The organism is Hydrogenophaga sp., assembly GCF_030373245.1.
Classification (GTDB): Bacteria; Pseudomonadota; Gammaproteobacteria; order Burkholderiales; family Burkholderiaceae_C; genus Hydrogenophaga.
In genome coordinates this window covers 56,401-167,167 of the sequence record NZ_JAUCZF010000007.1, presented here as the reverse complement: position 1 = coordinate 167,167, position 110,767 = coordinate 56,401, and the positions used below count along the sequence as shown (strand labels likewise).

110 protein-coding genes and 1 riboswitch (2 of these 111 running past the window's edge) are annotated in these 110,767 nt (G+C 65.2%); of the genes, 49 read left to right on the top strand and 61 right to left on the bottom strand.

The features are described 5' to 3' along the window. From QUV25_RS16270 to QUV25_RS16255, 4 genes are all read right to left on the bottom strand, one after another. A protein-coding gene (locus QUV25_RS16270) for a hypothetical protein (protein WP_300865493.1) crosses the window boundary here: on the bottom strand, nucleotides 1-494 show its 5' portion. Its footprint begins 145 nt before the window's first position; only the first 494 of its 639 coding nucleotides appear in the window; the start codon lies at nucleotides 492-494; the stop codon falls past the left edge of the window. A gap of 458 nt (nucleotides 495-952) precedes the next feature. After that, a complete protein-coding gene (locus tag QUV25_RS16265; RefSeq protein ID WP_300865491.1) occupies nucleotides 953-2,116 on the bottom strand; it encodes an AHH domain-containing protein in 1,164 nt (387 codons plus the stop codon). A 94-nt stretch (nucleotides 2,117-2,210) separates the two neighbouring features. Further along, nucleotides 2,211-2,714, bottom strand: a complete 504-nt coding sequence (locus QUV25_RS16260) for a DUF6714 family protein (protein ID WP_300865490.1) — start codon at nucleotides 2,712-2,714, stop codon at nucleotides 2,211-2,213. Beyond that, nucleotides 2,711-5,446, bottom strand: a complete 2,736-nt coding sequence (locus QUV25_RS16255; protein WP_300865489.1) for a DUF6531 domain-containing protein — start codon at nucleotides 5,444-5,446, stop codon at nucleotides 2,711-2,713. Before QUV25_RS16255 ends, QUV25_RS16260 begins: the two co-directional genes overlap by 4 nt. Nucleotides 5,447-5,803: 357 nt before the next feature. Here QUV25_RS16255 and QUV25_RS16250 point away from each other — a divergent pair, with 357 nt between their 5' ends. From QUV25_RS16250 to QUV25_RS16225, 6 genes are all read left to right on the top strand, one after another. Further along, complete coding sequence (locus QUV25_RS16250; RefSeq protein WP_300865488.1) at nucleotides 5,804-6,628, top strand: hypothetical protein; 825 nt, start codon at nucleotides 5,804-5,806, stop codon at nucleotides 6,626-6,628. A gap of 457 nt (nucleotides 6,629-7,085) precedes the next feature. After that, nucleotides 7,086-7,610, top strand: a complete 525-nt coding sequence (locus QUV25_RS16245) for a DUF1993 family protein (RefSeq protein WP_300865487.1) — start codon at nucleotides 7,086-7,088, stop codon at nucleotides 7,608-7,610. A gap of 12 nt (nucleotides 7,611-7,622) precedes the next feature. Further along, a complete protein-coding gene (locus QUV25_RS16240) occupies nucleotides 7,623-8,015 on the top strand; it encodes a glutathione S-transferase N-terminal domain-containing protein (protein ID WP_300865485.1) in 393 nt (130 codons plus the stop codon). A gap of 132 nt (nucleotides 8,016-8,147) precedes the next feature. Continuing rightward, nucleotides 8,148-9,125, top strand: a complete 978-nt coding sequence (locus QUV25_RS16235) for an AEC family transporter (RefSeq protein WP_300865483.1) — start codon at nucleotides 8,148-8,150, stop codon at nucleotides 9,123-9,125. An 8-nt stretch (nucleotides 9,126-9,133) separates the two neighbouring features. Then, a complete protein-coding gene (locus tag QUV25_RS16230; protein ID WP_300865482.1) occupies nucleotides 9,134-10,072 on the top strand; it encodes a D-hexose-6-phosphate mutarotase in 939 nt (312 codons plus the stop codon). Nucleotides 10,073-10,210: 138 nt separating this feature from the next. Then, nucleotides 10,211-12,223 carry a gamma-glutamyltransferase family protein gene (locus QUV25_RS16225; protein ID WP_300865481.1) on the top strand — a complete coding sequence of 671 codons (2,013 nt, stop codon included), beginning with the start codon at nucleotides 10,211-10,213 and terminating at the stop codon, nucleotides 12,221-12,223. Nucleotides 12,224-12,272: 49 nt separating this feature from the next. On the opposite strand, the gene QUV25_RS16220 is transcribed toward QUV25_RS16225, so the two are convergent. Together QUV25_RS16220 and metH are read right to left on the bottom strand one after the other, a co-directional pair. Then, on the bottom strand, nucleotides 12,273-13,127 hold the full coding sequence (locus QUV25_RS16220) for a zinc ribbon domain-containing protein (RefSeq protein WP_366945688.1): 855 nt from the start codon (nucleotides 13,125-13,127) through the stop codon (nucleotides 12,273-12,275). A 119-nt stretch (nucleotides 13,128-13,246) separates the two neighbouring features. Then, the gene (metH, locus tag QUV25_RS16215) at nucleotides 13,247-16,033 is read right to left on the bottom strand and encodes a methionine synthase (RefSeq protein WP_300865478.1); all 2,787 of its coding nucleotides are present in this window, start codon (nucleotides 16,031-16,033) and stop codon (nucleotides 13,247-13,249) included. Nucleotides 16,034-16,057: 24 nt separating this feature from the next. Then, nucleotides 16,058-16,165, bottom strand: a riboswitch (S-adenosyl-L-homocysteine riboswitch). An 87-nt stretch (nucleotides 16,166-16,252) separates the two neighbouring features. Here metH and QUV25_RS16210 point away from each other — a divergent pair. Next, nucleotides 16,253-17,866, top strand: a complete 1,614-nt coding sequence (locus QUV25_RS16210; RefSeq protein ID WP_300865476.1) for a sigma 54-interacting transcriptional regulator — start codon at nucleotides 16,253-16,255, stop codon at nucleotides 17,864-17,866. 5 nt (nucleotides 17,867-17,871) lie between these two features. Here QUV25_RS16210 and QUV25_RS16205 read toward each other — a convergent pair whose 3' ends face one another. After that, entirely contained in the window at nucleotides 17,872-19,437 is a 1,566-nt protein-coding gene (locus tag QUV25_RS16205; RefSeq protein WP_300865475.1) for a PQQ-dependent sugar dehydrogenase, read from the bottom strand. A 334-nt stretch (nucleotides 19,438-19,771) separates the two neighbouring features. On the opposite strand from QUV25_RS16205, the gene QUV25_RS16200 reads away from it, so the two are divergent. Beyond that, nucleotides 19,772-19,990 carry a hypothetical protein gene (locus QUV25_RS16200; protein ID WP_300865474.1) on the top strand — a complete coding sequence of 73 codons (219 nt, stop codon included), beginning with the start codon at nucleotides 19,772-19,774 and terminating at the stop codon, nucleotides 19,988-19,990. 72 nt (nucleotides 19,991-20,062) lie between these two features. On the opposite strand, the gene QUV25_RS16195 is transcribed toward QUV25_RS16200, so the two are convergent. From QUV25_RS16195 to QUV25_RS16155, 9 genes are all read right to left on the bottom strand, one after another. After that, nucleotides 20,063-20,818, bottom strand: a complete 756-nt coding sequence (locus tag QUV25_RS16195) for a hypothetical protein (protein ID WP_300865473.1) — start codon at nucleotides 20,816-20,818, stop codon at nucleotides 20,063-20,065. Next, nucleotides 20,815-21,063, bottom strand: coding sequence for a hypothetical protein (locus QUV25_RS16190; RefSeq protein WP_300865472.1), 249 nt, complete (start codon nucleotides 21,061-21,063; stop codon nucleotides 20,815-20,817). The genes QUV25_RS16195 and QUV25_RS16190 overlap by 4 nt, the downstream gene beginning before the upstream one ends. An 82-nt stretch (nucleotides 21,064-21,145) precedes the next feature. Continuing rightward, nucleotides 21,146-21,535, bottom strand: a complete 390-nt coding sequence (locus QUV25_RS16185) for a VOC family protein (RefSeq protein WP_300865470.1) — start codon at nucleotides 21,533-21,535, stop codon at nucleotides 21,146-21,148. Nucleotides 21,536-21,574: 39 nt separating this feature from the next. After that, on the bottom strand, nucleotides 21,575-21,958 hold the full coding sequence (locus QUV25_RS16180; RefSeq protein ID WP_300865469.1) for a VOC family protein: 384 nt from the start codon (nucleotides 21,956-21,958) through the stop codon (nucleotides 21,575-21,577). 69 nt (nucleotides 21,959-22,027) lie between these two features. Further along, nucleotides 22,028-22,315, bottom strand: a complete 288-nt coding sequence (locus QUV25_RS16175; RefSeq protein WP_300865468.1) for a DUF1330 domain-containing protein — start codon at nucleotides 22,313-22,315, stop codon at nucleotides 22,028-22,030. A gap of 11 nt (nucleotides 22,316-22,326) precedes the next feature. Continuing rightward, on the bottom strand, nucleotides 22,327-23,052 hold the full coding sequence (locus tag QUV25_RS16170; protein ID WP_300865467.1) for a hypothetical protein: 726 nt from the start codon (nucleotides 23,050-23,052) through the stop codon (nucleotides 22,327-22,329). Between the two features lie 92 nt (nucleotides 23,053-23,144). Next, nucleotides 23,145-23,696, bottom strand: a complete 552-nt coding sequence (locus QUV25_RS16165) for a GNAT family N-acetyltransferase (RefSeq protein WP_300865466.1) — start codon at nucleotides 23,694-23,696, stop codon at nucleotides 23,145-23,147. A 568-nt stretch (nucleotides 23,697-24,264) separates the two neighbouring features. Further along, entirely contained in the window at nucleotides 24,265-24,768 is a 504-nt protein-coding gene (locus tag QUV25_RS16160; RefSeq protein ID WP_300865465.1) for a hypothetical protein, read from the bottom strand. A gap of 99 nt (nucleotides 24,769-24,867) precedes the next feature. After that, nucleotides 24,868-25,206 (bottom strand): hypothetical protein, encoded by a 339-nt coding sequence (locus QUV25_RS16155; protein WP_300865463.1) that lies wholly within the window; start codon nucleotides 25,204-25,206, stop codon nucleotides 24,868-24,870. A gap of 516 nt (nucleotides 25,207-25,722) precedes the next feature. On the opposite strand from QUV25_RS16155, the gene QUV25_RS16150 reads away from it, so the two are divergent. The 4 genes from QUV25_RS16150 to QUV25_RS16135 all read left to right on the top strand — a co-directional run bounded on the left by QUV25_RS16150 (nucleotide 25,723) and on the right by QUV25_RS16135 (nucleotide 29,792). After that, nucleotides 25,723-26,616, top strand: a complete 894-nt coding sequence (locus QUV25_RS16150; RefSeq protein ID WP_300865462.1) for a sulfurtransferase — start codon at nucleotides 25,723-25,725, stop codon at nucleotides 26,614-26,616. Nucleotides 26,617-26,679: 63 nt separating this feature from the next. Further along, a complete protein-coding gene (locus tag QUV25_RS16145) occupies nucleotides 26,680-27,243 on the top strand; it encodes an OsmC family protein (RefSeq protein ID WP_300865461.1) in 564 nt (187 codons plus the stop codon). A 129-nt stretch (nucleotides 27,244-27,372) separates the two neighbouring features. Continuing rightward, nucleotides 27,373-28,521, top strand: coding sequence for an acyl-CoA dehydrogenase family protein (locus tag QUV25_RS16140; RefSeq protein ID WP_300865460.1), 1,149 nt, complete (start codon nucleotides 27,373-27,375; stop codon nucleotides 28,519-28,521). Beyond that, a complete protein-coding gene (locus QUV25_RS16135) occupies nucleotides 28,518-29,792 on the top strand; it encodes an FAD-dependent oxidoreductase (protein ID WP_300865458.1) in 1,275 nt (424 codons plus the stop codon). Before QUV25_RS16140 ends, QUV25_RS16135 begins: the two co-directional genes overlap by 4 nt. A gap of 12 nt (nucleotides 29,793-29,804) precedes the next feature. Here the strand turns inward: QUV25_RS16135 and QUV25_RS16130 are convergent, their stop codons facing one another. Then, entirely contained in the window at nucleotides 29,805-30,839 is a 1,035-nt protein-coding gene (locus tag QUV25_RS16130) for an RNA methyltransferase (protein ID WP_300865457.1), read from the bottom strand. A gap of 162 nt (nucleotides 30,840-31,001) precedes the next feature. Between QUV25_RS16130 and QUV25_RS16125 the strand changes: the two genes are divergently transcribed. After that, nucleotides 31,002-31,874 carry a pirin family protein gene (locus tag QUV25_RS16125; RefSeq protein WP_300865456.1) on the top strand — a complete coding sequence of 291 codons (873 nt, stop codon included), beginning with the start codon at nucleotides 31,002-31,004 and terminating at the stop codon, nucleotides 31,872-31,874. Nucleotides 31,875-31,998: 124 nt separating this feature from the next. Beyond that, on the top strand, nucleotides 31,999-32,868 hold the full coding sequence (locus QUV25_RS16120) for a pirin family protein (RefSeq protein WP_300865455.1): 870 nt from the start codon (nucleotides 31,999-32,001) through the stop codon (nucleotides 32,866-32,868). Between the two features lie 31 nt (nucleotides 32,869-32,899). On the opposite strand, the gene QUV25_RS16115 is transcribed toward QUV25_RS16120, so the two are convergent. From QUV25_RS16115 to QUV25_RS16080, 8 genes are all read right to left on the bottom strand, one after another. Continuing rightward, entirely contained in the window at nucleotides 32,900-33,367 is a 468-nt protein-coding gene (locus QUV25_RS16115; RefSeq protein ID WP_300865454.1) for a nuclear transport factor 2 family protein, read from the bottom strand. Nucleotides 33,368-33,522: 155 nt separating this feature from the next. Further along, on the bottom strand, nucleotides 33,523-33,966 hold the full coding sequence (gene cynS / locus QUV25_RS16110) for a cyanase (RefSeq protein ID WP_300865452.1): 444 nt from the start codon (nucleotides 33,964-33,966) through the stop codon (nucleotides 33,523-33,525). A gap of 186 nt (nucleotides 33,967-34,152) precedes the next feature. Further along, a complete protein-coding gene (locus QUV25_RS16105; RefSeq protein ID WP_300865451.1) occupies nucleotides 34,153-34,950 on the bottom strand; it encodes an ABC transporter ATP-binding protein in 798 nt (265 codons plus the stop codon). 64 nt (nucleotides 34,951-35,014) lie between these two features. Beyond that, nucleotides 35,015-35,878, bottom strand: coding sequence for a nitrate ABC transporter permease (ntrB, locus tag QUV25_RS16100; protein ID WP_300865450.1), 864 nt, complete (start codon nucleotides 35,876-35,878; stop codon nucleotides 35,015-35,017). A gap of 121 nt (nucleotides 35,879-35,999) precedes the next feature. Then, complete coding sequence (locus QUV25_RS16095) at nucleotides 36,000-37,409, bottom strand: CmpA/NrtA family ABC transporter substrate-binding protein (RefSeq protein WP_300865448.1); 1,410 nt, start codon at nucleotides 37,407-37,409, stop codon at nucleotides 36,000-36,002. A 280-nt stretch (nucleotides 37,410-37,689) separates the two neighbouring features. Then, nucleotides 37,690-39,093 (bottom strand): CmpA/NrtA family ABC transporter substrate-binding protein, encoded by a 1,404-nt coding sequence (locus tag QUV25_RS16090; protein ID WP_300865447.1) that lies wholly within the window; start codon nucleotides 39,091-39,093, stop codon nucleotides 37,690-37,692. 146 nt (nucleotides 39,094-39,239) lie between these two features. Next, complete coding sequence (locus QUV25_RS16085; protein WP_300865445.1) at nucleotides 39,240-39,932, bottom strand: response regulator transcription factor; 693 nt, start codon at nucleotides 39,930-39,932, stop codon at nucleotides 39,240-39,242. Then, nucleotides 39,929-41,137, bottom strand: coding sequence for a PAS domain-containing sensor histidine kinase (locus QUV25_RS16080; protein ID WP_300865444.1), 1,209 nt, complete (start codon nucleotides 41,135-41,137; stop codon nucleotides 39,929-39,931). The genes QUV25_RS16085 and QUV25_RS16080 overlap by 4 nt, the downstream gene beginning before the upstream one ends. A gap of 120 nt (nucleotides 41,138-41,257) precedes the next feature. Here QUV25_RS16080 and QUV25_RS16075 point away from each other — a divergent pair, with 120 nt between their 5' ends. Continuing rightward, nucleotides 41,258-41,887 (top strand): cyclic nucleotide-binding domain-containing protein, encoded by a 630-nt coding sequence (locus QUV25_RS16075; RefSeq protein WP_300865443.1) that lies wholly within the window; start codon nucleotides 41,258-41,260, stop codon nucleotides 41,885-41,887. A 153-nt stretch (nucleotides 41,888-42,040) separates the two neighbouring features. Further along, a complete protein-coding gene (locus tag QUV25_RS16070) occupies nucleotides 42,041-43,024 on the top strand; it encodes a 2-dehydropantoate 2-reductase (RefSeq protein WP_300865442.1) in 984 nt (327 codons plus the stop codon). Between the two features lie 172 nt (nucleotides 43,025-43,196). On the opposite strand, the gene QUV25_RS16065 is transcribed toward QUV25_RS16070, so the two are convergent. Both QUV25_RS16065 and QUV25_RS16060 read right to left on the bottom strand, forming a co-directional pair. Beyond that, entirely contained in the window at nucleotides 43,197-44,147 is a 951-nt protein-coding gene (locus QUV25_RS16065) for a TerC family protein (protein WP_300865441.1), read from the bottom strand. 292 nt (nucleotides 44,148-44,439) lie between these two features. After that, a complete protein-coding gene (locus QUV25_RS16060) occupies nucleotides 44,440-45,492 on the bottom strand; it encodes a homocysteine S-methyltransferase family protein (RefSeq protein WP_300865439.1) in 1,053 nt (350 codons plus the stop codon). Nucleotides 45,493-45,638: 146 nt separating this feature from the next. Here QUV25_RS16060 and QUV25_RS16055 point away from each other — a divergent pair, with 146 nt between their 5' ends. Both QUV25_RS16055 and QUV25_RS16050 read left to right on the top strand, forming a co-directional pair. Continuing rightward, nucleotides 45,639-46,148 carry a DUF1993 family protein gene (locus QUV25_RS16055; protein ID WP_300865437.1) on the top strand — a complete coding sequence of 170 codons (510 nt, stop codon included), beginning with the start codon at nucleotides 45,639-45,641 and terminating at the stop codon, nucleotides 46,146-46,148. Between the two features lie 48 nt (nucleotides 46,149-46,196). Further along, nucleotides 46,197-46,613, top strand: a complete 417-nt coding sequence (locus QUV25_RS16050) for a gamma-glutamylcyclotransferase (protein ID WP_300865436.1) — start codon at nucleotides 46,197-46,199, stop codon at nucleotides 46,611-46,613. Between the two features lie 31 nt (nucleotides 46,614-46,644). Here the strand turns inward: QUV25_RS16050 and QUV25_RS16045 are convergent, their stop codons facing one another. Further along, entirely contained in the window at nucleotides 46,645-48,705 is a 2,061-nt protein-coding gene (locus QUV25_RS16045) for an NADPH-dependent 2,4-dienoyl-CoA reductase (RefSeq protein ID WP_300865434.1), read from the bottom strand. A 116-nt stretch (nucleotides 48,706-48,821) separates the two neighbouring features. On the opposite strand from QUV25_RS16045, the gene QUV25_RS16040 reads away from it, so the two are divergent. From QUV25_RS16040 to QUV25_RS16030, 3 genes are all read left to right on the top strand, one after another. After that, nucleotides 48,822-49,241, top strand: coding sequence for a rhodanese-like domain-containing protein (locus tag QUV25_RS16040; protein ID WP_300865432.1), 420 nt, complete (start codon nucleotides 48,822-48,824; stop codon nucleotides 49,239-49,241). A 16-nt stretch (nucleotides 49,242-49,257) separates the two neighbouring features. After that, on the top strand, nucleotides 49,258-51,255 hold the full coding sequence (locus tag QUV25_RS16035; RefSeq protein ID WP_300865523.1) for a RecQ family ATP-dependent DNA helicase: 1,998 nt from the start codon (nucleotides 49,258-49,260) through the stop codon (nucleotides 51,253-51,255). Between the two features lie 191 nt (nucleotides 51,256-51,446). Then, nucleotides 51,447-51,791 carry a hypothetical protein gene (locus tag QUV25_RS16030; protein ID WP_300865431.1) on the top strand — a complete coding sequence of 115 codons (345 nt, stop codon included), beginning with the start codon at nucleotides 51,447-51,449 and terminating at the stop codon, nucleotides 51,789-51,791. 223 nt (nucleotides 51,792-52,014) lie between these two features. On the opposite strand, the gene QUV25_RS16025 is transcribed toward QUV25_RS16030, so the two are convergent. Continuing rightward, the gene (locus tag QUV25_RS16025) at nucleotides 52,015-54,381 is read right to left on the bottom strand and encodes an AAA family ATPase (protein ID WP_300865429.1); all 2,367 of its coding nucleotides are present in this window, start codon (nucleotides 54,379-54,381) and stop codon (nucleotides 52,015-52,017) included. A 234-nt stretch (nucleotides 54,382-54,615) separates the two neighbouring features. Here QUV25_RS16025 and QUV25_RS16020 point away from each other — a divergent pair, with 234 nt between their 5' ends. Further along, nucleotides 54,616-55,815, top strand: coding sequence for a threonine ammonia-lyase (locus QUV25_RS16020; RefSeq protein WP_300865427.1), 1,200 nt, complete (start codon nucleotides 54,616-54,618; stop codon nucleotides 55,813-55,815). A gap of 171 nt (nucleotides 55,816-55,986) precedes the next feature. Further along, a complete protein-coding gene (locus tag QUV25_RS16015) occupies nucleotides 55,987-57,447 on the top strand; it encodes a mechanosensitive ion channel (RefSeq protein ID WP_300865425.1) in 1,461 nt (486 codons plus the stop codon). Between the two features lie 42 nt (nucleotides 57,448-57,489). Here the strand turns inward: QUV25_RS16015 and QUV25_RS16010 are convergent, their stop codons facing one another. Continuing rightward, nucleotides 57,490-58,296 (bottom strand): SDR family oxidoreductase, encoded by an 807-nt coding sequence (locus tag QUV25_RS16010; protein WP_300865423.1) that lies wholly within the window; start codon nucleotides 58,294-58,296, stop codon nucleotides 57,490-57,492. A 109-nt stretch (nucleotides 58,297-58,405) separates the two neighbouring features. Between QUV25_RS16010 and QUV25_RS16005 the strand changes: the two genes are divergently transcribed. The 3 genes from QUV25_RS16005 to QUV25_RS15995 all read left to right on the top strand — a co-directional run bounded on the left by QUV25_RS16005 (nucleotide 58,406) and on the right by QUV25_RS15995 (nucleotide 61,306). Beyond that, a complete protein-coding gene (locus QUV25_RS16005) occupies nucleotides 58,406-58,840 on the top strand; it encodes a PaaI family thioesterase (RefSeq protein ID WP_300865422.1) in 435 nt (144 codons plus the stop codon). A 61-nt stretch (nucleotides 58,841-58,901) separates the two neighbouring features. Beyond that, the gene (locus tag QUV25_RS16000) at nucleotides 58,902-59,045 is read left to right on the top strand and encodes a hypothetical protein (protein WP_300865421.1); all 144 of its coding nucleotides are present in this window, start codon (nucleotides 58,902-58,904) and stop codon (nucleotides 59,043-59,045) included. Nucleotides 59,046-59,428: 383 nt separating this feature from the next. After that, nucleotides 59,429-61,306 carry a phosphoenolpyruvate carboxykinase (GTP) gene (locus QUV25_RS15995; protein ID WP_300865419.1) on the top strand — a complete coding sequence of 626 codons (1,878 nt, stop codon included), beginning with the start codon at nucleotides 59,429-59,431 and terminating at the stop codon, nucleotides 61,304-61,306. Between the two features lie 77 nt (nucleotides 61,307-61,383). Here QUV25_RS15995 and QUV25_RS15990 read toward each other — a convergent pair whose 3' ends face one another. Further along, nucleotides 61,384-61,938: a hypothetical protein gene (locus QUV25_RS15990; protein ID WP_300865418.1), complete on the bottom strand. Its 555-nt coding sequence runs from the start codon at nucleotides 61,936-61,938 to the stop codon at nucleotides 61,384-61,386. Between the two features lie 101 nt (nucleotides 61,939-62,039). Here QUV25_RS15990 and QUV25_RS15985 point away from each other — a divergent pair, with 101 nt between their 5' ends. The 4 genes from QUV25_RS15985 (at nucleotide 62,040) to QUV25_RS15970 (ending at nucleotide 64,846) form a co-directional block, all read left to right on the top strand. After that, complete coding sequence (locus tag QUV25_RS15985; RefSeq protein ID WP_300865416.1) at nucleotides 62,040-63,029, top strand: LysR family transcriptional regulator; 990 nt, start codon at nucleotides 62,040-62,042, stop codon at nucleotides 63,027-63,029. Then, complete coding sequence (locus tag QUV25_RS15980) at nucleotides 63,026-63,424, top strand: universal stress protein (RefSeq protein ID WP_300865415.1); 399 nt, start codon at nucleotides 63,026-63,028, stop codon at nucleotides 63,422-63,424. The genes QUV25_RS15985 and QUV25_RS15980 overlap by 4 nt, the downstream gene beginning before the upstream one ends. A 29-nt stretch (nucleotides 63,425-63,453) precedes the next feature. Then, nucleotides 63,454-64,338, top strand: a complete 885-nt coding sequence (locus tag QUV25_RS15975; RefSeq protein WP_300865413.1) for a metallophosphoesterase — start codon at nucleotides 63,454-63,456, stop codon at nucleotides 64,336-64,338. A gap of 85 nt (nucleotides 64,339-64,423) precedes the next feature. Then, a complete protein-coding gene (locus QUV25_RS15970) occupies nucleotides 64,424-64,846 on the top strand; it encodes a universal stress protein (protein WP_300865412.1) in 423 nt (140 codons plus the stop codon). A 242-nt stretch (nucleotides 64,847-65,088) separates the two neighbouring features. Here the strand turns inward: QUV25_RS15970 and QUV25_RS15965 are convergent, their stop codons facing one another. After that, complete coding sequence (locus tag QUV25_RS15965; RefSeq protein WP_300865411.1) at nucleotides 65,089-65,727, bottom strand: TetR/AcrR family transcriptional regulator; 639 nt, start codon at nucleotides 65,725-65,727, stop codon at nucleotides 65,089-65,091. 224 nt (nucleotides 65,728-65,951) lie between these two features. On the opposite strand from QUV25_RS15965, the gene QUV25_RS15960 reads away from it, so the two are divergent. Further along, nucleotides 65,952-66,935: a fasciclin domain-containing protein gene (locus QUV25_RS15960; RefSeq protein WP_300865410.1), complete on the top strand. Its 984-nt coding sequence runs from the start codon at nucleotides 65,952-65,954 to the stop codon at nucleotides 66,933-66,935. Nucleotides 66,936-67,041: 106 nt separating this feature from the next. Continuing rightward, nucleotides 67,042-67,497 carry a fasciclin domain-containing protein gene (locus tag QUV25_RS15955; RefSeq protein ID WP_300865408.1) on the top strand — a complete coding sequence of 152 codons (456 nt, stop codon included), beginning with the start codon at nucleotides 67,042-67,044 and terminating at the stop codon, nucleotides 67,495-67,497. Between the two features lie 43 nt (nucleotides 67,498-67,540). Here the strand turns inward: QUV25_RS15955 and QUV25_RS15950 are convergent, their stop codons facing one another. Next, nucleotides 67,541-68,470, bottom strand: a complete 930-nt coding sequence (locus QUV25_RS15950) for a LysR family transcriptional regulator ArgP (protein WP_300865406.1) — start codon at nucleotides 68,468-68,470, stop codon at nucleotides 67,541-67,543. A gap of 153 nt (nucleotides 68,471-68,623) precedes the next feature. Here QUV25_RS15950 and QUV25_RS15945 point away from each other — a divergent pair, with 153 nt between their 5' ends. Next, nucleotides 68,624-69,964 carry a D-amino acid dehydrogenase gene (locus QUV25_RS15945; protein ID WP_300865404.1) on the top strand — a complete coding sequence of 447 codons (1,341 nt, stop codon included), beginning with the start codon at nucleotides 68,624-68,626 and terminating at the stop codon, nucleotides 69,962-69,964. 22 nt (nucleotides 69,965-69,986) lie between these two features. On the opposite strand, the gene QUV25_RS15940 is transcribed toward QUV25_RS15945, so the two are convergent. The 4 genes from QUV25_RS15940 to QUV25_RS15925 form a co-directional block, all read right to left on the bottom strand. After that, nucleotides 69,987-70,904 carry a M14 family zinc carboxypeptidase gene (locus QUV25_RS15940; protein ID WP_300865402.1) on the bottom strand — a complete coding sequence of 306 codons (918 nt, stop codon included), beginning with the start codon at nucleotides 70,902-70,904 and terminating at the stop codon, nucleotides 69,987-69,989. A gap of 87 nt (nucleotides 70,905-70,991) precedes the next feature. Continuing rightward, the gene (locus tag QUV25_RS15935; RefSeq protein WP_300865400.1) at nucleotides 70,992-72,263 is read right to left on the bottom strand and encodes an acyl-CoA dehydrogenase family protein; all 1,272 of its coding nucleotides are present in this window, start codon (nucleotides 72,261-72,263) and stop codon (nucleotides 70,992-70,994) included. 15 nt (nucleotides 72,264-72,278) lie between these two features. Next, nucleotides 72,279-73,094: an alpha/beta hydrolase gene (locus QUV25_RS15930; protein ID WP_300865398.1), complete on the bottom strand. Its 816-nt coding sequence runs from the start codon at nucleotides 73,092-73,094 to the stop codon at nucleotides 72,279-72,281. An 82-nt stretch (nucleotides 73,095-73,176) separates the two neighbouring features. Beyond that, on the bottom strand, nucleotides 73,177-74,256 hold the full coding sequence (locus QUV25_RS15925; protein ID WP_300865396.1) for a peptidase M29: 1,080 nt from the start codon (nucleotides 74,254-74,256) through the stop codon (nucleotides 73,177-73,179). Between the two features lie 182 nt (nucleotides 74,257-74,438). Here QUV25_RS15925 and QUV25_RS15920 point away from each other — a divergent pair, with 182 nt between their 5' ends. The 3 genes from QUV25_RS15920 (at nucleotide 74,439) to QUV25_RS15910 (ending at nucleotide 76,586) form a co-directional block, all read left to right on the top strand. After that, nucleotides 74,439-74,960 (top strand): flavin reductase family protein, encoded by a 522-nt coding sequence (locus QUV25_RS15920; RefSeq protein WP_300865394.1) that lies wholly within the window; start codon nucleotides 74,439-74,441, stop codon nucleotides 74,958-74,960. A gap of 183 nt (nucleotides 74,961-75,143) precedes the next feature. Next, nucleotides 75,144-75,572 (top strand): MarR family winged helix-turn-helix transcriptional regulator, encoded by a 429-nt coding sequence (locus QUV25_RS15915; RefSeq protein WP_300865392.1) that lies wholly within the window; start codon nucleotides 75,144-75,146, stop codon nucleotides 75,570-75,572. 111 nt (nucleotides 75,573-75,683) lie between these two features. Beyond that, nucleotides 75,684-76,586, top strand: coding sequence for a DMT family transporter (locus QUV25_RS15910; protein WP_300865390.1), 903 nt, complete (start codon nucleotides 75,684-75,686; stop codon nucleotides 76,584-76,586). A gap of 27 nt (nucleotides 76,587-76,613) precedes the next feature. On the opposite strand, the gene QUV25_RS15905 is transcribed toward QUV25_RS15910, so the two are convergent. The 5 genes from QUV25_RS15905 to QUV25_RS15885 form a co-directional block, all read right to left on the bottom strand. After that, nucleotides 76,614-77,606, bottom strand: coding sequence for a tripartite tricarboxylate transporter substrate binding protein (locus QUV25_RS15905; RefSeq protein ID WP_300865389.1), 993 nt, complete (start codon nucleotides 77,604-77,606; stop codon nucleotides 76,614-76,616). Nucleotides 77,607-77,767: 161 nt separating this feature from the next. Further along, nucleotides 77,768-78,490 (bottom strand): ribonuclease activity regulator RraA, encoded by a 723-nt coding sequence (locus QUV25_RS15900; protein WP_300865387.1) that lies wholly within the window; start codon nucleotides 78,488-78,490, stop codon nucleotides 77,768-77,770. A gap of 33 nt (nucleotides 78,491-78,523) precedes the next feature. Further along, a complete protein-coding gene (locus tag QUV25_RS15895; protein WP_300865386.1) occupies nucleotides 78,524-78,832 on the bottom strand; it encodes a DUF1272 domain-containing protein in 309 nt (102 codons plus the stop codon). Between the two features lie 18 nt (nucleotides 78,833-78,850). After that, a complete protein-coding gene (locus QUV25_RS15890; RefSeq protein ID WP_300865385.1) occupies nucleotides 78,851-79,633 on the bottom strand; it encodes an SDR family oxidoreductase in 783 nt (260 codons plus the stop codon). Nucleotides 79,634-79,661: 28 nt separating this feature from the next. Further along, nucleotides 79,662-81,785 carry an acetoacetate--CoA ligase gene (locus QUV25_RS15885; RefSeq protein ID WP_300865383.1) on the bottom strand — a complete coding sequence of 708 codons (2,124 nt, stop codon included), beginning with the start codon at nucleotides 81,783-81,785 and terminating at the stop codon, nucleotides 79,662-79,664. 172 nt (nucleotides 81,786-81,957) lie between these two features. On the opposite strand from QUV25_RS15885, the gene QUV25_RS15880 reads away from it, so the two are divergent. From QUV25_RS15880 to QUV25_RS15870, 3 genes are all read left to right on the top strand, one after another. After that, nucleotides 81,958-83,244, top strand: a complete 1,287-nt coding sequence (locus tag QUV25_RS15880) for a solute carrier family 23 protein (RefSeq protein ID WP_300865382.1) — start codon at nucleotides 81,958-81,960, stop codon at nucleotides 83,242-83,244. Between the two features lie 154 nt (nucleotides 83,245-83,398). Further along, nucleotides 83,399-85,804, top strand: coding sequence for a bifunctional salicylyl-CoA 5-hydroxylase/oxidoreductase (locus QUV25_RS15875; protein ID WP_300865381.1), 2,406 nt, complete (start codon nucleotides 83,399-83,401; stop codon nucleotides 85,802-85,804). Nucleotides 85,805-85,813: 9 nt separating this feature from the next. Further along, nucleotides 85,814-86,236 (top strand): hotdog fold thioesterase, encoded by a 423-nt coding sequence (locus QUV25_RS15870; RefSeq protein ID WP_300865380.1) that lies wholly within the window; start codon nucleotides 85,814-85,816, stop codon nucleotides 86,234-86,236. Nucleotides 86,237-86,252: 16 nt separating this feature from the next. Here QUV25_RS15870 and QUV25_RS15865 read toward each other — a convergent pair whose 3' ends face one another. Next, complete coding sequence (locus tag QUV25_RS15865; RefSeq protein ID WP_300865379.1) at nucleotides 86,253-86,606, bottom strand: hypothetical protein; 354 nt, start codon at nucleotides 86,604-86,606, stop codon at nucleotides 86,253-86,255. Beyond that, complete coding sequence (locus QUV25_RS15860; protein WP_300865521.1) at nucleotides 86,603-87,175, bottom strand: cob(I)yrinic acid a,c-diamide adenosyltransferase; 573 nt, start codon at nucleotides 87,173-87,175, stop codon at nucleotides 86,603-86,605. The genes QUV25_RS15865 and QUV25_RS15860 overlap by 4 nt, the downstream gene beginning before the upstream one ends. A gap of 210 nt (nucleotides 87,176-87,385) precedes the next feature. Here QUV25_RS15860 and QUV25_RS15855 point away from each other — a divergent pair, with 210 nt between their 5' ends. The 4 genes from QUV25_RS15855 (at nucleotide 87,386) to QUV25_RS15840 (ending at nucleotide 90,813) form a co-directional block, all read left to right on the top strand. Continuing rightward, nucleotides 87,386-87,679 (top strand): EF-hand domain-containing protein, encoded by a 294-nt coding sequence (locus QUV25_RS15855; protein WP_300865378.1) that lies wholly within the window; start codon nucleotides 87,386-87,388, stop codon nucleotides 87,677-87,679. Between the two features lie 101 nt (nucleotides 87,680-87,780). Then, entirely contained in the window at nucleotides 87,781-89,205 is a 1,425-nt protein-coding gene (locus QUV25_RS15850; RefSeq protein WP_300865376.1) for an FAD-linked oxidase C-terminal domain-containing protein, read from the top strand. Between the two features lie 157 nt (nucleotides 89,206-89,362). After that, the gene (locus QUV25_RS15845) at nucleotides 89,363-89,941 is read left to right on the top strand and encodes a sel1 repeat family protein (protein WP_300865374.1); all 579 of its coding nucleotides are present in this window, start codon (nucleotides 89,363-89,365) and stop codon (nucleotides 89,939-89,941) included. Nucleotides 89,942-89,982: 41 nt separating this feature from the next. Then, on the top strand, nucleotides 89,983-90,813 hold the full coding sequence (locus QUV25_RS15840; RefSeq protein ID WP_300865372.1) for a hypothetical protein: 831 nt from the start codon (nucleotides 89,983-89,985) through the stop codon (nucleotides 90,811-90,813). A 68-nt stretch (nucleotides 90,814-90,881) separates the two neighbouring features. On the opposite strand, the gene QUV25_RS15835 is transcribed toward QUV25_RS15840, so the two are convergent. The 9 genes from QUV25_RS15835 to mnmG form a co-directional block, all read right to left on the bottom strand. Beyond that, nucleotides 90,882-91,634, bottom strand: a complete 753-nt coding sequence (locus QUV25_RS15835) for a class I SAM-dependent methyltransferase (protein ID WP_300865520.1) — start codon at nucleotides 91,632-91,634, stop codon at nucleotides 90,882-90,884. 18 nt (nucleotides 91,635-91,652) lie between these two features. Next, a complete protein-coding gene (locus QUV25_RS15830) occupies nucleotides 91,653-92,594 on the bottom strand; it encodes a ParB/RepB/Spo0J family partition protein (RefSeq protein WP_300865371.1) in 942 nt (313 codons plus the stop codon). A 4-nt stretch (nucleotides 92,595-92,598) separates the two neighbouring features. After that, nucleotides 92,599-92,901, bottom strand: a complete 303-nt coding sequence (locus QUV25_RS15825; RefSeq protein ID WP_300865369.1) for a type II toxin-antitoxin system RelE/ParE family toxin — start codon at nucleotides 92,899-92,901, stop codon at nucleotides 92,599-92,601. Between the two features lie 6 nt (nucleotides 92,902-92,907). Further along, nucleotides 92,908-93,213 (bottom strand): ribbon-helix-helix protein, CopG family, encoded by a 306-nt coding sequence (locus QUV25_RS15820; RefSeq protein WP_300865368.1) that lies wholly within the window; start codon nucleotides 93,211-93,213, stop codon nucleotides 92,908-92,910. 196 nt (nucleotides 93,214-93,409) lie between these two features. Continuing rightward, a complete protein-coding gene (locus tag QUV25_RS15815; RefSeq protein WP_300865367.1) occupies nucleotides 93,410-93,955 on the bottom strand; it encodes an alpha/beta hydrolase in 546 nt (181 codons plus the stop codon). Between the two features lie 19 nt (nucleotides 93,956-93,974). Beyond that, entirely contained in the window at nucleotides 93,975-94,745 is a 771-nt protein-coding gene (locus tag QUV25_RS15810; RefSeq protein ID WP_300865366.1) for an AAA family ATPase, read from the bottom strand. 18 nt (nucleotides 94,746-94,763) lie between these two features. Next, nucleotides 94,764-95,378: a LysE family transporter gene (locus QUV25_RS15805; RefSeq protein ID WP_300865364.1), complete on the bottom strand. Its 615-nt coding sequence runs from the start codon at nucleotides 95,376-95,378 to the stop codon at nucleotides 94,764-94,766. A gap of 59 nt (nucleotides 95,379-95,437) precedes the next feature. Then, entirely contained in the window at nucleotides 95,438-96,088 is a 651-nt protein-coding gene (rsmG, locus tag QUV25_RS15800; protein ID WP_300865363.1) for a 16S rRNA (guanine(527)-N(7))-methyltransferase RsmG, read from the bottom strand. After that, nucleotides 96,085-98,070 carry a tRNA uridine-5-carboxymethylaminomethyl(34) synthesis enzyme MnmG gene (gene mnmG / locus QUV25_RS15795; protein ID WP_300865362.1) on the bottom strand — a complete coding sequence of 662 codons (1,986 nt, stop codon included), beginning with the start codon at nucleotides 98,068-98,070 and terminating at the stop codon, nucleotides 96,085-96,087. Before mnmG ends, rsmG begins: the two co-directional genes overlap by 4 nt. 184 nt (nucleotides 98,071-98,254) lie before the next feature. Between mnmG and QUV25_RS15790 the strand changes: the two genes are divergently transcribed. Together QUV25_RS15790 and QUV25_RS15785 are read left to right on the top strand one after the other, a co-directional pair. Next, entirely contained in the window at nucleotides 98,255-98,845 is a 591-nt protein-coding gene (locus tag QUV25_RS15790) for an NAD(P)H-dependent oxidoreductase (protein ID WP_300865360.1), read from the top strand. Nucleotides 98,846-98,850: 5 nt separating this feature from the next. Next, nucleotides 98,851-99,105, top strand: a complete 255-nt coding sequence (locus QUV25_RS15785) for a YkgJ family cysteine cluster protein (protein ID WP_300865358.1) — start codon at nucleotides 98,851-98,853, stop codon at nucleotides 99,103-99,105. Nucleotides 99,106-99,368: 263 nt separating this feature from the next. Here QUV25_RS15785 and QUV25_RS15780 read toward each other — a convergent pair whose 3' ends face one another. The 3 genes from QUV25_RS15780 to QUV25_RS15770 all read right to left on the bottom strand — a co-directional run bounded on the left by QUV25_RS15780 (nucleotide 99,369) and on the right by QUV25_RS15770 (nucleotide 101,359). Next, nucleotides 99,369-99,941: a YceI family protein gene (locus QUV25_RS15780; RefSeq protein ID WP_300865356.1), complete on the bottom strand. Its 573-nt coding sequence runs from the start codon at nucleotides 99,939-99,941 to the stop codon at nucleotides 99,369-99,371. Nucleotides 99,942-100,129: 188 nt separating this feature from the next. Next, nucleotides 100,130-100,690: a YceI family protein gene (locus QUV25_RS15775; protein ID WP_300865354.1), complete on the bottom strand. Its 561-nt coding sequence runs from the start codon at nucleotides 100,688-100,690 to the stop codon at nucleotides 100,130-100,132. 123 nt (nucleotides 100,691-100,813) lie between these two features. Beyond that, nucleotides 100,814-101,359, bottom strand: coding sequence for a cytochrome b (locus QUV25_RS15770; RefSeq protein WP_366945687.1), 546 nt, complete (start codon nucleotides 101,357-101,359; stop codon nucleotides 100,814-100,816). Between the two features lie 142 nt (nucleotides 101,360-101,501). On the opposite strand from QUV25_RS15770, the gene QUV25_RS15765 reads away from it, so the two are divergent. After that, on the top strand, nucleotides 101,502-102,149 hold the full coding sequence (locus tag QUV25_RS15765) for a Crp/Fnr family transcriptional regulator (protein WP_300865352.1): 648 nt from the start codon (nucleotides 101,502-101,504) through the stop codon (nucleotides 102,147-102,149). 170 nt (nucleotides 102,150-102,319) lie between these two features. Continuing rightward, on the top strand, nucleotides 102,320-102,511 hold the full coding sequence (locus tag QUV25_RS15760) for a DUF2892 domain-containing protein (RefSeq protein ID WP_300865350.1): 192 nt from the start codon (nucleotides 102,320-102,322) through the stop codon (nucleotides 102,509-102,511). Between the two features lie 7 nt (nucleotides 102,512-102,518). Here QUV25_RS15760 and QUV25_RS15755 read toward each other — a convergent pair whose 3' ends face one another. Further along, a complete protein-coding gene (locus QUV25_RS15755) occupies nucleotides 102,519-103,430 on the bottom strand; it encodes a hypothetical protein (RefSeq protein ID WP_300865349.1) in 912 nt (303 codons plus the stop codon). Between the two features lie 110 nt (nucleotides 103,431-103,540). On the opposite strand from QUV25_RS15755, the gene QUV25_RS15750 reads away from it, so the two are divergent. Then, nucleotides 103,541-105,805: a hypothetical protein gene (locus QUV25_RS15750; RefSeq protein ID WP_300865347.1), complete on the top strand. Its 2,265-nt coding sequence runs from the start codon at nucleotides 103,541-103,543 to the stop codon at nucleotides 105,803-105,805. Nucleotides 105,806-106,270: 465 nt separating this feature from the next. Continuing rightward, nucleotides 106,271-107,041, top strand: coding sequence for a class II aldolase/adducin family protein (locus QUV25_RS15745; RefSeq protein ID WP_300865346.1), 771 nt, complete (start codon nucleotides 106,271-106,273; stop codon nucleotides 107,039-107,041). Between the two features lie 21 nt (nucleotides 107,042-107,062). Here QUV25_RS15745 and QUV25_RS15740 read toward each other — a convergent pair whose 3' ends face one another. The 4 genes from QUV25_RS15740 to QUV25_RS15725 all read right to left on the bottom strand — a co-directional run. Then, the gene (locus QUV25_RS15740) at nucleotides 107,063-107,824 is read right to left on the bottom strand and encodes a hypothetical protein (RefSeq protein ID WP_300865344.1); all 762 of its coding nucleotides are present in this window, start codon (nucleotides 107,822-107,824) and stop codon (nucleotides 107,063-107,065) included. A 117-nt stretch (nucleotides 107,825-107,941) separates the two neighbouring features. Then, nucleotides 107,942-109,270, bottom strand: a complete 1,329-nt coding sequence (locus QUV25_RS15735; protein ID WP_300865342.1) for a type III glutamate--ammonia ligase — start codon at nucleotides 109,268-109,270, stop codon at nucleotides 107,942-107,944. Further along, a complete protein-coding gene (gabT, locus tag QUV25_RS15730; RefSeq protein ID WP_300865341.1) occupies nucleotides 109,267-110,574 on the bottom strand; it encodes a 4-aminobutyrate--2-oxoglutarate transaminase in 1,308 nt (435 codons plus the stop codon). The genes QUV25_RS15735 and gabT overlap by 4 nt, the downstream gene beginning before the upstream one ends. Before the next feature lie 129 nt (nucleotides 110,575-110,703). Next, nucleotides 110,704-110,767: the end of an aldehyde dehydrogenase gene (locus QUV25_RS15725; RefSeq protein WP_300865340.1), read on the bottom strand. 1,427 nt of this gene lie beyond the right edge of the window; only the last 64 of its 1,491 coding nucleotides appear in the window; its start codon lies beyond the right edge, outside the window — the gene reads right to left on this strand; its stop codon occupies nucleotides 110,704-110,706.

Here is a 110,767-nt window from a genome sequence, read left to right as displayed (position 1 = left end):
TTGGGGGACGCCATGCCCAAGCCCCAGCTGCGCGAACTCATGGGCAGGTCCACCCAGCGCCATTGCAGATCGCGCTCCAGCAGCAGCGCAAACGCGCCACCCACGCCATTGAACAAGGCGTTGCGTGCCTTGGGCTTGAGCGTGGTGCGCACCGGGCGCAAGGCTTCCACCTCGGCGGTGATGGCGGCCAACACCGCTTCGGCGCTGGATGAGATGTTCAGACCTTTTGCCTCCAGCCAGGCCAGGCCGCTGCTTTGCACCAGGGCCTTTTCTTTGGCGGGCGCTTCGCGCCAGCGCGGCCAGCGGGGTGCCTGGGGCACCTCGGGAGCCGGGCGGGGTGGCGGCGGGACAGCCTGTTCGGCGCTGTCCACCACGTAGCCCACGTGCTCGAAGTACACGCCCTTCAGGCCCAAAGCTTCGTAACGGTCTACGAAGTTTTGGGTGTAGAAGATCGGACCTCGCCAAAAATTGAGTTTGAAGGCATCCCATTCCATCGCCCGCGGATCGGTGATGTTGATCCAGTGTATCCATGAGACCCATTTCTCTTCGGGAAACTCTTCAGTGCCAGACCGTGCGATCCGTGAATTTATGGGGCAGTGTGATTCGGTCCAACGCAGTGGTCGCATCACTTGCCAAGGTTCCTCGTTAACGGTGAATGGTAGCAACTCAAAGTCTTCGGTTTTTTCTGGCCAAAGGCAATCTGCAGCCCATGCCGAACACGAAATCTGAATAGCGCCAGCAAAGGTTAGATCCGGTTTTTTGGATTTCTTGCTTTTTATCTCCCATGTCATTTTCCATTGGGACCAGGTATCTGGGGATTCGAAAGCTTCCCCTTTGATAAGCTTTTCATATTCCATTTGCTCGATAGTGCTTGGGCTATTTTTGACTCCAAAAAGTGCCGAGTAGTAGCCCTCAGAGGGCCAGCAGTAGTAAAGTTTTATCTTTCCCATGACTAAAATGTTCCCAGCTGTATAGCGGTAGCAATTTCCCTTAGCCGGAGTGCGATGTCAGAGCGGTTCTTTGGTGATAGTGCAAGTATTGTATTTACCTTGAGGTAGTAGGCAGTTGTGTGCAAACCCTTGTGTTTGTCGCATTCAAGTGGGACACCATTCTCAATAGAGTTGATATCTATTCCGACATCGCGAAGGATTATCCTTGCGGGTTCGGCGGCGTCGGCTGCAAATGCAACAATATGGTGAGCTTCCCAGCATTTTGTTGGCAATTGTTGCTTGGAGCACAAGAAATTCTTCCTCAAATCACTGCGCCCCTTCATCGTGAGGATATCCCGGGTCAGGGCATCCATCAGGCCGACGGCCCCTTGCATCAGCGTGAACGGCAGTGTGCGCTGAAAACGCTCCTGAATCTCCCGGTCAGTGGGAAGGCCACCGCCACAGCAACCGCTAGCGGCAGGGAGATCTGGGTCAGCGCCGCGCGATGCTGCGCCACCTGCGGCAGCCAAGCCACCCACAAGACCGCCGGGCATGGGCGGCACAGGCACTTGCGCCATGGCCGACTTGATCAACAAATCGCCCAGCCGCTGAGGCCCCTGTTCCAGCGAACGCGCCAACAGGGTTTGCAGGGCGTTCAGCGGTTGGTCTGATTGCAGCCAGTGCTGCGACAGGCCAGACACCGTCTGCACCTGCCCGCTGGAGTTCAGAACCTGGGTGGGTTCACCTTTGGCGTTGTAAGTGACGCGCAGCCATTCGCCGGTGTTCAGTCGCACTTCGTTCAACCGCTTCTGGGCGGTATAGGTGAACGAGGCGCTGTAGCCAGGCAAGGTGGCAGCGGTCATCCGCCCGTCCGCATTCCAGGCAAAAGTGGCCACAGCCCCGTTGCTGGCGGCCAGCCGCGTCAGGCGGCCATGGGCATCGTTGGTCAGCGTGGCCGACTGGTTGCCCCCGGTCACATCTGTGATCCGGGTCAGGTCACCGCTGGCGTTGTAGGCCAGCGTCCAGCGCTGGGTTTCCACGCCGTCAGTGCGTTCGACGATGGTGGTGTTGAGGCTGTTGGTGTTGTAGCCGTAGCCGGTGGCCCGCACCGGGCCGGTTCTGACGGCGCTGAACTTGGCCGCACCGGTGGCGTCGGTGGTGGCCACGGTGCTCAGGCCGGTGAGCATGCCTTTGGTGTTGTAGCTGTAGCTGGTGACTTGGCTGGGCTGGGCGATATTGGCCGAGCCCGGTGGTATGCCAGCGGGTGGAGTAACGAGTCGCCTACTTGCTGGGCAGGTACTGAGACCAGAACAGTTTGAGCGCTACTGCCGCGTCGTCCATATCACCCATGCCTTGGTAGTGTTGCTCGCTCATTTCTTGGAGGAACAGTGAAATCACGCCGAGTTGTCGTTTTGAGTAAGCGCGCAGCAGCGGCAGCAGCCGATGGTCCATGGTTCCTTCCGCCATGCGGCGGAACATGAAGACGAGGCTGTCAGCCAGCAGTCCGGCGTTATCCGTCGAGTCCTCGTAGTTGTCTTGGCTTAAACGAAGCAGAGAGGGCAAAAAGAAGGCGAATGCTTGATCACTCATAAGGTGATGGGCGGCGGTCCAATCCTTCTTGTAGTCACTCTTCAGCGCTTCGTAGCTAACCTCTTGAATGCACTTGCCCTTGAAGAAGCGTATGACTTCGTCATTCTCCCAGCGGTCCCCCTCTCTCCCCGGAGGAACTAGGGGGACTTCACTGGAAAACGGCCTCTGATCGAAGAGGGAGATGTCGACGCTCATCGGGTCAGCCAATACTCGCATCGGGCAACGCCCTTCCAAGCGTCGATCGTCTGATCGCGGTGTGTCAAGTTTCCACCGGAGAAGCACTTTTTGTTGATCTTGTCGCGGGCAACGGCGCAAGACCTTTGAAGCTCCAGGTTTGCCATCAGTTCAGATCTTGGGGTGGCTCCTGTGCACTGTCGAGGCTGAGCGCACGCTTGATCGACCTCATTTTGCAGCCGCTCATGATCGCCTGGAGAGCAATTCCCTGGCGGCGGAATACAAGCCTGCGGGCTAACCAACAAACCAGCTTTGTCATAGCTCGGCGCTGTGCTTTGCCCGCCTGACGAACCTTGCCCGGAAAGCATCACGCCGATTTTCGTCAACCAGGTAGGAACTGCCAATGGGGGAATCGGTAGGTGGTCGGGGCTTGGCGTTGGGTCACCGCCGCAACACACAGCGCCAGCGCCACCTCCCGGTCCCGGCTGCTTGCGCTGCCAGTCCGCAATCACCAAGAGCCCCAGCACAATCCCTGCCGGGATCAGCACAACTTGCGCCTGAGCCTTAGCCTCTGGCACCAGCAACTGAGCCGCCCGGTCCCCCCGATCCGCCAGCCACTGTGCCACGCGCAGCGCCAGGCGCTGCGGGTCCAGGCCCTCGGCTTCGCCTGCGGCAATCACCTCCACCAGACCACCGCTGTCCCGAATCTCGATCAGCTTTTGTGCTGCGCTATAGCTGTAGCGCACCCATCGTCCGTCGCCAAAGCGTATCTCGTTGATCAGGTTGCGCGCATCGTAAACGTAGCTCACGTTGCCACTGGGCGTGTTGGCCGTGATCATCTGCCCCCGGCTGTTGGCGCCAAACGTGGCCAGCGCTCCGTTGCTGGCAGCCAGCCGTGTCAAGCGGCCATGGGCATCGTTGGTCAGCGTGGCCGACTGGTTGCCCCCGGTCACATCGGTGATACGGGTCAAATCACCACTGGCGTTGTAGGCCAGCCTCCAGCGCTGGGTTTCCACACCGTCGGTGCGCTCGACGATGGAGGTGTTGAGGTTGTTGATGTTGTAGCCGTAGCCGGTGGCCCGCACCGGGCCGGTTCTGACGGCGCTGAACTTGGCCGCACCGGTGGCGTCGGTGGTGGCCACGGTGCTCAGGCCGGTGAGCATGCCTTTGGTGTTGTAGCTGTAGCTGGTGACCTGGCCGGGCTGGGCGACCTGCGTGGGTAGGTTCCAGGTCGCGTGCCAACGGGTGCTCGTGATGCTGTTGGCAAAGCGCAGGGCGGGGCGGGTCAGCGCACTCTGGTAGGCGAGCGGGAAGGTGGCACGCTCGGTTTCTTGGCCCTTGGTGTTGTAGGCGTAGAAGGTGACCGAGCCGTCGTGCGCGACTTCGCGGGTCTTGTTGCCGGCGGCGTCGTATTGGGTGGCCTGGGCGGTGCTGCCGCAAAGGGGGCAGGGGGCTGTGACGGCGATGGGGTAGCGAACAGAGCCCACGTCGCTGAAAGTGTAGTTGCGGGTGGTGGACGTGCCCGCACCGCCGCCGCTGGCGTAGTCAGTAATAGCGGTGGTGGCTTGCCCGCTGGCATTGCTGCCGTAGGCGAAGTCCAGGCGCTGGGTGCCCCCCGCCAGCTCGCTGCGGCTCACACGACCTTGGGTGTCGTAGGTGTAGGTGCCGTAACGGGTGCCACCCTCGTCGGTGATGCCGGTCACAGCCTGGGGCCAGCGTGCGTCTTCGTAGTGGTAGCGCTTGGTGTTGCCGTCTGGCCAAGTGACGCTGCTGAGCTGGTCGGCCACCGGGGTGCTGGTGCCCAAGCTGGCGGTTTCGGCGTAGCGGTAGCGAATGGGGCTGTTGGCGGCGCCCGGTGGTTGGCCGGAGACGGCGCCCGGGGGTAGCAGCTCAGCCAAGCGGCCTTGGGCATCGTAGGTGAAGCGCAGTTCGCGGCCGAAATGGTTGCGCACCGCAATCAGCAGGTCGGCCATGGGGGCGATGTTGGTGGGCGTGGTGGCGTCAGAATAAGTAAGTGTGGTGACCCAACCGTTGCGGGCTTGAATGCTGAGCAGGCGGCCAGCTGTGTTGTAGGTTTCGGTGCTGTCGTCGGCTGCTACCCGGTAGGTGTAGCCGATGGCTTGGCCAGATGCATTTTGCAGAACCACGGCGGTGTCTTTGCCGCCGACCTGCACCCAACCGCCCGATGTGGACTGCTCAAGTTTGACCATGCGCGCATCGGGACGGAAGGCGCGCAAGCTGCCGTCTTCGCGCTGGGTGATGACCGCGTGGTAGTTGCTGCGCCAGCCGCCGTCCCACTGGTTGATTGTGGTCAAGCCTGCGGAGGTGCGGGTGCCATCGGTCCATTCGCTGCTGTAGTAGCGCGTGAATACAAGCGCTTGGGTGCCGCTTCCCGAGTAATCAGTCTCTTCGAACCGTTTTCGGCCTGTGCCCGGCTGCACTGGATTCGCGGTTTTGCAGGTCGGTTCATCGGGGATTTCTGGTTGCGAAGTGCTGCACAGCCAGGTGTAGTTTTGCTGTCCTGCTGGCCAATTGATACAGCAGTTCGCTCCCCCGCCGCAAACCGCGCTCTGGAGATAGCCTCCATAGAGGCTTGTGTTGATGTTTTCCCCTCTTATCCAATTGGCCGTGTGGTTTTCGCATGCTGCCAGAGCGGTGCGTCCAAATCCGGGAAAAGTCGGGGGGTGCCCCCATGGATTGCAAGTATTGAACTTGGACACCTCTTGGGCAGCGCTGATAGAAGGAATTGCCATGCTCAAAACGCAAAGCGATAGCGCAGCCAAAATGCGTACAAAGGTACTTTTGCTCCAGAGGAGAAAGATATTCATTGAGTTCATTTCCATCCCTGCTTAATTGATTTTCGACAGCCCAATTTTACTGGTCTACGCTATATCGATAATTATCACGATGCCTGCTGCACCTTCCAGTCCTCACCCCCACCTCGTCTCCGGCCTGCTGCTCGCCAGCGCGGGTTTCAGATCTCCCCTTCTGACTGGAATGGGTACAAGCATTTCCTACGCTCGAAGCTCACCGCCATCTCTGCTCAAGCAGCTTTTGTCGCCGCACTGTGCGTCGCGCCACAGTTAGGTTTCGCGGGCTCGCCAGGGGCTGTGAAACCATCGAATCAGGTCTCGCCACCCAGTGCCTCGCAACCCGCTGGTGCGTCCAAAGAGGCCAGCAAACCGAAGTCCTTTGACCCAGCCCGCTGCAAAGGCGGCGAGAAGGGCTACGTCTACTGGGCCGCGCGTGATCAGGTGTTCAAGTTTCGCTTCGATCCGGTGCTCCCCATCTACCCCAGGCTCGGCCAAGTACTGGCACCCGGTGCTGCCATTGCAGGCATCAAAGAGATTCCCCCTGCACCCGACCCTTCAGCGCCCGAGGGTTGTTACGGCAACCCATTGCGGGGAGGTTCGGTGCCTTATATGGACGAATTCTCCGACAGGTTGTATATGGGTACGTTTGGCGTGGCCAAGGAAAGACGAATAGTCTTCAGAAATGCCTACGTTGCTTCAGAGCAGCGACTTGTTGAAATAGATCAAACATTTAGAAGAAAAAAATTATTTGTATCCAAAACGCAATGCAGGTTTCGAAGTTCAGGTATTCAGGAATGCCTGAATTATAGAGCGACAGATATAAATGATTATACAATCAATAGAACCTTGGAAATCGATGGCAGTCTGCTGGCCAAGGACCAAAAAGTCAACGATCTCTACCTATCGCTTTTGAAGCCCATGCGTCATCGAGTATCTGGCTCGGGAACGGAGGTAGTGCTGGAAAGTGAATTTCATTTATTTGATGCTGTGCGATTGCATGACAACTTTCCAATATGGTCAGGCCAAGTTGACAATTTGATACCATACTTCTCAGGACTGATCGGGTACGTTAATACCGCCCATGTTCCCGGCTATTTCTGGGCTCAAAGTAAATCGAAATAATTTAACAGCGAGGGGAAACTGGGAAACTGGGGTCAGATTCCAATTCATCTAACCCTGAAGCCTCACCCCCCATCGACGAGACACACCAGATCCGCCGCAAGCGCCACCCTACTGCCCTGCCGCCATCCCCGGCGGTCACTTCCGTCAGTTCAAGCTGCTCGCCACAGCGCTCATCGTGGCACCAGGTGTGTGCCGTGATCCCGGACAAGCCTTAGCAACAAGGCGAAATGGGGTGCTGCGGCCCCGGGCTGATGGGATCTTCAATGCATGATCGATCAAGGGACACACCTGGCCAAAGCCAACGGTGAGCACGACAAAATCTTCTCGCGCTGGCTCTGATAGGCCCCGGCCACCGCCAGCAGACGCGAGACCGCGCTGGTGGATGCCCGGCGCCACGTGGTGGGGGCGCCTTTGTGCCAGACTCCGCCCACCTTCTTTTTCCCCTACCGCCCAAAACATGTTCACCACCCTCACCAGCTCATCTCTGCCCATTTTCAAAACGGCGCTGGCCAACCTGGCGCACTGCCTGAAGAAGGCCGAAGCCAACGCGGTGGCGCGCCAGTTCAGCCCGGAGGTCTTGGTGGGCTTGCGTCTTGCGCCGGACATGTTGCCCCTGGCCGCGCAGGTGCGCATCGCCTGCGATGCCGCCAAGAATGGTTCGGCGCGGGTGAGCGGCCTGGAAGCGCCCAAGTTTGCCGATGACGAAACCACGCTGGCCCAGTTGCAGGAGCGCATCGCCAAGACGCTGGCCTGGCTCGCCACGCTGCCTGCGGACGCCTTCGACGGGCGCGAGGCGCAAGAGGTGACCTTCCCGGTGGGCAAGGACGCCACCCGCACCATGAAGGCCGATGCCTACCTGAGCCATTGGGCGATTCCCAATGTGTACTTCCATGTCACCACCGCCTATGCGCTGCTGCGCCAGGCCGGCGTGGACCTGGGCAAGGCCGATTTCCTCCTGGGCGAGCAGGCGCCTGCGGCCTGAAAGGTGAGCCCCATGAAATCGGTTGTTCGCGCCTTCTTCCGAACCCTGCGCACCGTGCTGGGACCGGTCATGCTGCTCAAGGAGCGGCTGACCCGGCCCAAGGGCATGGCGCGGGAACCCGACCAGCAAGCGGTGGTGAACCAGCAGTGCCAGAACCTGGCGCTGTACCAGTTCCAGACCTGCCCGTTTTGCATCAAGGTGCGCCAGGAAATGCGCCGCCTCTCGCTGCCGATCGAGCGCCGCGATGCACAGCACGACACCGCCCACCGGACGGCTTTGCTGCAAGGCGGTGGCGCCGTCAAGGTACCCTGCCTCAAGATCAGCGACGGCCAGGGGCAAAGCCAATGGCTTTATGACTCTGCGGCCATCATGGCTTACCTGCAGGCGCGCTTCGAGAAGGTCTGAGGGACGATCCATCGGGCGGGCTGGTGTGCAAGGGGGCTTCTGTTGATCCCCGTCAGGTTCTGAAGGATTCGGGACAGAAGGTCCGGCCTGCAGTCGCCGGCAACCACCCACCGCGCTGCCACAATCCCCAGCATGGCCACTTCCGTCCTGCTCAAACTGTTGGCCATGGGCCTGATCGTGGCGCTGGGCTGGGGCGCGGCGCGGCTGCGCTGGCTGGGACCGGGCGACGTGGCGCGCACGCTGAGCAACGCAGCGTTTTACCTGTTTGTGCCGGCGCTGCTGTTTCGCACCGCGTCGCGCATGGACTTTTCGGCCATGCCCTGGAGTGCGTTGGCGGTGTTTTTCGTGCCGACCTGGGCCATGATGCTGGCTGTGGTGGTGTGGAACCAGCGTCGCGTGGCCCATGCCTCTCCTGCGGCGCCGGGGGTTCGCGCCATGACCGCGTGTTTCGGCAACTCGGTGCAGCTCGGCATACCGGTGGCCGCCGCGGTGCTGGGCGAGGCGGGGCTTGCGATCCACCTCACCATCGTGAGCCTGCACGCGCTCACGCTGCTCACGCTCATGACGGCGCAGGTGGAACTGGCCCTGGCGCGCGACCGCGCTCGCCAGGGGCTGGCCGACGGCCACCTGGGCCGGCTGCTGCGCGACACCGCACGAGCCACAGTAATCCACCCGGTGGTGCTGCCCATCATCGCGGGCTTGCTGGTGAACGCCAGCGGCATTGGCGTTCCCTCGTTGATCGACGAGCTGCTGGTGCAGCTGGGGCAGGCGGTGGTGCCGCTGTGTCTGGTGCTGCTCGGTGTGTCGCTCAATCAGTACGGCTTCGTGTTCACGGGCCGAGGCATGGCGGCGCTGGTGATGGTCAAGTTGATGGTGATGCCGGCGGTGGTGCTGGTGGTGGGGCACTGGGTGTTTGGTCTGGAGGCGCTGCCGCTGACGGTGGTGGTGATGGCCGCGGCCCTGCCCTCGGGCAGCAACCCGCTGCTGTTCGCGCAGCGCTACCAGGTGCTGGAAGCGGAGACCACGTCAGCCATCACGGTGTCGACGCTGGTGTTTGTGCTGACTGCCCCATTCTGGCTGGCGGTGGTGGCCTGGGTGGTGGGCGCCTGAGGTACCCGATGGAAAACCTTGAAACCCTGAATGCGGCGCACGGCCTGGGTGACGCGCTGCGCGTCGTGGCCGGTGCTGGCGGCCTGCCCATCATCGAGATCCACAGCGCCCAAGCCACCGCGCGCATTGCCCTGCATGGCGCGCAGGTGTTGCGCTTCAAACCGCACCGCCAGGCAGCCGATCTGCTGTTTCTCAGCGATCGCGCCGTGTACCAGACCGGCAAGGCCATTCGCGGTGGCGTACCGATTTGCTGGCCCTGGTTCGGCCCCGATCCTAAGGGCCTGGGCCTACCCAACCACGGGTTTGCGCGCACCACGGCCTGGCAGCTCACCGGCACCGAGCGGCTCGACGACGGAGGCGTCCTTGTGGAGCTGGTCTTGCGAGACACGCCCGACACGCGGGCGCTCTGGCCACACGCGTTTTGGCTGAAGCTGCGCGTGCGCATTGGCCAGCAGCTGCGGCTGGAACTGAGCACGCACAACACGGGTGACTCCACCTTTGCGATCACGCAAGCGCTGCACAGTTACTTGGTGGTGGGTGACATCGCACACACTCAGCTGCTGGGGCTGGCCGGCACGCGTTTCCTCGACAACGCGACCGGCGCCCAAGGCGTTGAGCGCCAGCAGGTGGGCGAGGTGGAGTTTGAAGGCGAAGTGGATCGCATCTACCAGCTGGCACCGCCCAAGCTGACCCTGGTCGACAACCACCTGCAACGGCAGATCCACATCCGCGCCGAGGGCAGCCGCACGGCCGTGGTCTGGAACCCTGGCGATACCGTGGCGGCGCGCCTGAGCGACCTGGCTCCAGGTGACCACCGGCGCTTTGTGTGTGTGGAGACTGCCAATGCGGGCGATGAGGTGGTGACGCTCGCTCCCGGGGATGTCGCCACGCTCACCTGCGTCATTACCAGCTTCGACGCCGACCCCCCAGCGCCAACATACCTTTGAGGGCACTCGGCGGCCACGCGCTGCCGCCCATGGAATCGCATTGCCGCGAGGCGCGGGGACAAAAGGTGTCGCCGAAGTTCCTTGCGCTATGAACCGGACTCTCCTACATTGCCCCTTCAACAAAAACTGGAGACAAGCATGCGGAATCTCACGAAATGTTCGGACATTGAGGCCAATTCCCGACGCCCGATACCCGCGTTGCTGACCACCTTGCTGGTCGGTCTGCTTGCCGCCTGCGGTGGTGGCAGCGACGCACCAGCTCCACCACCCGCCGCGGTCTCCACCGCCTGCGAGGCGCCTTCCGGCACGAGCACCGTGGTGGTGGGCTCTGGCCTGCCCGGCGACCCCGCCCTGCCCGAACCGTCGTCCGGTTTCCGCCTTGGCATTCAGCCCGTGCTAGCCAAAAACTACATGGTGGTCACCGCCAATCCGCTGGCCACCAAGGCCGGCTGTGACGTGCTGAGAGCGGGCGGAAGTGCGGCCGACGCCGCCGTGGCGGTGCAGATGGTGCTGGGCCTGGTCGAGCCGCAATCCTCCGGCATCGGTGGTGGCGCGTTTGTTGTGCATTACGACGCAGCCACCAAGACCGTGCAAACCTACGATGGCCGCGAGACGGCGCCCGCTGCAGCCACTGAGGACTACTTGCGCTGGATCAGCGACACCCAGCAAACGGCACCGCTACCGAATGCGCGCCGCAGCGGTCGCTCCATCGGCACGCCAGGCACAGTGCGCGTGCTCGAGATGCTGCATGGCGATCACGGCAGCCAGCCATGGGCAGGCCTCTTCGATTCCGGCATCCAGCTCGCCACCGACGGCTTCTCCATCAGCGGCCGCATGGCCGACGCCATTTCGGGCGCTCGTGTCGACTTGCTGCAAGACGCGGATGCGGTGGCCTACTTCCTGAACCCCGACCTGAGCCCACGCACTCTGGGCACGACCATCCGCAACCCCGACTACGCAGCCACCCTGCAAGCCATCGCCAGCCAGGGCGCCACCGCCTTCTACACTGGCCCGGTCGCACAAGACATCGTGGACGAGATCGCGCGCACGGCAGTGGGCCCAGCCGCCACGCCAACGCTGAGCCTCACGCCCGGCCTGACCACGCTGGCCGACATGAGCGGCTACGAGGCCAGGCGACGCGACCCGGTCTGCATCGACTACCGCGCCTACAAAGTCTGCGGCATGGGACCACCTTCGTCCGGTGCCATCGCCGTTTCGCAGTCCCTGGGCATCCTGGAAAACTACGCGCTCAACGCCTTTGGCCCAACCAACATCGACCTCTACGGCGGCAAGCCGAGCGTGCTCGGCGTGCATTTGGTGAGCGAAGCGCAGCGCCTGGCCTATGCCGACCGCAACCGTTACGTGGCCGACACCGACTTCGTGCCGTTGCCAGGCAATGGTGTGTCCAGCATGCTGGACAAAGACTACCTGCGCAGCCGCGCCAACCTGATCCGCTTCGACAGCAGCCTCGGGGTGGCACAGCCGGGCACCTTCCCTGGCGCCATGGCCATGGGCCAGAGTGCGCAGGAAGGCAAGGGCACCTCGCACGTGTCCATCGTGGATGCCCAAGGCAACGTGGTCTCCATGACCACCACGATCGAAAGCGGCATGGGAGCTTTCCGATTCGTGCGCGGCTTCTTGCTGAACAACGAGCTGACCGACTTCTCGTCCGCCCCAAGCGACGCCAATGGCCCGATCGCCAACCGCGTCCAGCCGCTCAAGCGCCCCCGCAGCTCCATGGCGCCCACGCTGGTGTTCAAGCGCGCCACAGACGGCTCGATCGACAGCCTGCTCATGGCCACGGGCTCACCCGGCGGGGCCAACATCATCCAGTACGTGACCAAGACGGTTGTTGGCGTGGTGGACTGGGGCCTGGACGCCCAGCAGGCCACGGCATTGCCCAACTTCGGCTCCAGCAACAGCGCCACCACCGGTATCGGCGGCGAGCACCCGAACATCGACGCCACCAGCGGCGGGGGGCAAGACGCCCTGGTGCTCGGCCTGCGGGCTCTGGGCCACACGGTTTCCGTGAACGCCCAGTCCAGCGGTGTTTCCACGATTCTTCGCATCAGGCAAGACGGCAAGGACCTGCTGCAAGGCGGCGCCGATCCCCGCCGCGAAGGTCTGGTGCTGGGTGACGGCGAGCGCTGATCGGCCGCCACGCCCAAGCGATGTGTGAAAGGGGCCCTGATCGGGCCCCTCAGTTCGCCGCCGCGCGCCGATTGGCGGCTTCGATTTCCCGGTGTCGGACGCACACCGGATCGCCAGCGAACGAGGCGTCGCGGCAGGTCTGGAAACGGCAGACCTCGCGCGCAAGAAAGTTGCTGCTGCTGGCGCAGGTCTGCTCCACGGTTTTGACCGCTGGTGGTGGTGGCGCGGCTGGCGCTGCTCTGGCCAGGGCCAGCTGGGCCCGGGCTGCGGCTTCCTGAGCGGCTTTTTGCTGTGCGGCCCGCTCGGCGAGCTGTTGCGCCTGAGCCTGCGCCAGGCGCTCGCGCTCGGCGGCAGCAACTTGCTCACGCTCCGCCTGCTGGCGCTTTTTCTCTGCGGCCACACGCCGGCGCTCGTCACGGGCGCGCTGTTCGTTCTCGCGCTCGCTGAGCGTTGGCTGGGTGGCTGTGGTCGCCGTGGTCTGGGTGACGGAGACGGTGGGCGTCAGGCTGGGCAACGAGGCTGCCTGATGGGCCACCGCGCTGGAAGCTTCGGTGGGCGCCGCGACGGATGAGCCCGCTTCGCGCAAACCCCACCAGCCGCCAACACCCACCAGCAACACCAGGCCGATCAGGGCCACGGCTTTGGTCGCGCCACCGCTCGAACCCTGCGTGGACACCGGGGCCGGGGGAGCGACCCAGTCGGGCACCAGCGATGTGCGACACGATTTGCACACCGTTGCCGCCAGGGGATTGGCGGTCTGGCAGGTCGCGCACACCTGCACCGGTCCGGGGGGTGGCGCCGGTGCGGCTGGCGCTTCAGCCGGCGCCACCAGCGCGCGCGCGCAACCGCGGCAGAACTTCGCTTTCTCCCGGTTGTCCATCCCGCACGCATCGCACAACGCCATGATTCATCCGCCCATTGCTGTCTTGCGCGGGTTCTATCACGGCCTGCCGGGGCATCGAGCGCTGGCGCGGTTCAGCGGCCCGAGGGTCGCGATGGGCGGTCGATTTCGGCGGCGCCAGCCTACAGGCCGGTCCCCATCCAGCGCCGCAGCTCGGCCTCGGCCACGCCGCTGCGCGCCGCCAGATCGGCCGCCTGGTCGTCGCCCACTTTGCCCACGTTGAAGTAGGTGCTCTCGGGATGGCCCAGGTAGAAGCCGCTCACGCTGGCGGCCGGCGTCATCGCCAGGCTTTCGGTCAGGCCCATGCCGACGTCCTGGCAGCCCAGCAGCGCAAACATGGCGCGTTTGACCGAGTGGTCCGGGCAGGCGGGGTAGCCCGGCGCGGGGCGGATGCCCTGGTACTTTTCCTTGATCAGGTCTTCAGCGCTCAAGGCCTCATCGGCCGCATAGCCCCAGAGATCGGTGCGCACGCGGTGGTGCAAGCACTCGGCAAACGCCTCGGCCAGGCGATCGGCCAGGGCCTTGAACAGGATGGCGTTGTAGTCATCGTGTGCGTCGAGAAACTGTTGTTCTTTTTTCTCGATGCCCAGACCGGCGGTGACCGCGAAGAGACCCACGTAGTCTTGTGCCGCGCCCCGGGGCGCGACGAAGTCGGCCAGGCAGCGGCTGGGGCGCATCACGCCGTCGATCTCCTGCTTCTCGGTCTGCTGTCGCAGGCCGTGCCAGGTCAGCGCGACCTGGCCGCGGCTCTCGTCGGTGTAGAGCGCGATGTCGTCGTCATTCACCGTGTTGGCCGGGTAGAGACCGATCACGCCATTGGCGCTCAACCAGCGGCCTTCGATGATCTTCTTCAACATGGACTGCGCGTCGGCAAACACCTTCTTGGCCTGCTCGCCCACAACCTCGTCTTCAAGGATGGCGGGGTAAGGGCCCGCCAGGTCCCAGGTCTGAAAGAACGGACCCCAGTCGATGTATCGGGCGATCTCGGCCAGGTCGAAATTCTTGAACTGGCGTTTGCCGATGAACTTGGGCTTCACCGGCTGGTAACCGCTCCAGTCGATCGGTGCCTTGTTGGCGCGCGCCTTCTCCAGTGGCCACAGCGTCACGGCTTTCTTGTTGGCGTGCTGCGTGCGCACCTTGTCGTAGTCGGCGTTGAGGTCGGCGATGGTCTGCACGCGGCTGTCGCCCAGCAGGCTTTGCGCCACGCTCACACTGCGCGAGGCATCGGGCACATACACCACTGGCCCGCTGTAGTGCGGCGCGATCTTCACCGCGGTGTGCACGCGGCTGGTGGTGGCGCCGCCGATCAACAGCGGAATGCCCTTTTCTCGGAAGTGCGCGTCTTTCTCCATCTCACCCGCCACGTACTGCATCTCTTCCAGGCTGGGCGTGATCAGGCCTGAGAGGCCCACGATGTCGGCGCCCTCTTCCTTGGCCTTGGCCAGGATCTCGTGGGCCGGCACCATCACGCCCATGTTCACCACCTCGAAGTTGTTGCACTGGAGCACCACGGTGACGATGTTCTTGCCGATGTCGTGCACATCGCCCTTCACGGTGGCGATCACGATCTTGCCCTTGGCCTTCACGTCTTCACCCGCCGCCTGCTGCGCCAGCTTCTCGGCCTCGATGTATGGCAGCAGGTGGGCCACCGCCTGCTTCATCACCCGCGCGCTCTTCACCACCTGCGGCAAAAACATCTTGCCCTGGCCGAACAGGTCACCGACCACGTTCATGCCGTCCATCAGCGGGCCTTCGATCACGTTGAGCGGGCGGCCGCCCTCGGCCTCGATCTCGCGCCACATCACCTCGGTGTCTTCGCTGATGAAGTCGTTCATGCCGCGCACCAGCGCGTGGGTGAGCCGCTCGCGGATCGGCAGCGCACGCCATTCGTTCTTCTTGCTCTCGTCCTTCGCCATGCCCTTGGCGTTTTCCGCCACTTCCACCAGGCGCTCACCGGCGTCGGGTCGGCGGTTCAGCACCACGTCTTCCACCCGCTCGCGCAGATCGGGCTCCAGCTCGTCGTACACGCCCACCATGCCCGCATTGACGATGCCCATGTCCATGCCGGCCTGGATGGCGTGGTACAGAAACACGGTGTGGATGGCTTCGCGCACCGGGTCGTTGCCGCGGAAGCTGAACGACACGTTCGAAACACCGCCGCTCACCTTGGCGCCGGGCAGGTGCTGCTTGATCCAGCGCGTGGCGTTGATGAAGTCGACCGCGTAGTTGTTGTGTTCTTCGATGCCGGTGGCGATGGCAAAGATGTTGGGGTCGAAGATGATGTCTTCTGGCGGAAAGCCCACTTCGTCGACCAGCACGCGGTAGGCGCGCTCGCAGATTTCAATCTTGCGCTCGAAGGTGTCGGCCTGGCCTTGTTCGTCAAACGCCATCACCACGGCGGCCGCGCCGTAGCGCTTGACCAGCTTGGCCTGGCGCTTGAACTCTTCAACGCCCTCTTTCATGCTGATCGAGTTGACGACGCCCTTGCCTTGAATGCACTGCAGGCCCGCTTCGATCACGCTCCATTTCGAGCTGTCCACCATGACCGGCACGCGCGCAATGTCGGGCTCGCCAGCGATCAGATTCAGGAACCGCACCATGGCGGCCTGGCTGTCGAGCATGGCCTCGTCCATGTTGATGTCGATGATCTGCGCGCCGTTGTCCACCTGCTGGCGCGCCACGGCCAGCGCCTGCTCGTATTCGCCGTTGAGGATCATGCGGGCGAAGGCCTTGGAGCCGGTGACGTTGGTGCGCTCGCCGACGTTCACAAAGGAAGCGCTTGGGGACTGACCTTCAGCGCTGTCCCCAACTGGAAAAGTCTGGCCGATGCGCACCGGCTCCAGCCCGGACAGCAGCATGGGCGGCACGGGCGATTGAACAGCGGGGGCAGACGAGAGAACTTCGGGCATGGGGCTCACCAGGGACAGACACAGGGCTGGTGAGCGCGGTTGGTGGCCGTTGCAGCGGCGGGGGCCAGGATGCCCCGGTGACTCAAGCCTGGCGCCGTGAAGGGTCACGGCGCTGCAGCGCTCCTTGAGAGGCGCCCATTTTAGCGGGGGACGGGTGGCGGCTTCTGGCTCGCCAGCCGCAAGCCCCGGCTTGGTGCAATGTTTGCTTGCACTGGCGCCATGCCTCTGACCCCATCACCCGCTGAAGCCGCCCCGCCACCCGGCACCGACTGGCGCGCCCAGGAGCTGCTGCTGATGCGCGAGGTCATGAAGCTGGTGGGGCGCAGCCTGGCGCCCGGCCTGGTGTTTCGCGAGATGCTGCACCTGATGAGCGAGCTGCTCGGCCTGAACCGCGGGCGCCTGGTGCTGGTGGACGACGCGGCGCCGGGAGCCAGCGCGCGCACAGCTTCGGTGCGCCACGCCTACGGCCTCAGCGCCGAAGAAGTGGCGCGCGGCGCCTTCGCCTGGGGCGAAGGCATCACCGGGCGCGTGCTGGCCAGCGGCCTGCCCGCCATCGTGCAAGACGTGGACGCCGAGCCGCTGTTTCTGTTTCGCACCGTGCAGCGCGCCCAGCTGCCGCCGGAGACCGTGGCCTTCATCGCCCTGCCGGTCGCCGTCAATGGCGCCACCGTGGGCGTGCTCGGCTGCCACCGCATCCGCAGCCGCCAGCGGCATCTGAACGACGACCTGGCCGTGCTGCGCATCCTCGCCACGCTCGCCGGGCAATTGCTGCAGCTTGAGCAGCTGGTGGCCGAGCAGACGCGCCAGCTCGAAGCCCGCAACGAAGCCCTGGCGCGCGCGCTGGACACACGCACCGCGCGCTACGGCCTGATCGGCACATCGCCGCCGCTGCTGCAGGCACTGGGCGAGCTGGAGCGCGTGTCGCAGTCGCAGGCCACGGTGTTGCTGCTCGGTGAGTCGGGCACCGGCAAGGAACTGTTCGCCCGCGCGGTGCACCTGGCCAGCGGCCGGCGCGACCGCCCGTTCATCAAGGTCAACTGCTCGGCCATTCCTGAAACCCTGTTCGAAAGCGAGCTGTTTGGCCACGAGCGCGGGGCGTTCACGGGCGCAACCGCCGCGCGCGCCGGCTGGTTCGAGCAGGCCGACGGCGGCACGCTGTTTCTCGACGAAATCGGCGAGCTGCCGCTGCCACTGCAGGCCAAGCTGCTGCGCACGCTGCAGGAAGGCACGCTGGTGCGCCTGGGCGGCACGCGAGAAATCCAGGCCGACGTGCGCCTGGTCGCTGCCACCAACCGCGAGCTGGGCCGCGAGGTGCAGGCCGGGCGCTTCCGGCAAGACCTGTATTACCGCCTCAACGTGATCCCGATCCGCCTGCCCAGCCTGCGCGAGCGGCGCGAAGACGTGCGCGCCCTGGCCCTGCATTTCGTGAGCCGCGCCAACCAGGCGCACCAGCGCAATGTGTACCTCGCGCCCGATGCCCTGGCGCGGCTGGAAGCGCACGACTGGCCCGGCAACATCCGCGAGCTGGGCAATCTGGTCGAGCGCCTGGTGCTGCTGGCCGACCACCCGCTGGTGAGCGCCGAAGCGCTGGAGCGCTTCATGCCCGAAGCCCTGGCGCCGATGCCCTCGAACAGCGCCGCCCCGCCCACGCTCATGCCCTTGCCTTCGTCCACCAGCAACGTCCGCGAATACCAGAGTGCCGGCTCACACAGCCCGCAAGCCCTGCAAGACGCGCTGCTGCGCCACCAGGGCAGCCAGACCCGCGCCGCGCAAAGCCTGGGGCTCACGCTGCGCCAGTTCAGCTACCGCCTGCGCAAGGCGGGGCTGCGCTGAGCGGTTCAGCGCAGCACGCGACGGATCTCGCCGCTGTCGGTCAGCACCCAGATCCAGCCGTCGGGGCCCTGGCGCACGTCGCGAATGCGCTGGCCCATGGGCAGCGACTGGCACGACGCCAGCGCGTTGCCGCTGAGCGCCACGCGCCACAGCTGCGAACCAGCCAGGGCACCCATGATCAGCTGGCCGTTCCATTCCGGGAAGCCCGAGCCCCGGTAGACGATCACGTTGGACGGCGCCATCGACGTGGGCGCCCAGAACGTCACCGGCTCGTTGAAGGTGGTGCCGTTGAGCGGCAGGTGCGTGCCGCCGCCCACCCGGCAGGCCGTGCCCTGCGGCGCGCCGTAGGGGCAGCCGTAACTGCGCAGTGGCCAGGCGTAATTGGCGCCCGGCAGCACGCGGTTGAGCTCGTCACCGCCCTGCGGTCCGTGTTCGGTGTTCCAGAGCTGGCCGGTGCCGGCGTCGAAGGTGAGGCCTTGCGGGTTGCGGTGCCCCAGGCTCCAGATTTCCGGCAGCGTGCCCGGCACGCCCTGGAACGGGTTGTCTACCGGAATGGCGCCATCGCGCTGGATGCGGATCACCTTGCCCAGCGAGGTGGCCGGGTTTTGCGCGAAGTTGCGCGTGGGGGCAGACGGGTTGTCCTGGCCGCGGTCACCGAGCGACACAAACAGGGTCTTGTCGTTGCGGAACGCCAGCCGCGAACCGAAGTGCACACCGTCCTGGCCGACCTTGGGCGTCTGCTGGTACAGACGCTGGAAGTCAACCAGCGCGCTGCCTTGCAGCCGGGCCCGTGCCACAGCCGTGCCCGAGGTGCTGTTTGGCCCGGGCTCCTGGTAGGTGAAATAGACCCAGGGCGTGGTGGCGAAGTCGGGGTCGAGCGCCACGTCGAGCAAGCCGCCCTGCCCGCCGTCGCGAATTTGCGGCGCGGGCGTGCCCCAGGCCAGCGGCGTGCGCGTGGCGCCGTCGGCACTCACCAGCACCATGCCGCCGCTCTTCTGCGTCACCAGCACCCGGTTGTCCGGCAGGAAGGCCATCGCCCACGGGCCGTTCAGCCCGCTGGTGAAGCGCTCGGTGCGCACCGCCGTCGAACCGGTTGAGGTGCACTGCACGGCCGCCGTGGGCGCGGGCGCAGGCGGTGGTGGGGCCGGCGGCGGCGGTGCGGGCGGTGGGGAAGCCACGGGCGAGCGCGACACCAGGTAGGCCGACAGGTCGAGCAGATCGGCGCGCGACAGGCTGGCATAGCCGAACTGCGCCTCGCCCATGCGGCCCGTGTTGGCGCCCACCGCCGCAGCAATGCGGTCGGCCAGCGCGCCGGCATCGGGCGCATCGCGCCGAAGCGACGCCGCGTCGGTGTGGCACTGGATGCAGTTCACCCCCGTGGCCGCAAACAGCGCCTGGCCTCGCGCCTGCGCAGTGGTCGCTGGCGCGGCGCCCGTGGTGTCGGCCGGCGGCGCATCGGAACCGCCGCAGCCCGCCGCCGCCACCGTCAGGGTCAAGAGCGCCAGCCAGGGCCTTCGCGTGTCGACGGTGAGCGCAGTGGTGGGATCGGTGGGGTGAGCTTGGGGTGTCATGGCTGGAACCGCTTGGCCGTGCGCGCCGGGCTGGACGCTGCCGACACTCTACGTGAGCCGCCGCGCGCAACGGCGACGAAATGAAACAACCGGTATCTCGGCGCCCCTTCGGCACGCAGGCACGGCGCAGCACCCCCGCAGCCCGCTCCGCCTGCCCCACACCCTGACGGGGCAGCGGTAGGCCCAACCTCAGCCGCGCCGCGGTGAGCCGGGCACAGGGTTTGCATGGCGCAACCCAGCGGACGCTGGCGCTTGCCGTAAGCTCAGGTCCATCACCGCCCGCGGACCTGCACCAGGCACGGCCGCCGCCCACACGCCTTGACCCGACGAGCCCATGAAAACCATCGACGAGATGCTGAGCCTGGAATTGCTCACCACCGATCAGCACCAGCAAATCAGCGCCTGGATCGCCCACGCCGACTCGCCCGACGCCATCCTGCAAATGCCCGCGCCCCTGTGGCAGGCGGTGGAACGCGCCAGCGCGGTGATGGGCATTGACGCCGACCTGATGCGCCCGCCGGCGCTGGATGCGGACGGAGTGGAGTGCCGGTAGACAAGGCGCCGGGCGGATGCGTCTAAATGCATCTGCGCGGGTTGCGCAAGCCCCTGGTGCGCTGAAGACGACCTATCCGGCCTCAGCCCCGTCGTCCACCAACTTGTCTAGCAGCGCCGTCTTGACCCAATACGGAACCAGGTCGGTTTTCAGTTCCAGGTCAACGCCATCGGTCACCTCGGCCACCCAGACGCGGTCGCTGTCGGAGTTGTCAAACACGTACGCCCGGTCGGCACAGGTCACGGCGTCGGCCAGCAGCGCCAGCGACCGGTGGTAGCGCTCGATGATCTTGTCCCGGGGGACATCGTGTTTGCCCATCGAGACCCGGTGGGCCACCCGTGAAATATTGATCTCCGGGTCTTCAGTGGCCACGTAATACAGGTAGGTTTTGAAGCCCTGCTCGCGGGCGCGGCAAAAAAAGTCCACCTTGGCGCGCGCCGACATCACCGTCTCGAAGGTGAACGACTCTTTGCGGCGCAACAGGTCATGGCGAATGAAGTCCACCAGCACCGAGGCGAAGTACGAGTTCACCGCCACGCCGTCGAACACCACCCGCCCTTCCACCAGCCGGATTTTTTGCGCTTCAGCCATCAAGCCTTGCTGCTGCAGAAAAGTGGAGCCGGCAAAAAAGGCCAGCAGCTCGTCTTGGATGGTGGCGATGCCATAGGGCGCCAGCGACACGAACCCGTGAGCGCGGATGTCGGCCTCGATGTCATCGGCGTTGACGTAGACGCCCAGCCATGCGGCGTCCAGTTCATCCTTGAGCGTGCTCTTGCCCGACCCGTTGGGGCCGGCAAACATGCGCAGCCGGGGCTGTACGGCGCTCATTCCGGAGTGGTCACACGGCGCTTGAGCTTGAACTTGGCGCCCATGGTGAACCTCACCGGGCTGTGGATGGTGCGCATCACCGTCTCGGTGCCATCAGCAAACGTCTCGACCAGTTGGCCGTTGACGGCACGCACCACCTTGCCGCTGCGGGTGAGTGCCTGGTAGTGCGCGCGCTGGAAAGCACCCTGCGCCAGCTTGGGAATGCCAGCCTCCAACACGCTCATGGATTCTTCCGTCAGCTTCATGGGGTTACCTCGGTTCGCTGCAATTTAGCAGCAAACGCAGCGCCCACGAAGCGGCATGGGCGCTTGCGGGCCGAGATCGCGTTCATCGCTCGCTCTCGCTCCACGGGCTGCACACATCGATCAGGCAGCCATTCGGGTCGACCGTCAGAAACCGCCGCTGACCGTAGAACTCGTTTCTGGGCTCCTGGACGATGGCCAGACCCAAAGCCTTGGCCTTGGCGAAGACGGCATCCACATCTGGAACCACGAAGGTGACATACACGCCCGTGGGTGCGTTCTGAAAGCCTGTGGGCACCAGCGCATGGGTTCGGTCAATGATGCCGAGCTCCAGCTCTGGGTTGGTGGGGCAACGCAGCTGGACATACCAGTCGCTGTCGTAGTTCACTTCAAACCCCAACAGCGCAACGTAAAAATCCCGGCTCTCGCTCAAACGGTCGGAACAGATGTTGGTCAGGATGCGCGAGAACGTCATGAGGGCACCTTGGCGTCTGAGGGAAGTTGACGGCGGTTTTCAGGCTTCTGGGCTTTCAGGCCGCAAGCGAAAGGCCCGGCTGGAAATGCTCACGGAATTGTTGTCGGGGTCTTTGGCATTCGCGAACAGGTAACCGTTGGCCTGATGCACGGCCCCAAACCTCAGCCCCTTCTTTTCGGCGGCCTGTGCAAAGGCCGGCACATCGGGCACGTGGAAAGACAGCTTCACGCCCACCTGACCCAGCTTGACCGACTTCGCCGCCTGGTGGATCAGGATGCCCGCGCCACCGCCGGGCGCCTGCAGCTCAATCAGCCCTTCCACCACCTCACCCGTGGTCACCAGGCCAAAGTGCTGGCTGTAGAACGCAGCGGTCTTGTGCATGTCGCGGGCGTAAAGGATGACGGTGCCGAGGATCACGTTCATGGGCCGGGTCTCCAGGGGTGGGGTGCCAACCAAACAGGGCGCCTTGCCCGCGCTGCGGCCAGCCAGACTCTACGCTTCGTAGGACGTCAAGACCACGTCCGCCGCTTGCTGGCGAAGCGGAATGAGCGCTTGGTAGGCAGGCGACAAAAACCAACCGTTCACCGCTGCCACGCTCGGAAAACGGATCACGACAATGCTGGCGTGAGGGTTCTCGCCGGCCAGCGCCGCCGCTTGTTGGCCCCGAAAAACCAGCTCACCGCCCCAGGGTGACAAAGTGGCTGACACCTGGTCTCGGTATTCAGCCCACAGTTCTGGATTTTTCACCGTGATTTGACCGACGACGTAGGCGTTGTTCATTGACGTGGATTTCAAGTTGAGGTTTTGCAAAATTGGAATCTGACCCCGATTGCACCCCGATTGCACCTCGCAATTGGAATCTGACCCCGATTACACGCAGGTATGGGCAGGTGGCCAAGGCATGCGTGGGTCAGTTCATGGGCGATGACAGGCTCGATGGCACGCAGGTCAGCCTTTACGGTCGCGAAGTGGCCGCATCCTGCGTTGATGTACATGCCTCCGCTTCCGGCGAACTCGCCGCCCTCGGGGTAGTAGTCGGCGACGTACTTGTAGTAGGTGTCGTCGTCGTCGAATACGACGAGGATGTCATGGCCCCACTCAGGTACATGTGCAACACCATCAAGGATGCGCACGACTCGCTCAAGCGTCTTGTTGACGAACGCGAGCGCGGCGTCGGCGACGTTCTTCTCCAGGGTGGAGAGAAGCAAGGCAGTGCCATGCTCTTGCAGCCGATACTCGGGCCCAAGGGCGACTCGCAAGTGCTCGAGCCATGCACGCTCGCAATCAGACCAGGCATGGGCCTGCGATGCCTCACCTGAGACGCCATCGACCCACAGCTTAGCGGCGCTCCAGTCAAGCAGAGGTAAGCCGTTGGCATTGAGCAGGTTCTCGGTGACGCTGAAGGTAACCGAGCCTTCCGCCCATATGGCCACGGGCGGCGGTGGGAATGTTGGGGTCGCCGAGTCGGTTGTAACAGGTTGCTTGGGCGTGACTAGCGAACGAAGGAGCTTCAGCACGATACGGAGGATCCAGGTGCGGGATAACGTTTGAGCTCACCTGCGGGCGACAGACGGCGTAGCCGGCTGGCGAACGTCAGGTGGAGTGAGGGTTATGCGTCACGGGTTTCATACGCGAGACGATACAAGCAATGTTTGCGAAGCGCACTGCCTTCCGGGACTTGGTGATGGTCAAAAGTGCCGGACTCCTGCATACGAAGGCGTTCCATAACTGCGCGGGAACGGTAGTTCCCGACTGCGGTGAAAGCGACGATTTCTCTCAGATGTAGAACTTCAAACGCGACGTTCAGAGCGCCGTTGGCCGCCTCGGTCGCCAGCCCTTTACCCCAATGCTGGTATGCCAAACGCCACCCGATCTCTACGCACGGAGAAAACGGAAGCTGATCCGATGGAATGTGGAGGCCGACGAACCCGACGAATTGATTTGATTCTTTCAACTCGGCAGCCCAGAAGCCCCAGCCCCGCTCAGTGATAAGTGAATGGCATTTATCAGCCATTCGATCACTCTCCTCGCGAGTGAGCAAAGAGGGGAAATACTCCATGACTTTCGGATCGGAGTTGAGCTCGAAGAAAGGATCGCGATCTCTTGAAAGCCACTGGCGTAGAGAAAGGCGATCAGTTTCAAATTCGATTAGCTCTGCCATCGCCTATTGAGCAGTGACGCATAACGCCGGAGGCCACCGGCATACAACAGGCGCCGCGCAGCGGCAGCCTGGTGTTGGGTGTCCGCGTGGGCCGACCTGTTAGGCCAATCTAGCGTGGTCATGGCTTGATACTTTGCGATCTAAATGCTTCTATCAGGGCATCAGCAAGATCAGAGTAGAACTGGTCTCGTTTGCCCGTGATCCGGCCAGATACTCGGACCTCAAAAGGTGCGAGGTCGCGCAACTTTACGTACACAGACTTCTCGGCCCCAGAGGATATGGTCCGATTTACGAGATCGAAATCGCCGAGTTGATGGTCAGAAAGCTCCTGAAGAAACTCTGAGCCAAAGTCACCGTACGCATATGTCCTTGAGCCGTCCGCATCGTCGACGCGGCAAGGAAAGTTCCGGAGCAGCACGCTAATGCCATTGGAGGTACCGCTCAGATCGCCAATCACTTGCGGCTTCCAGTTTCGACGCTTGAATATGCCAAACATCAAAAGGCCAAACGTCCACGTTCAGGCGCGCGCTGCTTCTTGCGCGTCGCCTGCAACGCGTTGTTAGACCTCTCAGTCCTCGACACGGCGTATCTCAAAATCTGCGTGCTCATGCGGACGAGCCTTTACATGGTAGGCGAGATCACTGGCATGAGGTTCTTCTTCGTCGCCGGCCACTCCGGTTCCACTCTCGTAATCTTCAAGATGGTACTGGTCGTACCAAAGGCCGTTTGCGCCGACTCGCTTGATGTAAACAAAAATGGCCGCGGAGACGCCACATAGTGCCAGGACATCACGAAGGCAAATACCCTCGATGACGCACGGCTTACTCATGTCGCGGTCGTCCATCGCTTGCTTCAACCGCGCCACGTTCACCCCTTGGGTATAGGGGGGTGGATTGTCTCGCGGGGTGCTGTACGAATCTGTATGTATAACCTGTGCAGGAATGTCCCGACCGAGGTCATCGGCAAGCATTGACTTTCCAGACAAGCAAAAGCCCTCCACCGCGATTAATTGCTTTGGGTCAAATCGCCGAAGTTGCTCGCACAAGGCATCGTAGCTAGTCGGCGTGTCCATGAGAGGTCTAACGTCAAAGCTGCCCGGCACGCAGCAAGCGCCGCGAAGCGGCTATCTGATGCGGCGTGTCCGTGCCGAGCGTCCTGTTAAAAATCATATTCAGTGCTTCATCTGCCAAACGCTGCCCACCAGCCAATAGAGTGGGATCGCGAAGAACGACTGAAACCAGTAACTCATATTGCCGTCACCTCGGTATACGCAAGCCTTGATCTCGACACAGGTGCTATGTAATGCAACTTGCACGAACATCAGAACGAACCCCAGAATCAACGCTACAAAAAAGGCGGCGCCCCAGATTGAGGTCGAACCTGATTTCACCCGGCTCCTGCCGAACATGCCGGCCAGGAACAATCCAAACAAAGGAACCGACCAAGCAACTACGGGCGAGAGATCCATGATTTTTAACTTAGATGTATCCCGCAAAACGGCGGATAACATCGGACGCAGTCGTTAAACAAAGTCGCATGACTCCTCCAAAAGTCTATTTAAATCAATCATGTACAGCATCAATCTGGATGCATGAACAGGCATAACAAAAACGGCAAACCCGACTGGTCTTGGTTGCCGTCTGCGAAGCAGTGTAGCGGCGAGCCGTGGACACGAATGGCAGACCCTGCAGGCACCCGGCAACCCCTGGTCGGCGAATGAGGGATCGAGGACGGAAGACCGCTCAGGGCCTTCAGCAGCCGGTGGTCCCCCTGACACCGAAGACGCCAGCCACCAGGTCCCGCGCACCCCGCCCCTGACGCCAGACCGCCACTGTGTCGACATTGTGTCGACACAGTGGCGGTGGTGAACGGGCTCGCTGGTCAACACATCCTCAGGCGCCCACGCCGGAAACCCCGCGAAATCAGGCACTTGCGCGCGCCGGCCCGGCTGCGCGCCGCGCTGGCACGGCAGTTGCGAAACAGAACGCAGGCCATTCCGCCCGCCCCCTGTCTTGCGAGGTTCCCCATGAGCATCTCTGCCGTCCTGATCGCACCCGATCAACTGAACACGCTGCAAGCCACCGAACCGGTGGTGGTGATCGACACGCGCGACGCCGACACGTTTGCTGCCGGCCACATTCCCGGCGCGGTGAACCTGCGCGAAGTGTTCACCTTCCTCGCCACCTCCACGCCCGAGGGCTTGCAGGAACTCAAGGCCACGTTCGCCAAAGCGCTGGGCGATGCCGGCCTGTCGGGCAAAGAGACGGCGGTGTTTTACGAAGACGCGATGAACAGCGGCTACGGCCAGAGCTGCCGCGGCTACTACTTGCTGACCTGGCTGGGCTACCCGAAGATCAAGGTGCTCAACGGCGGCTTCAGCGCCTGGACGGCCGCGGGCCTGCCGGTGTCCACCACCGCGGCCGCGCCCACGCCGGCCACCTTCCCCGAGCTGCCCATGACCGACGTGATGCTGACCCAGGCCGATGTATTGGCCGCGCTGGGCAGCGACACGGTGTTGCTCGACGTGCGCGATGTGGACGAGTGGATCGGCGACAGCTCTTCGCCCTATGGCAAAGACTTCGCACCGCGCAAGGGCCGCCTGCCCGGCGCGGTGTGGATCGAGTGGTACCGCTTCATGAAGCCCTCTGCGCAGGGCCCGGTGTTCAAGACGCCGGACGAGGTGAAGGCCGAGTGCGCCAGCGCGGGCATCGCGCCGCAAGACACGGTGTACCTGTATTGCTTCAAGGGCGCGCGCGCGTCCAACACCTTTCTCGCGCTCAAGCAGGCGGGCTTCAGCGACGTGCGCATGTACTTCGGCTCGTGGAACGAGTGGTCGCGCGACCCCAGCCTGCCGATCGAATCCGGGCAGCCGCAGGTGACCCAGATCGCGCCGCCGGCCAAGCTCGCCCTGGCTGCCTGAGGCCAGGCCGGTCGCCCTTTTCTCTCTTTTTCTTTTTTTCCCAACCTGACCCACGGAGACAGCATGTCAGACACCGCCACCACCGAATCCACCCCCACCACCGTCAAGGCCTACCTGCGCCCCATCGATGCGGCGGGCCTCGCCACCTTTGCCGCCAAAGGCAAGGCCAACCCGGCCATGCGCGGCACCAACAAGGTCCACACGGTGATGGAAGGCCAGTACCGCTCGCTGTCCACCGTGGGCAACCACGCGCCGGTGGTGGTGGACGAGCCGCTGCACCTGTTTGGCGAAGACACCGCACCGGCGCCGGGCGAGATCGTGCTCTCGGGCCTGGGCGGCTGCATCGCCGTGGGCGTGACGGCGGTGGCGACCTGGAAGGGCGTGAAGCTGAGCAAGCTGGAGGTGTTCCTGGAAGGCGACATCGGCAACCCTGCCGCCTGGGGCGCCGGTGGCGCGCTGGAAAAGATGCCACCCGAGATGGGCTTTCAGGCGATTCGCGTGAAGGTGCTGGTGGAGGGCGACGCGCCTCGCGAGGTGCTGGACGAGATCGTGCAGCACGCGAATTTCTATTCGCCGGTGGCCAACTCCATGCGCAACCCGATTCCGTTCGAAATCACGAGCATGTGACTCCCCCGCGCCGCTGGCGGCCCGGCAGAGCCGGTTGCGCGGTGCCCTTGGCAGGGGCTGCTGCGGTCGGCGACACATCGCGCGAAGCCCTCAGCTTGTTGAACGGCTCGTCCACACAGAGGAAACGACATGAACCCCAAAGACCTGCCTCCCGAACTCGGCCACGAAGCGGCGACCGAGCAGCTGCTGGCCGCCGTGCGCGAGGTGGCGCGCGGGCCGCTGGCGACGGTGGTGGAGTCCATTGACCGCACGGGCTACTACCCGCGCGCGGAGATGAAGCAGCTCGCTGCGCTCGGCGCCATGAGTGCGCACCTGGACGCGCCCGCTGGTCGCGCCGACTTCGGCCTGGCGATCCGCGCCATGGCCGAGGTGTCGCAGGTCTGCGGCGCCACCGGCTTCATGATGTGGTGCCAGGCGGTGTGTGGCCTCTACATGCAGGCCTCGGGCAACCCGGCGCTGGCAGGCGACGCTTTGATGGCGCTGGCGCGCGGGGAGATGCTGGGCGGCACGGCCATGTCCAACCCGATGAAGAGCTACGCCAAGATTGAAACCCTGCTGCTCAAGGCCACGCCGGTCGAGGGCGGGTTTTCGGTGAGCGGCACCCTGCCCTGGGTGAGCAACCTGGGCCCGGACCACGTGTGCGGCGCGCTGGCTGGTGTGGTCGATGCCGAGGGCAACGTGGTGCGCGAGGTGATGTTTCTGCTGCGCTGCAATGGCGAGGGCGTGGAGATGCCCGAGTGCCCGAGCTTCTCGGCGATGGAAGGCACAGGCACTTACGCGCTGCGGCTCAAGAACCATTTCATCGGTGCGGGCGAGATCATGGCCGACCCGGCCAAGCCCTTCATTGCGCGCATCCGCAGCGCCTTCGTCATGCTCCAGTGCGGCATGGCGGTGGGCGTGACGCAGGGCGCCATCGACTCGATGTGGGCGGTAGAAGACCAGCTCGGCCATGTGAACCAGTACCTGGAAGACCGGCCCGATGCGCTGCAGGCCGAGCTGGACGCGCTCACCGCGCGTGTGATGAAGCTGGCCGAGACCCCGTTCAACCCTTCGGTGGAGTTTTTCATTGATGTGCTCGATGCGCGCGCCCACGGCGCCGAGCTCTCTCTGCGCGCGGCGCAATCGGCCCTGCTGCACCAGGGCGCGCGCGGCTACCTGATGAGTTCGCCCGTGCAGCGCCGGGTGCGCGAATCGCATTTCGTGGCCATCGTCACGCCGGCCATCAAGCACCTGCGCAGCGAGATCGCGCGCCTGAGTGCCGAGGTGTTGCCGACATGAACACGCTCTCTCCGGTGGCTGGCGCGGTGCAGGCCCTCGCCCCGGCGCCTTTCGAAACCTACATCTGCGAAGCCTGTGGCTACGTCTACGACGAAGCCCTGGGCGACCCCGATGGCGGCCTGCCGCCCGGCACGCGCTTCGCCGACATCCCCGACGACTGGGCCTGTCCGCTGTGCGGCGTGACCAAGGCCGACTTCAGCGCCTACGCCGCACCCTCGCTGGAGGCGCTGCGCAACCGGGTGCAGACCACAGCGGTGGTGACCACGCGGGGTGGCGCAGCCGGCGTGCTCATCGTCGGCGCCGGGCGCGCCGGCTGGCAGACCGCCGAGGCGCTTCGCGCGCTCGATGCCAGCATGCCCATCACCCTGGTGACGGCCTGCTCGGGCGACGTGTACGACAAGCCCCTGCTGTCGGTGGCCATGGCGCGTGGCCTGGACCCCGAGGCCCTGGTGAAGGAAACCGGCGCGCAGGCCGCCGCACGCCTGGGACTTCGCCTGCTGGCCCACACCCAGGCCACGCGCATCTGCACCGACACGCACACGCTGCGCACCACGCGCGGCAACCTGCGCTACGACCACCTGGTGCTCGCCCACGGCGCACGCACCGCCCTGCCCGCCAGCCTCCCGCCCGAGCTGTGCTGGCGCGTCAACCACCTGGCGGCCTACCAGAAGCTGCGCACCGCCCTGGGCGATGCGGCCTGCGATGGGCCGCGCGACGTGCTCATCGTCGGCGCCGGCCTGATCGGCAGCGAGCTGGCCAACGACCTGGCGCTCGGTGGGCACCGCATCACCCTGCTGGACACGCAGGCCGAGCCGCTTGCGCGTTGGCAAGGCGAGCAAGCGGGCGCGCGGCTGCTTGATGCCTGGAAAGACCTGAGCATCCGCTTTGTCGGCGGCGTGCAGGTGGCGCAGGTGGAATCGGTGGGAGGCCGCTACCGAGTGACCACCGCAGACGGCCAGCGCTTCGCCGCCGACCAGGTGATCGCCGCCCCCGGGCTTGCCACGCCCTCGCGCCTGGCCGAAAGCGCCGGGCTCGCCTGGGACCAGGGCATTGCGGTGGATGCGGCCACGCTGGGCACCAGCGTTGAAGGCATTCACGCGCTGGGTGACTGCATCACGGTGAACGGGCAGGCCAGCCGCTACATCGAACCCATTGCCCGCCAGGCGCGCGCCATCGCTGCGGCGATCTGCGGCGCCACCCCCGCGCCCTACGCGCTGCGCGCGGCCACGGTGCGCGTGAAGACCACTTCACACCCGATGACGCTGCACTGAGGCAGCAAGCACTCAGGCTTCGGCGCGGATCGGCACGGTGCGCCGCGCCGGCCGCTCGGCCCGCGCGCGCAGCTGGCCGCAACCACCGTCCACGTCTTGCCCAGCGGACTGACGCAGTTTCGTGAGGATGCCGCGGCGGTGCAGGCGGCGCGCCAGGTCGGCGGCTTTGTCCCAGCTCGGGCGGGTAAACGGCAGCTCCGGCACGGCGTTGTAGGGGATCAGGTTGAGGATCGCGAACTTGCCACTCAGCAGGCGCACCAGGCCTTCCACCTCATCGTCGCCATCGTTGATGCCATCCAGCAGCGTCCACTGGTACTGAATTGGGTAGTCGGTGGCGCGGGCGTAGGCCTCGCCCAGGGCCACCAGCTCGTCGGGTGCGATGCGCGGCGCGCGCGGCAACAGCTGTTCGCGCAGCTCGGCCTTCGTCGTGTGCAGCGAGAGCGCCAGGGCCGGCTTCACCCGTCCCAGCGGCAAGGCCTCGAACACGCGGGCGTCGCCCACGGTGGAGAACACCAGGTTCTTGCGGCCGATGTTGCCTAGGGTGCCGAGCAGGTCGATGGCTTCCATCACGTTGTCCAGGTTGTGCGCGGGCTCGCCCATGCCCATGAACACCACCTTTTTCACCGGGCGCCGGGCTCGGGCGAGCGCCACCTGGGCCACAATCTCGGCGCTGCCCACCTGGCGAATCAGGCCGGTGGTGCCCGTCATGCAGAACACGCAGCCCACCGCACAGCCCACCTGGGTGGACACGCACAGGCCACCGCGCGGCAGCAGCACGCTCTCCACCATTTGCCCGTCGGCCAGCTTCACCAGCAGACGCGCCGAGCCGTCGTCGGCCGGGTGCTCGCTGTGCAGCGTGGCCAGGGCGGCCAGTTCGCTGGCGATGGCGGGCAGCTCGGCCACCAGCGGCGCGGGCAGGAAATGCTGAACCTGGCGCCGGCCCGCCGTCTGCGGCAAGGCCTGGCTCCACAGGCGCAGCACGCGCTGCTCGTGGCGGGGATTGGCGCCCAGCGCGCGCAGGCGCTGGCGCAGGGATTCGATCTGCATGAGGTGGATTGTCTCCCCCCTGCGCCGCTTTGCGGTTTCCCCCGAGGGGGACCACGCCCTCGGCCCGGCAAAGCCGGCTCTTCGGCGTGTGCTGGTGAACTTCCCTTCGTTCAACGGGGTGTCGTGCATCGGCCGACAATGGAACGCCTAAGGAGATCTCTGATGAAGTCCGTGTCTTTCATCCAGCGCAACACGCAAGGCCACTGGGTCGGCGATGGCTTTCCGGTGCGCACGCTGTTTTCGTACAACGACGACCCCGCCGCTTTCTCGCCCTTTCTCATGCTCGACTACGGCGGCCCGATGAACTTCGAGCCGACCAGCCAGCGCCGCGGCGTGGGCGCGCACCCGCACCGCGGCTTCGAAACCGTGACCATCGTCTACGACGGCGAGGTCTCGCACCGCGACTCCAGTGGCGGTGGCGGCACCATCGGCCCGGGCGACGTGCAGTGGATGACGGCCGCCTCAGGCATCGTGCACGAAGAGTTCCACAGCGAGGCTTTTGGCCGCGCTGGCGGGCCGTTTCGCATGGTGCAGCTGTGGGTGAACCTGCCGGCGCGCGACAAGATGGCGCCGCCCGGCTACCAGGGCATCACCGCGGCGCAGACGCCCACCTTGGCCCTGCCCGATGTGAACGGCGAAGACGCGGGCACGGTGCGCCTGATCGCGGGCGAGTTCCAGGGCGCGCGCGGCCCGGCGCACACCTTCACGTCCATGCAGGTCTGGGACGTGCAACTGAAAGCCGGCCACACCGTGAATCTGCCCGCTCCCGATGGGCACACCACCGTGCCGCTGGTCTACCAGGGCCGGGTGAAGACGGCCGACGGCCAGGAAGCGGGCGACGCCGAAATGATCGTCTACGAGCGCGCGGGCGAAAGCGTGCAGCTCACCGCGATGGCCGACACCACCCTGCTCTGGCTCTGCGGCGAACCGATCGACGAGCCGGTGGTGGGCTATGGGCCGTTTGTGATGAACACGCCGCAGGAGATCCAGCAGGCGTTTGTCGATTTCCAGAGTGGCCGCATGGGGAGGCTGTGACCCACCCCTGCCACGCTGCGCGCGACCCCCTCAAGGGGGCGGCGCTGGCGGCCCGGCGGAGCCGGTTCCACGGCGCCCTGGGTTTTGGGCGTCAGCGCTCGTTTGACACCATTGGGAGATCGCCGTGCTTGAACTGATCATCAACGCCCGCGCCGCCGACCTGGGCCACGGGCTCACGGTGCGGCGGGTGCTGCCCCACGCCAAGCGCCGCATGGTGGGGCCGTTCGTGTTTCTCGACCACGCGGGGCCGGTGACGATCGCGCCCGACAACATCGCCCAGGCCGACGTACGGCCGCACCCGCACATCGGCCTGTCCACCGTGAGCTACCTGCTCAGCGGGCAGATCACCCACCGCGACAGCCTGGGCGTGCAGCAGGACATCAAACCTGGGGACGTGAACTGGATGACCGCCGGGCGCGGCATCAGCCACAGCGAGCGCTTCACCCACCCGCAGTCGTTTGCCGGCGGCGGGCTGGAGCTGATGCAGATGTGGGTCGCCCTGCCCGAGGCCTTTGAGGAGACCGAGCCCGCGTTCATCCACTACCCCCAGGCCGAGCTGCCGGTGAGTGAAGCCGAAGGCGTGTGGATGCGCCTGATCGCTGGCAGCGCCTACGGCATGACCAGCCCAGTGCGCACGCACTCTCCTCTGTTTTACGTGCACACCGAATGGCAAGCGGGCGCATCCAAAGCGCTGCCAGGCGGCCACAGCGAGCAGGCGGTGTACGTGGCCAAGGGTCGCATCGAATACGCGGGCGCGACCTACGAACCCGGGCAGATGCTGGTGTTCGGCGACGATCAAGAGACAGTGATCACCGCGAGCGAGAAAAGCACGCTGATGATCTTCGGCGGCGAGCCCGTGGGCCCGCGCCACGTGTTCTGGAACTTCGTGTCCTCGCGCCGGGAGCGCATCGAACAGGCCAAGGCCGACTGGCAGGCTGGCCGTTTTCCGCTGCCACCCGGCGACGATCAGGAATGGATTCCGCTGCCAGGCTGAACGCCTTTGCTCGCGTGGTCCGAGCGCTCGATCAGAGTCCGAGTTCGCTCAAGCCGGGATGGTCGGCCGGGCGCGAGCCCAGCGGCCAGTGAAACAGGCGCTCGGCCTCGGTGATGGGCCGGTCGTTGATGCTGGCATGGCGCTGCTCCATGTAGCCCAGCGCATTGAACTGCCAGTTCTCGTTGCCGTGCGAACGGAACCACTGGCCCGAATCGTCGTGCCATTCGTAGACGAAGCGCACGGCGATGCGGTTGTCGGTGAACGCCCACAGTTCCTTGATGAGCCGGTAGTCCAGCTCTTTGGCCCACTTGCGCACCAGGAAGGCGTGCACCTCGGCCCGGCCCACCGGGAACTCCGCGCGGTTGCGCCAGCGCGTGTCCTCGGTGTAGACCTTGACCACCCGGTCCGGGTCGCGCGAGTTCCAGGCGTCTTCCGCGCCACGTACCTTTTGCGCAGCGGACTCGGCGGTGAACGGCGGCAGAGGCGGTCGAGGTTCCATAGCGAATCAGGTTCCGAAATGTGCGGACTGGGCGCGGGGGTGGACCACCCCTCCGGCGCGAAGTGCCTCCATCCAGCGGGCGCCGTGGAACGGGCTTTGCCCGGCCACAGGCGCCGTCCCCCTGCAAGGGGGAAGCCGCGCAGCGGCGCAGGGGGTTAGTACTGTTTATAGGGGAGGAATTTGCCCGACATCACGATGTTCACGCGGTCGCCGTTCGGGTCGGCCTGGCGCTTCATGTCCATCTTGAAGTCGATCGCACTCATGATGCCGTCGCCAAACTCTTCGTGGATCAGTTCCTTGAAGGTGGTGCCGTAGACGTTGACGAGTTCGTAGAAGCGGTAGATCAGCGGATCGGTCGGCACGCTGGTGGGCAGCGAGCCTTTGTAGGGCACCACCATCAGCCACTTCTGCTCCTCGGCACTCAGGCCAAAGATCTTGCCCAGCACCTTGGCCTGGGCGGCGGTGGCCGTCATCTGGCCCAGGCACAAAGCCGTGGTCCATTCCTTGGACTGGCCCACCTTCTTGGCCACGTCGGCCCATTGCAGGCCCTTGCTGACTTTGGTGGTGATGATTTTTTCGGTGACGTCGAGTCGGCTCATGGTGTTGCCTCGTTGTGGTGAAGAAATAAAAAGAAGAAGAAAGATGTGGAAAAGAAAAGCGGTGGAGGAGAGAAGGGAAGCAACTCAAGGGCGCCGCGGAACCGGCTTCGCCGGGCCGCCAGCGCCGCCCCCTGGGGGGTGACGCCGCAGGCGGCCCGGGGGGAGACTTTCTTGCGGCGCGGGGGGTCAGCGCGCCTTCGCGCGCGTGACGAGGAAATCCACAATGTGGTTGCGCAGGTCGTAATAGCCGTCGAGGTGATGAAGCTGCGCACGCGTGCGGCTGCGCGGCAGCGGGTTGACCACCACCTCGGCCATGCCGCCCGGCGCGTAACCGCCGCCTTCGAGCTCCTGGCCGTTGGTCATGAGCAGGATGCGGTCGGCCAGCAGGATGGCTTCGTCCACGTCGTGCGTGATCATGAAAACCGTCTGCTGAGTCTGGCGCACGATGCTCATCAGCTCGTCCTGAATCGTGCCGCGGGTGAGCGCATCCAGCGCACCGAAAGGCTCGTCGAGCAGCAGCATCTTGGGCTGGATGGCAAACGCGCGCGCAATGCCCACGCGCTGCTTCATGCCGCCCGAGAGCTGGCTGGGCTTTTTGTCGATGGCAGGCGTGAGACCCACCAGCGCCACGAACTTCTCCACCTGCTCGTTGATCTGCGCCTTGCTCCACTCGGGCCAGCGCGACTTCACCGCGAAGGCGATGTTTTGCCGCACGGTGAGCCAGGGCATGAGGGCGTGGCTCTGGAACACCACGCCGCGCTCCAGACTGGGGCCGGAGATTTCGCGACCGTCCATGAAGCAGTGCCCCGAAGTGGCCGTGTCGAGACCGGCGAGCACGTTGAGGATGGTGGTCTTGCCGCAGCCGCTGTGGCCGATGATGCAGACGAACTCGCCCTGGTCGATGGCAAACGACACGTCGGCAAACACCGGCTTGTCGGCCTGGTAGGCCTTGGCGAGCTGCTCGACCTTGAGAAAACCGGACATGTTGGAACTCACCTGAGGGGTTGGACGCGGGGCCGTCAGGACAACGCCCTGGCGGTCGAAAGATTCACTCCACATAGGTCACCACCTTCTGCAACTGGGCAAACATGAGGTCGAGCAGCATGCCGACCACGCCGATCACCAGCACCGCAAAAATCACGTTGGTGAGCGACAGGTTGTTCCACTCGTTCCAGACGAAGTAGCCGATGCCGGTGCCGCCGACCAGCATCTCGGCCGCCACGATCACCAGCCAGGCGATGCCCATGCTGATGCGCATGCCGGTGAGGATGGTGGGCGCTGCCGCCGGCAGGATCACCTGCATGGCCTTGCGCAGAGGGCTCACCTCCAGCGTGCTGGCGACGTTGAGCCAGTCTCGCCTGACCGAGGCCACACCAAAGGCGGTGTTGATCAGCATCGGCCAGATGGAGCAGATGAAGATGACGAACACGCCGCTGACGTTGGAATCCTTGAGCGTGTAGAGCGCCAGCGGCATCCAGGCCAGCGGACTGATGGGCTTGAGGACCTGCACAAACGGGTCGAACGCCTTTTGCATCAGGGGCGACATGCCGATCAGAAAACCGAGCGGGATCGCCACCGCCATCGCCAGCAGAAAGCCCGCTGCCACGCGCGCCAGCGAATGCCCGAGCTGAATGCCCACGCCCTTGTCGTTCGGGCCGTTGTCGTAAAACGGGTTGGACAGGTGCGCCCAGCTCGCCTCGGCCACGGCCAGCGGCTGCGGAAAGCCCGTGGTCTTTTCGGCGCCCGGGTCTTTGCCGAGCAGCTTGGCGTACTCGATCTCTTCGGCCGTCATGCCTGCACTGGAGCCGCCGACCGAGGGTGCTGACGTGCCCAGGTGCCAGGCGCCGACAAAACACACGAACAGCAGCAGCGAGACCAGCGCGGCCCGCAGGTTGAGGTTGAGCGTTTTCATAGTATTGGAGAGATTGGGTTGAATACGCCGTGACCCTGCTCAGGAATGCCGTGGCGCCGGCTTTGCCGGGCCACAGGCATTACCCCTTGGAGGGGGTCGCGCAGAGCGCGGCGGGGGTGCTTCATGCCTTGCTGATGGCAAAGCTCTTGGCGTAAGCCGCGGCCTTGGCCGGATCGAACTCCTTGCCCATGATGGTGTGCTTCTTGTAGCCTGGGCCAGCTTCGAACGGCATGCCCAGATCCTTCATGTGTTTGCGTGCATCGGTGATGAGGAACACGCGCTCGGCAATCTGGTTGTAGTTCACATCGCCTTTCACATAACCCCAGCGCTGCATCTGCGTGAGCATCCACACCGCCATGCTCTGCCAGGGCATGGGGTCGAAGTCGGCGCGGTCGGGCACGGTCTGCACATTGCCTAGGCCATCGGCAAATCGACCGGTCAGCACCTGCGCCACCACCGTCTCGGGCTGGTTCAGGTAAGCCTGGGGCGAGATCACCTTGGCGATCAGCTCGCGGTTCTTGGGCTGGCGCGCCATGGCCGCGGCGGTGAGCACCGCACGGTAGAGCGCGGCAAAGGTGTTGGGGTTCTGCTGGATGAACTCGGTGCTGGTGCCGAAGGCACAGCAGGGGTGGCCGTTCCACAGGTCCTTGGTCAGCACGTGCAGGAAGCCGATCTCGTCAAACACCGCGCGCTGGTTGAAGGGGTCCGGGCCGAGGTAGCCGTCGATGTTGCCGGCGCGCAGGTTGGCCACCATCTCCGGTGGCGGCACAACGCGGATCTGCACATCGGTGTCGGGGTTGATGCCGGCCTCGGCGAGGTAGTAGCGCAACAGGAAGTTGTGCATCGAGTACTCGAACGGCACGCCGAACTTGAACCCTTTCCACTGCTTGGGATCGCGCTTGTCCTTGTGTTTGTTGTGCAGCGTGATCGCCTGGCCATTGGTGTTCTGGATCGTGGCCACGTTCATGGGCACGGCGTTCGAGCCGGCGCCCATCGAGATCGCCAGCGGCATGGGCGAGAGGAAGTGCGTAGCGTCGTACTCCTTGTTGATCATCTTGTCGCGGATCAGCGCCCAGCCCGCGGTCTTGATGACGTCCACGTTGAGGCCTTGCTTCTCATAGAAGCCCAGCGGTTTGGCCATGATGAGCGGCGTGGCGCAGGTGATCGGGATGAACCCAATCTTCAGGTTGGTCTTCTCCAGCGCGCCCTTCTTGTCCTGGGCCATGGCCTGCAGGCTGGCCACCGGCAGCAGGCTGGAGATGGCGGCCATCGCCGTGCCCTTGCCAACCGCACGCAGGAAGCGACGGCGCACCGCGTCCTGCGGGAACAAGGCCTTCATCAGCGTGGCCTCGATGAACTCGTTGCTGTAGGCCTCGAACTCGGCCGTCTCGCTGCGCTCGCGCAGGGTTTTCGTGGCCTGCGCTGCACTGGCTTGCTCCGCCTCGTGCTCGGCCACGGTGTGGTCGCGCCCGCAGCTGCACTTCATCATCAGTGGACGGTCGGCGTTGTAGGGATCGAAGAATTCGGACATGGCACACCTCATGAGTTGAAGACGTTGATGCTCTGCAAGCACCGGGCCAGCTGAGCGCCCGATGCGGCGATGGTTGGAGGCTGGCGGTTTTTCGTGCCCACGTGATCGACAGCGCGTAGGGCCAGCCCTACAAATGCCCGATGTGGGGCGGACAAAGGCTGCCCGCCCTGGGCCAACACCGATGACCGGCGCTTGCAAGCCCTGCCTGAAAGAGCGGTGGCCCCTCGGATCGCGCACCAACCACGCGCGCCGAAGCGGCCACCAGCACCAAGGCGGTGCGTCAGCCCCGGCCGATGGCGAAAGACTTCACATAGGCCTCGGGTTTGGCAGGATCAAAGGTCTTGCCCATGATCACGTGCGTCTTGCTGTTGGTCGCAGGCGCGGTGAAGCCGAGCTCGGCCATGCGCTTGCGTGCGTCGGTGGCGAGGAACACCTGCTCGGCCACCTGGGCGTAGTTGATGTCCTGCTTCACATAGCCCCAGCGCTTCATTTGCGTCAGCATCCACACCGCCATCGACTGCCACGGGAAGGGGTCGAAGTTGATGCGGTTGGGTTCGTTGCGCACCGTGCCCAAGCCATCGGCGAAGCGACCCAGCAGCACCTGCTCGAGCACGGTGAGTGGCTGGTTGAGGTAATTCGGCCCGGCAATGGCGGCGGCCACCGCGGGTCGGTTCTCCATCTTGGAGCAATGCAGGGTGGAGGTGACGATGGCGCGGAACAGGGCGGCAAAGGTGTTGGGGTTCGTTTCCACAAACTTGCGCGTGGCGGCAAAGGCGCAGCAGGGGTGGTTGTCCCAGAGCTCGCTGGTGAGCAGGTGGATGAATCCCACGCCGTCGAACACGGCGCGCTGGTTGAACGGCTCGGCGACGATGAAGCCATCGATGTTTTCCGCGCGCAGATTGGCCACCATGTCGGGCGGCGCCATCACGCGCAGCTGCACATCGGTATCGGGATCGATGCCGTTTTCGGCCAGGTAGTAGCGCAGCAGGAAGTTGTGCATGGAGAAGTCGAACGGGATGGCGAACTTCATGCCCTTCCACTTCTTCGGGTCCCGGTTGTCTTTGTGCTTCACGTGCAAGGTGATGGCGTTGCCGTTCACGTTTTCAATCGCGGGCATGACCATGGGCGTGGCGTCTGCGCCGAGCCCCATGCTGATGGCCAGCGGCATGGGCGAGAGCATGTGCGAAGCGTCGAACTCGGCCGCGAGCGTCTTGTCACGCACCACGGCCCAGCCCGCGGTTCGATTGAGCGCCACCTTGAGCCCCTCTTTGGCGTAGAAGCCCAGCGGGTCGGCGGCCACCAGCGGCGTGGCGCAGGTGATGGGCAGGAAGCCGATTTTCAGATCGGTTTTTTCCAGTGGCTTTCTGTCTTGCGCGAGCGCCTGCATCGCGCCCATGGGGAACAGGCTGGCAATGGCCGCCATGGCGGTGGGTCGGCCCACTGCTTTCAGGAAGGCGCGGCGCACCGGCTCCTGCGGAAACAGGGCCTTGACCAGGGCCGCTTCCATGAAGTCGGCGGCGCGCTGTTCCTCGGCGTTCATGCCGGCGTTTTCCATCAGCCGCCGTGGACCCGAATGGGCGGCACCAAACGCCTGTATGTGCTCCGCCACGGTGTGCGGCTGGCCGCAGGTGCAGCGCATGCGCAAGGGTCGGTCGGCATCGAAAGGATCGTATTCAGCGGTCATGGCGCACCTCGTGAGTTGATGAACGGGGTGGGTGTTGCAAGCGCCGCGCCAGATGGCAGCGCCGCTGAGCCATTCGACGTGGCTGGCACCACGTCACGTAGGGGCAGCCCTACAAATTCACGCGAACCGCGAGCCTGAAGCGCCTCTCAGGTGGTGGTTTGCCCTGGTGTGGCGTTGCGCGCGTGGCGCTCAGCGTAGAGCGCGAGCTCGACGCCGTTCTTCGCACCGGTTTTTTCCAGGATGCGTGCACGGTAAGTGCTCACCGTGTTGGGAGCCAGACCGAGCTGTGCACCAATCTCGCTCACGGTATGCCCCTGCGTGAGCAGCCGGTAGACCTGATGCTCGCGGTGCGACAGGGCTTCGGGGCCAACGTGTGTGCGGGCCTGGCCAACAGCGGTGGCCAGTGCTTCGGCGGTGGCCTCGGTGAGGTAGACACCACCTTGCGCCACCTTGCGCACCGCGGCCAGCATGTCGTCTGGGTCTGCACTCTTGTTCAGATAGCCGCTGGCGCCCAGGCGGATGCAGCGCACCGCATATTGCTTCTCCGGGTAGGTGCTGAGCATGAGCACCGGCAGCCGCGGGTGGTCTCGCTTGAGGGTTTGCAGCACGTCGAGCCCGTCGATGCCGGGCAGCGCGATGTCGAGCAAGACCAGGCTCAGACCAGCGGCACCTGGCGCCATCCAGGCCGCCACCTGCGCCAGCACCTCGGGGCCACTGGGCGCCTCGGCCACCACGGTCACGTCGGGCGCATCGGCCAGCACCTGCTTCAGGCCTTCGCGCACGATGCGGTGGTCATCGCCAATGAGCACGCGGATGGTGTCGGTGTCGATGGGGGTCATGCCGAGGCCTCCGGGGAAATGGCGACCGAGAGGCACATGCGTGTGCCGGCGCCGGGCGCGCTGGTGATATCGATGCGCCCGCCAAAATGCCCGGCGCGCTCGCGCATGCCCATGACGCCGTAAGCGTCGGCGGCCTCAAACGCCTGCGGCGGCGCGCCCTGGCCGTCGTCCTGCACGGCCAGCGTGAGCAGGCCGCCCGAAAACGCGATGTGCACCTGCAGCGTCTGCGCGCGGGCGTGGCGCCCCACGTTGCTCAGCATCTCCTGGAAGATGCGGAACACCGCCATGGCCAGCGGCTCGGGCAGCTCCAGGGACTCGTCCAGCGCCAGACGCCAGTCGAGCTCGAGCTCGGCCGAGGCCACGAACTCCTGGGCCTGCCACTCAAGCGCCGCCCACAGACCCTGGTGGTCGAGGATGCTGGGGCGCAGGTCGGTGATGATGCGACCCACGTTGTCCACCGCGGTCTCGATCAGGCGACTCATGTTCTGGCATTTGCAGCGCATGCGCTCGCGCATGTCGGTGGCCGCCTCAGGCGGGCGCTGGGCCTGCTCGGCCAGGCGCTTGTCCATCCAGTTCACGTCCATCTTGAGCGCCACCAGCAGGCTGCCCAGCTCGTCGTGCACCTCGCGGGCGATGCGGGTGCGCTCTTCTTCGCGCACAGTATCGGACCACGCCGCCAACTCGCGCACCCTCTGCAATGCGGTCTCCAGCGCGAGCGTGCGCTCACGCACGCTGGCTTCCAGTCCGTCCTTGGCCCGTTGCAGTGCGTCGGCCGCGCGCCGGCGCTCGGTGATGTCCACAAACGTGACCACCGCACCCAGCACCCGCCCGGCCTCCAGGATCGGGTGGCTGGAATACTCGACCGGAAAGGCCGTGCCATCACGACGCCAGAACACCTCGCTGTCGATGCGGCACGGCAGGCCCTGGCGAAAGGCGTTGAAGATGGGACACTCATGCTCGGGGTAGGCTGAGCCGTCAGGCCGGGCATGGTGCGTCAGCTCGTGCATGTTGCGCCCGCGCACCTCATCGGGCTCGTAACCGATCAGGCGCGCGCCGGCCGGGTTGATGAAGACACACAGTCCATCCAGGTCCACGCCGTAAATGCCCTCGCCGGTGGACGCCAGCAGCAGGGCCAGGGGATCGCGCCAGGCGTCGGCCGCGACCGGGGTGGTGCGGCCGTACAAAGCTTGTGCGTCAATCTGCATGCACCAGCATAAGCAATGGATGTGCCAAAGCAGTGCAATCGGTCACAGCGGATGGGGCGCGTCGGCGTCACAATGATCTGGTCGCTGTCCTGTCGGACAAACGCTCTGTAGTCTTCCACCATGTCCCTCTTCGACAAGTTGTTCGGTTCTCATCGCCAAGGGGATGCCCCCGAGTCTCGCCTGCCCGCCGAACGGCATGCCGCAGTTGGCGCATCGGATGCGGCACACCGCGCCGCCCAGATGCTGCGGGCGCCCACGGCGCTGATGCAGCTCGCCGAGCACGAGGCGCTGGCCGTGGTCGGCTTCATGCGACCGCGCGTGTTCAAGCGCGGCACCGAAATCATCCGCCAGGGCGAAACGGCCGATACCGGCTTCATGGTGCTGGTGCTTGAAGGCGAAATCACGGTGGAAAGCCTGATGGCCAGCCGCGTCAACGCCGCCACCGTCAAGGTGCTCGGCCCGGGCAGCCTCATCGGCGAAATGGCGCTGGTGGATGGCGCGGCGCGATCGGCCTCCTGCACCGCCAGCACGGAGGTGAAGTGCGCGGTGCTCACCCGCGAATCGCTTGAAGCCCTCACCACCGAACAACCCGCCACCGCCGCCAAATTGATGACGGCCGTGGCCCAGCGTCTGGCCGAACGCCTGCGCGAAAGCAGCCACAAGCTGCAGGTCTACAGCAAGCTGGTCGACACACTGCAGGAAGAGGTGGACCGCCTCATGCCCACCCCGCAGGGCAAGCACCGCAGCTAGGGTCTCTGTGGCACCGCTCGACCTCAAGCCGCTGGCTGTCGGTCATTTAACGCACACGCTGGGTCAATCCGACAGCGCTCGACCCTCCACCCCGCCAGAGACCTCCGTGCCACAGACCTTCATTCGCCCCCTGTCGTTTTCCGCCAGCCGCCCATGAGAGGCACCCCCGCCGAGACCCCAGCGTCCTGCCCGGTGCTGATCATGGGCGCGGGCAGCGTGGGCTGCTATGTGGGCGGCTGTCTGCAGGCCGCGGGTGTACCGGTGGATTTCGTGGGGCGGCCGCGCGTGCTCGATGGTTTGAGACAGCACGGCTTGCGGGTCACCGACCTCGACGGCGCGGATCGGCGCATCCCTGCGGACTCGCTGCGGCTGCACGAGCAAGTGCCTGCTGGCGGCGCGCACGCGCTGGTGCTGTTGTGCGTCAAGAGCCCGGCCACCGCCGCCGCCGCTCGCGAGCTGGCCGAACGTCTGCCGCTGGGTACCGTGGTGCTCTCGATGCAAAACGGCTTGCGCAATGCCGAGGTGGCCAGCGCGGCCGCGCCTGGCCTGCGGCTGGTGCCAGGCATGGTGCCGTACAACATCGCCGAACTGGCCCCGGGCCATGTGCATCGCGGCACCGATGGCCACCTGGCCGCCCGGCACGACGCCACACTGGCCGCCTGGGTGCCGCGGTTCAACGCCGCCGGCATCACGCTCGATCTGCATGCCGACCTGCTGCCCCTGCAATGGGGCAAGTTGTTGCTCAACCTGAACAACCCGGTCAACGCCTTGTCGGGCCTTCCGCTGCTCGCGCAGCTGCTCGACGCCGGCCACCGCCGTCAGTTCGCCGCACTGATGCAAGAAGCGCTGGGGGTGCTGAGCGCGGCAGGCATTCATCCCGCTCAACTCACGTCGCTGCCCTGGCCCTGGCTGGTGCGCGTGCTGCGCCTGCCCACACCGCTGTTCCGAGTGATCGCGGCGCGCATGCTCAGGGTGGACAAGCTGGCCAGGTCCAGCATGGCCGATGACCTGGCACTGGGTCGGCCTACCGAAATTGATGCCTTGAGCGGCGAGGTGGTGCGGTTGGCGAAGTCGGTTGGTGCCCAGGCACCGCTCAACGAGGCCATCACAGCGCGCGTGCGCGCGCTGCAGGCCTGAAGCGCTGTTGGGGCAACGCTGAACAAGTCCACGTGGATGCGGGCACCCGATGTCGGGATGGACCGCAAGGCGAAAAACGCAGATTGGCCGGCCGGCCCGGCGAGGCTATGCAACGCAGCGGACCGCCCGAGATTGGGATGCCCGCGCCGCGAGCGACTTGCTCAGCATTGCCTCAGGTGTTGGGCGCGGTTTTGCTGCTCCACACCATGGTGATGGCCAGAATCGTCAGCACCACGCCCAGCGACACCGCCACCGGGATCTTGTAGATGTCGATCAGCATCATCTTGGTGCCAATGAAGACCAGGATGATCGCCAGGCCATAGTTCAGCAGATGGAAGCGGCTGGCCGCAGCCTGCAGCAGGAAGAACATGGCGCGCAGGCCGAGGATGGCGAACACATTGCTGGTGAGCACGATGAACGGGTCTTTGGTGATGGCGAAGATGGCCGGGATCGAGTCCACCGCAAAAATCACGTCGGTCATGCCGACCAGCGCCACCACCATCAGCAGCGGCGTGGCGATCTTCTTGCCGTTTTCCACGGTCCAGAATTTTTCGCCGTCGTAATGCTGGCTCACCGGCAGGATCTTGCGCAAGAGCTTGAGCGCCGGGTTGTCTTCCAGGCTTTCTTCCTTGCCTGCTGCCCACCACATCTTGACGCCGGTGAGGATGAGGAAAGCGCCAAACACATACAGAATCCAGTGGAACTGGTCCAGCAGCCAGGCGCCCAGCAGGATCATGATGGTGCGCAGCACGATGGCGCCGATGATGCCAATCATCAACACCCGCTTCTGGAACGCAGGCGGCACCGAGAAGTAGGTGAAGATGAGCAAGAAGACAAAGATGTTGTCGACCGCCAGGCTCTTCTCGATCAGGTAGCCGGTGAGGAATTCCAGCGACTTTTCGTTGGCAATGGCCGTGGAGCCGGTGGTGTCGCGGATGGCAAACCAGAACAGCACGTTGAACAACAAGCTGAGTCCCACCCAGGCCAGCGACCAGTTCACCGCCTCGCGAACAGACACCTCGTGCGCGCCCTGCTTCTTGAGCACGACGAAGTCGACAAACAGCGCCACGATCACGAAGGTGACGAAGACGAGCCAGAGCCAGAGCGGCGCGATGGTTTCCATGAGGCAAAAGACCTGGACTGGGTGTTGACGGTCACACGGGCAAGGACTTGCCGAAGCCCGGCATGGCGCCTGGCCCCGTGTTTCCGGCCGCGTGACCACGCGGCGTGTTGAACAAAACCTCGCGGCCTTTTGATCGGCAGGGCCGTCAGGGGGTCGGGGAGGTTACTTTTCTTTCAGGAAACCCACGATTTTCGCGGTTGACCTGAAGTCGGCACAAGCTGACCCACCTTCAGTAAAAACCAGAAGGTCCGCCTTCGGCGCTTGCACCACTGCACCGCCAAGGCCTCCGAGGTCAGGCCGCTTCCCTGTAGAAGAACTCGCGTTTCACCGGGCGTGGCGCCTTTGGAGCCACGCTGTCGTGGATGGCGGCGATGTGTTGCGGTGTGGTGCCGCAACAACCCCCGACGATGTTCACCAGGCCTTCGGCTGCGAACTCACGCAGCAGGCGGCTGGTGACCTCGGGGGTTTCGTCAAAGCCGGTGTCACTCATGGGATTGGGCAGGCCGGCGTTGGGGTAGCAGCTGATGAAGGTGTCCCCCGCCACCTTGGCCAGTTCCTGGATGTAGGGGCGCATCAGCGTGGCGCCAAGGGCGCAGTTCAGGCCCACCGCCAGCGGTCGAATGTGGCGCACGCTGGCCCAGAAGGCGCTCACCGTCTGTCCGCTGAGGATGCGGCCCGAGGCGTCGGTCACGGTGCCGCTGATGATGACAGGCAGGCGCTCGCCGCTGGCCTCGAAAAACTCGTCAATGGCGAACAGCGCGGCCTTGGCGTTGAGCGTGTCGAAGATGGTTTCCACCAGCAACACATCGGCCCCGCCTTCCACCAGCGCCTCGACCTGCTCGTAATAGGCGGCGCGCAGCTGCTCAAACGTGACGTTGCGGGCACCGGCATCGTTCACGTCCGGGCTGATGCTGGCGGTCTTGGGCGTGGGACCCAGGGCGCCGCAGACGAAACGCGGCTTGTCAGGCGTTGAATACTTGTCGCACGCCTCGCGGGCAATGCGGGCCGAGGCCAGGTTCATCTCGCGCGCCAGGCCGGCCATGTCGTAGTCCTCTTGCGCGATGGTGGTGGCGCCAAAGGTGTTGGTCTCGATCAGGTCGGCACCGGCGGCCAGGTAGCTCTCGTGGATGTCGCGGATCACATCGGGCCGGGTCAGGCTCAGCAACTCGTTGTTGCCCTTGACATCCCTGTGAAAATCTTTGAAGCGCTCGCCGCGATACCCGGCTTCGTCGAGCTTGAAGCGCTGGATCATGGTGCCCATGGCGCCATCGAGGATGGCGATTCGCTTGGCGAGGATGCCGGGCAACGCCTGGGCGCGGGTGTATGCGGGTTGGGAAGCAGTCATCCCTTGATTGTAGAAAGCCTGGGCCGGCGCCGCGGCAATCCCCCAACCCCGCGCGGTCCACAGGGCATTCGGGCTACAGTCGTCTCAGGCGCCGACCGAGCAGCGCCCACGATCCCATCTTTTTCTTCCAACCACTGGAACTCCCCATGACCAGCGCCATGTACTCTCACTCCGTTCCCGTGCTCAAGCAAATGCTGACCGCCCTGAAAACCATCCTGGGGCAGGCTGCCGCGCACGCCAGCGAAAAGTCGATCGAGCCCGACGCCTTGCTTCAGGCTCGCCTGTTTCCCGACATGTTTCCCCTGCTCAAGCAGGTGCAGATTGCCGCCGATTTTTCGCGCGGCATCACGGCGCGCCTGGCGGGCGTGGAGGTGCCCAGCTTTGAGGGCCAAGAGAAGACTTTTGCCGATCTGGACGCGCTGCTGACCCAGACCCTGGCCTTTCTGGACAGCGTGAAGGCCGACCAGTTTGAGGGCAAGGAGAGCAGCGAAATTGTTTTGCGTCCCGGTACACCCAAAGAGAAGAAGCTGAGCGGGCAGACCTACCTGGCCAACTACGGTTTGCCGCAATTCTTCTTTCATGTGACCACCGCCTACGACATCCTGCGCCACAACGGCGTGGCCATCGGCAAGCGCGACTACATGGGCTCGTATTGAGCGGCGCGGGCTGAATACATCCCTGACCCACGCAAGACCCCATCCCGCATGATTCTTCTGTTCACCTACGGCACGCTCAAGTCGGGCTTTTGCAACGCGCACATCAACACCGGCGAGCGCGTTCCAGGCAGGTACCGCACGCGCGACCGGCTGCCGTTTTATCTGATGAACGATGGCCACGTGCCCTGCGTGATCCTGCAGCCTGGCGACGGGCACCCCGTGATGGGCGAGCTGTACCGCGCGAGCCCCGAGGCACTGGCCGCCATGGACCGGCTCGAGCGCATCGGCGAGGCAGGAGGGTACACGCGGGCCACCGTTGAACTGGAGCGCGTGAATGGCAAAGCGCCCGAGTTCGTGACAGCCGACATCTACGTGCGACTGCCCGCCGACGTTCAGCCGGGTGAGCAGCGCTCGGAATGGCTCAGCGAGTACACGCTGGAGCACGAGGTCAAGTTCGTCTGGTGATGCCGGTGGGTTGCCAGCGCTGGCTGGCGGCTCAGAGCCGCGCCGCCAGCCGGGCGGCCTGGTCGATCGCGCGCTTGGCGTCGAGCTCGCCAGCCTCCAGCGCTCCACCGATCACGTGCACGGTTTTCCCGCCTGAAATGAGCTCATCGGCCAAGGTGCGCAGCGGCACCTGCCCGGCACAGAGCACCACCGTGTCGCAGGCGATCCAGGTCGGGTTTTCCCGATTTTCGCCGTGCGACACCAGCAGACCTTCGTCGCCGATGCGCTCGTAGTTCACGCCGCCAATCATGCGCACGTTCTTGTGCTTCAAGGCGGTGCGGTGGATCCAGCCAGTGGTCTTGCCCAGACCGGCGCCGAGCTTGCCGGCCTTGCGCTGCAAGAGCGTGACCTGGCGCGCGGGCGGGCTGACCGCCGGCGCCTCAGGGCTGAGGCCTCCGGGTGCGGCAGCCGGGTCGGCCACGCCCCACTCGGCCTGCCAGGCCGACAGGTCGAGCGTGGTGGAAGTGCCGCTGTGCACCAGGTACTCGGCCACGTCGAAGCCGATGCCGCCCGCGCCCACGATGGCCACGCGCTCGCCCACCGGTTTGTGCTCGCGCAACACCTCGATGTAGCTCAACACCTTGGGGTGATCCTGCCCCGGAATCTTCGGGTCGCGCGGCGTCACGCCGGTGGCCACGATCACCTCATCGAAACCCGCCAGATCGGCTGGGGTCGCGCGCTGGCCAAGGTGCAGCGACACCCCGGTGGTCTCCACGCGGCGCTGCAGGTAGCGCAGCATTTCAAAGAACTCTTCCTTGCCGGGCACCTGTTTGGCCATGTTGAGCTGGCCGCCGATGGTGCTGGCGGCGTCGAACAGATGCACCTCGTGCCCGCGCTCGGCCGCCAGGGTGGCGGCGGTGAGGCCGGCCGGACCGCCACCGACCACGGCCAGGCGCTTTTTCTTCACCACCGGATGAAACACCAGCTCGGTCTCGCGGCAGGCACGCGGGTTGACCAGGCAACTCGCTGTCTTGTTCACGAACACATGATCCAGGCAGGCCTGGTTGCAGGCGATGCAAGTGTTGATGAGGTCGCTCTGCCCGCGCGCCGCCTTGTTCACAAAATCGGCATCGGCCAGCAGCGGGCGCGCCATGGACACCATGTCGGCCGCGCCTTCGGCCAGCAGCTGCTCGGCCACCTCGGGGGTGTTGATGCGGTTGCTGGTGACCAGCGGCGTGGTGATGCCGGCGCTGGCGAATTCGGCCTTCATCTTCTGCGTGACCCAGGCAAAGGCTGCCCGCGGCACGCTGGTGGCAATCGTCGGAATGCGCGCTTCGTGCCAGCCGATACCGGTGTTGATGATGCTGGCGCCGCCCTGTGCCACCGCCTTGCCGAGCTGCACCACTTCGTCCCAGCTGCTGCCACCGGGCACCAGATCGATCATGGACAGGCGGTAGATGACGATGAAATCACGCCCCACGGCCTCGCGCGTGCGCGCCACGATCTCCAGCGGCAGGCGCATGCGGTTCGAATAGTCGCCGCCCCATTCGTCGGTGCGGTGGTTGGTCGCCAGACTCAGGAACTGGTTGACGAAGTAGCCCTCGGAGCCCATGATTTCCACGCCGTCGTAGCCGGCTTCCCGCGCCTTGGCCGCGCAGTTCACGAACGCGCGGATCTGCCGCTCCACGCCGCGCGAGGTGAGTGCAAACGGGGTGAACGGCGAGATGGGCGACTTCAGGCGTGAGGGCGCCACCGCCAGCGGGTGGTAGCCGTAGCGCCCGGTGTGCAGGATCTGCAGCGCGATCTTGCCGCCGGCCTGGTGCACCGCGTCGGTCACCACGCGGTGGCGCCGGGCGGCGCCCGAGGTGGCCAGCATGCCGGCGAAGGGCTTGGTCCAGCCGGCGATGTTGGGCGAGAACCCGCCGGTCACCATCAGGCCCACGCCGCCCTCGGCGCGCTCTCGGAAATACGCCGCCAGCTTGGACAGGTCGCGCCCTTCTTCCAGCCCGGTGTGCATGGAACCCATAAGCACCCGGTTTTTCAGCGTGGTGAAGCCCAGGTCCAGCGGAGCCAGCAGATGGGGGTACGGGGAAGCGGCGGGATTGACAGTCATGAGAGCAGGCGTGGTCGTTGAATGCGCTGCGCCAGGCAACGCGGACCGCACAGCCTACCTGCTGGCGCGCACAGCGCGTAGAGGGCGCAACCCATGGATGCCCGACAATAGCGGCCATGAAACACCTCTCTCCCAAGGAAGCCTGGACCTGGCTGCAAGCCGAGCAGGCCAGGCGCGAAGCCGCCGGGCTGGAGGGGCCGCTGTTTGTCGACGTGCGCATGGAGATCGAGTCGCTTTACGTGGGGCGCCCGCCCGGTGTGGAGAACATCCCCTGGTACGAATACCCCGACCTCACGCCCGACCCCGAACGCTTTGCGGCAGCCGTGACCGCCGAAGCAGGAGACAAAGAGCGCCCCGTGCTGCTGATCTGCCGCAGCGGCAAGCGCACGCTGGACGCCGGCCAGGCGTTGGAGGCTGCTGGCTTTTCCGAGGTGGCGCACGTGGTGCACGGTTTCGAAGGCGATCTCAACGAGGCCTTCAAGCGCTCGTCCATCAACGGCTGGCGTCACGACGGGCTGCCCTGGGAACAGATGTGAACGGGTCGGCGTGGACCTGATCGACATCGCGCCCGCCGGCGAAACGCTGGAGACCTGCGCCGGCGTGCTGCAGGAGGTGTTTGGCTACGACGCGTTTCGCGGGCCACAGGCGCAGATCGTCACGCACGTGAGCGAAGGCGGCGACGCGCTGGTGCTCATGCCCACGGGCGGTGGCAAGTCGCTGTGTTACCAGGTGCCGGCGATCGTGCGCGCCCGTGCGGGCCAGGGCCTCACCGTGGTGGTCTCGCCACTGATCGCGCTCATGCACGACCAGGTGGGCGCGCTGCTGGAAGCGGGCGTGGCCGCGGCTTTTCTCAATTCCAGCCTGAGCAGCGAAGACGCGCAGCGCGTTGAAAAAGAAATGCTGCGCGGCGAGATCACGCTGCTGTATGCAGCGCCCGAGCGCCTGACCACACCGCGCTTCCTCGCCCTGCTCGACTCGCTGCACGAGCGCGGCCAGCTCAGCCTGTTCGCCATCGACGAGGCACATTGCGTGAGCCAGTGGGGCCACGATTTCCGACCCGAATACCGCGGCCTGGTGGTGCTGCACGAACGGTTCGCGGGTGTGCCGCGCGTGGCCCTCACCGCCACCGCCGACGACCTGACCCGCGCCGACATCGTCGAGCGGCTGCAACTGCAGGAAGCGCGCACCTTCATCAGCAGCTTCGACCGCCCCAACATCCGCTACACCATCGTCGAGAAGAAAGACGGCACGCAGCAGCTGCTGCGTTTCATCCGCGATGAGCACAGCAGCACCCAGGGACACGATGCCGGCATCGTCTACTGCCAGTCGCGCAAGCGGGTGGAAGAAGTGGCGGGGCTGCTGCGCGAGGCCGGCTTCAACGCCCTGCCCTACCACGCCGGACTGGATTCGATGACACGTCAGAACCACCAGGACCGCTTCCTGCGGGAAGAGGGCCTGATCATGGTGGCCACCATCGCCTTCGGCATGGGCATCGACAAGCCCGACGTGCGCTTCGTCGCCCACCTGGACATGCCCAAGAACATTGAGGGCTACTACCAGGAAACCGGTCGCGCCGGCCGCGACGGCGAGGCCGCCAATGCCTGGATGACCTACGGCCTGCAAGACGTGGTGAACCAGCGCCGCATGATCGACGAAAGTCCGGCAGCCGACGAGTTCAAACAGGTGCTGCGCGGCAAGCTCGACGCGTTGTTGACGCTGGCCGAGGCGAGCGATTGCCGAAGGGTTCGGTTGCTCGGCTACTTCGGTGAAAACTACCCAACCCCCGACGTGCGAGCCGACGGCCGAAGCGCCGGGCCGCCCCAGGCAAGGCCAGCCCCCCTGGGGGGCAGCGACGGACACGAAGTGCCGAGCGTGGGGTCTCAATGCGGCAATTGCGACAACTGTTTGAAACCGCCCGAGCTGATCGATGCCACCGAGGCCGCGCGCAAAATCCTCTCCTGCATCTACCGCGTACAGCAAGCCAGTGGCACGGCGTTTGGCGCCGGTCACATCATGGACATCCTGCGCGGCAAGCAGACTGAGAAGATGGCGCAGCACGGGCACGACAAGCTCTCCACCTTCGGCATCGGCATCGACTGGTCGGAAACGCAGTGGCGCGCGCTGTTGCGCCAGTTGATCGCCCGCGAAGCGGTGCAGGTCGATGCCGCGCATTTCAACACCTTGCACCTGGCCGAGGGCGCGCGCGACATCTTGAAGGGCGGCGCGCAGGTGTGGGTGAAGCTGGCGAGTGAAAAGCCCTCCCGAGTGCGAAGTGGCCGCAGCAGTTCCAGGAAAGACGTGGCGCCCGACGGCCAGCCGCTGAGTCTGGCCGAGCGAGAGTGCCTGGACGCGCTCAAGGCCTGGCGCGCCGAGGTGGCGCGGGAACACAACCTGCCCGCCTTCGTGATCTTCCACGATGCCACACTGCGCGAACTGGCCGTTCAACAACCGCGCTCGATGGCCGATCTGGATGGCATCACCGGTATCGGCCAGAAAAAGCGCGAAGCCTACGGCGTCGAGGTGCTGCGCGTGGTGAGTGCTTTTGGGTAAATGGGCCGCCCGGTCCACGGCAGGCAAGCGAGAACCATCGACTGATGGTCTGATTTCTGAATGACCGTCCGTCGGGGCGTGTGCATTTTTTCCGTTCTTCCTACTTAAGGGTTGAGGGTGTGGGCCGAAGTGAAGGTGCAGCCGGCAAATGTCTTGCCCGCGCGTTCTGCGATCACTTCCGGAGTCCCACCATGTTCTTCAAGCTGCCCTGGTTCAACAAAGCCAAGAGCGACAACTACCATGACACGCAGGTGCTGGAGATGGACTTTCTGGTGGATGAGTTCGAAGACGCCATGTCGGATATCCAGGACCCGCTGCGCACCCGACTCAGGGCCGCTCTGATCGGCTGCGAAACCCCGAAAGACCTGTGGTTTTTGCGCGGCAAGCTGCACAACCTGATTTCCAAACACCACTGCGAGCAGATCGCCCGCGAGCGCGTGGGCCGGCTGGATCAGAAGATGCAGTTTTTCGTCGCCCACCACCCAGACTATGACGCCGAGGAGCTGCCGTCTGGGCCAATGGCGTTGCTGCATTGACCCACCCCCGCGCCGCACCTGCGGTGCGTCACCCCCTCAAGGGGGCGGCACTGGCGGCCTGGCAAAGCCGGTTCCGCGGTGCCCTGGAACAAGACATTGCGCGCCGGTACGCTCTGTGAGGTTGAAGGGTGTTGACTTAGAACATCGCGGAACTGGCTTTGCAAGGCCGCAGATGTTGCCCCCTGGGGGGTGACGCGATGAAAGCGCGGCGCGGGGGGCCTATCTAGAAGCCGATTTTTCTGGCTTCGCGCACCTCGGGCTTGATGCGGTGCTCGGCTTCGAGCTGGGCCAGGAATTCAACGGGCTCCAGGGTTTCACCGAGGATGTCGACCTGGCGTTTGACAGCCGCAAAGTCGCCGGGGCAGAGCTGGTCGAGGCGGGCCAGACGCTGGGCCAGCTCGGGCTCGAGGCGAGTCGCCTCTCCACCCAGGGCTTCCACGACAAACATGGTTTCGCGCTGCTCGGCGCTCAGCGGCCGGAAGCGGATCTTGAAGGTGAAGCGCCGCAACGCCGCCTGGTCGATGCTGTCCATCAGGTTGGTGGTGCAGATGAAGATGCCGCTGTAGCGCTCCATGCCCTGCAGCATCTCGTTGACCTCGGTCACTTCGTAAGTGCGCTGCGCCCCGCGGCGGTCTTGCAGGAAGCTGTCGGCCTCATCCAGCAGCAGCACCGCCTTCTCCGCCTCAGCCTCTCGGAACATGGCCGCCATCTGCTGCTCGGTCTCACCCACGAACTTGCTGACCAGGTCGCTGGCGCGGCGGATCATGAGCGGGCGCTCCAGCTGCTGCGTCAGGTGCTCGGCCAGCGCGGTCTTGCCGGTGCCGGGAGCGCCGTGGAAACACAGGCAACCGTGACCACGCGCCTTGAGCGCGGTGATGATGCGCGGGATCTCGTAGCGCGTCTCCACATTGAGCATCGCCAGACTGTATTGCGTGACGCTGGGTCGCTGGGCCACATCGGGCGCACGGCCCAGGGCCAGATCGGCGTGCTTGAGCTGGCGCTCGATGAGGTCGTCAAGCAGCGGCGCGGCCTTGCGACCGCGCCGCGCGGGGGACTTGGCTGGCCCGGCAGCGAGCTGGGCGAAGCGAACCGCGGTTCGGATCTGAGCCGGGGTCAGGCCCTTGCGCTCGGTCAGGCGGGCCACCAGCGCTTCGGATACCGCCACGTCTTCCAGCGTCTTGCGCACCAGCTGCTCGCGCGCGCCCGGCGGCGGACTCTTGAGTTCGAGGTGGTAGGCGAAGCGGCGGCGGAAGGCCGGGTCGATCTGCTCGATGCGGTTGGTGACCCACAGCGTGGGCACGGCGTTGGATTCCAGGATCTGGTTCACCCAGGCTTTGCCGCTGACGCTGCCGGTGTGCGGCGCAGCCACATGCTCGGCGCGCGCCATGAGCTGGGCCGCCTCACTGGAGATGGGCGGGAACACGTCTTCCACCTCGTCGAACAGCAGCGCCGAGTGCGCCGTGCCTTTGAGGAACACCTGGGCAATCTGCAGCGAGCGGTAGCGGTCGCGCCCACTGAGCGCGTTGCCGTCGCGGTCGGCGTACTCCACTTCAAACAGCTCCAGCCCCGCCGCCTGCGCGACCACGCGTGCCAGTTCGGTCTTACCGGTGCCAGGCGGGCCGTAGACCAGCACGTTCACACCCAGCTCCTTGCGCGCCACCGCTTCGCGCAGCAGGCCGCAGAGCAGGCGCACGTCATCGCCCACAAACGCAAAATCCTTATCGGTCAGGGCGGAGCGCGAAGCCGGCCGGGTGAACACCGCCATGAGTTCGCTCTGGGTCTGGTACTCGCGCATCAACACCGGCGGCAACTTCTCGCTCACTTTCATCAGGTCGGCCAGGTCGGTGATGTTGTGCTCGGAGATCAGGTTTTCCACCATGCCGATGCGTTCCAGCCGCGAGCCCACGCGCAGCGCCTCGCCCACCTCGCTGGCCTTCACGCCAGCCACGTCGGCGATCGCAGCGTATGCCTCGGGGGCGTTGTTTACCTTGAACTCGACCAGGATGGAGCGCAGATCGCGCTGGTAGCGCGCCAGCGTGCCGTAAAGCAGCAGCGCGCGCTCGGCCCGATTGAGCTGCAGCAGGCCGGCCAGGGCGTCGATGTTTTTTTCCACCAGGGTGGACTGCTTCTTGAGCGCCTGGCTCAGCCAGTCGCCGGTGACGGCGAGCACCGAGAGCAGGTCCTTGGGGGACTCCTTGGCGTATTCGTCAAGGTAAAAGAACAGCGTGCCTTCTTCGTAGGGACCGCGCCAGACACCATAGCGCTCCATGAAGGCGGCGGTACCCAGGCGCTCCTGGCCAGCCCAGAGCTCGTTGTCCTTGCAGCGGCGGCCAAGAAATTCACGGACCCGACCCAGCACCGTCTGGGGCCAGACCAGGTGCCGACCCGCCAGCGAAAGCAGGGTGTTGAGGTCGCGCCGCACATTGAAGCGTGGTCCCTGCCGCGCGGCCAGGGTGAGCACGAAATGCGAACACATGAGGTCGAGCACCGGCGCCTGGCGCAGCCCGTGCGGCACGAAGACGCGCCCTTCGCGCGCCTCGCTGCCAGGGCGCACCGCAGCACCCATTGGCTCCACCATGCGTTTGCTCATTCAAAAACCTCCAGAACAACGATGCCGCATTCCTTCGACGAGACCCATCGGGCGCCGTGTCGAGGCGCCAGCGCGACAAGCCTTGGGGGCCACTGCCCCGCTGTTCAGGCGGACCATAACTCAGCTTGCACCAACATGGAAGAGATGCAAGCGAGGAGGTGCAGCAGTTTGTATGGCCTTTTTCGTGGGCCGTGCAAATCACACGCTGCAGCGCGGGCAAGCCACAATGGCGCCATGTTGCAACTCACCGACATTGAAGCCGCCGCCGACCGCCTGAAGGGCCAGGTGCTGGACACGCCGTTCGTCGAATCCCGCACGCTTTCGCAGCTGCTGGGTTGCACGGTGTTTCTGAAGTTCGAGAATCTCCAATACACCGCCTCGTTCAAGGAGCGCGGCGCCTGCAACAAGCTTGCGCAGCTGAGCGACGCCGAACGGGCACGCGGCGTGGTGGCCATGAGCGCGGGCAACCATGCCCAGGGCGTGGCCTACCATGCGCAGCGCCTGGGACTGCGGGCGGTGATCGTCATGCCGCGCTTCACACCCGGTGTGAAGGTCGAGCGCACGCGCGGCTTCGGTGCCGAGGTGGTGCTGCACGGCGACACGCTGGAAGAAGCGCGCAGCCACGCCCACTCCTTGGCCGAGCAGCAGGGGCTGGTGTTTGTGCACCCCTACGACGACGAGGCCATCATCGCGGGCCAGGGCACGGTGGCGCTGGAGATGCTGCGCGTACAGCCCGATCTGGACACGCTGGTGGTGGCGATCGGCGGTGGCGGGCTGATGGCCGGCATGGCCACGGTGGCGCGAGCGCTGAAGCCCGGCATCGAGATCGTGGGCGTGCAGGCCGAGCGTTTCCCCGCCATGGTCAACGCCATCAAGGGCACCCACCTGCCGCAGGGCAGCAGCACCATCGCTGAAGGCATTGCCGTGGGCACGCCGGGCGGGCTGACCCAGGCCATCATCCGAGAGCGGGTGGACGACCTGCTGCTGGTCGATGAGGGCGACATTGAGCAGGCCATCGTGATGCTGCTGGAGATCGAGAAGACCCTGGTCGAAGGCGCGGGTGCCGCTGGTCTGGCCGCGCTGATCCGACACCCGGCGCGCTTCGCTGACAAGCGGGTGGGGCTGGTGCTTTGCGGCGGCAACATCGACCCGCTGCTGCTGGCCTCCATCATCGAGCGCGGCATGGTGCGCGCCGGGCGGCTGGCACGCATCGAGGTGAGTGCTCGCGATGTGCCGGGCAATCTGGCGCGCATCACCGCGATCGTGGCCGATGCCGGCGCCAACATCGACGAGGTACACCACCAGCGCGCGTTCACCCTGCTGGCGGCGCAGAACGTCGCCATCGAACTGGTGGTGCAAGCACGCGGACGGGAGCACACGACCCAGGTGATCGAGCTGTTGCAAGCCGCCGGCTTCGACGCGCGGCTGGTCTGACACCCGTGGTGCCGAGGCGAGGCCGCCGGCATCTTCCGTGCACCGGCTTTCTGCAGGCGGCATCTTTCATCCTCTGACGGCATTGATCCGCGTCCAACCGGCTTGGGTTGACTTGGCAAATGGCACTGGGTCATCATGGACCTGTCTGCAACTGTGCACAGGAGATGAATGATGAACATGACCGCCCTCTGGGATTCGCTGCAGAGTTCGCTCGGTGCACACATTCCGCAACTGTTCGGCGCGCTGGCCATCTTCGTCCTGGGCTGGGTCGTGGCCGTGCTGGTGCGCGCCGGCGTTCGCCGCAGCCTGGGCTTCATTGGCGTGAATCACCGCTTTGGCAAGCTCACCGGCAAAGGTGTGGACATCGAAGGCGCGGTGGCGCTGGGGCTGTTCTGGGTGGTGATCTTGCTGACGCTGGCCGCCGTGTTCAATTCGCTGGACTTGGCCCTGGTCTCTGGTCCCTTTGCCGCGCTCACCACCCAGCTTTTCGAGTACGCGCCGCGCCTGCTCGCCGGCCTGCTGCTGGCCCTGGTGGGCTGGTTGGCCGCCAGCGTGGTGCGCGCCGTGGCACAGCGACTGCTGGACAAGACCACGCTGGACGAAAAGCTGTCGGAACACGCCGACATGGCGCCCATCAGCGAAGGCCTGGCCAGTGCCCTGTTCTGGCTGGTGATCCTGCTGTTTGTGCCTGCGGTCCTGGGCGCGCTGCAAATGGACGGTTTGCTCGACCCGCTGCGCGCGATGATCGCCAAGACGCTGGACATGGTGCCCAACGCGGTGGCCGCGCTGGTGATCGGTGGTGTGGGCTGGATCGTGGCCACCGTGTTGCGCAACCTCGTCACCAACCTCTCTCGTACGGCCGGGGTGGACAAGCTGGGCGACCAGGCCGGCATGGCGCCGAGCGTGAAGACCTCCAGCGTGCTGGGCCTGCTGGTGTTTGTGGTGGTTTTCGTGCCCTCGCTGATCGCCGCGCTCGATGCGCTGAAGATCGAGGCCATCTCGCGCCCGGCCACCGACATGCTGGCCATGCTGCTTGACGGTGTGCCACACATCATTGCGGCCGGTCTCATTCTCGTCATCACCTGGCTCGTGGCCTCGTTCGCCTCCAAGCTCCTGGCCAGCGTGCTGGCCGCGCTGGGCTTTGACACCCTGCCTGCGCGCGTGGGTCTGGCGCACGCCTTCGAGAGCACGCCGGCCTCGACGGTGGTGGGGCGCGTGGCACTGTTCTTCGCCATGCTGTTCGCCACTGTTGAAGCCGCCGCCCAGCTTGGTTTTGGCCAGGTGAGCGACCTCGTGAGCAGCTTCATCCGCTTTGGTGGCGACATCCTGCTGGGATCGGCCATTCTCGTGATCGGCTTCTGGCTGGCCAACCTGGCGCACGACGCCATTGACCGCACCAGTGGCGCCAGGAGCCAGGGCCTGGCGCGCATCGGTCGCTACGCCATCCTGGCGCTGGTGCTGGCAATGGGCCTGCGCGCCATGGGCATCGCCGACGACATCGTCAACCTTGCCTTCGGTCTCACGCTGGGCGCGATCGCCGTGGCCGTGGCGCTGTCGTTCGGCCTGGGCGGCCGCGAAGCGGCCGGCAAGCTGATGGACCACTGGCTCTCCAGGTTCCGCAAGGAGGAGTGAGCCGCTCTCGGGCCTGGGAGGTCTCGGCGCCGGTGAAATGGCTCACTTCAGGCGGCGTGCCATCGCCCCGCTGATGCGCCTCAACAACCACTTGGGCGCGGCGCGTCCGGCGGTGGTGACGGCCTGGTTCACCCACCCCGGGACACAGATGACATCCCCTCGCATGCAGGCCTGGTAGCCCTGCTGGGCGACGGCATCTGCGTCCCCGATCAGAAAGCCCGGCAGCGCGGCCAGCGCCTCGCGCTCGGCGGCGGCGCTGCGCAGCATCTCGGTGGCGGTGATGCCAGGGCACAGGGCGGTGAAGCTCACGCCGGTGCCCTTGAACTCCTCAGACAAGGATTCGGTGAGGGACAGCACATAGGCCTTGGTAGCGGCGTAGACAGCCAGGGAAGGCACGGGCTGGAACGCAGCGATCGAGGCCACGTTGAGGATGCGCCCCTGACCACGAGACACCATGGCCGGCGCGAACTCGGCCACCAGGGCCGTGAGCCCCATGACATTGAGATCGATCATGCTGCGCTGCTGCGTCTGGCCGATGCTGCTGAAGGCGCCGGTGTGCAAAACGCCAGCGCAGTTGACCAGCACATCGATGGGCCGCCGCGCACGGCGCATGGCGGCTGCCAGCTGCCGAGGCGCATTGGCATCCGACAGGTCGCAAGCCACCGGCCAGGTCTTCACGCCGTGCGACGCGGTCAGACGGTCTGCCAGCGCCTGCAATCGCCCGACGCCGCGGGCGACCAGCACCAGGTTGAAGTCCGCCCGCGCAAATTGATCGGCCAACGCGGCGCCGATGCCCGACGAGGCGCCCGTGATCAAGACCGTCTGAGCTCGCTGGCCTGGTGTTGCCATGTCGGAATTCCTTCCACAAGTCAAAGGGTTGGGACGATCCACGCCGGGGCATGTCTGGATAGGATAGTCCTGTCCCCCCCTGAACACCCGATGCACGAGGATCCCCGCCATGAAGGCCCACCCAACAGCGCCCACTCCAGTGACCAAGCAAACCCTGGAGAGCCTCCTGAAAGACTGGTTCGCACCCTGGGTCCAGGCGCTTGACTTGCGCGTGGAATCGTTCGAGATCGGGGCAGTCAGCCTGCGGTTGCCTCAGCAGGCGGCACTCAGCCGCATTGGCGGCATGGTTTGTGGCCAGGCGCTGATGTCGGCCGCCGACACCGCCATGGTGCTGGCCATCGTGACCCATCTTGGCAGCGAGCGGCCCATGACCACGGTGCAACTCAACACCAGCTTCCTCAAGCCACTGTCCAACCAGGACGCCCTGGTCACCGCCCGCGTCATCCGCGCTGGCAAAAGCCTGGTGTTCGGTGAGATCGACATCGTGGCAGCCAGCGACGGCAAGAGCGTTTGCCGGGCCAGCACCACCTATGCCCTGTTGTAAGCCCTTCTCCCTTTGCTGCTCTTACAATCACGAGTTATTCGCGTATTCATCCGGAGCCCCCATGTCGCAATCCGAACACAAGACCCCAGACGACCAGCCTCAGGACGTGGTCGAGTCCATCGTGCCGCTGATGCCCATCGTCTTGCCGGTGGCCGGCGCGGTGCTGATCTTTTTGCTGGCCTTCATTGCCGTGTTCATGGCCTGAAGCACCCCGCGACCAAGCAAGCCGAACGCCCGACAGGGCCTTCGGCTTTTTTCTTGTTCGTTCGCCGGGCGCCCCCATGCGATTCGTCACGCAAACCTGTTTTCGGCATCAGGTTATGCGGGTTTTGCATGTAACAGCGCTGTAACCACCGCGGGCCCTTCTTAAAATGGGCACATAGGCCGACCCGCGAAACGCAGCCCAGGTCCACAGACTTGGTGTTGCGCCCACCCTGCTGCATCCGTTACCCGCACCGCAGCCCCGAGCGCCGACCGCCGTTTTTGCACGCGAGCCCCTCGACAGCCGCCCGCCCACGATGCCCGTGGTCAGCGGCTGTTGGCGTCTGGTGTGCGCGCCGATCCGATCTTTAGCCTGGAGCCATTTCCATGAACTCACCCGTGATGCAGGGCCTGAACCTCAACACACCGGCCTACGTCAAACATGCCCGCCTGATTGCCTGGGTGGCCGACATGGTCGCGCTTTGCAAGCCGGCCGATGTGGTCTGGTGCGATGGCAGCGAAGCCGAATACCAGCGCCTGTGTCAGGAGCTGGTGGCCGCTGGCACCTTCAAGCCGCTGAACCCGGCCAAGCGCCCAGGCAGCTACCTCGCCTGGTCGGACCCGTCGGATGTGGCAAGGGTGGAAGACCGCACCTACATCTGCTCGGACAAGAAGGAAGATGCCGGTCCGACCAACAACTGGATGGCCCCAGCCGAGATGCGCCAGACGCTGCAGCCGCTGTTTGACGGCTGCATGGCCGGGCGCACCATGTACGTGGTGCCGTTCAGCATGGGCCCGCTGGGTTCGCACATCGCCCACATTGGCGTGGAACTGACCGACAGCGCCTATGTGGCAGTGAACCAGAAGCTCATGACCCGCATGGGCAAGGCCGTGTTCGACGTGCTCGGCACCGACGGCGAATTTGTGCCCTGCATGCACACGGTGGGCGCGCCGCTGGCCGAGGGCGAAAAGGACACGACCAGCTGGCCTTGCAACCCGAAGGTCAAGTACATCGTGCACTACCCGGAGTCGCGCGAGATCTGGAGTTATGGCTCGGGCTACGGTGGCAACGCACTGCTGGGCAAGAAGTGCCTGGCGCTGCGAATCGCCTCCACCATGGGCCGCGACCAGGGCTGGCTGGCCGAGCACATGCTGATCCTGGGCGTGACGAACCCGCAGGGCAAGAAGTACCACGTGGCCGCGGCATTTCCGAGCGCCTGTGGCAAGACCAACTTCTCCATGCTGGTCCCGCCCGAGAGCGCATTCGCGGGCTGGACAGTGACCACCATCGGCGACGACATCGCCTGGATCAAGCCGCACGCCGATGGCAAGCTCTACGCCATCAACCCGGAAGCGGGTTACTTCGGCGTGGCGCCGGGCACCAACATGCACACCAACCCGAACTGCATGCGCTCGCTGGACAAGAACGTGATCTTCACCAACGTGGCGCTTACCGACGACGGCGACGTGTGGTGGGAAGGCATGGAGAAAGACACCGGCCAACTGCCCGATCACCTGATCGACTGGCAGGGCAACGACTGGACACCGGCCATCGCCAGGGAAAAGGGCAGCAAGGCTGCGCACCCGAACTCGCGCTTCACCGTGGCCGCCACCAACAACCCCGCGCTCGACCCCCAGTGGGACGACCCGGCCGGTGTGGCCATCGATGCCTTCATTTTTGGCGGCCGCCGCTCCACCACCGTGCCACTGGTGACCGAGGCTCGCACCTGGATGGAAGGGGTCTACATGGCCGCGACCATGGGCAGCGAGACCACCGCCGCCGCGTTCGGCGCTCAGGGCGTGGTGCGGCGCGATCCGTTTGCCATGCTGCCGTTCTGCGGCTACAACATGAGCGACTATTTCCAGCACTGGCTGGATATGGAGAAGAAGCTGGAAAGCATGGGCCACACCCTGCCCAAGATCTTCTGCGTCAACTGGTTCCGCAAGAACGCCGAGGGCAAGTTCGTCTGGCCCGGCTACGGCGAGAACATGCGCGTGCTGAAGTGGATGATCGACCGGCTCGAAGGCAAGGCCCAGGGCGAAGCCACCATGTTCGGCGTCGCGCCTGCGTTCAGCGAAATGAACTGGACAGGCCTGGACTTCAGCGCCGAGCAGTTCCAGACCGTGACGAGCATCGACAAGGCGGCGTGGACCGAAGAGCTCAAGCTGCACGACGCCCATTTTGAGCAGCTGGCCTACCACCTGCCGCCAGCGTTGGTGAACACCAAGGCCGAACTGGAGAAGCGCCTGGCCACTCTGGCCTGAGGCGAATAAAAAAAGAAGCCACCGCAACCCGGTGGCTTCTTTCATGGCGGCGCCATGCGCCGGTGCTGGACTGCGCCTCAGATGTAATGCAGGTGCATGTTGCGCATGCGGTTCTCACCCACGCGCTCGATGAAGCGCTCCCAGCGGCTGCCTTCGGGCTCCACCAGGTCGGGTGACAGGCCCATGGGCGCGAGGGCGTTGCTGAAGTCGAGGTCGTCGTCAAGGTCTCGTGACTGCGCTTGCATCAGCTCAGCCATGAGCCGCGAGTCGCTCTGTGCGGCGTCCCAGAGCCGGGCGTCGGCGCGAGCCACCGCGCGGGCTTGCGACCATGCGTCGAGGCCGAGCATGGCGCGCTGCGCCAGACGGCGGGCTGTGCCAGCGAACAAGGCCAGGCCGGCGAGCACCACGATCCACAGAAACACCCAGCCAGCAAACAGGTGGCCATCAGCCCAGGTACTCACCAGGCGATCGGCCACCACGACCAGCGCGGCCAGGGCAGCGGCCAGCAGCAGCGCGGCCAGGCTGCGGGCGCCATCAAACCGGCGGGGGCCACGGTACTGGCCAGCGTCGGCTGCGGAGGGAGCCCTGGGGTAAACCAGGGTCGGGGAGGCGGTGGGTGACATCGTGTTCATGGGTAGCTCCTTCTGCGAAGAGAATGGCAATGCCCAAATACTAGGGTAAACCCGCATGTCATGCTTGTTTATTTTTGTAATGCCTTACATTCAGGTTGCTTATGAATGAACGCAACTTTCGCACGCTCGACCTCAATTTGCTCAGGGTGTTTGACGAGGTGATGGCAGAAGGCAATCTGACCCGCGCGGCCCACAACCTGGCGATGACCCAACCCGCAGTGAGCAATGCCCTGCGCCGCCTGCGCGAAACCCTGGGGGACGATCTGGTGCGGCGCGCTGGCTACGGCGTCGAGCCAACGCCGGCGGCGCTGGCGCTGTGGCCGGTCGTGCGTGACGCTTTGAATCAGCTGCGTGAGTCTCTCGCACCGGGCGCATTTGATCCCGCCCAGGCACGCAACAACTTTGTGCTGGCCATGGCGGACGCCACGGCGGCCATGGTGGTGCCCGGCCTGATGGACATCCTGGAGCGCGAGGCACCGGGCGTGAACTTGAGGGCCTTGCCCCTGACCACCCGCGATCCGCGCGACATGCTGGCCTCCGGCTCGGTCGATCTCGCGCTCGGTCACTTCCCGGGCGTACTGGCCGAGCTCAGTGCAGGGCACTTGCAAGACGACAACCCGCGCTTTCTCCACCGACGGCTCTACGAGGGACAGTACGTGGTGGTGATGAGGCGTGGTCACCCGATGGCCGGGCAACCGATCTCGCTGGACGACTACTGCAATGCCCGCCACCTGCTGGTGAGCTTTTCCGGCCGACCCTATGGCTATGTGGACGAGGCGCTGAGCGCGCTCTCCCGACGCCGTCGGGTGGTCCTGACGGTCAACCAGTTTTTCACCGCCGGGCAGGTGGTGGCATCCACCGACCTGCTCACCGTGCTGCCTCGACATTTCCTGCGCGCCACCGGCATCAAGCACCGCCTCGCCCACGCGGCGCTGCCGCTGACCGTGCCGGCCGTTCACGTCGACGCGATCTGGCACCGCCAGTTTGCGCACGACAGCGCCCGGCGCTGGCTGCTTGATGCGGTAAGCCGGGCTTCAGTTGCGGGGTTTGAGGCCGATAACAAGTCCAGAAGAAGCGGGGTTATGACTTGAACAACACCACCATGACCATCTTGCTTGCCGTCGACGGAAGCAAGTACACCAAGCGGATGCTGAACTACATCGTCTCGAACGAACTGATGTTCAGCCCGTCTTTCAGGTATGTGCTGGTCCATGCCGACAACAAGCGGCTGCTGGCGCCACAAGATGATCCCGAACACGCGCTGGATGCGGCGGCCAGATTTCTTGAATCTCACGGCTTCAAGGCCAAACGCATGCGGCGCAAGGGTGCGCCGGTGGATGTGTTGATTCAGGCGTCCAAAGACTTGATGTTCAATTTGATCGTGATGGGTTCCCGAGGCCAATCTGCCGCGAAGAGCGCCATGTTGGGTTCGGTCACCGCGGGTATTCTCGAACGGACCGCGGTTCCCCTGCTCGTGATTCGCTGAGGTCAGCGGCTGCGCAGACAATTGGGGTCATGCGCATCCAGCTACTGAGTGACCTGCACCTCGAAACCAACCCCGTCTTCGTGGCCACGCCAGCGCCTGGCGCAGACCTGCTCGTGCTGGCCGGCGATATTGGCTCCTACCAGACGCGGCACGACGGCAGCGTGATGAGCGAGCCCGACTGGGGGCTGCGGCGGTTCTCGCCATTGCCTCAACACGCGGGCTGGCCGGTTCCGGTGGTGTTTGTGCCCGGCAACCACGAGTACGATGCGCGCGACATCGATCAGGCGCATCTTGAGCTGCGCCTGACTTGTGACCGACTGGGTATCGACTGGCTGGAACGCGAGACACGCGAGATGCAGGGCGTGCGATTGATTGGCACCACGCTGTGGGCCGACTTCGACGCACTGGGCCAGTTGCCGGCAGATGCCCCGCAACCTCAGGCCAAGGGCAAGGCCCGCAGCATCCGGCCTGCACGCACCACCGATCCCCTTACCCACCGACTGCGACAGCGCGAAAAGGCGTTCCGCGCCGCCAACTTTTACCTAGAGAAGATGGCCAGCCAACGGCATGGCCGGCTGTTCGACGCTGAGGCAATGCGCGCCATGGCGCTGGACTGCCAGCACTGGCTGCACGCCGTGCTGACCAAGCCGTTCGACGGTTCCACCGTGGTGGTCACGCATTTCGCGCCCACGCTGCACAGCGCCGATCCGCGCTATGGCCTGAGCCCGGGCACCGCCGGCTTTTGTAACGCGCTGGACGGTTGGCTGCCGCTGGCCGATCTCTGGTTGCACGGCCACCTGCATTGCCCACAGGATCAACAGGTCGGTCGTTGCCGCATCGTGGCGAACCCCCTGGGCTATGCCCACAAGAACGAACAGCTTGCCTTCAACCCGGCCGGGCTGATCGAGATCTGAGCGAGCGCCGCTTGCGCCAGCGCAAGGTCTGCCCCCCGGATGGCCGTAAACTGAAAACATCACCCCAACCACGAGGAGAAGCACCATGAAAATCCTGCTCGCTGTCGATGGCAGCACCTACACCAAAAAAATGCTGGCCTATCTCACGACCCATGAGGAGGTGTTTGGCGCCGACAACGATTTCACGCTCTTCACCGTGCAGTCGCCCCTGCCACCAAGGGCTCGCGCCGCCGTGGGCAAGGACATTGCCGATGGCTACTACGCTGACGAAGCCGAGAAGATCACCGCGCCGGTGGTGAAATTTCTGCAGCGGCACGGCATGAACCCCAAGGTCGTCCACAAGGTGGGTTCGGCTGGCGAGATGATCGCCAAGGGCGCCGAAGCCGGCAAGTTCGACCTCGTCATGATGGGCTCCCATGGCCACAGCGCCCTGGGCAACCTGGTCATGGGCTCCGTGGCAACCCAGGTGCTGGCGCACTGCAAGGTGCCGGTGCTTTTGGTGCGGTAACGTCACCGCTCCCCCCGCGCCGGCTTCGCCGTCATCCCCCAAAGGGGCAACGCTGGTGGCCCGGCAACGCCGGTTCCACGGCGTTCTGGTTTAGCGACATCCCGCTCCGGACGTGCCGAGGAAATGCATTTGAAACCGACCCTCTGCGGCGCGCCATGTCTCGATTCAGGGCACTCCCGATCTGGCTCCGACAGTCGGCCAGTGCCGCCCCCTGAGGGTGACGCCGCAGGCGGCGCAGGGGGTTATCTGGTGCGCAGGCCGTCGAAGCAGCTCCCCAGCACCATCTCGATGATCTGCTCGCTGGTGTACAGACCAGAGCCCTTGAGAAAGCCCAGCACCGGGTCGCAGGCCCGCGCATACAAGGTGTAGAGCACGGCGATCGGCGGCAATTTGGGGTTGATGCTGCCGTCGGCCTGCGCTTGTTCGATCCAGCGCCCCAAACGCTCACTCACGTCCATCAGGCCATCGACGTAAGGCTTGTTCGTGGTGAGCGCTGCCCGCAGGCTGGAGTTTTCGCTTGGCAGCGAAGGCATTTCGCCCGCCAACTGCACTTCCATGGTCCAGCGCGCCACCGCCTGAAGCAGAACCGCGGCGGGCAAGGTGGTATCCAGGCTGTCCAGAAAGGCGCGCGCCCGATCCATGACGCGCACCATGGCAGCGGCCGCCAGATCTTCCTTGCTGGGAAAGTGTTTGTAGAGGCTGGCCTTGGCGATGCCCACCTCGGCCGCCACCTCGTCCACCGTCATCGCCTCAAAGCCCTTCTCGGCCAACAGCCGATTCACGGCGGAAACGATGGCGTCCTCCCGCGCAAGGTGCATTTGCTCACGAAAGCTGCGTTTGGGGGCGGACGCGATGGGGGAATTCAGGACGGCGCTGGACATGGCACACCAAGGTAATGAACAGCATGAATTGTGCCAGAAATCGACCTTGAAGTCGATAACCCCACTGATAAGTATCGTTACATACTCTTCAGTCACATTTCAGTCTTTCAGGATTATTATTCAGCCTGTAGAGTTTTTGACTGTGATGTTTCACACGCCGCCATGCAGTCATCCCTGGCCTTCAGACGGATCTCCTTCAACTTCATTTCATTTAGGACAACGCCATGCCCTTTAACCGCCGAACCCTCCTGCTGACCTCTGCGGCTGCTGCCGCCACCGGCCTGCTCGCTGCTTGCGGCGGCGGCGACGACGAATCCCCCGCGGCCGCTCAACAGAACATCGTTGAAATCGCCCAGGCCAATGCCCAGTTCAGCACGCTGGTCGCCGCAGTGGTCAAAGCCGACCTGGCTGGTGCACTCAGCGGCACCGACCTGCTGACGGTGTTCGCCCCCACCAATGCAGCGTTTGACGCGGCGGCCACTGCCCTCGGTCTGACCGATGGCCCTGCTCTCGTGGCTGCACTCCCCGCAAGCGCCCTGGCCTCGGTGCTCACTTACCACGTCGTGGTAGGTCGAAATCTCTCGAGCGGACTCGTCGCGGGCAGCCTGCCCACCTTGTATGAATTCGAAGGCGCAAGCGCGCCTCTCACGCTGGCTCTGAGCAGCGGCGTTCAGCTGACCGATGCGCTCCTGACCACCGCCACGGTGACCACACCTGATATCGAAGCCAGCAATGGCGTGGTTCATGTGATCAACAAGGTCCTGGTGCCACCAGGCGTGCTGAACATCGTGCAAATGGCTCAGCTGAACCCCGCTTTCTCCTCGTTGGTGGGCGCGGTTGTCAGCGCGGGTCTGGTCAGTACGCTGAGCGCTCCTTCTTCCAGCCTCACGGTCTTTGCGCCTGTGAACGCTGCATTCGCTGCCATCGCCAGCACAGTGGCAGGCCTGTCCACGGCTCAGCTGTCAACCGTGCTGACCTACCACGTGCTGCCCTCCCAGGTGTTGTCATCCGCTCTCGGCCCGGTGTTCGGGACGCCTGTCCCGACCGCAGCGACTCAAACCATCACGATCAACAACAACGCAACAGCGCCGGCAATTGCCACCATCACGGACACGACCATGACGGCCGCCAATATCGTGGCCGTCGATGTGCGGGCCAGCAACGGCGTGATCCATGTCATCGACAAAGTGCTTATCCCCAGCCTGTGAACCCAAATACGGCAACCGTCTTGCGACCTGCTTCCAGTCTTTCCTGACAACCAATCATTTCCCTGTCAGTTACTTTCCTCAACCAACCTTCCTATTGGAGTTCATCATGAAAAAGACCCTTATCGCTTCCCTCATCACCCTCGGCGCCATGACCTCGGCCTACGCCAAGGACATCGTCGACACGGCTGTGGCCGCCGGCAACTTCAAGACCCTGGCGACCGCGTTGACGGCCGCAGGCCTGGTGGACACGCTGAAGGGCCCCGGCCCGTTCACCGTGTTCGCGCCCACCGATGAAGCCTTTGCCAAAGTGCCCAAGGCCGACCTGGACGCGCTGCTGAAAGACAAGGCCAAGCTGACCGCCGTGCTGACCTACCACGTGGTGCCTGGCAAAGTGATGGCCAAGGACGTCAAGGCCGGTCAGGTCAAGACCGTGCAGGGCAGCATGCTGACCATCTCCACCACCGGTGGCGTGATGGTCGACAAGGCCAAGGTCACCGCGACCGACATCGTGGCCGACAACGGCGTGATCCATGTGATCGACACCGTGGTGATGCCGAAGTAAGCCACTCAGCTGACCAGAAAAAGCCCCGCACAGCGGGGCTTTTTCATGGGCCTTTCACCGCCGGCGGGTGCAAGGCGCGGCCAGCTGCCTCGCGCAGCGCACGGCTGAGGGTGTCGAGCACGTCCGAGCTCAGGTTCCAGCAGTGCCAGTACAAGGCCACGCGCAAGGCGTGGCGTGGCACGAGATTGACCAGTTCACCTCGTTCCAGCCGTTCGCGCACCTGCAGCTCGGGCAACACGCTCACCCCCCAGCCGGCCTTTACCGCGCGCACCTGGCCCTCGCTGGACGGCACGAAGCGCTGGCGCAACACGACACGCGGCAGCCCGAAGGCCTGGGTCACGAACAGATGCTGCAGCTGGTCCTTGCGGTTGAACGCCACGTAGGGAAAGTGGTGGAAATTGTGCTCGTTGATCCCTTTCGGACAGTGCTCGCGCGCAAAGCTGGCCGACGACACCAGCACATAGTCCATGCCCCCAAGCGACTCCATCTTGCAACCCCGCAGCGCCTGGCCAAGCGAGGTGACGCAGCCCAGCACCTGCCCCTCGCGCAACCACTCGTGGGTGACTTCCTGATCGTCGGTGATGATTTCGATCGGCAAACCACCCTGAGCCAGTGGGTCGAGGGCGGGCAAAGCCCAGGTGGCGATGCTGTCGGCGTTGATGGCCACCGAAATGCGCTCATCCTCGCGCGATTGGCCGGCCGAGCTGGGGGCCAGCTCCTTGAGGTCTTTGTCCAGATCGGCGCGCAGCAGCCGCATCATCTTGGCGTGCTTGATCATGAGCTGGCCGGCCGCGGTGGGCTTGAGCGGGCGGCTTCGCACGATCAGCACGGTGCCCACCTGGGCTTCCAGCGCACGAAGGCGCTGCGACACGGCGGACTGGGTGATGGACAGGCGCTGCGCCGCGCGCTCGAACCCGCCCTCTTCCACGATGGCGGCCAGGCATTCCAGGGCGTCGGGATCGAACGTGCTCACGTCGGGCTCTCCACGCGTCAGCCCCGGCGAAGTCGCCAGAATACTCATTAGCTGCGCTGATCTTTCCGATTTTAGTTTCATCCAGCTTCACTTGAAGCGGGGTTTTTTCCATACTGCGCGCATGCATCAACATCACAAGCGCAGGAGCACAACATGAACGTCGTCGTTCTCGGAGCCGGCATCATCGGCGTGAGCACCGCCTGGCATCTGCTGCAACGCGGGCACACGGTGACCCTGGTGGACCGTCAGCGCGATGCGGCGCTGGAAACCAGCTTTGCCAATGCAGCGCAGATTTCGGTCAGCTACTGCGAGCCCTGGGCCAACCGGGAAGCGCCGCTCAAGGCGCTGAAATGGATGTTCTCTGCCACCTCACCGCTGCTGTTTCGCCCGCAGATCGATCCCGCTCAGTGGCGCTGGGGCATGGAGTTCCTTGGCCAGTGCAACGATGCGGCGTTTGAACGAAACGTGTCGCAACTGGTGGCGCTGGGCTCCTACAGCCACGCCGCGCTGAAAGACCTGGTGGCCGAAACCGGCATCGAATACCACCGGCTGGAACGCGGCATCGCGCACTATTACAGCGATCAGAAGTCGTTCGACGGTGCCGCCGACGCCGCGGCAGTGATGCAGAAATTTGGCGTCAAGCGCCGGGTGATCGACCGCGCCGAGCTGCTGCGCATCGAACCGGCGCTGGCCCGCTACGCAGAGCAGATCGTGGGCGGCACCTACACGCCGTCAGACGAATCGGGCGATGCGCGCGTATTCAGCCAGCAGCTGGCCAAGCTGTGTGACCGGCGCGGCGCTCAGTTGCTGTGGCGCCACGACATCGAGCAACTGGACAGCGATGGGCGCCAGATCCGCCAAGTGCGCGTGCGCGACCAGATTACCGGCCAGGCGCGGGCGCTTCAGGCCGATGCGTTTGTGGTCGCTTGCGGCTCGTACACCACGCCACTGCTGAAGTCGGTCGGGCTGCGGGTACCGATCTACCCGGGCAAGGGCTACAGCGCCACGCTGCCCCTGCTCAAGCCCGAGCAGGCGCCACAAGTCAGCATGATCGACGACGCCTACAAGATCGCCATGTCGCGTCTGGGCAACCAGCTTCGCGTGGCCGGCACCATCGAGCTGGGCGGTTTCGACCTGGCCCTGGATACACCGCTGGCGAAAAAGCGCTGTGCGATGCTGGTGCGCCGCATCGAACAGGTGTTTCCTGGCGTGGCCGACACGCGCACGCCTGAAGAAGGCGGCGACCCGCAGTTCTGGACCGGCCTGCGCCCCGCCACGCCGACCAACATCCCGCTGATCGGGCGCACCCGACTGGGCAAACTCTGGATCAACGCTGGGCACGGCACGCTGGGCTGGACCCACGGAGCCGGTTCGGGCAAGGCACTGGCGGAACTCATCAGCGGCGAAGTCCCAGCGATGGACTTCGGGTTTGCCGGCATGCCCTCACCAGCCCGCACTCGCAGCGCTTCGGGCCTGGTCTCGCAGCGCGCCTGAGCAGCGCACCGCGCGCCGCCTGTCAGCCGGTTGTTTTCACCCGCACCGGCACCACGCGCGGCGAGTTGTCTTCGGGCACCACGCGCTCGCTCATCCACCGCAACAGGTCCAGCCACATCTGGCGAATCTCGGCGTCCAGCGGCGTGCGGAAGGCACTGGGCAATTCGATGGTGACCACCGGCATGCCTTTGTGAACGCCTCCATAGTTGCCCAGGCTGCCGGGAAAGATACCGACTTGATCGAGATACAGCCGACCCAGCTTGGGCGGCGGCGTGCCCGGCCCGTCGAAGTCGAGCACCCCGTAAGGCGCATGGATGCTCACGATGAGATGCGGCTGGAAGCGCTGCATCTCATCGTGCAGGTAACGAGACTCCGGCTCGGACAGCGGACTCGGACCGGGCCAGCGGCGCGGGTCCTTGCGGGTGCGCTGTTCCCAGTAGATTTTGGCGTCACGGGCCCAGTTGGGCGTGGGAAAGTTGCGATTGAGGTCGACGCCGCGCGCGTTCATGCGACGCGCCGGGCGCATCATCAAACCGTCGGGGTTGAGCGCGGGGATGAAGCGCCAGTGCGCGTTGGACGGGGTCTCCAGCGCACGCTGGATCCAGTGCAACGCCAGCGAAGCCGAGGAAAGCTCGTCGCCATGCATGGCGCCGACCACGAGCACGCGAATCTTCGCGTCGGGTGCCACCACATCGCGGTAGTAGAGCGTGCGACCCTGCACCGAGCGACCCACGGTGGGCAGCAGATGGGCATCGGCACACAGCTGCGATTTCACATTGGGCAGTCGAGCAACAAACTCCTGACACGGACCGCTGCCGACCACGTCGGCCAGCGGATGACCCGGCCCGGTCGCGACGCGAGCCGCTGCCCCCAGGGGCAACAACAGGGCAGCCAGCGCCAGCAAGCCGGCGCCTCGGGTCAGGGAGAACAAGAAGGGCATTCCGACATTCTAGAGACCGGCCGGCAAGCCCCGTCACCCGACGGACGCTGGCGCGACCCACCACATGACCACCGAAGGCCTCTTCCATCAGGCGTCTTTTTCGCCGGCCTCGTACAGCGTCTCGCGGCCCATGCGATCAAGAATGAGCTCGGCGGTCCAGGGCAGCATCAGCGCACCGCAACGGCTGTCTCGGTACAGGCGCTCCAGCGGCAGGTGTTTCATCATGCTCTGACCGCCGCAAGTCCGGATGGCCAGGCGCGCGATGTCGTTGGCGCCCTCCATCACGCTGTAGTGCGCCGCGTAGAGGCGCAGCTTTTCATCTTTGCTCGGATTCGGCTTGGCCTCACCGATGGCTCGGGCAAAGATGCTCTTCATGTTCTCCAGCTGGATGCGCATCTGCGCCACCGCGATCTGCTTGGTCGGGTACTGGCGACGCTTGACTGGTGGCTCGCCGGGCACTTCACCGCGCAGGTAGCTCACGGTGAAGTCGTAGGCCGCGTTGGCCAGGCCCAGGTAGGTGGGCGAGAGGGTGAAGAACATGGCCGGCCAGGTCTGCGCGCCCTTGAAGTAGATGCCGCGCGGCATGAGCTGTTCGGCGTCGCTCACGAACACATCCTTGAACGCGAGGTTGCGGCTGACGGTCCCGCGCATGCCCATCGGGTCCCATTCGCCACTGATGGAGAAGCCCTCGCTGCTGGCCGGCACGCTGATGTACAGCGTGTCGCGCGCATCGGGGAGGTCGTCACCTTTGTCTTCGGTGCAGAGGATGCCGTAGTAGTCGGCCGCGCCCGACAGGCTGGCCCAGATCTTCCGGCCGTTGATGAGCCAGCCGCCGTCCACCTTCTTCGCGGTGGTGCCGAACGGCGCGCGGCCCGCTGCGGCAGCCGTGCCTTCGCTGAACGGCTGGGCATAGATCGCGCCGTCGTCCACGATGCGCTGGAAGTGCAGTTCGCGCCGTGCCGCGTGTTCCGCGCGCTGTGCATCGGTCATGGGGATGCCATCGGCGAGCACACCGGTCCACATGGTGGAGCAGATGTGCATGTTCCAGGTGAGCGCGGTCGCACCGCAAAAGCGCCCGATCTCTGCCGCCACCATCATGTAGGTGGCGTAGTCAGCTCCCAGGCCACCATGGCTGGTGGGCACGCAAAGCCTCAGAAAGCCTGCGTCGCGCAGGTCCTCGTAATTGGCGAACGGAAAGCTGGCTTCCTGGTCCCACTGCGCGGCGCGAGCAGCGAACCGGTCGCGGCCCAGGGCATGGGCCTGGGCAAGCAGCTCGCGCTGCAGCGGTGTGAAGGCCAGGTCGCCAACGGCGGGGGTGAAGTCCAGAGCGGTGGTCGTGGCAGGCAGCGGTGCGTTCATGGGCGTCTCCTGGACTCAATGCAAGTCAGGCCGGTGGGTGGGAATGGGCTCGCGCAAAAAGTCGAGCAACAACTGGTCAAACGCCTCGGGCGCCTCAAGATTCATCAGGTGACCCATGCCGGCGAGCTCGGTGTACCGCGCCAGGGGAATGGTCGCGGCCATCTGCTGCATCACCGAGGGCGCCGCCACGCGGTCGAACTCGCCGCCGATCAGCAGTGTGGGCACGCGGATGTCGGCCAGCGCGTGCTGGCGATCGAAGGTCACCAGCGCATCCAGGGCTCGGCGGTAGGTGGACGGCGGCACGTTGCCCATGCAGAACTCGGCCAGGCGAAGGCCCTCGGGCAAGGCGCCAGGACCGACCATTTGCGGAATCAGCTTCTGTGCCATCTGCTCCATGGTCTGACCGGCATCGAGCGGCGCGGTGCGCTGAGCCACGAACTGCTGCGCCCAGCCTTCGGCCAGTCGGCCGTCGGTGCGCTTGCCGAAAGCTGCTGAGGTGCCGCACAGGACCAGGCGGTTGACTCGGTCGGGGCGGCGCGCGATCAGCTCCTGCGCCACCATGCCGCCCATGCTGTGGCCGACCAGGGTCACGCTGTCGCAGCGCAGCGCATCGATCAGATCGAGCGCACTTTGCGCCAGGCCTTTGAAGGTGTAGGGTTCAATCGGCGCGCTGCGGCCGTAGCCCGGCATGTCCCAGGCCACCGCACGGTAGCCAGCGCTTGCCAGCGCTTCGACCTGCGGAGCAAACGCGCGATGACCGCCGCCGATTCCGTGCAGCATGAGCACGGTGGGGCCGCTGCCGAGTGTGGTGAAGGCCGGCAGCGGGTTCATGCCTCTGTGCTCCGCTGCCGACGCAGGTCGCTGCACGCCGAGGGGGCTGGCCTTGCTTGGGGCGGCCGGGCGCTGTGCCCGTTCATGCTTCAACCACCTTTCCCGCGTTGACCACAGTGTGGCCGTCGAGCTGCACGGTGCAGCCGCGCATGGGCCAGTCGAAATGCCCACGCGTGTGGCGTCCAGCGACCTCGTTGGCGCCGGTGCTGTAGAGAAAGTTGCCGGAAAAGGCACGCAGCTCGGTGCCGTTGAAGTCGCGCTTGTCGTAGAGCGCCATGCTGTCCCAGCGGGCAGCATCGTTCAAACCATAGCCCACGTGGCTCACGGCGTAAGCAGGACCGGGTGACCCGGCGGCGAAACCATCTGCCTCATCCCAGGCTGAGAAGTAGGAGCGCAGGAGCTCGGCATCGACCCCGGCGCCCTCGATGCGGGTCACATGGTCGTCTTCGATGGTGAGCGTGATGGCGCGCTCGATGTAGCGCTTGAAAGTGAGGTTGACGTCACCCTCGGCCAGCACCAGCGTGCCGCTCACGCTGCTGGCCGCCGGGAAGGCCAGCACCAGGCCACCAGGCCAGTGGGTCAGTGTGCCCGGGCGGGTGGTGCTGCCCCAGTTGCCACCGACCACAGCGCCTTGCAGAGAAATCGAAAGGTCGGTGCCGGCCGGCGAAGTCACCCGCATGGACTGGGCGGCGCGCAGGCGCTTGACGTGGGCCTTGACGCGCGCTTCGGTGACGTCGTCGGGCAGCAGGCGGGCCAGCGCCTCCGGATGCTCGTTGCTCACGTAGACGATGCGCGGCTGCGTATGGCCGTTGCCTTGCAGGATGGCGGGCAACTCGGGTGCGTGCATCAGGCCTTCGACCGTGCAGTCGACCACCAGCGTGCTGGCCTGCAGCGCCGCGATCACCGGCGCGAGCTGCTGGATGACCGGGCTGGCACCGGTGGAGCGGGTCACCGGCTCGGCGCTGCTGAAGACCGACGGCAGAGAAACCGTGAACACGCGGGCACCGATGCGTGCGGCAGCCAGCTGCGCCAAATCCATCAGCACGCGCCGGCTCTGGCTTTCGCAGAGAATGGCGACAACGTCACCCGGCTGCAGCGCACAGCGCCGAAGCACGGTCTCGAAACCGTCGATCCAGGCGGGCTCGATCCGATCTTGAAGCATGTGCAGTCTCCCGCGCTGCGGCTGGCGTCATCCCCTGAAGGGATGCCGGAGTGTGGCAAAACCAGCGCCACGGCCCCCTTGACGTTCGCATGCGAGCGCAAATCGTGATTTGATCACTCCCTGCGCAACCACTGCGCAGGCGTGAACGCCATTATTCATGAATTTTCATATAAATTGCACGCATGTCCCCAGCCCGCTCTGCCGGCCTTCAGGCCCGCCCACCCGACTTTTCCGCGCTGGAATTCCGTGCCTCGCTCGGCATGTTCGCCACCGGGGTGACCATCGTCACCGCGCGTGCAGCCAGCGGTGAGCTGGTGGGGCTGACCGCCAACTCCTTCAACTCCGTCTCGCTGGAGCCACCCTTGGTGCTGTGGAGCCTGTCCCGCGGCGCGGGCTCGATGGCGGCTTTTTCCAACGGACTGCACTACGCAATCAATGTGCTCGCGGCGGACCAGCAGGACCTGGCGCTCAAGTTCGCCTCGCGCCACACCGACCGCTGGGCAGGCGTGGCCTTCAGCGACGGCGTGAGCGGTGCGCCGTTGCTGGCTGGAGCGGCCGCCACCTTCGAGTGCTTCAACCGCAGCCAGTACGGTGAAGGGGACCATGTGATCTTCGTCGGCGAGGTAGAGCGCTGCAGCCACCGCGCCGAGGCTTCGCCGCTGATTTACCACGGCGGCAAGTTCTTCACCGAACGCCTTCTCTAGGGCCTGTTCACACCATTCTCTTTAGATGTGTTGCGGATCAAAAAGGCCATGCGTGGGTCGCTGCCCCAGCACAGGAAAGGCATCCGGTGGCCACAGTGCCTCGGGGTTGGGTCTGCCTGGGGGCGGTCCGGCGGCTGGCCCGTCCACCACTGCGGGCCTATGCAGCGCGAAGGCGTAAATGCCATGGAAAACCAACGGTTCGTGGACAACTACCTCGGCTACCTGCTCGGCCAGGCCAACCATGCGCTGTTCAAGGACTTCGAGGCGGTGGTGCGCGAAGCAGGCCTGGGCTCCCTGGAGTGGCGGGTGCTGGCCACCCTGAGCGGGCAGGCGCCGATGCCGGTGGGTCAGCTGGCGCAAGAGGTGCTGAGCCAGCAGCCCACGGTGACCAAGCTGGTGCAGAGGCTGGCGGCACAGGGCTGGGTTGAGCTGCGCGACGATCCGGCGGACCAGCGACGCACGCTGGTGGAAATCACCGCCACCGGGCAGCGCCTGATAACACCGCTGATCGAACAGTCGCGCGAACACGAGGCGCGCGTGCTGGCGGATCTGGACGAAGCCGATGTCCGCCGCCTCAAGCGGCAGCTGCGCCAGCTCGCCCGCTTTCGCTGACCGAACCGCCGCGACAGCGCCACCCCCCGGGCCAGCGGCAGAATCCCTGACGTGCCCGCCACAGCGCCCCGCCTTAGGCGCGCCCCTCTGTCAGTCAGACCCCAAGAAACCGTGACCACCTCCGCCATTCGCAAACCCCATCTGGACTCGCTGGCCATCGGCCTGCTGGTGCTATGCTGCGCCTTCTGGGGCTTTCAGCAGATCCTGATCAAGTCGACCGTGGGCGAGATCCCGCCGCTGTGGCAGGCTTCGCTGCGCATGGGTGGCGCCACGGTGCTGCTTTGGCTGTGGTGCCAGGCCCGCGGTGTTTCGCTGTTCACGCGCGACAACACGCTCAAGGGCGGGCTTCTGGCCGGCTTGCTGTTTGCCGCCGAATTCGCGTTCATCTACATCGGCCTGCAGTACACCAGTGCTTCGCGCCTCACCGTCTTCCTCTACACCAGCCCCTTCGTGGTCGCGCTGCTGCTGCCGCGCGTGGTGCCGAGCGAAACGCTCAGGCGCATGCAGTGGATCGGGTTGGTGATCGCATTCGCGGCGGTGGCGATCGCCTTCAGCGAAGGCTTTCTGCACAGTTCGCCGGTGGCCGGCCAGTGGCGCGGTGACGCGATGGGCCTGGCCGCCGGCATCTTCTGGGGCCTGACCACGTTGACCATCCGCAGCACGCGGCTGTCGGATGCAAGCGCGGAAAAAACCCTGTTTTATCAGGTGGGCGTAACGGCGTTGGTCATGCCGCTGCTGTCGCTGGCGCTGGGTGAAACATGGTCGCTCGACTACTCGGTGCAAGCCTGGACCTCGCTCGGCCTGCAGACCGCCGTGGGCGCGTTTGCCAGCTACCTGACCTGGATGTGGCTGCTGCGTCACTACCCCGCCACGCAAATGGCGAGCTTCACGTTCCTAACACCCGTGTTTGCGTTGGTGTTTGGCGTCGCCCTGTTGGGCGAACCGCTCACGCTGCAGCTCGCCCTGGCGCTGGTGGGCGTGGCGGTGGGTATCGTGCTGGTGAACCGGCGCTGAGCCGGCTCACCGCACGCACCGGGCCACTCAGCTCTTCTTCGCCAGCCCCAGCTTCTCCACCGTGGCCTTTTCGGCCTTGAAGGTTCGCTCGGCGTAGGCGGTGTACTCGGCGGTGCTCATGTAGATGGTGGGCATGTAGAACCTGTCCAGCGTCTCCAGCAGTTTGGGGTCTTCCAGCGTTTTCTTGAACGCGTCGTGCAGCACTTTGGTGACGCCCGGGTCCATGCCGGCCGGTGCGCCGATGCCGAACGGCGACTCGCTGATCGTGTCCCAGCCGCTTTCCTTGACCGTAGGCACGTTGGGAAAGGCCTTGTTGCGTTGGCTGCCGAGTGTGGCGAGCAGGCGCAGCTTGCCGCTTTGAACGTGGGGCGCCACATCCAGCGTGCCGCTCATCACGCGGATGTGTCCACCGAGGATGGCGGGCACCAGTTCGGCCGAGCCTTTGTACGGGATGGGATTGAGCTGGATGCCAGCTTTCTCGCTGAACTCTTCAATGGCCAGATGCGGCGTGGTTCCGGTACCCGTGTGGCCGTACTCGAGCTTGCCCGGGTTGGCCTTGGCGTAGGCCACCATCTCCTGGATGGTCTTGAAGGGTGCGTCGGCGGTGCAGGCCAGCGCAAAGGTGTAGCCCACCAGGCAGACCACGTGGGTGATGTCCTTCACCGGGTCGAAGTTCATCTTCTGCATGTGCGGCAGACGGTAGATGCCCAGCGGCAGCTGGGTCAGCGTGTAACCATCGGGCTTGGCTCCCACCATGGCACTGGCACCCAGGGTGCCACCCACGCCAGGCTTGTTCTCCACCACCACCGGCACGCCGAGCTGGCGCGATGCGCTCTCGGCGATGGCCCGCATCACGCCGTCACTGGCACCGCCAGCAGGCCAGGGCGCGATCAGCGTGATGGCGCGCGAGGGAAACTTGTCCTGCGCGAACGCGCCCGAAGGCAGCAGTGCGGGCGCAGCCACAGCGGCGGCGGCGGTGAGCACCTGGCGGCGGTTCAGTTGGTCGGGGCGAATGGGCATGGTGGTCTCCTGGTTATCGAAAGGTGGGAAGCCCGCCTGAGCGGAAGCGCCACCTTAGCGACCACGCGCCCACAGGGGAAGCGGAATGACCCCGTGCCGTGGGGCCATTCAGTCGCTGGGGTGACTGTGGTGATGTGCCTGGTCGGCGCCGCACCGCGGCTTCAGCCTTGGGTTTTCACCCAGGCCTGGTAGCGCGCCAGGGTCGCCTCGTTCGCCGGGTACAGGCCGGGCAACGCCACCCCCGCCGCCACCTCGTGCACCACCCAGCCTTCAAAACGCTCCTGCTCCACGGCGATGGGCACCACCGTCTCCAGCAGATCGGCGGGGATCAGCACTGCGCCATCGGCATCAACCACCACCACATCGTTGGGAAACACCGCCACGCCACCGCAGCCAATCGGCTCCTGCCAACCGACAAAGGTGAGACCGGCCACCGAGGCGGGTGCGGCCGTGCCCTGGCACCACACCGGCAGGCCGGAAGCCAGCACGCCATCGAGATCGCGGATCACCCCATCGGTGACCAGCCCCGCCACACCTCGCTTCTGCATGCGCGCGCACAGGATGTCGCCAAAGATGCCGGCGTCGGTCACGCCCATGGCATCGACCACGGCGATGCAGCCCGGCGGCATGGCCTCGATGGCCGCGCGGGTGGAAATGGGCGAAGCCCACGAAGCCGGTGTGGCCAGGTCTTCTCGCGCAGGCACAAAGCGCAACGTGAAGGCCCGCGCCACCACCCGTGGCTGCCCGGGCTTGATCGGTTTGGTGCCGCGCATCCAGAGATTGCGCAAACCCTTTTTGAGCAACACGGTGGTGAGCGTGGCGGTGGTGACGCCGCTCAGGGTGCGAACGAGCTCGGGGTCAAGCGGCAGCGGGTCAATGCCCATGGGTGTCTCCTGAATGGCCGTGAAGGGAAAGGATCAGCGCTGTTCGGGCGGGATGTGCCGGATGGACGCCGAGAATGCCGCATGGGCGGACGGGTCCACCGGCCGGTGTTTCACCGTCGTGCTTGCCGGATCGGTGGCGAGGCAGTTGTGGTTCTTCCAGTTCTGGACTGGCCGCACCGGTCGGGGCACAAAACCACCCCCGCAATTGGGGCAGACGTTGCCCAGCAATTCATCCACACAGGTGGCGCAAAACGTGCACTCATAACTGCAGATGCGCGCGTTCAGCGCGTCGGGTGCCAGCGATCGGTTGCAGTGCTCGCAGGTGGGCCGCAGTTCAAGCATGAGGTCCCTCCAATCTTCCTAGGCGCGTATCACTGGTGCTGCGCGACCGAGATGCATGCCGCCATCCAACAAGAGCAGCTCACCTGTCACGGTCCGGGCGCAATCAACCAGCCACACGATGGCTTCGGCCACATCTTCGGCACTGCAAGCCGTACCGAGCGGGACGGTGTTTTCGTACTGCGCGCGGATCTTCTCGGCGTTTTCCTGCCCCACGCCGTCGACGAACCAGCGCGTGGTGATCAGGCCAGGACACACCGCGTTGACGCGAATCGCTGGCGCGAGCGTGCGTGCCAGGTGCAGCGTCAGCGCATTGATCGCGCCTTTGGACGCAATGTAGGCCACCGAGGAGCCTATGCCCAAGGCACCGGCGATGGAGGACACGTTGACGATGCATCCGTTGTGGGCCTTGAGGTGTGGCACGCAGGCGCGCACCATCTGAAAAGCACCAATGACATTGACACCATAGATGTTCTGAAACGTGGCGGTGTCGAGTGCCTCCCAGTTGGCCGAACCGGCAAACGATGTGATGCCGGCGTTGTTGACCAGCGCATCGATTCGGCCCCAGCGCGCGAGGGCGGCGTCGGCCATGTGGCGGCAGGCGCCGTCGTCGGCCACGTCGCCACGCACCAGCAATGTCTCTGCACCCACAGCCTGGCAGGCAGCTTCCGATGCCTTCGCCTCCTCTTCGCTCTTGGAGTAGTTGATCACGACGTGATAACCCCGGCTCGCCAAGCTCAGCGCCGTGGCAGCGCCCACACCGGTTGCCGATCCGGTGATGATGGCCACCTTGTTTTCGGTCATGTGATTTTCTCCCTGTTGTGAATGCCGTTCATGCTGGGCGCATCGGGTTGCGCTCTCGCGCAAACGCCACATACCAGTCCAGGCAGCCCGGGTTCGCCATCGCTTCTTTGTTGATCACCTTCTCCATCGGCTGACCAAGCAAGAGCTTCTTGATCGGCAGCTCCTGCTTCTTGCCCGAGAGCGTGCGCGGAATCTCGGCCACCTGGAAGATGGCGTTGGGCAGGAAGCGCGGCGAGAGCGCCGTGCGAATCGCATCGTTGATCTTCGCCGTCATGGCAGCGTCCAGCGCCACGCCTTCTCGCAGCACGACAAACAGCGGCATGTAGCTCTCCCGGCCCAGGTATTCCAGGTCCACCACCATGGAGTCCATCACCTCGGGCAGCGTCTCGACCGCGCTGTAGAGCTCGCTGGTGCCCATGCGCAGACCGTGGCGGTTGATGGTGGCATCCGACCGCCCATAGATCACGCACGAACCATCGGGGTGGATGCGCAGCCAGTCGCCATGGCGCCAGACGGCGCCGGCTTCCGCAGGGAGATCGCCGCCACCGGGTTGGCGACCATGACCAGGGGGATAGGTATCGAAATAGCTGCCGATCAACCGCCGGTTGTCGGTGTCGCCCACGAAGTACATCGGCATTGAGGGGATGGGCTGCGCGCAGACCAGCTCCCCCACCGCGTCGATCACCGGCTGGCCCTGCTCGTCCCAGGACTCGACCGCACAGCCCAGCAACCGGCACTGCATGCGGCCAGGGATTTGCGGCAACTCGCGGTGGCCACCGATGAAGGCCCCGGCGAAGTCGGTGCCGCCCGAGATGTTGCACCACCAGATGTCTTGCTGGGCTTCGGTCTTGGCGATGGCCGCAAACTGCTGGGTACCCCAGCCTTGCGCATCGGGCGACAGCGGCGAGCCGGTGGTGCCCAGGGCCCGCACCGCCGACAGATCGCCGCAGCTGGACAGGTCCACCCCCGCCTTGAGGCAGTTGGCAAAGAACGCCGCGCCGGCGCCGAAGAAGGTCACGCCCTGCTCGGCAGCGAAGCGCCAGAGCGTGGTCCAGTCGGGTTTGTCTTTGGTGCCCCCGGGATTGCCGTCGTAGATGACGCAGGTGGTGCCGTTGAGCAAGCCGCTGGTTTGGGCGTTCCACATCACCCAGCCGGTGGAGCTGTACCAGTGGTAGCGCTCGCCCCAGCTGTTGGGCGCGTAGCTGCAGCCCACGTCGTTGTGCAGGATCTTGAGCGCCAGCGCCACGATGAGCGTGCCGCCGTGGCCGTGCACGATGGGCTTGGGCAGGCCGGTGGTACCGCTGCTGTAGACAATCCACAGCGGGTGGTCAAACGGCAGCCAGACGGGCTCGAATGCGGCCACGGCCGCGTCGTCGCGGGCGGTGACAGCGGCAAACGATGCACACGGCGCGGCATCTTGCAGCGCCTGCTCGGTTTGCGCCGCCGACTCGGCGAGGTTGGTATGCAGGATCACGTGTTGCACGCTCGGCAGCGCCGCGCGCAGCTCGGCCACCACCGCCAGGCGATCAAAATCGCGCCCGCCGTAGGTGACGCCATCGCAGGCAATCAGCACCTTGGGGGCGATCTGCTGGAAGCGATCGAGCACCGCGTTCGTCCCCATGTCGGGCGCGCACACGCTCCACACGCCGCCAACGCTCACCGTGGCGAGGAAGGCCACCATGGTCTCGGAGATGTTGGGCAGGTAGGCCGCCACGCGGTCACCCGGCTGCACGCCCTGGGCCTGCAGGTGCAGCGCGAGCGACGCCACCTGACGCTGCAGCTCCGGCCAGGTCAGCTCGACCGCGCGTCCCTTTTCATTGCGGCTGATCACCGCCGAGAAACCCGCTGCGTGCGCTGGCTTTGCGTGGCGCAGCACTTGCTGCGCGTAGTTCACCTGCGCGCCGGGGAACCAGTTGGCACCCGGCATCACGTTCTGCTCCAGCACCGCCGTGTGCGGCGTGGGTGAGCGCAGATCGAAGTAGTCCCAGATGCTTTGCCAGAAGGCATCGAGCTCGGTGGTGGACCAGCGCCAGAGCGCGTCGTAGTTGTCGAACGAAAGGCCGCGCTCGGCGGCGAGCCAGTCCTGGTACAGGCGGATCTGGGGCACAAAGGCGGGTGGCGAAACAGGTGCGGCGGGGGTGACGGAGCTCATGGGCGGGGTACCGGAGGAGAGGGCTGGTGAGCGCGAGGGTATCAGTGGCACGCGCCCGCCGCCAGGGCGCGGGTGACAGGCTGCTGTCACACCCGAGGCAGCGATCCGATCGCCACCGGGCGGGCGGCGGCAGAATGCAAGGCATCAATTCACGTCACGCAAAGGAAGCCCCATGGGCATGATTCACTGGACAGAAAAACCCACCGCCACGCTGACCGGCGGCGGTGTCATCGGCCCCGACGAGCGCCTGCCGTGGGGGCAGACCACGGTCATGGGCGTTCAGCACCTGATCGCCATGTTCGGCGCCACCGTGCTGGCCCCCATCCTCATGGGCTTCGACCCCAACGTCGCCATCCTCATGAGCGGCATCGGCACTTTGATCTTCTTCGTCATGACGGGCGGCAAAGTGCCCAGCTACCTCGGGTCGAGCTTTGCCTTCATCGGCGTGGTGATCGCGGCCAGCGGCTACCAGGGGCCAGGACCGAACGCCAACATCGGCGTGGCGCTGGGCGGCATCATCGCCTGCGGCTTGCTCTACACGCTGATCGGCGCGCTGGTACAAGTGATCGGCACTGGCTGGATCGAGCGCCTGATGCCACCGGTGGTGACCGGCTCGGTGGTGGCGGTGATCGGCCTGAACCTGGCGGGCATTCCCATCAAGAACATGGCGCCGACCAACTTCGACGCCTGGATGCAGGGCATCACCTTCGTGAGCGTGGCGCTGGTGGCCGTGTTCACTTCGGGCATGGTGCAGCGTCTGCTGATCCTCATGGGCCTGATCGTGGCCAGCGTGATCTACGCCTTGCTCACCAACGGCTTCGGTCTGGGCACACCCATGGACCTCTCGGGCATCGCCAGTGCGGCCTGGTTCGGCCTGCCGAACTTTGCTGCGCCGGTGTTTGAAGCCAAGGCCATGAGCCTGATCGCGCCGGTGGCCATCATCCTGGTGGCAGAGAACCTGGGCCACGTCAAGGCCGTGACCGCCATGACCGGCAAGAACCTCGACCGCTACCTGGGCCGCGCCTTCATGGGCGACGGCATCGCGACCATGGTGGCGGGCAGCGCTGGCGGCACCGGCGTGACCACCTACGCCGAAAACATCGGCGTGATGGCCGCGACCAAGATCTACAGCACCGCCATCTTCCTGGTGGCGGGCTGCATGGCCATCCTGCTCGGCTTCAGCCCCAAGTTCGGCGCGCTGATCCAGGCCATTCCACTCCCCGTGATGGGTGGTGTGTCCATCGTGGTGTTCGGCCTGATCGCGATCGCGGGCGCCAAGATCTGGGTCGACAACAAGGTGGACTTTTCCGACAACAAGAATCTGCTGGTGGCCGCGATCACGCTGATCCTGGGCACGGGCGACTACACGCTGAAGTTTGGTGACTTCGCGTTTGGCGGCATCGGTACGGCTACCTTTGGCGCCATCGGTCTGTACGCCCTGCTCAACCGGCGCGCTTGAACGGGAACCGACCCCACTTCGGGGTCGGACACCAGGTGCGCCGCCTCAGGGTTTTCCGCCTTTTGCTTTAGCCTTCAACTATTCAACAATGAATCGAGACCATCCGGTGCGCTGACTCTGCGGGGTTGCCGCGCCCTTCTTTCCGAGGTGACCCATGAAGATCGTCTGCATCGGGGGCGGCCCCGCCGGCTTGTACTTTGGCCTGCTGATGAAGCAGATTAACCCGGCACACGAAGTGACCGTGGTCGAGCGCAACCGGCCCTACGACACTTTCGGCTGGGGCGTGGTGTTTTCAGACGCCACGCTGGAGAACATGCGCGCCTGGGACCCGGCCACAGCGCGTGAAGTGGAACAGGCGTTCAACCACTGGGACGACATCGAGCTGCGCTTCAAGGGTCGGCGCATCCGCTCGGGTGGCCATGGCTTTGTGGGCATCGGGCGCAAGAAGCTGCTCAACATCCTGCAGGCGCGCTGCGAACGCGTGGGCGTGAAGCTGGTGTTTGAAACCGACGTGGCTTCCGACACCGACTTCCCAGACGCCGACCTCATCGTCGCCAGCGACGGCATCAACTCGCGCATCCGCACCCAGCATGAGGCCGTGTTCCAGCCCGATATCGTGGTGCGGCCGAATCGCTTCATCTGGCTCGGCACCCACCGGCTGTTCGACGCCTTCACCTTCGACTTCCAGAAGACCGAACACGGCTGGTTCGCAGCGCACATCTACAAGTTCGACGAGCACACCACCACCTTCATCGTCGAGTGCCCGGACCACGTTTGGCTGGCCCATGGCCTGGACCGGGCCGACGCCGACGCGTCCATCGCTTTCTGCGAAACGCTGTTCGCCGACACCCTGCAAGGCGAGAAGCTCATGACCAACGCGCGCCACCTGCGCGGCTCAGCCTGGCTCAACTTCCAGCGTGTGACCTGCCAGCAGTGGTCGCTGCAAAACACCAACGGCAGCCACGTGGTGCTGATGGGCGACGCGGTGCACACCGCCCATTTCGCCATTGGGTCGGGCACCAAACTCGCCATCGAAGATGCGATGGAGCTGGCCAAGCAGTTTCAGATCGCCGGCGACACGCCCGAACACATCCCCGAAGTCTTGTCGCGCTACCAGGCGGTACGCGCCATCGATGTGCTGCGGCTGCAGAACGCGGCCTGGAACGCGATGGAGTGGTTCGAGGTCTGCGGCCAGCGCTATTGCGACCAGCTCGAACCCGAACAGTTCATGTACTCCATGCTCACCCGCAGCCAGCGCATCAGCCACGAAAACCTGCGCCTGCGCGACCGGGGTTGGCTTGAGGGCTTTGAGCGCTGGTTTGCTGAGCGCGCACAGGCCGCTGCCAGCATCGCCCCCGCATCGCCGGCGCAGCACCGGGAATCAAGCCCGGTGCCACCCATGTTCACACCCTATTCGGTGCGGTCCATCCGCTTGAAAAACCGCGTCGTCGTCTCACCCATGGCGCAGTACCGAGCAGTCGATGGCCTGCCCACCGACCACCACCTGGTGCACCTGGGCGCGCGCGCGTTGGGCGGTGCCGCGCTCGTGATGGCCGAGATGACCTGCCCCAGCGCCGATGCGCGCATCACGCCCGGCTGCCCAGGCCTGTGGAACGACGCGCAAGGGGCAGCCTGGCAGCGCATCGTCGACTTCGTACACACCAACAGCGACGCCAGGATCGGCATGCAGCTCGGCCACGCCGGCCCCAAGGGCTCGACCAACGCACCCTGGGACCACAGCGGCGCCGACCGACCGTTGCCCGCGGGCAACTGGCCGCTGATCGCCGCCTCCGCCCTGCCCTACCTGGCCGACGGCCAGATGCCGCGCGAGATGACCACGGACGACATGGCGCGCGTGACCGCCGATTTCGTGGCCGCCACGCAGCGCGCCGATGCGGCTGGCTTCGACTGGCTGGAGCTGCACTGTGCCCACGGCTACCTGCTCTCCAGCTTCATCTCGCCCCTGACCAACCGGCGCAGCGACGCCTACGGCGTCTCGCTGGCCAATCGCTTGCGCTATCCCCTGGAGGTGTTCGCTGCGGTGCGCGCAGCCTGGCCTGCTGACCTGCCCATATCGGTGCGGATCTCCGCCCACGACTGGGTGGAGGGCGGTATCACGCCGGCTGATGCGGTCGAAATCGCGCGTGCGTTCAAGGCCTCCGGGGCCGATCTGATCGACTGCAGTTCGGGCCAGGTGAGTGCGGCCCAGAAACCCAGCTACGGCCGCATGTACCAGACGCCCTTCGCCGACCGCATCCGCCAGGAAGCGGGGATTGCCACCATCGCGGTAGGCGCCATCAGCGAGGCCGACCATGTGAACAGCATCATCGCGAGTGGTCGCGCCGACCTGTGCGCGGTGGCCCGCCCCCACCTCGCCAATCCGGCCTGGACGCTGAGCGAAGCGGCCAAAATCGGCTTCACCGATCTCGCCTGGCCGGCGCCCTACCAGGCTGGCAAGCCGCAGATGGAGAGCCTGTTCGCACGCGAGAAGAGCCAGCAGGAAACGGCCGATGGCGGCACCGTGCTGCCGGCCCGCCCACTTCACCACCACGCCGACTGAAAGCACCCCATGTCCATCTGGACACAGCCGATTTCCTGCGACATCCTCGCGCGCATCCACGAAGGCACGGCGGTGCAGCACCTGGGCATCGAGTTTCTGGAAGTCGGTGAAAACTTCATCTCCGCGCGCGTGCCAGTGGATGCCCGCACGAAACAGCCTTACGGCCTGTTGCACGGCGGCGTGAGCGTGGTGCTGGCCGAAACGCTGGGTTCCTGCGGCGCTGCCTACTGCGTGCCCACTGGCCACCGCGCAGTGGGTCTGGACATCAACGCCAACCACCTCAAGGGCGCAACCGACGGCTGGGTCACCGGCGTCACACGGCCAGTGCACATCGGGCGCAGCACCCAGGTCTGGCAGATCGATCTGAAGAACGATGCGGGGGCGCTGACCTGCGTCTCGCGCATCACCATGGCGGTGCTGGCGCCATGCTGAAATGCAGCGGTGCGCCTCAGCTGCGCTCGCAACGCCCCTGCGCCGTGGCCAAGCCACGGAAGTCGCTCGCCCACGTCTGGGCGGCGGTGTCGATCTGGATGCGCTCGTTGTCCTGCGAGGTGAGGATGACGGTGTCGCGGATCGCAAAGGTGTAGACCGCCTGGCCGTCGATGGTCACCTGGCGGACGCGCCGCTGGTCGTAGTTGACTACGACGGTGCGCGTCCAGGTGGCGCGTGCCGGCAGGTAGACCGCTTCGCAGACCAGGGTGACGGTGTCCACCGGTGCGGGCACTGTGGCCGGCGCGGCCGCGACGGCCCACAGCGACCAGGCGGCCAGCGAAGCCAGAAGCCCGCGCGTGGCGCGTTTCAAGGGCCCTCCGTCGCCTGCGCCGCCATGCGTTCGCTCTTCCAGTACACATCGTCGCCGCCATGCATGCGATTGAGCACACGCGCCAGCACGAACATCAGGTCGCTCAGCCGGTTGAGGTACTGGCGCGGAGCGTCCTTGATCGCTTCCTCATTGCCCAGCGCAACCACCGCGCGCTCGGCGCGACGCGCCACCGTGCGGCACACGTGGGCCAGGCTGGCCGCGCGGGTGCCGGCCGGCAGGATGAACTCCTGCAGCTTGGGCAGGGTGGCGTTGTGTTCGTCCAGCGCGTCATCCAGCGCGGCGACCGCTTCGGGCTTGAGCAGCTCGAAGCCGGGGATAGACAGTTCGCCGCCGAGGTTGAAGAGCTGGTGCTGGATCTCCACCAGCAGCTCGCGCACGCCATCGGGCAGCTCTTCGCACAGCAGAACGCCGATGTTCGAATTGAGCTCGTCCACGTCGCCCATGGCGTGTACGCGCAGACTGTTCTTGGAGACACGGGAGTTGTCCCCCAGGCCGGTGGTGCCGGCGTCGCCGGTGCGGGTGGCGATCTGTGTGAGTCGGTTGCCCATGGGTGGCTCGCTGATGAATTTTCGAAACAAACGTTCATTGTGCGCGATTCACGCTGCGTAACAAGCCGCTCGCTTTTGTGACCTGCGCAAGCAAGCTGTCATTCGAGCAACAAGCGGCAAAACCATTGGCACTGCTGGAATCGTTGCTATGAAATGCGCAGACCTTCCCGATTCCGGGTGGGGATTTTTCAACCGATTGGAGTCACACACATGTCCTACCGCAAACACATCGCCGATTTTGAAAAACGCAGCGTGGTGCTGTTCACAGCCTGCACCCTGGGCTTCGCAGGCGCGGCTTTCGCGCAAAGCACCGCGGCGGCCGCCGGGAGTGAACAGGATAGGGCCGCCATGTTCAAACAGGCCGACACGAACGGCGACAAGGCGCTGAGCATGGACGAGGCCAAGGCGATGCCGGCCGTGGCCGAGCAGTTCAAGGCCATTGATGCCAACAGCGACGGGGCCATCTCGGAGGCCGAGTTCATGGCGGCCATGAAGGCCAAGTAAGCCCTGGCGTGGCACGGGTTGGCGAGGGCCCGCGCCACGCCGTTTTTTCAGGGTCGGCGGTACACTGATCTGCTAACTGAGAATTCGCCTGGAGACCGCCCGTGAATGCCCCCACCTCGCTCACCCAATTTGCCCCCGACATCCAGCAGCGCGCCGTGCCCGCCGAGCTGATCGCTGGACTGCAATCGCGATTCGGTGCCCAGTGCTCCACCGCCCAGGCGGTGCGCGACCAGCACGGTCGCGACGAGTCGGCATTCACCGTGCCGCCACCGTCCGCCGTGGTGTTTGCCGAGAGCACGCAAGACGTGGCCGATGCCGTGAAGCTTGCTGCCGCACACCGGGTGCCCGTGATCCCTTTTGGCGTGGGCTCCTCGCTCGAAGGCCACCTGCTCGCGGTGCAAGGCGGTATCAGCATCGACGTGAGTCGCATGAACCAGGTGCTGGCGGTGCAGGCCGAGGATCTGACCGTCACCGTGCAGCCGGGCGTGACCCGAATGGCGGTGAACGCTGCGGTGAAGAGCGAGGGCCTGTTTTTTCCTATTGACCCAGGCGCCGATGCATCCATCGGCGGTATGGCGGCCACCCGCGCGAGCGGCACCAACGCGGTTCGCTACGGCACCATGCGCGAGAACGTGCTGGCGTTGGAAGTGGTCACTTCCAGCGGAGAGATCATCCGCACCGGCACCCGCGCCAAGAAGAGCAGCGCCGGCTACGACCTCACCCGCCTGATGGTGGGCAGCGAAGGCACGCTGGGCGTGATCACCGAAGTCACGCTCAAGCTTTATCCACTGCCCGAAGCGATTTCAGCCGCCACCTGCTCGTTCCCCACCATCGAAGCGGCCGTGCGCTGCGTGATCCAGACCATCCAGCTCGGCGTGCCGATTGCGCGCTGCGAGCTGATCGACGCGGGCACCGTGCGCATGGTCAACACGCACAGCAAGCTCGGCCTGCGCGAAGAACACATGCTGCTGATGGAGTTTCACGGCTCCCCCGCCAGCGTGAAGGAGCAGGCCGAAACCGTGCAGGAGATCGCGGCCGAGTTCGGCGGCCAGTCGTTTGAATGGGCGACCACGCCGGAGGAGCGCACCCGCCTGTGGACCGCGCGGCACAACGCCTACTTCGCCGCGATCCAGAGCAAGCCCGGCTGCCGCGCGATTTCCACCGACACCTGCGTGCCGATCAGCAAACTCGCCGACTGCCTGCTCGACTCGGTGGCCGAGGCCGACGCTTCTGGATTGCCTTACTTTCTGGTCGGCCATGTGGGCGATGGCAACTTCCACTTTGGCTACCTGATCGACCCCGACAACGCGCAGGAGCGCGGCATCGCCGAGGCCCTGAACCACCAGCTGGTCACGCGTGCGCTGGCGCTCGAAGGCACCTGCACCGGCGAACACGGTGTGGGCCTGCACAAGATGGACTTTCTGCTGACCGAAGCGGGCGCCGGCGCGGTCGACATGATGCGCACCATCAAACTCGCGATGGACCCGCACAACATCCTCAACCCCGGCAAGATTTTCCGGCTTTGATCGGGCAGTCAGCCAGGCGCTGACCACCCCGGCGTAGCCGCTTCCCCCATGGGAGGGAAGACTCATCGGGGGGCGAGCGCGCGTGAGTTTTGTCCGATCTCAGGCGCACGGGCAGACAGTACACTTCGCGTTTCTTTGTGCTGTCACACATTTGCCCATGAAACACCTGATCATCTGTCTGTTGCTGGCCACGGGCGCTGCCCAGGCCCAGACCGCCGAAAAGACCATCCGGATTTGTGACGCTTCAGGCTGCTCGGATCGACCGCGCAGCTCGTCCACTTTCGACCCCGCCGCCAGCAGCGATCCCGAGGGCGACAAACGCATCGCGGCACTGACCGCCGTGGCAGAAAAAGACCCCCGTGCGGCGCACGACCTGGGTCTGCGCTATTTCCGTGGCGACGGCGTGCCCCAAAACACATTCCAGGCTCTGCAATGGATGCGCAGCGCCGGCGAACGCGGCGACCTGCGGGCGCAAAACGCGCTCGGCCGCTTCTACCTCAGCGGCCTGCAGGAAATGGGCGCCGACCCAGCCGAGGCCGAACGTTGGCTGACGATGGCCGCTGGCCGTGGTGACAAGGAAGCCGCCAAGCTGCTGCCCGAGGCCACCGCCGCCAAGAACGACGAACAAGCCGCCTACCGATGGCGCGAAGCGCACCGCAAGACCTGGTACGGCTACTGGTACGCCGGCTATCCGTACTACTGGGTCTGGGGCCCCACCGGCTGGTACTACCGCTGATTTTTCGTTTTCCACTTTTCAATTCACCAGAAAGCGCGACCATGAACAACAAAACCTCTGCCACCCTGCGCTGGAGCGCCCTCGCGGCCAGCCTCTTGCTTGCCGGCTGCGTCACCCCAGGTGGCATGGTGTCCACCGGCACCAGCCCCACCGCTGCCACGGGCGGGGCCGCGGGAGGCACCAGTGCTGGCGCCAATCCCAACCTGGAGCGCTGCAGTGCGCCGATGGGCACGCTGGCGGTGGACGATGGCCGCGGCAAGGAGTGGTACGCCAGCTTCGGGCAAGCCACCCAGGTCACCAGCATCGAGCCCCTGCTGCGGCTGGCGGTACAACAGTCCAACTGCTTCGTGATCACCTCCATCGGCAACAACCGCACCGAAAGCAGGCTGTCCAACATCACCGACAAGCAGCGCAACTCGGGCGAGTTCCGCGCCGGCTCCAACCAGCAGAAGGGCCAGCGCGTGGCGGCGGACTACTTCATGGAACCCGCCATCATCATCAACAATTCGGCCACTGGCCAGCTGGCTGGCAGCCTGGCCGGTCTGATCGGTGGTGGCTTCGGCGCCTTGGCTGGCGGGCTCCAGACCAAGGCTTCGGTGGTCACGCTGACCATGTTCGACATCCGTTCGGGCGTGCAAATCGCCATTTCCGAAGGCAACTCGACATCGACCAACTTCGGCGCTGCGCTGGGTGCCTTCGGTGGCGGCGCAGCGGCGGGCCTGGGCGGCTTCTCACGCACGCCTGAAGGCAAGGCCACTGTGGCAGCGTTTGTCGACGCCTACAACAGCATGGTGATCTCGTTGCGCAACTACAAGGCACAGGAAGTCAAGGGTGGCCTGGGCCGCGGCGGCACGCTGAAAGTGGGTCAGTGAGAACCGTCCGTTCGGTCTGAAAAGGCGCCTGCGGGCGCCTTTTTCTTGGCCGCTCGGGCGACGCCACTTCAATCCGTCGGCGGCGTCTCGCGATCGCGCAGCGGCACACAGTAAGCCCAGACCGTGCGCGCCCGGTCGCTCGCCAGCACGGCATCAGGCTCCAGTTCGAGCGCAGGAAACTCCAGGCTCACCAGCCAGGCACCGGGTGCCAGTTCAGCACGGGCTTTGTCCACCGCCTTACCCATGCTTTCCGGTCGCTGAAAAAGGTAGACCATCTGGTAGCCAGACCAGTCGGCGCGCCAGATGTCACCGCGTCGCACCCGCGCCCAGGGGCAGCGCAGCGCACACAGCCAGCGCAGCGGCCAGCTCCATTCCAGCCCATGCAAGTCCGCCTCAGGGTACACCCGGCGCAACGCGATCAGACCATCGCCCACACCGCACCCGGCCTCCAGCACACGCGCTCCAGGCGGCAGCGGCGCTCGCTCGCCCAGGCCCCGCAAACCATCGCGAGGCGTGGGGAACAGCGGCGCATCGCGCCAGGCATTGAGCGGGTAGATCAACAGCAACAGGGCCAGCGGCAGCAACCAGTAGGCTGGCGCCAGGGTGAGCGCGCCACTGGCCGCCAGCGACAAAGGGAAGCCGCCGGCCACGATCAGCCGGCGCCACCAATTGGGCGCCAGCAGGCTGCCGGCCACACCCAGCGCGCAGGCCAGCAGCAGGGCCGCCACTGGCCCCAAGCCCGCTTGCATGGCGAGCGTGTAGACCACCCATGCCGCCGCCCAGACCAGCAGGGCTGGCAAGGGCCAGGCCATTCGCAGCATCACGTGAACAAGGGTGACTCAGCGCCCGTTGCCGTGACCGCGCAGTCGGTCGATCAGGCCATTGAGTTCATCGAGCGAGCCGAACTGGATCGCGATCTCGCCGAGCTCCTCAAACCGGCCGTGGCGCTTGACGCGCTTTTTCACCCGCACTTCGACGTCGGCGGTCAGCAGGTCGGCCAGTTCTTCTTCTACCCGGCGCACATCGCGCGATTTCTCTTTTTTCAGCTTTTGCGGCGCCAGTGCAAACTCGGCGCTCAGCTTTTTCACCAGGCTTTCCGCTTCCCGGACCGACATTTTCTTGCCTGCGATCTGGTTGCCCGCTGTGATCTGGGTGGCTTTGTCCAGCGTGAGCAAAGCGCGGGCGTGGCCCATGTCCAGGTCGCCGGCCATCAGCATGGTCTGCACCGGCTCAGCCAGCTGCAGCAGGCGCAGCAGGTTGCTGGCCGCGCTGCGCGATCGCCCCACGGCCTGTGCAGCTTGCTCGTGAGTGAGCCCAAACTCCTTCACCAGTCTCTGCAAACCCTGGGCTTCTTCCAGCGGGTTCAGGTCTTCGCGCTGCATGTTCTCGATCAGCGCCATGGCCGCGGCGGCCTCGTCGGGCACGTCGCGCACCAGCACCGGCACGCTGTCCAGCCCGGCCAGTTTGGAAGCCCGGAAGCGTCGCTCGCCCGCGATGATCTCAAATTTGCCCGCGTTCGGACCGTCGGCCAGCTTGCGCACCAGGATCGGCTGCATGACCCCCTGTGCCTTGATCGACTCGGCCAGTTCGTACAGTGCCCCCTCGTCCATGTGGGTGCGCGGCTGGTACTGGCCGGCCACCAGCTCGGTCAGCGGCAAACTGGCAGGTGACTGCGTCGACCGACCGACCTCCTGGGCGTCGGGCGACGCAGCCTCCGCCACTTTGGGGCCCAACAGGGCTTCGAGTCCGCGGCCGAGGCCCTTGGGTTTTTTAGTGACCATGGTTTCAGATCTCGTTGTCGTTGTAGCCAGCCTCGCGCTGGTGGCGGATGCCCAGCACGATCACGCGCATCTGAGCCGGGTCAAAGGTATATCGGGCCAGGTAGCCACCCCGGCCCCGGCTGATGATGAGCTCGCGGTGGCCAGGTGACACCGGGCGGCCCACGCCCGGCTGGTGGGTCAACACCCTGAGCCCGTCCAGCAAGAAGGCCAGCAGCTCCGCCGTTAGCGGGTCTTGCGTGGTCCAGAGAAATTCTTCCAGACGTTCCAAGTCGGCAAGGGCTTCGGGGCTGAAGACAACATCGATCATCGGCGTTCAGAGCAGCTTTTTCGGCACCAGGCGCACGGGGCGCTCAGCCTGGCCTGCGCGAAATTCCGCCATTTGGGCGAAATACGCCTGTACATCCTCCAGGCGGTGACCCAAGCCCGTGGCCAGCATCTGGCGCTCCGCAGCCAGCGTATCCTGCGTGAACTGCTCACGCAGGCGCACCCTCTCGGATGCGTCTGCCAGCGTCTGCACCATGTAGGCATGGCTGCTCAGGCCCTGCTTACGAGCGTCTTCATCGATGGCGGCCTTGAGTTCGGCGGGCAGTTTGAGGCTGGTGGCGATGGTGGGGGGCATGGTGTCACTCCTTGGTAGTCAGGTTTGACTACCTAGCAACGAATTATGCACTTCCGCTTCGTCAAATGCAGGCTGCCGGGCGCACCGACGGCGCGGCCGCTTTCCTGCGCATCGAGCGAGGCGGCTTCTGCCACTTTGGGGCCCAACAGGGCTTCGAATCCGCGGCCGAGGCACTTGGGATTTTTGGTTGCCATGCTCATGCTTTCGTGGTGATCAGTTCATTCAGCCAGGCCAGGCCCTGGGGCCAATCGCCCAACCCCGACTCGGCGTTGATGTGGCCGCACTCGCCCAGATCGACCAATCGCGAACCCCAGGCCGCCGCCACGGTCTGGGCGCGGGCGAATGCAGCAAACGGGTCGTCGCGGCTGGCGACGAGCATGCTGGGAAACGGCAGGCAGTCCAGGGGGATCGGTGCCCAACTCGGCAAAACGCTGCGCACGTCATCGCGCTCGGTGTCGGGTGGCGCCACCAGCAACGCGGCTTGCACGCGAGGCCTGTTCCGGGAGTGTGCCGCCCAGGCGGCGGTGAGGATGCAGCCCAGACTGTGCGCCACCAAAACCACGGGGCCCTCGCAGCCCAGCACCACTTCTTCCAGGCGCGCCATCCAGTCGCCGCGCTTAGGCGTCATCCAGTCGTGCTGATCGACGCGGCAGTAGCCGTGTTGCGCCTCCCAGTGACTTTGCCAGTGGTCGGGGCCGCTGTTTTGCCAGCCGGGAAGGATCAGGACGTTCTGAGGTTTCACGGGAAACCAGGGCCTGCCATCAAGGCTGTGCAATGCGCGCCACCATTTCGCTGGCAAACGCCAGATAGGCCAGACTGCCCTTGGCAGCAGGGTCGAACACCACCCCGGGCAGCCCGTAGCTGGGGGCTTCGGCCAGCCGCACATTGCGCGGGATCACAGTGTCGAACACCTTGTCGCCAAAATGGCTCTTGAGCTGGTCGCTCACCTGCTGCTGCAAGGTGATGCGGGGGTCGAACATGACGCGCAGCAGGCCGATGATTTTCAGCTCGGTGTTGAGGTTGGCGTGCACCTGCTTGATGGTGTTGACCAGGTCGGTCAGGCCTTCGAGCGCAAAGTACTCGCACTGCATCGGCACGATCACGCCGTGCGCCGAGCACAGGCCGTTGAGCGTGAGCATCGAGAGCGAGGGCGGACAGTCGATCAATATGAAGTCGTACCGATCGGCCACCTCGGCCAGCGCGGCTTTGAGCCGCTTTTCGCGCCGCTCGACCTCCACCAGCTCAATCTCGGCGCCGGCCAGCTCACGGTTGGCACCGAGCACGTGGTAACCACACTTCTCGGACAACACCGCTGCCTCGTCCACACTGGCCGACTCCAGCAACACGTCGTAGACCGAGAGCGCCAAGGCGCGTTTGTCCACGTTCGAACCCATGGTGGCATTGCCCTGCGGATCAAGGTCGACCATGAGCACGCGCTGCCCGATCTTGGCCAGGCCAGCAGCGAGGTTGACGGTGGTGGTGGTTTTGCCGACCCCGCCCTTCTGGTTGGCCACGCAAAAGATCTTCGCCATCTGTTCGGCCCTGGTTGCTTATTTGGAAATGGCCAGCTTGAAGCCAAAACCGATGAGAAAAACACCAGCGAGCTTGTTCAGCGTCTGGGTGATGCGGGGGTTGGCGCGCACGCGCTCGGCCAGAAAGTGGGTCAACAGGACCGCAGCGAGGCCGTAGAAAAAGGTCAGTACCGCCACCGTGGCCGCCATGGCGCCGAAGGTGATGAGGCCCTGGTGACTCGCCGGGTCGACGAACAGCGGGAAAAACGCCATGTAGAACACGATCGCCTTGGGGTTGAGCAAGGTGATGGTCAGGGCCTGCTGAAAATACTGCCGCGGGCGGATGTGGAGCACGGGCGCATCGCCTGCCTTGGCGGTCAGCAGCTTCCAGCCCAGCCAGGCCAGATAGGCTGCGCCCAGCCATTGCACCGCGTAAAAGGCCGCCGGGTAGGCCACAAGCAGCGCGGCCACACCGGCTACCGCCAGCCACATCAGCACCTGGTCGCCCGCGATCACGCCCAGCGTGGCGGCCAGCCCGCCGCGCACGCCACCCTTGCTGGTGGAGGTGATGAGCGCCAGATTGCCCGGGCCAGGAATGGCCAGAAACAGCACGATGGCAGCGACAAACGCACCGTAATCTGCAATGCCGAACATGGGTTTCCCTCCAGGTGAGCAGGGGAGTTTACGTGAGCCGCCCCAAACGGCCGCGAGATTCAGCGCGCCAGTGGCTTCAACCAGACGATGCAGCGTTCGGCATCCAGCCCCGGCACGCTCAGGGGTTCCACGTGAAACACCGCCACATCCTCGGGCAAGGCTGCGATCTCGTCGACCGGGTCCTTGCCCTTCATGGCCATCCACACGCCACCCGGATTGAGCGCCGCGCGCGACCAGGCGGTGAAATCGACCAGGGAGGCGAAGGCGCGCGAGGCGATCACATCAAAGCCCGCGCCCTCATCCGCCCTCAACGTTTCCACCCGAGCATGCACGCCGTGGAGATGAGGCAGCTTCAGCGTGGCCGCCGCCTGCTGGATAAAGGCAGACTTTTTACCCACCGTGTCCACGCAGCTCACGTCCAGCTCGGGGCAAGTGATGGCGATCACCACCCCGGGCAAACCTCCGCCAGAGCCCACATCCAGCAGCCTCAGCGCGCGCCCGGCGGCCTGCCGCCGCAACGGGATCACGGCGGCCAGGCTGTCGAGCAGGTGATGGGTCAGCATCTCGCCGGGATCGCGCACCGCCGTCAGGTTGTAGACCCGATTCCATTTTTGCAGCAGCGCAAGGTACGCCATAAGCTGGTCGACCTGGGGCGCGGTCAACGTCAGGCCAAGGCGCACGAGCCCGTCGGTCAGCACCTCACGGCTCATGCGACGGCTTCGCGGTCGCTGGGTGCAGCCAGCGGCAAGGTGGCAAACCCCTTGAAGCCGCCCTTTTTCAAATGGATCAACAACAGCGAGATGCTTGCCGGTGTGATGCCTGAGATGCGAGCAGCCTGCCCCAGGGTTTCGGGGCGGTGTTTGTCCAGCTTCTGCCGTGCTTCGAACGACAGCGCCGTAACCTGCAGGTAGTCCAGGTCGACGGGCAACTTCAGCCCTTCGAAGTGGGCAGCGCGTTCGACTTCGGTTTTTTGCCGGTCGATGTAACCCGCGTACTTGGCTGCGATCTCCACCTGCTCAACCACCGGCGCCCACAACTCGCCCAGGGTTTCACGTGAAACATCGACGTTCGCATGATGTCCGCCGTGCATCGCCAGCAGATCGCCGTAACCCACGCCAGGGCGACGCAGAAGGTCAAACAGGTTGTGCTCGTGCTCAATGGCCTTGCCCAGCACCCGCTCACTCTCTGCCGCCGGCAGATTGCGCGGATTCACCCAGGTGGTCTTGAGCCGTTCCGTCTCCCGCGCCACCGCATCGCGCTTACGGCAAAAAGTGGTCCACCGCAGGTCGTCAACCAGGCCCAGGCGCCGCCCAGCTTCGGTCAGGCGCATGTCGGCGTTGTCTTCGCGCAGCTGCAGGCGGAACTCGGCCCGGCTGGTGAACATGCGGTAAGGCTCGGTCACGCCCTGGGTGACGAGATCGTCGACCAAGACGCCGAGGTAGGCCTCGTCGCGGCGCGGCAGCCACGCCGCTTCGCCCCGACACTGCAGCGCGGCGTTGAGCCCCGCGAACAGGCCCTGGGCCGCCGCCTCCTCGTAGCCGGTGGTGCCGTTGATCTGGCCCGCAAAAAACAGGCCCTGAATCTGACGGGTCTCGAAGCTGTTCTTGAGCGAACGCGGGTCGAAGTAGTCGTATTCGATGGCGTAGCCTGGCCGCAGGATGTGGGCGTTCTCCAACCCTGGCATGCTACGCACCAGCGCGTACTGGATGTCAAAGGGTAGGCTGGTGCTGATGCCGTTGGGATAAACCTCGTGGGTTGTCAGGCCCTCGGGCTCCAGAAAAATCTGGTGGCTGTCTTTGTCGGCAAAGCGGTTCACTTTGTCCTCCACGCTCGGACAGTAGCGTGGGCCAACCCCCTCGATCTGGCCGGTGAACATGGGGCTGCGGTCAAAGCCGGAGCGGATGATCTCGTGCGTGCGGGCGTTGGTGTGGGTGATCCAGCACGGCACCTGCTGCGGGTGCGGCACCGATTGCCCCATGAAGCTGAACACCGGCACCGGCTGGTCGGCGTTCATGCCACCGGGCACGCCGTCGCCGGGTTGTTCCTGGCATTTGCTGTAGTCGATGGTGCGGCCATCCAGGCGCGGCGGCGTGCCGGTTTTCAGGCGACCCTGGGGCAGTTTCAGCTCTTTCAGCCGCGCGCTCAAAGACACGGCGGGTGGATCGCCTGCGCGACCCGCCGCGTAATTGTTCAGGCCCACGTGAATCTTGCCGTCGAGGAAGGTGCCCGCCGTCAACACCACGGTGCGGCTGCGGAAGCGGATGCCGACCTGCGTCACTGCGCCCACCACGCGATCACCCTCCACCATCAGGTCGTCCACCGCCTGCTGGAACAGCCAGAGGTTCGGCTGGTTTTCCAGCATGCGGCGGATCGCAGCCTTGTACAGAATGCGGTCGGCCTGGGCGCGGGTGGCACGCACGGCCGGGCCTTTGCTGCTGTTCAAGATGCGGAACTGGATGCCACCCTCATCCGTCGCCAGCGCCATGGCGCCGCCCAGCGCGTCCACCTCTTTCACCAGATGGCCCTTGCCGATACCGCCAATGCTGGGGTTGCAGCTCATCTGGCCCAGCGTCTCGATGTTGTGGGTGAGCAGCAGGGTCTTGCTCCCCATGCGCGCGGCGGCGAGCGCGGCCTCGGTGCCCGCATGGCCGCCGCCGACAACGATCACATCAAATTCTTGGGGGTACAACATGTGGGTGCTCCAGGGCCACCGCCATCCCGGCGCGCCCGATCCAACGAACCTGTTTCACGTGAAACAGTGGCGGCGGGCCTGCCCAGGCCCGCGCGCGAACCCGGTATTGTCCCATCAAGGGCTGCGGCTTGCAGCCATGACCCCAGGCTGGATTGCTGCGCCCGGGGGCTGAGACAATCGCCCCATGAACACCCCCATCCCCCTCCTCGTCTTCTCGGGCAGCAGCCGCGCCCAGTCCCTCAACCGCAAGCTGGCCCATGCCGCGGGCGAAATCGCTGTTGCTGAAGGCGCACAGGTCACCCGCCTGAACCTCGCCGACTTCGACCTGCCGATCTACAACGGCGACCTCGAAGCCCAGGGCATGCCACGCGATGTGGTTCGGCTCAAGGAAGTCCTGCACGCGCACCCGGCCTGGATCATCAGCGCGCCCGAATACAACGGCAGCTACCCCGCCCTGCTGAAAAACGCCATCGACTGGGCATCGCGCCCAATGGCCGGCGACCCGGCATGGGCGGTGGGCACCAAACCGTTTGCGGGCAAAGTGGTGGGACTGTTGGCCGCCGCCCCCGGTGCACTGGGCGGCGTGCGCGGCCTCTTGCACTTGGCGCCACTGCTGATGCAATTGCAGTGCTGGGTGGCCCCCAAACAGTTTGCACTGGCCAAGGCGGGTGAAGCCTTCGACCCCAGCGGCGCCCTGTCCACCGAAGCCGTTCGCGTGGCCGTGCACGGTGTGGTCGAGCAGGTGCTTTGGGCAGCACGCCGGTTCCAAAGCTGAGCGAAGTGGACTGCCGCCCCGGTTGTGCCGCCTGCTGCATCGCGCCGTCGATCAGCAGCCCGATGCCGGGTCTGCCAAACGGAAAACCGGCGGGCGTGCGCTGCCCGCACCTCGACGAAGTCCTTCGCTGCAAGCTGTTTGGACAGCCCGAACGACCGACGGTATGCAGCTCTCTGACGCCGAACACCGAGATGTGTGGCGCTAGCCGCGAACACGCGCTGCATTTCCTTAGCTACCTGGAACAAGCCACCCGCCCATGACAAAGGCCCGCAAGAGCGGGCCTTTGGAGGGATAACAAAAACCGCCCCCGGCGAGCAGGGCCCCCACCCAGCACACGCCGAGGATCCGGGTCCGCCGGTCCAAGGGCGTGGTCCCCCCTCTGGCGGGAAGCCGCAAAGCGGCGCAGGGGGAGTGCTGCCCCCGGCGCGAAGTGCCTGAACCCAGCACGCACCGCGGGACTGGCTTCGCCAGACCGCTGGTGTAGTCCCCCTCGGGGGGGAAGCCGCACAGCGGCGCAGGGGGGTTACTGTTTAATCGCTTCGACCTGGATGGTCAGCTTGGTGTCGTCAGCCACGCCCATGGTCAGGCCCCAGTTCACGCCCCACTGGCTGCGCTTGATGGTGGATTCGAAGTCGCCACCGCAGACTTCGCGCTTGAGCATCGGGTGGTCAAAACAGTTGAAGCGCACCGCCTTGAGCGTCACCGGATGGGTCTGGCCGCGCATCGTCAGCTTGCCCTGCACTTCGCTGACCTTGTCGCCATTGAAGACAAACTTGTCGCTCACGAACGTGGCGGTGGGAAATTTGTCGGCAGCAAAGAAGTCGTCGCCTTTGAGGTGGGCATCAAACGGCGCCACACCGGTGGTCACGGAAGTCATGTCCAGGGTCAGCTCCACCTTGCCGGTCTTGGCGGCGCGGTCAAACTGCACCGTACCGCTCTTCTTGGCCCAGCTGCCGCGGTTGGTGGAGGTGCCAAAGTGCAGCTGCTCCCAGATCACGTTGGTGTGGGTTGGGTCGATCTGGTAAGTGGCAGCCTGGGCGATGCCGGCGGTAGACAAAACGGCCGCAGCGGCCAGCAGGGAGAGGGACTTGCGCATGGTTGAACTCCTGGGTTGAGGGTTGGGGAATAGAAACAGAGACGAAAAAGAAAACCGACACCGAAGCGCGTGACTTCAGTCAGGGCGCCCGTGGAACGGGCTTTGCCCGGCCACAGGGCGTGTCTCCCCTCCCAGCGCCGAAGGCGCGCCAGAGAGGGGGGAAGCCGCGAAGCGGCGCAGGGGGGAGATCACAGCTTCACGCCCGTCAGAGCGATCCTGAACTTCACCTGCACCTCGTCGGCCACGATCGAGGTGTCGGCCCATTCCTTTTCGCCGATGCGGAAGGACAGGCGCTTGATCGGGAAGGCGCCGGTGGCCAGGGTGGTGACGCCGTTCTGCGCCAGCGTGACCGGCACCACCACGTCGCTGCTCACACCCTTGATGCTGAGCTTGCCCACCACTTCGAACTTGTTCGCGTCGATGCGTTTGATGGCACTGGACTGGAAGGTGGCCTTGGGAAAGGCAGCCACGTTGAACCAGGTGGGCTTGACCACCTCGACGTTGGTCTCGCGATTGATATCAGCGCTGCCGGTATCCACCGTGAACGCGATCTGGCTGGTGTCGAGCTTGGCCGGATCAAATGCCACCTGGGCACTGAAGCTCTTGAACTTCCCTTCGACCGGCACACCCATCTGACGGCTGGTGAATGCAATCTCACTCTGCGCCGGGACGATGGCCTGCTGGGCCTGGACGGCGAGCGGAAACACGCTGGCAGCGCCCAGCGCCAGGGACAACAAACGGGTTTTCATTTCAACACTCCAACAAGCCAAAAAAGCCCGAGTCGCGCCAGCCACCAGGACCGCCGTGGAACCGGCTCCGCCGGGCCACTGGCGGTGTCCCCCTGGGGGGAAGACGAGAAGCGGCGCAGGGGGTCATTTCATTCTGGCCAGCAGGCCGTCGCGGTCGATGAAATGGTGCTTCAGCGCGCCGCCGATGTGCAGCAGCACCAGACCGGCCATCGCAAAGGCCGCCAGCTCGTGAAGCTGTTTGAGCACGTCGGCCAGAGACTCGCTCACCGGAACAAAGTCGGGCAACGGCAACACTCCGAACAGCACCACCGGGAAACCGGCCGCCGAGCTGAAGCTCCAGCCCAGCAATGGCACGGCAAAAAACAGCACATACAGACCCACGTGCGTGGCATGGTGTGCCCAGCGCTGCCAGGACGGCATGGCGGCTTCAATGGCGTGGGGCAATGCGGGTGGGGGTGACAGCAAGCGATTCAGCAGGCGGACTGCGGAGAAAGCGAGCACCAACACACCTGCCCATTTGTGCCAGCTGTAGTACTGCAGGCGTGCGGGCGAAAAGGGTAGGTCGACCATGTACAGGCCGAGCGCGAAATTGCCCACCAACGCGAGCCCCAACAGCCAGTGCAGCGCACGGGACAGCGGGTGGTAGCGGGTGGTGGAAGCGTCAGACATGGCGGCAGTGTAGGCAGCATCCGCGGCACCAAAGATGAACCAGCTTGTCGTTTGAATTCAAAAAAATCGAACGAACCAATGCCTCGTATTCGAATCTCGACCCGGTTTCCGGTCAACGGGAGCGGCTCCTACAATCGCCGTCATGCCCGACGCTGTTGCATCCGAGCTGCTCACGCTCTACCCCGCGCTGGCGGCGCTCCCGGCCCTGTTGCCCCGGCTCGCTCCCTTGAGCGTCCCCGCGGGCACCCGCCTGTTTCGGGAGAACGACGCCTGCCAGGGCTTTCCGCTGGTGCTCAGCGGTGAGGTGCGAGTCTCGCGCAGCGCCGCCAACGGCCGCGAACTGGAGCTGTACCGGGTCACGCCGGGCGAGATGTGCCTGGTGTCCTCGGCCGGCCTGTTTGCAGACCAACCCCTGGCCGCGCGCGGCGTGACCACTTGCGACACCACGCTGTGCCTGCTGTCGCCGCCCGACTTCCACACGGCACTGAACGACGAGCGCTTTCGCGGCTATGTGCTGGGTCTGTTCGCCGCCCGCATGGCCGACCTCACCGGGCTGATCGAAGCCATCGCCTTCCAGAAGCTCGACAGCCGCCTGGCCAGCGCCCTGCTCGGGCACGGTCACACACTGAAGACCACCCACCAGGCGCTGGCCGACGAGCTGGGCACGGTGCGCGAGATCGTCACCCGCCTGCTGCACCGCTTCGAGCGCGACGGCCTGGTCGAACTCTCGCGCGAGAGCATCACCATCAAAGACAGCGCGGGGCTGCGCGCCGTGGCCGCCGGGTCTTGAACACCCCTTCGCGCCACAGGGCACACGGTCACACCGTCACAGCAACGACTCTGTGACCTTGGTCACAGACCGGGGCACGCAGCCGGCGTCCAATGCGTTCACGACCTGAGGCCCCTGGTTCATCCCGAGCCCCGACCCAGACCGATTCAACCCTCCACTGGAGCATTCACATGACCAAGAACGTTGGCGGCATTGACCGCATCATCCGCATCACCGTCGGCCTGGGCCTGATCGCTGCGGCCGCCGCAGGCGCCATCGGCGTCTGGGGCTACGTGGGCCTCGTGCCCCTCGCCACCGGCCTGATGGGCTGGTGCCCGCCTTACGCCATGCTGGGCTTCAACACCTGCAGCATGAAAAAGTGAGCCAGCACTAGGCTGGCCGGATTTCCTGCAGGTGGGTACGCAGGTAGTCCAGCACCTTGCGTCGGCGCTCTGGTCCTCGTTGCTCCGCTGACGAGACTGAGCTGGCCGCCATGGGTGATGCTTTGCCGCCACCATCGCCCCTGAGCGCGCCGATCGTGTCGACGCGTTCAAAGATACCGCGCCAATGCCGCCTTACTGTGGCCGGTGAGATGCGCAAGCGAGTCGCCACCTGCTCATCGTCCAGATTCCACAGCGCCAGCTCGGCCACACGGCACTGCGCCGGGCTCAGATGAAGACGGCGCTCTCGGCGGTGCATCACGTAGCTCAGGGTGTGGCTGGGAAAGCTCGCGGGCACATCCTCGCGCTCGGCGCCGTAAAGCCAGCGCGACGAGCCCTCGGCGCCTATCCCACGGTACTTGACCTGAAAACCAATGGCACTGGTCCACTCGAAATCGGATTCAAGCCCTTCTTGCCACACACCTCTCAAACCATAGCCCTCGTGCAAGAGACGAAAACCCGTGTGCCCCGCGTGTAGCAACTCCATGACGAGTGGGTCTTGCAGGTCCACCGGGTGATACGCCACCATCACCAAGTGAAGCTCGTCAGCCCGCTGCACTTGAACCATCTGCGCCGGGTCGAGGTACACGCGCGAGCCCTGCGATTCGGCGAGCAGATGGTCGACCACCAGAGACCGGCCTGAGCGCACCCGCTCCTTCACGTCTGCACCACGTGCAAATCCGGACAGGCCAAAACCCATCAAGCGCCCGGAGGCCAAGTGCTGGATCACCCCGCCGCGCAACCGCTGCTCTGCAAGCGCGGCTCCCAGCACCGAGAGCGCGAGTTCGTGCGACACACCCGGCACCGGTGCACGCGCCAGACAAGGCGCCAGGTCGGGGAGCTCCATCAACCGATTCAGCATCACATCCCTCCTGTGGGTTTCGATTGCCCAAATAGGGCATGTTGCATTGTTCAGGATGGTGGCAAAAACCGGGGACCGCCCACAACGACGCCAAACCACCGGAGCCACGCATGCGCACACAACCTCTTCAGCGGATGCATTGTCTTTTGGCGACCGGCTGGCGGCGCGTCTGCTCAGCGATTGCCTTGCTGGCACTCGGTCTTCTCGCCTCGTGCGGCGGCGGGAGTGACGCCACCGATACGGGCCAGAACAACGTCGCGCGCGTGGAGATCGTCCAGTCTGGTCTGCTGCTGGAAGCCAACGGCCAGACGCGTCAACTGGCGGCGGTGGCTTACAACGCCAACGGCGAGCGCATCGAACGGGCGATTGCCTGGGAGTCGTCAAGGCCCACCACGCTGGTGGTGGACGCCAACGGACTGGTGCGCGCAATGTCGGCCACTGGCTCGGCACAGATCGTGGCCTCCGCCGAGGGCGTGCGTTCGGCTCCCCTGCTCGGTCTGGTGGCCGCGCCCGCGGCCGACGTGAGGCTGGTGGACGATGTGGACGTGCTCAGCGATCCGGTGGAAACCGTGCCCACGGCGGCCCCCAGCTTCACCAACACCTACCGCATCACCATGGCCACGCGCGTGGCGCCGGCCGTGGGACAACGCTTCTTCGGAACCGGCTCGCGCGCGGTAGCAGGCGAGGTCCAGGCCGTGCAGCCCGTGCCCGACGGTTTCGAGGTCACTCTGGTGCTGGTGCCACTCAACGAGCTGCTGCCCGGTCTGCGCATCCAGGAGCGGCTGGAAACCGTGCCCAGCCTCGCCGACGTCGCGCCCGACATCGCCGCTTCCTATACGGTCACACAAACCGGCGACCGCTTCGTGTTCACACCGCGCGCCACGCCGCTCATGCCGCCGGCAGGCCGACTGCAAAGGCAGGCGGCCACGCCCGTGGGCACGTTCGCTTTCAACCAGGGCTGCGAACCCAGCTTCACCGGCACCGCGCCAAACGTCCCCCTGCCGATCACCCTGTCGCTACCCCCGGTGTTCTCCATCGCTGTCAACCCGACGCTCGACGTGAGCCTGGGCGGGGGCGAACAACGCCTTGTGCTGCTGGCCGAACCGCAAGTCGATCTGCAGGGCCAGATCACCGCCACCGCCGCCTTCGAAGGCAAGATCGAATGCAAGGCCGAAGTGCTCACGGTCAAGCTGCCGGTCGGCGGCCCCATCTCCTTCTTTGTGGGCGGGCTGATGCCGGTGGGCTTCGGATTCGAGATCGGCGGCAAGGTCACCGTGGCGGACGTCGGCATCGGCGTCACCAACACCACCCGGGCTCGGGCGCAGGCCGGTCTGGTGTGTCCCGCTGGCGGCTCCTGCGGTTTCAACGCCGAGGTCACCAACTTCACCAACACCACCACACCCGTGGTCAATGCGCCAAGCCTGGGCGATTTGCGCGTGGAGCCCTCACTGGAGGGGTTTGGCTATGTCGAACTGGCCATTGGCAACCCGTTCCTGAAGTCGCTGCAGTTCAGCGCCGTGCAGGCCAAGGTGGGCGGCAAGCTCAGCGCCAATCTGGCCCTGGAGACTTCGCAGATCATCGACGAGGCCTATGCGTCGGACTACAGCGTGGGTCTGGAATTCAGCGCAGGCCTGGCCAGCGATTTCGACGACGCGCTCAAGCTGGTGGGTCTGCCCCCCGTGACGGCCGCCACCACCTTCCGGCTCACCACCACGCTGGCCGAATCGCCCAAGGGCGCGGCCTCCAACGCGGTGACGGGCGATGTCCCGAGTTTCCAGACCGGCGACACGGTGAACTTCATCGTGCGGCTGGACCCGGACAAAGTGAACTTCGTGCCCGGCTTGGGTCCGTACAACGTGGACCGCGTCAAGCTGGTGCGCCGCAGCGGTGGCGCCACGATCACCGTGGGCACGCTGGTCGCAACCGACGGCCAGACCGTCTTCAACTTCCCCTTCACCGCGCCCGATGCAGGCACGCTGAGCGAGTTCCACGCCTTTGTGGAGACGAGATTTCCCGGTCTGGGCTTGTTTCCTTTGCAGGTGGGCACGGCGTCGGCACCTGCTTGCCCACTACTGCCAGCAGGGCCGATTGCTTGGATTGGGACCGCGATCAGGGGCACTCCACCAGAACAGACCACATCGGGCCTGACCGCCAACCTCTCGTTCACTGGCGGCCAGGTTGCGGGCAACGGCGCTGCCTTTGGTCAAAGCGGGCAGGCGCAGGGCACCTTGAATTGCGATGCGATCCAATTCGGTGTGGGTTTCAATTTCAGCGGCTCAGTAACGTTCACCGGGACCGTCGCACCTGACGGACTTTCCATGTCGGGCACTTTTTCTGGTGCCGCTAGCGGCACCTGGACCCTGAACAGAAACTGATCGACGGGCTTGAAGTCACAGCAACAACGCAAGCCAAAGGCACCCGACCAGTGTGATCACGGCCACACGCCCCCCAGCACCGGCGCGACGCCCTCGCCGGACGTGGTGTTGGATGCAAACAGCGGACCGCTGTGCATCGCACTGTCTCGGTAGTGTTGTCCTGCTTCTCGCCGGGAGTTTGAGAACGGCCTGGGCCCCTACCCCTAGCACTACCTAGCGGCAGCTGCCAATTTGCCCAGCGAGATGGACATACTTTCAAGAGCTGCGCTCAACTCGCCTCCCTCCGACGACCCACAGCGGCCGTTGAATGAGCTAGGCCAGGGGATCTGACGCAGTTCTGGTTCGGGCGTCTCGTCTTGATGTGAGGCGCGTTTGTCCTGACAGGGACAAGCGCACCGGGCCGGTTGAGCCTACAGTGTCGTCCACAGACCGCACACCCAGTCGCGGCCAAACCGGAGACACGCCATGCACATCCCCTCCCTGAAAGAAGTGGTCAGCGCCGAAGAGTGGGCGCTGCGCTGCGACCTCGCCGCCTGCTACCGGCTGGTGGCGGCCTATGGCTGGAGCGATCTGGTCTTTACCCACATCAGCGCCAAGCTGCCTGATAGCGTGACCGGTGGCGAGCACCAGTTCCTGATCAACCCCTATGGGCTGATGTTCGACGAGATCACGGCCAGCAGCCTGGTCAAGGTCGACATGGCCTGCAACAAGCTGCACGAGACGCCGTTCCCGGTGAACCCGGCCGGCTTCGTGATCCACAGCGCGGTGCATGAGGCGCGGCCCGAGGCTGGCTGCGTGCTGCACACGCACACGCGAGCCGGCGTCGGCGTGAGCGCGCAAAAGGGTGGCATCCTGCCCATCAGCCAGCAGAGCACCTTTGTGCTTGCCTCGCTGGCGTACCACGACTACGAAGGGGTGGCCTTCCGGCCCGACGAGAAGCCGCGCTTGCAGGCCGACCTGGGCGAGGCCACTTTCCTGGTGCTGCGCAACCACGGCCTGCTGACTGTGGGCAAGACGATTGCTGATGCATTTCTGTCGATGTACACGTTCGAGAACACCTGCCGCATCCAGGTCGATGCCATGGCCGGTGGCGGTGAGCTGGTGTCGGTGAACCCGGCCATCCTGGCGGGCATGGGCGAGGTGATGAAGATCGCTACCGCAGGCCAGGGCGCACAACTCGCGTGGCCCGCGTTGCTGCGCAAGGTCGAACGGCTGGACCCGGGCTACAAGGCCTGAAGCCGAGCGACGCGCGAGGCGTCAACCGGCGGACACAAATGCCGCCATGCCATCGAGCAAAGTGCGCAGGCGCTTGAGTTCGCGCGAGTGATTGAGCCGGCTGGACCAGCCGGCCAGCCGCGACACCCAGCGCAGGCGCGGCAACAGGTGGTTGAGAAACGCCCGCAAATCGGGCTTGAGCCCAGCTTCATAGGGATGCGCACGGGCCGCCTGCTCGTAAGCCTGCAACACCTCACGCACGGCCTGCGGACCCAGGGACTCCAGCATGTGCGACAGGGAAAACAGCAGCTGCAGCGCGTCGTACAGCTGCACCGTGGGCAGGTCCATGCCAGGCAGCAGGGGCTCTTCAAAGTCGAGTCGGGCAAAACGCTGACCATCCCAGGTGAGGTTTCGCGTCTGCGCGCCACCATGCCAGTGGCCGCGCGCGTGAAAGGCCGCGAGATCGGCGCTCGCCGCACACATGACCGCGAGCCGCTGGGGCTCGGGCATCTCGCCCAGCGTGTGCGCCAGGGTGCGGCCGATGTCACCGGTGACCAGCGAGTGACCGTCGAACGCGATCACGGGCGGCACCGCCTCACCGGCCGCAGCCAGCGCCAGCAAACGCTCGTGTTCAAACGCCAGCAGACCGCGCGCATCGGTCTGGCGCACCGCGTGCCACGGCACCGGCACGCGCAACCAGTGCGCAAACAGCCAGATGCCCAGCGACTGCCGGCGACTGCGCAGCGGCCGGTCAGCAGTCTTGGTCCAGGTTCTGGGTGGGGCGGGTGGATTCGGCGGGCTCAAGGTTCCGGATTATCCGGGAACGCTCTCGCCACCGGCACGCGCTGATCCGACGAGCCCGCCAGGACCGCAGAAACTGCCCAATCCCGCGCTGGGCCGGAGCGCATTTTTGGGGGCATTTCAGCCTCGATCGGCGTAGCGCTCTCGTTCCCAGTCGCTCACCTGAGCAGCGAAGGCATCGCACTCGGCGCGCTGGAGCCGCAGCAGCTGTTCGCAGAACGCCTCACCCACTGCCTCGCGCAGTGGTCTGTCGGCCGCCAGCGCATCGGTGGCGTCTTGCAGGTCGCGCGGCAAACGCGGTGGCATGGTGTCGCCACGCGCCTGGCGCTCATACAAATCGTCGTCGCAGGGCTGGGGGGCGGGCAGTTGGCGGTCGATGCCATCCAGCCCAGCGGCCAAGGTCGCGGCCAGAGCGGCGTACGCATTGCAGGCCGCGTCGGGCAGGCGCCATTCCAGCCGGCCGGCCACGCTGCGCAGCAGGCAGGTGCGGTTGTTGTCGCCGAGGGCCGCCCACACCGGCGACCAGGTGGTGCCGGAAGCGCTGGCGCTGCTGGCCAGGCGCTTGTAGCTGTTGACGGTGGGCGCGCACACGGCGGACAAGGCACTCGCGTGTTGCAGCAGACCGGCGGCGAACTGGTGACCCAGTGCGCTCAAGCCCAGCGCACCCAACGGATCTGCCATCAGGGCTTTTCCGTTCGCATCGGTCAGGCTCAGGTGAAAGTGCAGACCGCTGCCTGGGGCGTGGGCCAGCGGCTTGGGCATGGTGGAGAACACCATGCCGTGCTGCTGCGCCACCGCCTGCGCGGTCAGCTTGAAGAGCTGGTAGCGGTCGGCCGCGGCCAGCGCCTCGTCGTGCCGGTAGTTGATCTCATACTGGCCGCACGCGTCTTCATGGTCCATCTGCTGCAGCTCAAACCCCAGCGCGGCCAGGTGGCGGCGCATGTCGTCCAGAAAACCGAAGTTGCGCCCGATGGTCTTCAGGTCGTAAGACGGTTTGTCCAGCCGGTCCTGGTCATCGGCCACAGTCCAACGGCCATCGGCGCCACGCTTGAGCAAAAAAAACTCGGGCTCGATACCCACCCAAAGCGTCCAGCCGCGCTCGCGCAGGCGCGCCAGTTGCCGCCGCAGCACCTGGCGCGAATCGGTGGTCAGCGGCTCGCCGCCAGCGAAGCCGTCGCACACCGCATGGGCCACGCCGGGCAAGAAAGGCAGCGGACGCAAGGACTCGGGCTGCACGCGGCCCATGTATTCGCTGCGCGGCCCGAAGCGCGGCAGGCCCGTGCCCCAGATGCTGGGGCCAGCAAAGCCGGCGCCCGTGGCCACCGCATCTGCCAAACCGGAGAGCGGCACCAGCTTGCCCTTGGGCGCACCGTGAATGTCGGTGAAGGTTGCCAGCACCGAATGCACCCCCTGGCCCTCCAGCCAGCGGGCGCGTTCGTCCAGGTTCAAGCCAGCACCTCGGCCAAGGCCGCGTCGATGACCTCCAGGCCTTCGGCGAACACCGTGTCTTCAATGGTCAGCGGAAACAGGAAGCGGATCACGTTGCCGTACACACCACAGGTCAGCAGCAGCAGGCCGCGCTTGAGCGCGGCGGCCTGCACCTTCTTGGTGGTGTCGGCGTCGGGCGCGCCAGTCTGGGCATCCACGAATTCACAGGCCACCATGGCGCCCAGGCCACGCACGTCACCGATGCGCTTGCCTTTGGCCTGCGCGGTTTTCAGGCGCGCGGTGAGCGCGTCGCCCAGCTTCTGCGCGCGCTCGGGCAGCTTCTCTTCGGCCATCACGTCGAGCACCGCGTGCGCCGCGGCGATGGCCAGCGGGTTGCCGGCGTAGGTCCCGCCCAGGCCGCCGGGGGCGGGCGCGTCCATCACCGCCGCCTTGCCGCACACAGCCGACAGCGTGGTGCCGCCAGCCAGGCTTTTCGCCAGCGTCATGAGGTCGGGGCTCACGCCGTAGTGCTCCATGGCGAACATCTTGCCGGTGCGCGCAAAGCCGGTCTGCACCTCGTCAGCAATCAGCAGGATGCCGTGCTGGTCGCACAGCTGGCGCAGCCAAAGCACGGCTTCTTTCTGAATCGGGTTGAAACCGCCCTCACCCTGCACCGGCTCGAACACGATGGCCGCCACGCGGCTGGGCTCGATATCGCACTTGAACAGCTGCTCCATGGCCTGTTTGGTGTCATTGAGCGAGGCGCAATGGCAAGGAAACGGCACGTGGTAAATCTCGGGCGGGAACGGGCCGAAGCCGGCCTTGTAGGGCTGCACCTTGCCGGTCATGGCCACCGCAAACATGCTGCGGCCATGGAAGGCGCCACCGAACGCAATCACGCCGCTGCGCCCGGTGGCCGAGCGCGCGATCTTCATCGCGTTCTCGATTGCCTCGGCACCGGTGGAGAAGAACGCGGTCTTCACCGGCCCGTCGATCGGCACGATCGTGTTGATGCGCTCGGCCAGCGTCACGTACTCGGTGTACGGCACCACCTGGTAGCAACTGTGGGTAAAGCGCTGCAGCTGCGCCGCGATCGCCGCCTGAACCTTGGGATGCACATGGCCGGTGTTGAGCACCGCGATGCCGCCCGCAAAGTCGATGAAACGGCGTCCCTCGATGTCCCAGAACTCGGCGTTCTTGGCGCGGTCGATGAAAAAGTCACCCATCACGCCCACACCGCGTGGCGTGGCATCGAGACGACGCTGGTGCCAGGCGGCGTTGGTGTGCGGTGCGTTCAGGTGCTCTGATTTTTGCGGTGCGTTCATGAGAGTCTCCAAAAAAGCTGTATTCGGCGCGCAATGTCTCAGCCCAGGGCACCGCGGATCGGGCTTGGCCCGGCCGCCAGTGCCGCCCCCCTCCGGGGGGTGACGCGAAGCGGCGCGGGGGGAGCCCTGCTACACGGGGCTATCGATCCTTATCCACGTCGTCTTCATCTCGGTGTACTTGTCAAAGGCGTGC

Excerpts from the sequence above, each read along its gene's own strand:
- QUV25_RS15880 (WP_300865382.1), top strand. The coding sequence starts at position 81,958 with ATGGGCATGATTCACTGGACAGAAAAACCCACCGCCACGCTGACCGGC.
- QUV25_RS16070 (WP_300865442.1), top strand. The coding sequence starts at position 42,041 with ATGAGAGGCACCCCCGCCGAGACCCCAGCGTCCTGCCCGGTGCTGATC.
- QUV25_RS15990 (WP_300865418.1), bottom strand. The coding sequence starts at position 61,938 with ATGAACACGATGTCACCCACCGCCTCCCCGACCCTGGTTTACCCCAGG.
- QUV25_RS16245 (WP_300865487.1), top strand. The coding sequence starts at position 7,086 with ATGTTCACCACCCTCACCAGCTCATCTCTGCCCATTTTCAAAACGGCG.
- QUV25_RS16225 (WP_300865481.1), top strand. The coding sequence starts at position 10,211 with ATGCGGAATCTCACGAAATGTTCGGACATTGAGGCCAATTCCCGACGC.
- QUV25_RS16080 (WP_300865444.1), bottom strand. The coding sequence starts at position 41,137 with ATGCAGATTGACGCACAAGCTTTGTACGGCCGCACCACCCCGGTCGCG.
- QUV25_RS16105 (WP_300865451.1), bottom strand. The coding sequence starts at position 34,950 with ATGTCCGGTTTTCTCAAGGTCGAGCAGCTCGCCAAGGCCTACCAGGCC.
- QUV25_RS15915 (WP_300865392.1), top strand. The coding sequence starts at position 75,144 with ATGGAAAACCAACGGTTCGTGGACAACTACCTCGGCTACCTGCTCGGC.
- QUV25_RS16005 (WP_300865422.1), top strand. The coding sequence starts at position 58,406 with ATGAAGGCCCACCCAACAGCGCCCACTCCAGTGACCAAGCAAACCCTG.
- QUV25_RS15870 (WP_300865380.1), top strand. The coding sequence starts at position 85,814 with ATGTCCATCTGGACACAGCCGATTTCCTGCGACATCCTCGCGCGCATC.
- QUV25_RS16075 (WP_300865443.1), top strand. The coding sequence starts at position 41,258 with ATGTCCCTCTTCGACAAGTTGTTCGGTTCTCATCGCCAAGGGGATGCC.
- QUV25_RS16095 (WP_300865448.1), bottom strand. The coding sequence starts at position 37,409 with ATGTCCGAATTCTTCGATCCCTACAACGCCGACCGTCCACTGATGATG.
- QUV25_RS15860 (WP_300865521.1), bottom strand. The coding sequence starts at position 87,175 with ATGGGCAACCGACTCACACAGATCGCCACCCGCACCGGCGACGCCGGC.
- QUV25_RS16020 (WP_300865427.1), top strand. The coding sequence starts at position 54,616 with ATGTTGCAACTCACCGACATTGAAGCCGCCGCCGACCGCCTGAAGGGC.
- QUV25_RS15755 (WP_300865349.1), bottom strand. The coding sequence starts at position 103,430 with ATGCTGAATCGGTTGATGGAGCTCCCCGACCTGGCGCCTTGTCTGGCG.
- QUV25_RS16205 (WP_300865475.1), bottom strand. The coding sequence starts at position 19,437 with ATGACACCCCAAGCTCACCCCACCGATCCCACCACTGCGCTCACCGTC.
- QUV25_RS15760 (WP_300865350.1), top strand. The coding sequence starts at position 102,320 with ATGACCAAGAACGTTGGCGGCATTGACCGCATCATCCGCATCACCGTC.
- QUV25_RS15970 (WP_300865412.1), top strand. The coding sequence starts at position 64,424 with ATGAAAATCCTGCTCGCTGTCGATGGCAGCACCTACACCAAAAAAATG.
- QUV25_RS16200 (WP_300865474.1), top strand. The coding sequence starts at position 19,772 with ATGAAAACCATCGACGAGATGCTGAGCCTGGAATTGCTCACCACCGAT.
- QUV25_RS15995 (WP_300865419.1), top strand. The coding sequence starts at position 59,429 with ATGAACTCACCCGTGATGCAGGGCCTGAACCTCAACACACCGGCCTAC.
- QUV25_RS15825 (WP_300865369.1), bottom strand. The coding sequence starts at position 92,901 with ATGATCGATGTTGTCTTCAGCCCCGAAGCCCTTGCCGACTTGGAACGT.
- mnmG (WP_300865362.1), bottom strand. The coding sequence starts at position 98,070 with ATGTTGTACCCCCAAGAATTTGATGTGATCGTTGTCGGCGGCGGCCAT.
- QUV25_RS15890 (WP_300865385.1), bottom strand. The coding sequence starts at position 79,633 with ATGACCGAAAACAAGGTGGCCATCATCACCGGATCGGCAACCGGTGTG.
- QUV25_RS15775 (WP_300865354.1), bottom strand. The coding sequence starts at position 100,690 with ATGAAAACCCGTTTGTTGTCCCTGGCGCTGGGCGCTGCCAGCGTGTTT.
- QUV25_RS16010 (WP_300865423.1), bottom strand. The coding sequence starts at position 58,296 with ATGGCAACACCAGGCCAGCGAGCTCAGACGGTCTTGATCACGGGCGCC.
- QUV25_RS16030 (WP_300865431.1), top strand. The coding sequence starts at position 51,447 with ATGTTCTTCAAGCTGCCCTGGTTCAACAAAGCCAAGAGCGACAACTAC.
- QUV25_RS15845 (WP_300865374.1), top strand. The coding sequence starts at position 89,363 with ATGAAACACCTGATCATCTGTCTGTTGCTGGCCACGGGCGCTGCCCAG.
- QUV25_RS15985 (WP_300865416.1), top strand. The coding sequence starts at position 62,040 with ATGAATGAACGCAACTTTCGCACGCTCGACCTCAATTTGCTCAGGGTG.
- QUV25_RS15875 (WP_300865381.1), top strand. The coding sequence starts at position 83,399 with ATGAAGATCGTCTGCATCGGGGGCGGCCCCGCCGGCTTGTACTTTGGC.
- QUV25_RS15905 (WP_300865389.1), bottom strand. The coding sequence starts at position 77,606 with ATGCCCATTCGCCCCGACCAACTGAACCGCCGCCAGGTGCTCACCGCC.
- QUV25_RS16065 (WP_300865441.1), bottom strand. The coding sequence starts at position 44,147 with ATGGAAACCATCGCGCCGCTCTGGCTCTGGCTCGTCTTCGTCACCTTC.
- QUV25_RS16195 (WP_300865473.1), bottom strand. The coding sequence starts at position 20,818 with ATGAGCGCCGTACAGCCCCGGCTGCGCATGTTTGCCGGCCCCAACGGG.
- QUV25_RS15840 (WP_300865372.1), top strand. The coding sequence starts at position 89,983 with ATGAACAACAAAACCTCTGCCACCCTGCGCTGGAGCGCCCTCGCGGCC.
- QUV25_RS16265 (WP_300865491.1), bottom strand. The coding sequence starts at position 2,116 with ATGCTCACCGGCCTGAGCACCGTGGCCACCACCGACGCCACCGGTGCG.
- QUV25_RS16175 (WP_300865468.1), bottom strand. The coding sequence starts at position 22,315 with ATGAACAACGCCTACGTCGTCGGTCAAATCACGGTGAAAAATCCAGAA.
- QUV25_RS16165 (WP_300865466.1), bottom strand. The coding sequence starts at position 23,696 with ATGGCAGAGCTAATCGAATTTGAAACTGATCGCCTTTCTCTACGCCAG.
- ntrB (WP_300865450.1), bottom strand. The coding sequence starts at position 35,878 with ATGAAAACGCTCAACCTCAACCTGCGGGCCGCGCTGGTCTCGCTGCTG.
- QUV25_RS16040 (WP_300865432.1), top strand. The coding sequence starts at position 48,822 with ATGAAACACCTCTCTCCCAAGGAAGCCTGGACCTGGCTGCAAGCCGAG.
- cynS (WP_300865452.1), bottom strand. The coding sequence starts at position 33,966 with ATGAGCCGACTCGACGTCACCGAAAAAATCATCACCACCAAAGTCAGC.
- QUV25_RS15855 (WP_300865378.1), top strand. The coding sequence starts at position 87,386 with ATGTCCTACCGCAAACACATCGCCGATTTTGAAAAACGCAGCGTGGTG.
- QUV25_RS16240 (WP_300865485.1), top strand. The coding sequence starts at position 7,623 with ATGAAATCGGTTGTTCGCGCCTTCTTCCGAACCCTGCGCACCGTGCTG.
- QUV25_RS15830 (WP_300865371.1), bottom strand. The coding sequence starts at position 92,594 with ATGGTCACTAAAAAACCCAAGGGCCTCGGCCGCGGACTCGAAGCCCTG.
- QUV25_RS16050 (WP_300865436.1), top strand. The coding sequence starts at position 46,197 with ATGATTCTTCTGTTCACCTACGGCACGCTCAAGTCGGGCTTTTGCAAC.
- QUV25_RS15930 (WP_300865398.1), bottom strand. The coding sequence starts at position 73,094 with ATGAACCCGCTGCCGGCCTTCACCACACTCGGCAGCGGCCCCACCGTG.
- QUV25_RS16140 (WP_300865460.1), top strand. The coding sequence starts at position 27,373 with ATGAACCCCAAAGACCTGCCTCCCGAACTCGGCCACGAAGCGGCGACC.
- QUV25_RS16180 (WP_300865469.1), bottom strand. The coding sequence starts at position 21,958 with ATGAACGTGATCCTCGGCACCGTCATCCTTTACGCCCGCGACATGCAC.
- QUV25_RS16210 (WP_300865476.1), top strand. The coding sequence starts at position 16,253 with ATGCCTCTGACCCCATCACCCGCTGAAGCCGCCCCGCCACCCGGCACC.
- QUV25_RS16115 (WP_300865454.1), bottom strand. The coding sequence starts at position 33,367 with ATGGAACCTCGACCGCCTCTGCCGCCGTTCACCGCCGAGTCCGCTGCG.
- QUV25_RS15765 (WP_300865352.1), top strand. The coding sequence starts at position 101,502 with ATGCCCGACGCTGTTGCATCCGAGCTGCTCACGCTCTACCCCGCGCTG.
- QUV25_RS16125 (WP_300865456.1), top strand. The coding sequence starts at position 31,002 with ATGAAGTCCGTGTCTTTCATCCAGCGCAACACGCAAGGCCACTGGGTC.
- QUV25_RS16015 (WP_300865425.1), top strand. The coding sequence starts at position 55,987 with ATGAACATGACCGCCCTCTGGGATTCGCTGCAGAGTTCGCTCGGTGCA.
- QUV25_RS15805 (WP_300865364.1), bottom strand. The coding sequence starts at position 95,378 with ATGTTCGGCATTGCAGATTACGGTGCGTTTGTCGCTGCCATCGTGCTG.
- QUV25_RS15940 (WP_300865402.1), bottom strand. The coding sequence starts at position 70,904 with ATGCCCTTCTTGTTCTCCCTGACCCGAGGCGCCGGCTTGCTGGCGCTG.
- QUV25_RS16235 (WP_300865483.1), top strand. The coding sequence starts at position 8,148 with ATGGCCACTTCCGTCCTGCTCAAACTGTTGGCCATGGGCCTGATCGTG.
- QUV25_RS15780 (WP_300865356.1), bottom strand. The coding sequence starts at position 99,941 with ATGCGCAAGTCCCTCTCCCTGCTGGCCGCTGCGGCCGTTTTGTCTACC.
- QUV25_RS15975 (WP_300865413.1), top strand. The coding sequence starts at position 63,454 with ATGCGCATCCAGCTACTGAGTGACCTGCACCTCGAAACCAACCCCGTC.
- QUV25_RS16060 (WP_300865439.1), bottom strand. The coding sequence starts at position 45,492 with ATGACTGCTTCCCAACCCGCATACACCCGCGCCCAGGCGTTGCCCGGC.
- QUV25_RS15750 (WP_300865347.1), top strand. The coding sequence starts at position 103,541 with ATGCGCACACAACCTCTTCAGCGGATGCATTGTCTTTTGGCGACCGGC.
- QUV25_RS16085 (WP_300865445.1), bottom strand. The coding sequence starts at position 39,932 with ATGACCCCCATCGACACCGACACCATCCGCGTGCTCATTGGCGATGAC.
- QUV25_RS16190 (WP_300865472.1), bottom strand. The coding sequence starts at position 21,063 with ATGAAGCTGACGGAAGAATCCATGAGCGTGTTGGAGGCTGGCATTCCC.
- QUV25_RS16220 (WP_366945688.1), bottom strand. The coding sequence starts at position 13,127 with ATGGCGTTGTGCGATGCGTGCGGGATGGACAACCGGGAGAAAGCGAAG.
- QUV25_RS15920 (WP_300865394.1), top strand. The coding sequence starts at position 74,439 with ATGTCCCCAGCCCGCTCTGCCGGCCTTCAGGCCCGCCCACCCGACTTT.
- QUV25_RS15965 (WP_300865411.1), bottom strand. The coding sequence starts at position 65,727 with ATGTCCAGCGCCGTCCTGAATTCCCCCATCGCGTCCGCCCCCAAACGC.
- QUV25_RS15790 (WP_300865360.1), top strand. The coding sequence starts at position 98,255 with ATGAACACCCCCATCCCCCTCCTCGTCTTCTCGGGCAGCAGCCGCGCC.
- QUV25_RS15935 (WP_300865400.1), bottom strand. The coding sequence starts at position 72,263 with ATGAACGCACCGCTGCCTGCCACGACCACCGCTCTGGACTTCACCCCC.
- QUV25_RS15895 (WP_300865386.1), bottom strand. The coding sequence starts at position 78,832 with ATGCTTGAACTGCGGCCCACCTGCGAGCACTGCAACCGATCGCTGGCA.
- QUV25_RS16090 (WP_300865447.1), bottom strand. The coding sequence starts at position 39,093 with ATGACCGCTGAATACGATCCTTTCGATGCCGACCGACCCTTGCGCATG.
- QUV25_RS16145 (WP_300865461.1), top strand. The coding sequence starts at position 26,680 with ATGTCAGACACCGCCACCACCGAATCCACCCCCACCACCGTCAAGGCC.
- QUV25_RS16185 (WP_300865470.1), bottom strand. The coding sequence starts at position 21,535 with ATGACGTTCTCGCGCATCCTGACCAACATCTGTTCCGACCGTTTGAGC.
- QUV25_RS16055 (WP_300865437.1), top strand. The coding sequence starts at position 45,639 with ATGACCAGCGCCATGTACTCTCACTCCGTTCCCGTGCTCAAGCAAATG.
- QUV25_RS15745 (WP_300865346.1), top strand. The coding sequence starts at position 106,271 with ATGCACATCCCCTCCCTGAAAGAAGTGGTCAGCGCCGAAGAGTGGGCG.
- QUV25_RS16130 (WP_300865457.1), bottom strand. The coding sequence starts at position 30,839 with ATGCAGATCGAATCCCTGCGCCAGCGCCTGCGCGCGCTGGGCGCCAAT.
- QUV25_RS15885 (WP_300865383.1), bottom strand. The coding sequence starts at position 81,785 with ATGAGCTCCGTCACCCCCGCCGCACCTGTTTCGCCACCCGCCTTTGTG.
- QUV25_RS16150 (WP_300865462.1), top strand. The coding sequence starts at position 25,723 with ATGAGCATCTCTGCCGTCCTGATCGCACCCGATCAACTGAACACGCTG.
- QUV25_RS16255 (WP_300865489.1), bottom strand. The coding sequence starts at position 5,446 with ATGGCAATTCCTTCTATCAGCGCTGCCCAAGAGGTGTCCAAGTTCAAT.
- QUV25_RS15925 (WP_300865396.1), bottom strand. The coding sequence starts at position 74,256 with ATGCTTCAAGATCGGATCGAGCCCGCCTGGATCGACGGTTTCGAGACC.
- QUV25_RS15960 (WP_300865410.1), top strand. The coding sequence starts at position 65,952 with ATGCCCTTTAACCGCCGAACCCTCCTGCTGACCTCTGCGGCTGCTGCC.
- metH (WP_300865478.1), bottom strand. The coding sequence starts at position 16,033 with ATGCCCGAAGTTCTCTCGTCTGCCCCCGCTGTTCAATCGCCCGTGCCG.
- QUV25_RS15900 (WP_300865387.1), bottom strand. The coding sequence starts at position 78,490 with ATGGGCATTGACCCGCTGCCGCTTGACCCCGAGCTCGTTCGCACCCTG.
- QUV25_RS15835 (WP_300865520.1), bottom strand. The coding sequence starts at position 91,634 with ATGCTGCGAATGGCCTGGCCCTTGCCAGCCCTGCTGGTCTGGGCGGCG.
- QUV25_RS16155 (WP_300865463.1), bottom strand. The coding sequence starts at position 25,206 with ATGTTATCCGCCGTTTTGCGGGATACATCTAAGTTAAAAATCATGGAT.
- QUV25_RS15810 (WP_300865366.1), bottom strand. The coding sequence starts at position 94,745 with ATGGCGAAGATCTTTTGCGTGGCCAACCAGAAGGGCGGGGTCGGCAAA.
- QUV25_RS15955 (WP_300865408.1), top strand. The coding sequence starts at position 67,042 with ATGAAAAAGACCCTTATCGCTTCCCTCATCACCCTCGGCGCCATGACC.
- QUV25_RS16045 (WP_300865434.1), bottom strand. The coding sequence starts at position 48,705 with ATGACTGTCAATCCCGCCGCTTCCCCGTACCCCCATCTGCTGGCTCCG.
- QUV25_RS16135 (WP_300865458.1), top strand. The coding sequence starts at position 28,518 with ATGAACACGCTCTCTCCGGTGGCTGGCGCGGTGCAGGCCCTCGCCCCG.
- gabT (WP_300865341.1), bottom strand. The coding sequence starts at position 110,574 with ATGAACGCACCGCAAAAATCAGAGCACCTGAACGCACCGCACACCAAC.
- QUV25_RS15770 (WP_366945687.1), bottom strand. The coding sequence starts at position 101,359 with ATGTCTGACGCTTCCACCACCCGCTACCACCCGCTGTCCCGTGCGCTG.
- QUV25_RS16160 (WP_300865465.1), bottom strand. The coding sequence starts at position 24,768 with ATGGACACGCCGACTAGCTACGATGCCTTGTGCGAGCAACTTCGGCGA.
- rsmG (WP_300865363.1), bottom strand. The coding sequence starts at position 96,088 with ATGAGCCGTGAGGTGCTGACCGACGGGCTCGTGCGCCTTGGCCTGACG.
- QUV25_RS16230 (WP_300865482.1), top strand. The coding sequence starts at position 9,134 with ATGGAAAACCTTGAAACCCTGAATGCGGCGCACGGCCTGGGTGACGCG.
- QUV25_RS16260 (WP_300865490.1), bottom strand. The coding sequence starts at position 2,714 with ATGAGCGTCGACATCTCCCTCTTCGATCAGAGGCCGTTTTCCAGTGAA.
- QUV25_RS16000 (WP_300865421.1), top strand. The coding sequence starts at position 58,902 with ATGTCGCAATCCGAACACAAGACCCCAGACGACCAGCCTCAGGACGTG.
- QUV25_RS15820 (WP_300865368.1), bottom strand. The coding sequence starts at position 93,213 with ATGCCCCCCACCATCGCCACCAGCCTCAAACTGCCCGCCGAACTCAAG.
- QUV25_RS15945 (WP_300865404.1), top strand. The coding sequence starts at position 68,624 with ATGAACGTCGTCGTTCTCGGAGCCGGCATCATCGGCGTGAGCACCGCC.
- QUV25_RS16025 (WP_300865429.1), bottom strand. The coding sequence starts at position 54,381 with ATGAGCAAACGCATGGTGGAGCCAATGGGTGCTGCGGTGCGCCCTGGC.